This is a genomic window from Psychromonas hadalis ATCC BAA-638 (assembly GCF_000420245.1).
GTDB classification, from domain to species: Bacteria; Pseudomonadota; Gammaproteobacteria; order Enterobacterales; family Psychromonadaceae; genus Psychromonas; species Psychromonas hadalis.
Genome location: NZ_ATUO01000001.1, coordinates 1 through 83,500, shown reverse-complemented (window position 1 = coordinate 83,500; position 83,500 = coordinate 1). Strand labels below are relative to the sequence as shown.

Here is an 83,500-nt window from a genome sequence, read left to right as displayed (position 1 = left end):
TGATTGAGTAATAGCTAGCTATTGCGATTGAATGCAACGTAGCTATTTATTATTTTAACCAACAAGATAGATCAGATACTTATGCGGATTGGTATCAGTCAACAATAATTTAACATTGTTACAAGTTATTCATCGAGAGTAAATATCATTGCTTCATAAGAGTCCCCTTAATACAGTAATGAAACCGTAACATTGACCAGTTAATCTTGGATAGAATTAATAACTACTATGGATACTTATGAAAAAATCACTTATTGCTTTATCTCTGAGCTTTGTTTGTTCAATTAGTTTAGCCGAATCTACTGTTAAAAATGTCATTCTAATGATTGGGGATGGCATGGGCCCTGGACAGATGGGGTTATTAGAAGAGTATGCACGAAAAGCGCCGAATTCAATCTACCGAGGTCGTGATAGCGCATTAAAAACAATGATAGATAATGGCGTTCTTGGCATGTCACTGCACAGCCCCGCAGACGCCTTAGTGGTTGATTCCGCTTGTTCTGCTTCTCACCTTGCTTCAGGCGTTGATGCCCCCTCTGAGGCAATTGGCATCGATATGGATGGCAACCCTGTTGAGTCTGTTTTAGAAATAGCAAAAAAACTAGGAAAATCAACAGGATTAGTGTCAGATACCCGTTTAACCCACGCAACACCCGCCGCTTTTGCAGCTCACCAACCACATCGTTCATTAGAATCTAAAATTGCACAAGAGATGCTCGCCAATAATGTGGATGTGATGTTATCGGGTGGATTACGCTACTGGATCCCACAATCAGTCAATAAAAAAGAGGCACTTTATCAAACACTTGTTAAACAAACGGGAGGTCATATAAAGATAAAATCAAAGCGTAAAGATGAAAAAAACCTCTTAACTCAAGCATCACAAGCGGGCTATTCTGTGGTGCACACCCGATCTGACTTAGCGCAAGTAAAACAGGGTAAAATACTCGGTTTATTTTCCTATTCAGGCATGTTAGATGGCATAACCTATACACAAACAAAAAATTCACCACAGCGTACTCAGCCCAGTTTAAAAGAGATGACCGTCAAAGCATTAGAGATATTATCTCAAGATCCTGATGGTTTCTTTTTAATGATTGAAGCGGGTCAAATCGATTGGGCAGGTCACGATAATGATGCGGCTACCATGTTGCATGAGATGTTGAAATTTGACGAAACACTACAATATGTTTACGACTGGGTAAAAGATCGCAACGATACGTTAGTCGTTGTGACAGCAGATCATGAAACAGGTGGATTTGGTTTTAGTTACTCACGCGCTAATACACCGAAGGCGGAGAAACGCAGCGGTAGCGCTTTCAAAACGCGTGACTACAAACCTAACTTTAACTTTGGTGCATTACAAATTTTAGATAAGTTATACGCACAAAAACTCAGTTTCCCTAATATGATGAAAGCGTTTAATAAGGGGGATAAAAGCCCTGCATCATTACAAAAAATAGTAAACGATAACAGTGAGTTTAAAATTTCCATTGCACAGGCAGAAGATATTTTACAGACAGAAAATAATGTTTATTATCAACAAGGACATAAATATTTAGATAAAAAAACCTTTCCTAAAGTGAATGATTTTAAAGCCTTCTACGTTTATGGTGATGAAATTCGCCACGACTTAATTGGCAGAGCAATGAGTGAGGAGCAAAATATCGTTTGGTCGACGGGCACTCATACCGATACGCCCGTCGCGGTGATAGCCATTGGACCGACACAACTCAGCGCACAATTTTCAACACTGACTCACCATACTGAAATTGGTAAGTTACTAATTAAAGCGGTACAAAATAAATAAGTATCTTGGGAGGTTACCCTCCCATTTTCAAAAAACTACAACTCCATCGCGGTGGTTAAATTTTCATGCGTTAGACTTTTAAAATCTATCGAGGGTGAAACCCGTTGTGGCTTACTTTTCTCTACCAACGTGGGCTCAGCATACAATGTTTTCATCGGTGTATGTTCCTCTTTTTGAGAAAAACGAACTGGGTTATTTAACTGCTTATTAAACTGTTCAACTAAAGCGGTTATCTCTGCTTGATAAACGTGGATCTCAACACGGCGCTCACTACGATTATTTTTAATGCTACGTTCAACACTGATTGGCTCACTTGAGCCTAACGATAAAATAGCTAACTGATCCTCATTAACCCCTTTATTAACCAGGTATTGTGCTACCTTTTGTGCACGTTTTTTAGCAAGGTTACGATTATAAAGCGTATTGCCAGAACGATCTGCGTACCCTACCACCTGCCAAACTGCTTTATGACTATCAACGGCGATTTGCATCAACTCAGCAGTTTCATTTAGTGAATAAAAATACTCAGGGTTTATCTCACTTGAATCAAAACCAAAAAACACTTTATTTGCAATGGTCAGCGACAATGCCGTTTCATCAATTAAGGGCTTATTTTCATATTTATCCTGTTGCATAGACGTGAGTTGCTCATACTCAAGTGTATAATCGTAAGGCTCATCTGACTCCGGTGCATAGCTATCTTCAATGATGGTCGTTGCAATAAAATCAGCTTCTTCTATCTGTAGATTTGCTTCTACAATAGCGGCTAATGTTTCATTGTCGGTACTCACAATACTTTGTGCAAAAGCATCAACAGTACGGTTTTGATAAAACGCAACCATGCTCGTCGTTTCATGGCGTGGCTGGTATTTATCCCAAGAGATAAATGCAGCGGTGACAGCAGAGATGATCACGATACTTAATACTGATTTTTTAAATGTGTTATTTTTTTTAGTTTTCATGTTGTTATCCTTTTTAAAAAAGAGTGTTGTTTTGACACATTCATTAAAGCAAATCGTTGTGTTTTTTTAGGGGTAACAAAATGGCAAACTGCTGATCAATGATGTTCAAAAAAGGGCAATGTGCCTGACAGACTATTTCCTTTGCAATTTTTCGTTATAATGAATAAAAGTAACTACTCAGCACCCCTTCAAATTTGAGTTGTTTTTATAAAAATAGATTGTAAATGCTCAGGGCTAAGCCATTTATGCTTAGTTCAAGGCGAAAAAACGCAGTTTAGTGGTTTAAATGAGCATTTTTCAACACGGTTATCATAGATAACTGAAGTTTAACCACGAACAAGCCTTAAATTGCAACGACCTGAGTAGTTACCAATAAAAAAGGGTAAATAGATGAAACGTATCGCCATTGTTGAAGATGAAAAAGATATTCGCGAAAACTATGCTGACTTGATGAAAAAACATGGCTATCAAGTTGAAACTTATGAAAATCGACTCGATGCAATCAGTGCGTTTGAAATTCGTTTACCCGATTTAGCGATTATTGATATCGGACTTGGCGCCGAATATGATGGTGGATTTCAACTTTGCCAAGCACTGCGTCAACTCTCTGCCACTTTACCCATTATCTTTTTAACCGCACGCGACAATGACTTTGACACTATCTCAGGTTTGCGTTTAGGGGCGGATGATTACCTCACTAAAAATATTGGTTTAGAACATTTAATGGTGCGTATTAGCGCCCTATTTCGCCGTGTTGATTTGCTACAAAAACCGACACAACAGAGCAATATTATCAAACGAGGCGCACTCACCATTGATAGCGACAGAATGGTTATCTTATGGAAAGAACAGTCACTGGCGTTCACCGTCACAGAGTTTTGGATTGTACATGCACTGGCCAAGCGCACCGGTATAGTACGTGATCGTCAACAGTTAATGCGTGATGCAAATATGGTAGTGGATGACAATACCATCACCTCACACGTAAAACGTATTCGCAAAAAATTTATCAACTTAGATGCTGACTTTAACGAAATCACTGCGGTTTATGGTATGGGCTATCGCTGGGATGTAAGTGAGCCATCATGAGCTTCACTCTGGGTTTACGCACTAAAGCGACCTTATTAGCCAGCTTTTTCCTTATTTTACCTTGGATTGGTTATCAATATATCTTAGAGATGGAAAGTTTTTTACGCCAAGGGCAAGAACAAACTTTAATGGGTACGACACGCGCGGTGGCAACTGCGTTGCATGAACGTCCTAAACTATTTAATCGCCAAGCAAGTTTTTTAAATAAAGTAGAAGATGGCAAAGACCTTTATGCTTACCCATTAAAAAATCCTATTAAACTCGATGGTAAGCTCGACGATTGGCAAGCGTACTTTACTAAAAGTACGCTTTACGGACAATCACAAACAATCTACCAAAAAAACAAAAACAGTAATAACCCTATCTCATTTCGCCAACTACTTGGTACAAAAGGAAAGTATCTATATGGTTACCTACAAGTTACCGATAAACACCCCATTTTTAGAGATAAAAACAGCCGTTTTTTAAATAAAAATGATCACCTGATCATCGCCATCAGTGATCCCGCTAATCAGCTAAAACGTTATATTATCTCGCCAGAAAAAAAGGGCTGGTTTAATGGTTACCTGATCGAAGATAATCCTGCAACACAAGGCTTAGGGCAAGAGAGCACTCCACCACAACGAGAGAAACGACTGCAAGGTTTTTGGCAAACAACAAAAATAGGTTATAACATTGAGTTTCGTCTGCCCATCACCCTGTTGGGCGATAAACTTGGGTTTTCTCTGTATACCTCCTCAAATAAAAAAACAGGTGAAATAGACAATATTATCGCCACCTCCGACACTCAAAACCTACAAAAACTGGGGACGATTTTAGTGCCCTCTCCTGAGATTGATAAAATTCTAAAAGGGTTAAGCCATAGCCAATCTCGGCTGTGGGTCGTGGACAGACATCAACGGGTATTAGCAAGTGCGGGAGATATTCGTCACGCCAATGGTGTATGGACAGATAATAGCGATAAAAACGTATCGTTATCATGGTGGAAAAAGCTACAAAACCAACTGCTAAAACCGCTTTACCGTTTAATATTATCAGCGCCTAATAATGATTTCGTCGATGAACTAAAAGGCTCTACAAAACTTAATAGTGAATTTATTAAAATGGCTTTATCGGGGCAATCACAATCGAGTTGGCGCTTAACCAATGATAATAAAACAATGATTTTGTCGGCGGCGAGCCCCATTTTTGTGGGGGATAAAGTGATGGGCATCGTTGTCGCAGAAGAGACCACCAACGGTATTCGTAGTTTGCGTAATAAAGCACTGGAAAAGTTGTTTAATAGTTTAATCGTTATTATTGTGATTGGCACACTGCTACTGTTTCTCTTCACTGCAAATATCGCCTCACGTATCACCAAACTGCGCGATCAAACAGAGAGTGCGATTGATCAACAGGGACGCATTTCAGCCCCCTTTAGCCCTTCAACATCCGGTGATGAAATTGGTGATCTGTCACGAGGTTTGTCAGACATGGTGAGTCGATTAGGACAATATCACCTTTATTTAGAAAATTTAGCATCACGCCTCTCTCATGAATTACACACACCCGTTGCTGTAGTGCGTTCGTCACTGGAAAATCTAGCTCTGTTGCCACAAAATGAAGAGAATCAGAAATACATTAAACGTGCGCAAACAGGCATTTTACGTCTCAATCGCATCTTAACCAACATGAGTGAAGCAACGCGACTTGAGCAAAGTTTACAACGGGGAGAAAAAGAGATCTTGCCACTTAATGAGCTGTTAAAAGGTGTATTTCAGGGGGTTCAAATGACCTATCCAGCGCAATTATTCCTGTTAAATAACAGCAAAAAAACTGTCAACATTTATGCAGATCCTGATTTTATCATGCAGTGTTTAGATAAACTGATCAACAATGCAATGGAATTTAGCCCAGCAAAAAGCCCAATCACCCTCAGTCTTCATATTGCCTCTGGGATGGCGGTTATTTGCATCAAAAACAAAGGGTCACTGCTACCTGAAAATATGAGTGATGAACTGTTAAACTCCATGGTTTCAATTCGTAACAATAACGCCCCAGATAAAACCCATCTTGGATTAGGACTATTTATTGCTAAGATGATTTGTGATTTTCACCACGCTAAAATCACCATTAACAACAATCAAGAAAACAATGGTGTGGATGTCACGCTATCTTTTCCACTTTTAAAAACGAGTTAATATGAGAAAACCAGCCACCTCAAACAAAGCCATCAATGCCCTAAAAATGTTATCTCAAGTACAGCACTCTTTTGTTAAACAGCTCAGCCAATTGTGCCAAACACAACCGTTACCTGAGCAGTTTAAATCCGTGTTGTGGCTACGTGATAATGGCATTCACGGAGGAGGTGTCCGTTTTGAAGCGCCTCAAAATAGCCTGTTTAATCAAGCCTCCGTGAATGTGTCACAAATTCAATATGAAGATCAAGCAGATAAGGCATTTATCTCTGCAACAGCACTTTCCACCATCATTCATCCCCTTAATGCGCTTATCCCCTCTATTCATATCCATGTTAGCTGGACAGAGTTACGCTCTGGGAAAAGTTATTGGCGCTTAATGGCCGATTTAAACCCTGCGATTGTTTGTGAACAAGATAAAAAACGTTTTAATGAAATATTACAGCAACTGGGTGGCGACTATTTTGATAACGCCACGACGCAAGGCAATGAATATTTTTATATTCCCGCACTGAAAAAACATCGGGGTGTTAGCCATTTTTATCTGGAGGAATTTAACCCTACTCACGAGGATGGGAAGCAGTTTGCCAAGCAGTTTTTGACTGGTGTCATTGAGTGTTACATCGCTATTTTCAGCGAACACTTAAAGCAGAAAAGGATTAATAACGAAGCACAGATTCAAACACAACTTGATTATCATACCCTCTACTTTTATCAGGTCTTAACCCTTGATAAAGGCACAACCTCAGGATTATTGGTGCATGATCAAAACGATGTTGGCACATTAGGCTCTTTGCCCGCCTTTATTAACCGTCCGTTATTAAGCCAATGGATAGGTCAAACACCCACACCACGCGATGGGTTAGTAGAAGCCCTATTAGAGGTATTACCGGAGGATGAGCGATGTGAAATATCGGTACAGGTGAAAGCCAATATCGCGCAGGTTATACGTGATCACTACCAACATCATCCACTTTTAAAATAGGTAATTGCACCTTAACCAACAACCCTCCCAATGGGGATGATTCAAAACTGAGCTTACCTTGATGAAATTCAGCAATTTTTTTCACTAAGGTTAGTCCCAATCCAGCCCCCTTACCCTGCTGTTGATGCTGTCGATAAAAACGATCGGTTAATCGCCCATATAAAAGTTTGCACTTCGTTGGTTGGGGTTACACCATTAGGTGATGCCCTCGTTAATGAGTCCAACATCAGTTTCAATGCGAATATGCTCTCATCATCAAAGGTTTTACGGGTACTCATCGCAGGTTCAATACATGTGTAATACTTAATTGCCCCGTTCCATCAAAAATAAAAGAGCTTGGCATGCCTTGCAGTTTATATTTTTCACCAAGCTCACCCGTAGGATCAGAGTAAAGTAAAAAATTAGCAGGCAATTTTGTTAAAAATCGATCCGCCATCTTTTTATCTCTGTCTAAATTGATACCTATCACCACCAACCCATCATCTTTATACTTTTCCTGCATTTTGTTTAACCACGGAAACAATTTTCGACACGGCCCACACCATGATGCCCAAAAATCAAGGTACACCACTTTATTTTTATACTGGTTCAGATCAAACTCATTCAACCACCCTGCATTGGCATAAACAGAGGATGAAAATAGGTTTAATATCAATACGACAGTCAGCAATAAATGTTTCATAGATTCACAGTCCCTTATTTTTATATGTTAATACCAATTACATTAAGTATGTGATCTAAATTTTGCGCAGGGGAAACAGCTTAATTCAAGGCGTAAATGGTTGTTTCCTTTGCGAAACTTACAACGCGGAAGTGAGTTGTTTTAACCAGTAAAATAGATCAGCTATTTACTGTTATTGGTATCAGTATGCACACTGAACCTTAAGGTTTTCTTAACGCTTAAAATATTTCTGTAATTAAATTTTTAAAGGTTCTTAAATAGCGTAAAATATCGCGAAATTCACAGGAGAGCAGAAAATGACTAAATTAACCATTACCCGACCAGACGACTGGCATGTACATCTACGTGACGGCGATGTTTTAAAAGATACCGTACGTGATACCAGCCGTTATATGGGTCGCGCAATCATTATGCCAAACTTGATGCCTCCAGTGACCACCACAGAACTTGCACTGGCTTATCAAAAACGCATTATGGCAGCCAATCCAATGCCAACCTTTACGCCATTAATGACCTTATACCTTACCGATAACACCACTGCCGATGAGATAAAAAAAGCAAAAAATGCAGGCATAGTGGCGGCAAAACTTTACCCCGCAGGCGCAACCACTAACTCGGATTCAGGCGTAACCTCAACGGCAAACATTAAAGATGCATTAGTTGCGATGCAAGAAGTGGGTATGTTGCTATTAATTCACGGTGAAGTAACCACCAATGATATTGATATTTTTGACAGGGAAGAGCAGTTCCTCACAACGGTGCTTACCCCTTTAGTTGCAGAATACCCAAACCTTAAAATTGTGGTTGAGCATATCACCACTAAAAATGCAGTAGAGTTTGTTGAAAATGCAAGTGATAATGTAGCTGCAACCATTACTGTCCATCATCTAATGTTTAACCGTAACCATATGTTAGTGGGTGGTATTAAACCCCACTTTTACTGCTTACCTATTTTAAAACGTAATATTCATCAGCAAGCATTAATAAAAGTGGCCACCAGTGGCTCTAAAAAATTCTTTTTAGGTACTGACTCAGCCCCTCATACGAAAGAGAGCAAAGAGTCTGGTTGTGGTTGCGCAGGATCATACAGCGCATTTGCAGCGGTTGAGTTATATGCAGAGGTCTTTGATGCTGCAGGTGCGCTGGATAAGTTAGAAGCATTTACCAGCTTTAACGGCCCAGATTTTTATAATCTACCGCGTAATACCGATACCATTGATCTGCACAAAGTCTCGTGGAAAGTGCCTGAAGAGCTTGGTTTTGGTGGCAATAAAGTCGTGCCTATCAAAGCGGGTGAAAGTGTTGATTGGAAGATTCTTTGGTAAAACCGAGAAAAACTTAAAGACACGACCACAGAGGTGCTAAGAATAAAACAGTCATTACACGTTTTTATATTTTCTTCCTTAACTCTGTGGTTAATTCTTTTATGTTTTTCCTGAATTCAATGCATCAATATTAATGGTCATTATTAATATTGATAACTAATTGTAAATGAACCATATTTACTCACATTCTCTTGCCCTTCAAACTGCTTATTGCCACGCAGTACCGAAAACACAAAACCCCAGTGATGATATAAAGCAGAAACACCCATACTGGCAATTACCTGCTCATGAATCAATTCAACAGAGTGACTATCGGAAAATGTATTACCATTAAGCGTGATATCATTAAACAAATAACTCGCATAAACAGAAGTAAAGAGTTGCCAATAAAATGTATTATTTGAATGAGCGCTAAGCCCAGAGATTAAGCGACTGGTATTAGCACTAATGGAAGCATAAGATTGATCCAACATATTGCCAATACGTACCGTTAATCCAGTTCCTATATCACTGCGTAAATTGCCCACACCTAATTCACTATAAGAACTTGTATCAAACGAAATATTTTCTGAAAATGAATAGATATAAAAACGTTCAATATGCTCAGCTTCGACACGAAAAACCAACTCATTATTTATCTGATTATCCCAGCCCTCTGGCGTTGTTGCATCAATTATCTCATGAATAATGGTTTGGCTCTGCTCTGCAAATGAAGCGGGCCCAGCAACACCTAAAATCAAGCCTAAACTATTCGCCCTATTATCGGCATAGCTACGGATTTTGCTGTGCCATAAAAGTGTGCCTGCATAGGGGCGATCATCTTCAATTAGCGTAATTTGTGAAAGTTCACTAGGAGTATAGATAGATTGTGATATCCCATATGCAATTGAATACTGTTTCTCTGTATCTTGATTGATATAGGTCCAATCACTTAAAAAACGGATCCAATCAGGCATTTCAATGGAGGAAAACGCATTATAACCCAACGCTCCCCATGCGTATGACATACCATTACTATAACCATCATCACTACTGTTTCTCGCACTCATCACATCATTTTCAAAGGTAAACTGATACCAACTAATTTTATCTTGTTGGCTTGTAGAGGCTGATTGTGACTGCGCGAGAGAGCTAAAGAAGCAACAAACAAAGGTAAAAACTTTAAACATAAATAGGCTCATGAAGATAAAATTAAAGTAAAATGTTAGTTTATGAAAACACTAAAATTAACATCCTATTTTCGGTTAGTTATGTTTTTTCCCATACCACCTTGCCAACGGCAAAGCACTTAAACCATGTGCCACAATGCTCATTAATACGGTCACAGTGACCACTGCATAGATCGTTTCAAAACCTTTAATACCGCCTACCTCATGTGCCACAATCAGCACATACAAGATAGAAGCGATTCCCCTTGGCCCGAACCATGCAATAAAGCTCATCGTTGCAAAATCGATCTTTTTACCATCAAGCTTTGCTCCTATTAAGCAGATAATAACAGGTAACATACGCAGTAGCGTTAAGCTAAGGAGTGAATATATGATGATATTGAGGTTAATAAATTGATAAGTGACCGGTACAAATGCCAGACCAAATAGAAAGAAACTAACCAAGACTAAAAACTCACCTTCACTTTCAGCAAACTCTTCAATATGCTCACGCATCGGAGCACTGGTATTACCCGCATACAAGCCCGCAAAAAAAGCAGCGATAAAACCATTACCATGAAAGACTTCAGCAAGATAAAAAGCGAGTATCGCTAAAGCAATAGGGATCAGATTTTTATAACTTGATTGCATCCACTGCTTTTTAACAGAAAACTGTGTTAATTTGGTGCCAACATAACCAATAAACGCGCCGACTAATGCACCAAATATGACCTGCTTCAGCACATAACCCATCCAACCACCTTCACCATCACCCGTTAGACCACTGACAATCATTGCGACAACCGTAATAACAAGCGGAAAAACAATTCCGTCATTCAGACCACTTTCAACATTAATGGTTGAACGTATCTTTGCGGGTACCATTGGATCGGAAACCACCGCTTTACCAAGGGCTGCATCTGTTGGTGTTAATAACAAAGCAAGCAGTAGCATATAAATCGCAGGCTCATTAGGGAACATTAACTGTGCAACAAATGTCCCGGCAATAATGGTAATGGGCAAACCAATCAATAATAATCGTGCCGGTAAGCGCCATGATTGACGCAGTAGTTTTAGATCCAGCAGTGCAGCATCACTAAATAAGACTAATACCAAAGCAAGCTCTACAATAATGGTGACAAATTCAGCATCTACTTGCAGGGTTGAAATATTTAATAATAATGGTGATATTAATAATCCTAACCCCGTAAAAACCATTGGCCCAGAGATATTAAAACGGGTTAATACCTTCGATATATAACCATAAGCTAACACCAATATTGCAATGGTTAAAATCACACTATGCTCTGCCATCATTTTTCCTTAAAAATATAAAAAAGGCGAGTTAGTTAACTCGCCTTTTGATTAGATAATTACTTAAATAGTGACGATCAGTGGAATGGAAAGAAGTAGCTCATCCACGATGACATACGTAATATAATTCGACGCATAATGGAAACATGTTCAAAACTGTCAGAGTAGATTGCACTTTGACCATAAGATCCACCCGGGACATACTGTGCTAAATCAGCAAAGCGAGGGTCGGTGATCTTAATTTGTACAGGGATTCGCCCAGGAATCAGTCCTCTCAAACCAAGGTGCAGCATCGCACCATTCGCCTGCACTTCACCTTCCGCGAGCACGGGTAATACTTTGATAACTTCACCTGTAAATACTTTACCCGGCAGTGCATCAAACGCAATTTCAGCTTCAAACCCTGCTTTTAAACGCATTGAGCTATTTTGACGATACCAACCTACGTAAACAAAAGAGTCTTCTTGTACAAATACCATCGCAGGACGCAGTGGCATCGGCACCACATATAGCCCAGGATAAACCAACATATGGGTAACATAACCATCACTGGCGGCACGTACTTCAGTACGATCTAAATCGTATTGTGCATCACTTAATTTCGCAGTGAGATCATCCATTTTCGCTTTAGTAATATCAACATCACGCTGTTTACCAATCCTTCTCTTTCTTAACTCCACCGCTCTTTTATAATCTAAGGTGATAGAGACAAGTTGCGCACTTAATGAATCGACTTTATTTTGAAAAGGAATAGGATCAATGCTAAATAACAGATGCCCTTTTTTAATCGGGGTATTCGGTTCTACATTTACCGAAATCACTTTACCACGCACCGCAGGAATAACAGGCGTTGAGACAAAATACTTACGAGTCACTTCTGAATAGGGATGGTTATAATTCATCAACATGATCAATGTACCGATCAATACCACACCACCTAATACAGCGGTAGGTACCGTCCATTTGTTAAGTGGAATTTTAAATATTTTAAAAATGGCAATACAGATAGCGGTATAGGTTAATATTAATATTAAATCCATTATTTACTTCCCTCTTGATCCGCAATGATATTACTTTCAATTTCACTGAATGAGTCGTGTGATATTTTTTGCTCTGAAATGTGGCTCTCTTGTTTTGCTTGTAGTTTTTGTTCTAACTGTTCAATACGCTCATTCAGCTTGGCAAACTGTTTCTCATTTTCACTGTTATCGACACTCTTAATACCTTTTTCAGAGAAGCCCCAGCCTCTGTCTTCACGATATAGCGTTGCCCAGATCCATAAAAAGGGCCAAAGTACATGTAATGTAAATAGGCTGATCCAGCCCGCAACGTGCAACGCATCTTGTTGCGGATGATTACGATGTTTAGCAATCTCATAAGGGATATCATGGATTACAATGATCCCATAAAAGAGGGTTAAGGCGACAAACACCAAGATGCCAAGGGCAATATATTCGAGCATAAAAAACTCCATGTAAAATAGATAAAAAAGAAGTATGACAGATAAAAAAACCTATCGGATGATTTGTCTGATAGTTTCAATACAAATCACAAAATAGGCTTTTAAAAAGAGAATGTTGCTCAATTAATCTTCAAATAGCGGCATTTTTTTCAGGTAGGTTGTTAATAGTACAATACGTACCCCATTAACACGCCCCTCAATCTGCTCAGGGTTATCTAAAAGTGAGATGTTACGTACCGGTGTGCCACGCTTAGCAGTAAAACCCGCGCCTTTCACATCAAGATCTTTAATCAGCGTTACGTTATCACCCGCCACTAACACTGTGCCGTTAGAATCACGCGTGGGTGTTACCTCTTCAATGTTGTCTGCATCCACACCATAATCCGCCCACGCTTTAGTTTCATCCTCCATATAAAACATATCCAGCAGGTCTTGCGCCCAATTTTCTGTTTTCGCTAAACGTGTTAACAAACGAAACGCAGTGACTTGCACTGCAGGCACTTGACTCCACATACTGTCGTTTAAACAGCGCCAATGGTTATTATCCATCGGTGCTTCTTTATCAAGTTGCGATTGGCAGGTTTTACACACTAATACAGACTTATCAGAGTTTGGCTCTTTAGCTGGTGGCACTTCAAAAACAAAAAGCTCGCCAGTTGTGGCACAAAGCTCACATGCAGAATTATTACGCTCTTTAAGAGCCGCTAAAATGGGCATAAATTAATACCTTAAAAGTTTGATGAATAAAAAATGGCGAGTTTACTCCTCTTTTAAATCACTGGCAAACAGTAACTTGATTACCTAATGCCGTTTCATTGATCACGTTCAGTAGTGAATATTCGCTAAAATCAACATCATCGTTATGACGTATATAAACATCCTGTTCAAGCGACTTCATCATCACACCACCTGCCTTTAACAGTGCGTAATTGGTTTTTTCAACAACAGTCGGAATACCGTTATAATCACGACGCTCGCTTTTATCCACACAAGCATAACGAATATCATCACGAATCAAATAATCATAGCTCTGCACGGCACTGCCACGTGAATAAAACGGCACACCTAACACCAGTTTATTTTTAATAACACAACGCTGCGTCCAATAAGTAATCGCATCTTTTGCATCTTGCATTGAAGAGTGTAACGAGTCGTTATTGGTTGAATCAAAAGCGAGTAGATTGATGAAATCCACATATTGAAAATTTTCTGTAGAAAGCTTATTTGCAAGTTTCTCATCTTCCCCCGAAGGAGCGGTCATGCTCAAGAACTTGCCTTGCTCTTTTAACTCATCAGATAATTTTTTAAGAAGATACTTTAAACGATCAGATTCGCTGTCCGAGTCAATTGTTGACCAGTTAATATCAATTCCGTCTAACGCATACTCTTCAATAAAATTGACGATATTATTGACGAAGGTTTTCGTTAAGGTTTTATCACTCGCAATACTATTAAAAATAGTATCATCAGCATTTCCAAGTGAAATAGCCACTTTTACGCTCTGTGTGTGAGCAAGTAAAACCAAATCTTCTAGCGGGTCAATATCTTCAGGCGTATTAAGTGTAGCATCCGCGTTAAACGTGATAGAGGCATAATTAACATGGGTTAAAGAGGAGAAATGTACTAATTCTAAATTGTCACTGCTTGCATCTGGATCATCGTTATCGGGTGACCAATAGGCAACTTTTTTGAAGGTGACAGGCGTTGTATCTTCCAAGCACACTTCAGGCTCTTTAATCCAATGATCACCAATCACATCGGTAAATTGGTTGTCATCACAACCACTCAAAACAAATAACAATAATAATGGCAAGCTTTTATAAATAGATGGCACATTCATTCCCCAGCAACGTTAATTAAAAATAATATTACTTACCTAAAAAGAGGAAGCAAGCTAAAATGACAGATTACTTACTCTTCCCCTTAATTTAGGCAGATTCTATGAACGAACTATTAACTATCGCGGAGCAAAACTTAATTTTGCATCGCCATCCAAGACATAAAAAAGAGACATTACAGGCATGGGATTCTGCTGATGAGTATTTGATCAACCATTTTACTGAAAATGAGCTTGAAAAACAGTTAGGCTCCGATGGTCAACTGTTGATTATTAACGATGGTTTTGGCGCACTAAGCTGTTTTTTCCAAGATTTAAAACGCACTACAATCACTGATTCATACCTTTCATTGAGCTCTATTAAACTGAATATGCAGCGCAACAACTGCAATGAAGACAATATTTTACTGCAGGATTGTCTTCAGGACTTTCCTGAGAATGTAAAAGTGGTATTAATCAAAATCCCTAAAACAAACTCATACCTTGAATACTTACTGCAACAATTAGCAGCGGTTATCTCGCCTGACACCATTATTGTGGCGGCGGGTAAAGTGAATCTTATCCATAATTCAACATTAGAGTTGTTTGAAAAATATATTGGCAGTACAAAAACATCATTGGCTAAAAAGAAATCACGTTTGATTTTTAGTCTTGTTGAGCGCCAAACTATCCCAGAAAAAGAGATTGCTATCACGTGGGAAATGGAAGCACAGCAGTGGAAAATTCACAACCATGCCAATGTATTCTCACGCAACCATTTAGATATTGGGGGGCGTTACCTAATGGAACACTTACCTGAAGGCAACTTTGAAAAAGTAGTTGATTTAGGTTGTGGTAATGGCGTTGTGGGCATGACTGCAATGGAAACTTACCCAGATGCACATGTTACTTTTATTGATGAGTCATTCATGGCGGTGGATTCTGCACGTATTAACGTCATTAAAAACTTTGAAGAAGAGCGTAGCGATAACGCACGTTTTGTAGTGAACAATGGTCTACTTGGTTTTAAAGGCGGTAGCTACGACCTTATCCTTTGCAATCCTCCTTTCCACCAGCAGCAAGTGATTACAGACCACATTGCATGGAGCATGTTCAATGAAGCGCGTTTCGCGTTAGCAGATAATGGTGAATTGATCATTGTGGGTAATCGTCATCTTGATTACCAAGACAAGCTAGAGCGTATTTTTGGTAACTGTGAATTAGTGACCGAAAACAAAAAGTTTGTTATTTTACGCGCAGTGAAAATGGACTAGTTTTCCTGCTCTAAGACAGAAAAGCAACTCAAATAGTTGCTTTTTTTATGCCTGATATACGGGGAAATACAGACATAAAAAAACCGCTTAACTTTCGCCAAGCGGTGTTGAAATTAGCAAATCAGTTTATTTTAAAACAAACCAATTGCATTGATAAATACAAAGATAATCGCAATGGGTGCAACAAAGCGTAATAGGAACATTACAAATTTATGCTGACCATCAGAAAGATTAAACTCCTCTTTTACAAATTCATCTTTCATAAACCAACCCACAAACACTGAAATTAACAAACCACCTAACGGTAATAAGATATTAGCCGTTAAATAATCTAAACCATCAAAGATAGTTTTACCATCACCCATAAATGGTAACAATGTCCACTCTGCACCTGACAGTGAAAAGATAGTTAATAAGCTTAATAGCCAAATTGCAACACCCGCTACGATAGCTGCTTTACCTCGGGTTAACCCTTGGCGCTCGACTAAATAAGCAGCAGCTGGCTCAAGCAGTGCAATCGCAGAAGTAAAGGCTGCAAAAACTACCATCACAAAGAACAATGTCCCTACCACATCGCCCATTGGCATTGAACCAAACGCAATTGGTAGCGCTTGGAACAATAAACCAGGACCCGCACTTGGCTCTAAACCGTGTGCAAATACGATTGGATAGATAGCAAGACCTGCAATCAGTGCAACAAGCGTATCGGCAAAGGCGATCATGATAGAGGTTTTAGCAATGGATACACCTTCAGGCAGGTAAGCACCGTAAACCATCATGATACCTGACGCTAAACTTAACGTGAAGAAAGCATGACCGAGTGCAACCAGTACACCTTCAATGGTTAATTTAGAGAAATCGATAGTGAACATAAAATCAAATGCAGCGGCGAAGTCACCGACAATTGATGAGTAGATCATAATACCCACTAGCAAGAAAAACATAGCCGGCATCAAGTAAGTGACCGCTGTTTCCAGACCGTCTTTTACCCCTTTAGAGAGAACGTAAACAACAGAAGCAACAATGATGGTGGTATAGATAAGTAAATTTGGCACACTGCTTACTAGGTTACCAAATAATGCACCAATCGCTTCTGCATTAGTTGCAGGGTTAGCGGCTGCAGCACTAAATTCACCCGTACCGGCATAAAATACGTAAGCTACTGCCCAACCAGCAATAACAACATAGAAACTTAAAATAAGGAAACCGGCTAATACCCCCATTGAACCAATAATTGACCAATGTGAAGAGTGACCCGATTCGGTTGATACCATAGCGGCCGCATTCGCAGCTGTAGAGCGCCCACGCTTACCAATGGCAACTTCTGCCATCATCACAGGGATACCAATAAACAGAATACAAAGCATATAAACTAATACAAAAGCACCACCCCCATTCTCACCCATAATGTAAGGAAATTTCCACAAGTTACCTAAGCCAACAGCTGCACCTGTCGCAGCTAAAATATATGCGTATTTATTTGACCAACGATTGGAAACGTGAGTTTCAGTATTCATTTAAAACCTTTAAATTAAGAAAATATGCTTCTTTATAGAGAGTTTAAGATATTAATTCAAGGATATGGGAATGGTATATTTACCAATAAATGACAAACAAAAAATCACAAAACGACTAAAAACACAACAAAAGTGAATTAATACTCAAATACAGAGTTTAAAGTGATTTTTTATGCGCACAGAGTGGCATTTGTTACAGCAGTGTTAATAGTTTTAAATGAGACCTCAAGCAATTTGAAAAGAATACCCGTTATTTTCATCGGCTGTTTTTATCAAACTCAATTTACCTGATGTCACCTTGATTATTTGAAATTGTTTAAGAAATTTCCGAGGGGTTAATTGATGAACTTGATCCATTAACATACATAAAACAAACTCTTTTTCATCTTCTAATACCAGGTAATGTGCCGATTCATTACTGCTCTTTGCCGTTAAGCTCACATGTGCCATAAGGTCAAGAGCGCTCTCTACGGGGGAACTATTATTAGTAAATAACCAACTTTTAGGCATGATAGGTTTATGAAACAGTTCAATGGCTAAAATATGTAATATAATGTTGCAGGAAAACGCTGCTTCGTACTCTTTAAAGGCAAGACTTTCAAAAAGTTGCATATAACGAGCAACATCATCAACAGTAAAGGGAATAGGTTTATCGTCAGGTAACACCAGCATATTACTTTTATAGGAGATATCGATAAGATAATCCCCCATTTGCAGTGTTAATAGGGCTCTTTGTTTATCGAAAACCCATTGCCAATTGGACTTTGGACTAAAATCCATATTTCACCCGACGTTAATTAGAAGATCTAAAATAATAAACCTTGTTTATATTTTAATCAAATATTGTTTACAATTTGCTTGACGAGTGGTGGGCCTTGATAGATAAAACCACTGTAGATCTGTACCAAGCTTGCGCCTGCATCTATCTTCTCTTTTGCCGCGATCACGCTATCAATTCCACCCACACCAATAATTGGAATTTCACCTTTAAGATGTGAAGCAAACTTTTTAATCACCAGTGTACTTTTACTCTGCAATGGACGACCACTTAAACCACCCGCTTCGCTTGCATGTGACATACCTTTGATCATTTCACGATCTAAGGTGGTATTGGTTGCTATCAACCCATCAACTTTATATTTAAGCAGTGACTTAGCAATGGACTCTATCTCTTCATCACTTAAATCGGGCGCAACTTTAAGTGCAATAGGCACATATTTATCATGTTTTTTATGTAACTCTGCTTGACGTATTTTCAGTGACGATAATAGGTCATCTAACGCCTCACCATATTGCAATGAGCGTAATCCGGGCGTATTGGGCGAAGAGATATTAACGGCAATATAACCCGCATGGTTATAAACTTTATCCATACATAAAAGGTAATCATTTTTTCCATCTTCAACAGGTGTTGCAAAATTTTTACCAATATTAATACCGATAATACCTTTGAAGTTACTCTCTTTAACATTGTTAATTAGATTATCAACACCGAGGTTATTAAACCCCATGCGATTGATAATACCTTCTGACTCTAAAACACGAAATATGCGTGGTGATTCATTACCCGGTTGTCCTACTGGTGTAACAGTGCCAATTTCAATATGACCAAATCCCATTGCACCAAAAGCATCGATACACTCACCATTTTTATCAAGGCCAGCGGCAAGTCCTAATGAGTTTGGAAAGGTAAGCCCCATTACAGTTACTGGACGTTGCTGTACTTTTTGACGGTAGAAAAGATCTAATACCGTACCATGGGTCATTTTAAGTTGCTTAATCGAGAGATCATGGGCTTTTTCTGGATTGAGTAGGAATAAAAAACTACGCATAATGCGATAAAACATAAATAATGTCCTTTAAAATAAATGAGATAAATGATGTGACTATTGTACCGATAAATCCATAAAATGGATCAGTTATTTTAAGTTTAGATTCTGGTAACTATGTACGCGTGCTCGCCACCCTTTTAACCAGCGAAACTCATCTCTTGGGGCATTTTTAACACGGCGCGTTAACATCTCATCAGCAGCTAAGCCAAAACTACGCAGTGGATTTTCATAATGCGCTGGCATCGCTAATAAAACCTGCTTAAGCCCCCAACCTTCTCCTTGGTAACGCTCTTTTTCATTGATCCCCTCTCCTTTAAAATTCACATAATCAAGTAGCGTAAAGATCCCCTCTGGCGTTGCTAATTGTTGTAGATTTCTGGTAATTATTTTTTGCTCTGCAAGGCGACTGCTTTCAATAATATGAGGAATCGCATTTTCTAAACGTAAAATAATAAAGCGCACTTGTAATGCTAATTGCTCACTCAATAACCTGCGTAGCTGAGTTAATGGTGGTTTATCAAATTGGGCATAAAATTGTTCACGTGATTTCCATGGTGCAACCTCTGCGTCAATTAGCCATTGAGGTAGTTCAACACCCTGTTTTGACATAAATTGAATTAACTGCGGAAACTGCTCTTTGAAGGGGCCTTTTTTCGTGGTTGGATACCAGATAAAATGCCCAAGTCCGAGTGAAGGGAAGTCTTCACCACGATTCCAAGTCGTCAAGTGTTGAATTTTTTGTTTTCCCTCATTTTTCCAGATCAATAAACCGAGTTGCTCTGCTTGTAAGGGGCTTAAATTGACGTTATAGGGAGCACTGAACAGGGGAAAACTAGAGAGAGAAAATAATAATACAAAAAGAGTACGAAACATGTAACTGACCTATCGAATTAAAGATAATAATTAAACCACAAAATGAAAGCTCATACTTTGCATAATGGCTTCACGCTTCTCTTGAGCTGCAACTTGCATATAAGCATGCACTGCACCAAGTTGTTTTGAGCTTGGCTGGTCATATCCGAGACTTTGATGCAAAGTGTCTTTCTGTTTTTCAGAAAGCATCATGGAAAACTGCTCAGCCTTTGCTTTTTTAGCAACAGGTACAACTTCACTCACATTGGCAGAGCTGACATTTTTCGCTGTCGTACTCTTCACTGTGTTAAGTGGTTTTGTTACAAATGTGCTGTTATTTACAATTGCCATCTATTTTCCAATTGTGTTTTTAAGTAATAAACATAGACAATTTATTATATCCCTAAAAAATAGTGTAAATGTTCCGGGCTAAGCCATTTATGCTTAGGTCAAGGCAAAAAGTGCGGTTTAATCCTCTAAATGAGCATTTTTCAACGATGACATAAGCTTAAATGGCAACGGCCTGAGTGTTTACCGTCCCGGTAGTTTTTTCCATGTTACTTTATCTCGTAAATAGACAGGCCTAGCATGCTCTGGTAATACGGTTAACCCCTGTTTTACATCATTGATCACTTGCTCAAGCATATACGTTGCTGACGGGAACTCAATATCTAACAAACGTGCACTATTGCGCCCTTCATTACGCTCTTCATAAAAGTAGTCTAAAAGTTCAGGATATGCGCCCCATCCACTGCCTACTAACGCTGCATTTTCAACAACCGTTAACTCAGATGCTAAAAGCAACGCTGGTTTTATCACCACCTCTTCATTTACCAGTGTCATTAACTCGCCAGCTAACTGGTAGTGTGCAAAATAAATTTCACCCATTCGTGCATCAATAGCAGCATAAACATCTGATACTTGCTCTGTTTTATACGCTTGCTGCGCCATCGCTTGTAGTGTTGATACACCTACCATCGATTTTTCGATGCCGAAGGCTAAACCTTGTGCAATACTGATGCCAATACGCACTCCCGTAAAACTACCCGGGCCTCGCCCGTAAGCAACAATATCAATATCACTGAGTGCCACGCCCGCATCTGCTAACACCGCTTCAACCGTAGGCAAAATTTTAGTGGTGTGCTCACGCGGGGCTAACATAAATTGTTCGCTGATAACTTGCTCAGTATCTGAGTGCTGTAACACAGCAACAGAGCAAGCTTCCGTTGATGTATCAACACATAATATGTTTAATTTTGTAGACATTTAAAAACCTGTTAATCAATATTTTTCAAGAAAGTGATCGCATTCTCTAATGAGCGAGTGCGTGGCATGCACGGTAAACTATTCAAGAAAAGATTACCATATTTACGTGTTACTAAACGATTATCACAAACAATCAGTACTCCCCTGTCTTGCTCTGCACGAATCAAACGTCCGATACCCTGTTTAAAGGTGATCACCGCTTGGGGTAGCTGCACATCAAAAAAGGGATCTTTGCCTTTTAACATAGCATCTTCAATGCGTGCTTTAAGCAATGGTTCTTCGGGAGAACTAAAGGGAATTTTATCAATAATGACACAAGAAAGCGCTTGCCCTCGTACATCGACCCCTTCCCAAAAACTGCCCGTTGCCACCAGCAAGGCATTACCATGTTCAATAAATTCATCAAGCAATGCTTGTTTACTTTTTTCACCCTGCAACAAAACAGGCATGGTCAGTGTTTGCCGAAACCCCGTCGCAAGCTGATTCATCATTGCATGGCTAGTGCATAAAAAGAAGCAACGACCTTTACTGGCACGAATAACAGGCGCAAGCGTTTCGACCAGTTTACTGGCAAGTCCAGGGGTTCCCGGCTCTGGTAATAAACGCGGTACTACAAACAACGTTTGGGTGGCGTAATCAAAGGGGCTATTAAGCTGTAAACATTGGCTATCTTGCAACCCTAACAATTCAGTAAAATGGTTAAATTTACCTTTTACCGAGAGTGTTGCCGAGGTAAATATCCAAGCGGCCTGTTTCTTCTGACATTCTAATTGAAAGCGATCTGCAACACTTAAAGGGGTAATATTGAGCGAGAAGTGCTGCCTTGTGCAATCAAACCAATAACTAAAGCCACTTTCATTAACATCATTTAATTTTTTAAACAGCAAGGTAAATTGATTTAAACGCTCAAAACAGTGATCTAATACCTCACTTTTTCCGAGTCGTTCAATCAATACATCATTTAAAAAATGCATCACCTGCACTAAACGTTGTGCATGTAATTGCATCACACGCTCTCGTGACTTTTCTCGCCAACTGCCAGTACCTTTATCTATCGCAAAAGCTAAACGAAAATCCAGCGCAGCAATACGCAGTTGCTCTGCAGCTTTTGATATCTGTTTTGCTTCACGTAGCTCAGTGCGATAGACAAAATCGATATCTTTAGCGAGCTCAATTAACTGCTTGCTTGACAACGATTCACCAAAATAGAGACTGGCAATATCGGGCAGTTGATGCGCTTCATCAAAAATATAGGTACCCGCTTCAGGAATTAACTCACCAAATCCAGTCTCTTTCACCGCTAAGTCGGCAAAAAACAGATGATGATTGATCACCACCAAATCTGCATCCATCGCTTTTTTACGTGCTTTAACAATAAAACAATCATCGAAACTGGGGCACTCTCGGCCTAAACAGTTATCGTTGTTACTGGTAATGGCAGGGATAATAAAGGCATCTTCAGCTAAATTTTCAATTTCAGCAATATCACCTGTTTTCGTTGAAAGTGACCAGTTTTTTATCTTTACTAACTCAATCTGTAACGCTTTCTCTTTATGTTTGCTCTCTAACATAAAACGGCTTAAACGTTCATTACACAGATAGTTACTGCGCCCTTTAAGTAGCGTTACCGTGCCGGTAAATTCGGTTGCTTTTATCAGCAACGGTAAGTCTTTAATATAGAGTTGTTCTTGCAGCGCTTTACTGCCCGTGGATATGATGATTTTTGAACTATCCGCTTTATTAAAGGAGAGCAACGCAGGTGCTAAATATGCAAAAGTTTTACCCGTCCCCGTTTCAGCTTCCACCACTAACGGTTGTTTACTTTTAATCACCGACGCAACCGCTTCTGCCATCTCAACCTGTGCATCACGGGCAATAAAATGGGGTAATATTTGACTTAACGCACCTGATGGTGAAAAAAAAGAGGAGATCAAACGGGTTACTCTTGATGACGGATTAATTGCCTGTATTCTACTGTAATAAATGTAATTTAATAGGATTAAAATTGATGGTTGACCTACCCTCTCTGCTTGGGCTTGAATTTAAAACCATTAAAGCAATGGTTAAAATCTATTGTAAAACATTTCATAAAAAACAGGGAGAGTGTGCAGAATGTACTGCGTTTCTTGAATATGCGAATGAGAAGTTAGATAGATGTCCTTACGGTCAAAGTAAACCCACCTGTAACAAATGTCCTATCCATTGCTACAAACCCATGCAACGTGAGCAAGCGCGCACCATTATGCGTTACGCTGGGCCAAGAATGTTAATCCACCACCCTATTTTGGCTATTAAACACCTGCATGCAGAAAAAAGAGCCGTGCCAAGTGAAGTGCCAATGCAACAGAGTAATCGTCATTTAAGAAAACTCAAACCATCACATCTATGTTAGATCCTTGTTCATCCTCTACACTTTTTTTTTCTTTGATTTTTATTTTTTGCAGAATATGAGTGCTCTCTGCCACATCTTCAGGAGAGCTGTTATTGTGCCGATTAGACGCTTGATACTTTTTAAGCTTATGGTTAACCAATTTGGCATCATTAAAAGGCTTAAAAACATAACTACGATTGATAAATTGGGTGATCAAATGTTGACTCATAACCCTCTCCTACCGATAAATACTTTGTTGATACCCGTTACCAATCAAAGTGCTTTATTCAGTCGTCAGCTCGGACACTAAGGCAAGGCGTAGTATGATGACCTTACGAGAGATTAACAAAAAGACGTTAATCCTCTGCCGGTAGAATGAAATAAAAGACTTTCATTCTTTAATGGCTCGTCCTTATCAAATACTGCAACGCTGAATTAGTTTTCGAGCTGACGACCCGAAGGGCAAGTTTTGAGGCAAACACCTTCGTTGTTAGAAAGCATCGATTGAACCCGTTAGACCTTCAACTTTCTGCCTAGAATCTGTTCACCTCACAGCTTGCTGAATTTTGCACCTTGAATGATAACGGGTATATAACGTTTATCGGCAAAAAAAGGAAATACTTAACTATTATCGGCTTTTTGCTATTTCACGTAACGCCTGTTTCTCTTGCTCTGATAAAAAAGCCACTTCTAAGCCATTAATTTGTGCTTGGCGAATTTGCGTTTGTGTTAACCCTACATTTGGTGCTGCAACCTCATACTCATAAGGTAATTCAATGCCTTCAACGGCAGGATCGTCAGTATTGATAGACGCTAAAATACCATGCTCTAAAAAGGTTTTAATGGGATGATTTTTAATGTCACTAATGGTACTGGTTTGAATGTTCGAGGTAATACAAGATTCAATACCAATTTTATGCACTACTAAATAATCCATCAGTTTTTTATCTTCAATTGCTTTTACGCCATGCCCGATGCGCACTGCGCCTAACTCATTAATGGCTTGCCACATACTTTGCGCACCTGCGGCTTCCCCAGCATGTATGGTGACTTGCAAACCCGCATCACGTACCTGTTTAAAGTGGCTAACAAACAATTCACCCGGTTGGCCTAATTCATCACCCGCCAAATCGATCGCCACTAAGTTATCTTTTTGAGAAAGTAAACCTGCTAGCTCTTGTGAGCAGGCTTGTTGGCCGAAAGTACGGCTTAAAATACCAATCATATTTGCTTTGATATTAAAATCACGACAACCCGCTTGTACACCATCTACCACCGCTTCAACCACACCCGCAATCGGTAGGTTGTGTTTCATCGCCATGTAATAAGGGGAGAAACGTAATTCTGCATAGTCTATTTGTGCATTTTTTGCATCTTCAACATTTTCATAAGCCACACGACGGCACGCATCTAAATCACCCAACACAGCCACGCCCCAATCCAATTTAGATAAGAATGCAAGCAAACTTGGCTCTGCTTCAACAATTTGTACAAAAGGACGTAACGATTCAACCGTAAAAGCGGGCAGCTCTAATGCAAATTTTTGCCCCAGATCTAATATAGTTTGAACTCGAATATTACCATCAAGATGGCGGTGGATGTCAGTAAGTGGCAAGTTTTTCGTTATCATGATCTATTCCTTTAATGAATTATGCATACAGTATAATCGAGCAAGCAACGCTTATTGTGGGTGTAAACAACGGTTTTAACCTATTTTATAGCAAAATAATAACTTACTTACAAAATATGGGGGTGCTATTGTCAATTCCAAAGAGACTTGTATTTCATCACCAGAGCTTTACAATGCCCCTCTTTAAAATGCTAGGAAATAAATAATGAACCGCAAGAAAAAACTAAATAAAATTTTTAATGCCCGCATTAAAAAAATGAATGCTAAAAAAGCACCTAGCAACAAAGGTAAGTATGTTTCAAAAGCAGAGCGAGCCAAATTAGAAGCGCTAGAAAACGAACAGAAAAATGAGAAGCCATCAGAAATAACTGAATAGTCATAATAACTGCATAACTATTCTTTAAATTGTAAAAAAAACAGTTCACTTTTAAGGCTGAGATTGATATTCTAGCGACAATTAAACAAAGAGATTATTTACACCATGAAGAAAGTTATTCTGAAAGCACAGTACCACCATCATATTACCTAATCTTTCAGGATTTTTATTCTTGGAAGAACTTTTATGTGCTTCCAGTGGTAACCAACAAATATAAACCCCCGGAAGTTAAGTCTCCCGAGGGTTTTTTAGTTTTAGGCCAGTTATATTAATATTATGAGAAAATATTGCGCAGGAAAAATGAGTTAATTTAAAGCGGAAGTTGACCTTTCGAGCGATTACGATGTAATCCTCTATCGGTAGAATTAAAATAAAGACTTTAATTCTTTAATGGTTATTCCCTTGACAAAACTTCCAACGCAGAAGTAACCCATTTTAACCAGTAAAATTGATCGTTCATTAAATATAATTGGTCTCACAGCAAGGAAAATGACAATGTCAGAGCAACGTTTAAGAATCGCAATACAGAAAAAAGGCCGTTTAAGTGACGCTACCGTTAAGTTATTAAAAGCATGTGGCATCAAGGTGAATTTAAACACCCAACGTTTAATTGCCCACAGCGAAAATATGCCCATTGATATTTTACGTGTACGTGATGACGATATTCCGGGCCTTATTATGGACGGTGTTGTTGATCTTGGTTTTATTGGTCAAAATGTATTAGAAGAAGAGACCATGATGCGCGCTGTCGCTGGTGAGCCAACTGCCCACAAAGTAGTAAAAGCACTTAACTTTGGTGGTTGTCGTTTCTCACTTGCGGTTGATAACGACTTTGATTATCAAGGTGTGCAATCACTTTCTGGTCTGCGTATAGCGACCACCTATGTTCATATTCTAAAACGTTTTATGGAAGAGGCAAACGTCCCTTACACTTCATGTATGTTAACGGGCTCTGTTGAAGTTGCCCCTCGCGCAGGTCTTGCTGATGCGATATGCGACCTTGTGTCAACAGGCGCAACCTTAGAAGCAAATGGTCTTAAAGAAGTTGAAGTTATCTACCGCTCAACGGCTGTTTTAATGCAACGTGATGAAGCGTTAACAGGTGACAAACAAGTATTAGTGGATCGTATTTTAACCCGTATTGATGGCGTGCAAACAGCGAAAGAATCTAAATACATTATGCTCAACGCACCTAAAGCAAATCTACAAGCAATCACCGATTTATTACCCGGCTCTGATCTACCCACTGTAATGGATTTAGCGGGCAGTGATGATCACGTTGCACTACACGTAGTCAGTAAAGAAAACCTTTTCTGGGAAACAATGGAACAACTAAAAGCATTAGGTGCAAGCTCAATATTAGTATTGCCTATTGAAAAAATGATGGAGTAAAAACCATGTCTACTGGAATGAAGCCAACTGGAATGAAAACCGTTATTTGGGCTGAATTATCAAGCGATGAACAAGCACAACAACTTGCTCGTCCTGCAATGGCAGATTCTGCAACATTAGGTAATACCGTTGCAGAGATTATTAAAGCAATTCGCAAGCGAGGTGATAGCGCCCTGCTTGAATACACTAAGCGTTTTGATAAGTTTGAAGGTGATAATTTCACTAAAACTGAAGCTGATATCAAACAAGCAACAGCACGTTTAGGCACTGAGATTAAAAACGCGATTAAAACGGCATATGATCAAGTCGTTAAATTTCATCAAGCACAAGTGCAAGATGTGATCCGCGTTGAAACTATGCCTGGTGTTGTCTGTGAAATGCACACCCAAGCGATTGAATCTGTTGGTTTATACATTCCAGGTGGCAGTGCCCCACTGCCTTCAACCGTTATTATGACCGGTGCACCCGCACAAATTGCAGGTTGTACCCGCTTGGTGTTATGCACCCCACCACCGATTGCTGATGAAATTTTATATGCAGCATCGCTGTGTGGCGTCACTGAAATTTACACTGTCGGTGGCGCGCAAGCGATTGCAGCCCTTGCTTATGGCACAAAAACAATTGCTTGTGTTGATAAAATATTTGGTCCGGGTAACGCCTTTGTTACCGAAGCAAAACGTCAAGTCAGCAACGATTTTGCAGGCGCAGCCATTGATATGCCAGCAGGACCTTCAGAAGTATTAGTCATTGCAGATAAAGAATCAGATCCTGCCTTTATTGCTGCAGATCTATTATCTCAGGCGGAGCATGGCCATGATTCACAATCAATTTTAGTCACCCCTTGCGCTAACATCGCAAAACAAACGGCATTAGAAATTGAAAAACAGTTAGCCGTTTTAGAACGTAAAGAGATTGCTGAACAAGCCATTGCACATAGCGTGAGCATTGTTTGTGCTGATATTGATGAAGCAATTGAAATATCTAACCGTTATGCGCCAGAGCATCTTATTGTACAAACCGAAGATCCACGCGCACTGCAAGCAAAATTTAAAAATGCGGGCTCTATCTTTTTAGGTGCTTGGACACCTGAGTCAGTCGGTGATTACGCCAGTGGTACCAATCATGTATTACCTACTTACGGTTATACACGTACCTACTCAAGCCTTGGACTCGCTGATTTTGTGAAACGTTACACGGTGCAAGAGCTAACCAAAGAAGGGCTGCGCAGACTTGCACCAACGGTAATTTGTCTGGCTGATGCAGAAGGATTAACTGCCCATAAACGTGCGGTTACTATACGTATCGAAAAACTTAATAGATAAATGCATAAGATCAATAAAGGAGTAATAAAACTTACTCCCACATTTACGTCACATTTATCAGTATAGGGAATATAAAAAGATGAGTGATATAAAACAACTCGCCCGTGAAAATATACAAGCATTAACGCCTTATCTTTCTGCGCGCCGTATTGGTGGTAAAGGTGATGTTTGGTTAAATGCCAATGAAGCCCCAGATTGCAGTGAATATCAATTAGACTCAAGTAACCTCAATCGTTACCCTGAGTTTCAGCCCCCTGCTTTAATGAACGCTTATGCACATTACGCATCAATCCACGGTGCATCAATCACCACAGAACAAGTTCTGACCACACGTGGCGCAGATGAAAGCATCGAAATATTAATTCGTACTTTTTGTGAGGAGAAAATCGACCGCATCTTAATCTGTCCACCCACTTATGGTATGTATGCAATCAGCGCAGAAACATGTGGGGTACAAGTAGATGAAATCGCGTTAAATGAGCACTTTAATGTTAATTATAGCGCCGTTGAGCAAGCCGTTAATGCAGCCGATAGCCACGTTAAAATTGTGTTTTTATGCGCGCCAAACAATCCAACAGGGAACATGTTAGACAAAGAAAAATTGGTTAAACTATTACAAGCCACATTAGGCAAAGCACTGATTGTTGCCGATGAAGCGTATATCGAATTCTGCCCTGAATTTAGCCAAGCTGATCTTATTAACAGTCACGAAAACTTAGTGATCACCCGTACCCTCTCCAAAGCATTTGCATTGGCCTCTATTCGCTGTGGATTTACCCTTGCACAGAAGTCTGTTATTGAGATGATGAGCAAAGTCATTGCGCCTTACCCCGTGCCTGATCCAGTAGCACAAATTGCAACGCAAGCGCTATCGGAACAAGGACTTGAGATAATGCGTGAGCGAGTGGTGATTTTAAATAATAACCGCATGGTTTTAGCCAACGCATTACAACAATTAACTTGTGTTACAGAGATATTCCCGGCAACGGGTAACTTTGTTTTAGTACGCTTTACAGACTCTAAAAAAGTTTGGCAGGCATTTAGCGAAAACGGCATTATCATGCGCGATTTTGCGAGCAAAAAACGTCTTGAAAATTGTATTCGTATCAGCATTGGTAATGTCAATGAGATGCAAAAAACACTCAACATATTAAACGCACTGTAGGAAACCAAAATGAGTCAACAAAAATTTCTTTTCATCGACAGAGACGGTACGTTAATTGATGAGCCAATCAGTGATAAGCAGGTAGATACCCTAGAAAAACTGGTTTTTGAACCTGACGTTATCCCAAGTCTTTTAACACTGCAAGATGCAGGTTATGTCTTAGTGATCGTTTCAAACCAAGATGGTTTAGGCACCACAAGCTATCCACAAAGTGATTTCGATATTCCACAAAATAAGATGATCGAGATCTTCGCATCACAGGGTGTACACTTTGAAGCGACGCTACTTTGCCCACATTTCCCAAGTGATAACTGTTCATGCCGCAAACCCCATTTAGGTATGGTTAAAGAGTATCTGCAATCGGGGCGCATTGATCATAAAAACTCCTTTGTGATTGGCGATCGCCATACTGATATCGGCCTTGCTGAAAACATGGGCATTACTGGCATTCTTTATAATAAAGAGACACTGGGCTGGAAAGCCATTGTTAAACAGTTAACCTCGCTTGGGCGCACAGCAACCGTAACACGTAAAACCAACGAAACCGATATTAACGTCTTTGTAGATTTAGATAATAGTGGTGAAAATAGTATCGATACCGGCATGGGTTTCTTTGATCACATGCTGGATCAAATCGCCACACACGGCGGTTTCCAAATGAAGGTTAGCGTTAAAGGTGACTTGCATATTGACGATCACCACAGCGTTGAAGATACTGCATTAGCGTTAGGCGAAGCGATGAATATCGCACTAGGAGACAAGCGTGGTATTGGCCGTTTTGGTTTTGTATTACCAATGGATGAAACCAAAGCAAGCTGTACATTAGATCTCTCTGGGCGTCCTTACCTTAAATTCAAAGCCAATTTTCCGCGTGAATTAGTGGGCACGATGTCAACGGAGATGGTTGAACATTTCTTTTACTCACTAGCACAAGCGATGCGTGCGACGCTACATTTAGAGGTTGAAAATGGCAATGCGCACCACATGGTTGAAGGTCTGTTTAAAACATTTGGCCGTACACTACGCCAAAGCATAAAGATTGTCGGTACTGAAATGCCATCAAGTAAAGGTGTTTTATGATCGTTATTATTGATACCGGTTGCGCTAACCTCTCATCTGTACGCTTTGCCATTGAGCGTTTAAGTTATGACGTTACAGTAAGTAAAGATCCAATCATTTTACAAAATGCACAAAAACTGTTTCTTCCTGGTGTTGGCACCGCAAAAGAGGCGATGAGTAATCTTGTAGAGCGCGATTTAGTCGCTCAAGTTTCTAAACTGACTCAACCTGTTTTAGGCATCTGTTTAGGCATGCAGATGTTAGCAGAAAGCTCAGAGGAGTCTTTTGGTGATGAGAAAATAATTACAACATTAGGCCTTATTGATGGTGTGATTGAAAAAATGGACGTAGCCCCTCTGCGCTTACCACACATGGGCTGGAATCAAGTCACACCAGAGGCGAATAACCCTCTGTTTAAAAATATTCCCGCAGGCAGTTATTTCTATTTTGTCCATAGCTACGCACTGCCAGTGAATAAAAATACTATCGCCAGTTGCGACTATGGCAAAGCATTTAGCGCAGCGGTCAACAAAGACAATTTTTACGGGGTGCAATTTCACCCAGAGCGCTCAGGGAAAGTAGGCGCTCAGTTAATCAAAAACTTTTTGGAGCTTTAATATGATTATCCCAGCATTAGATTTAATCGACGGTAAAGTAGTTCGTTTATACCAAGGCGATTACGCACAAAAAACTGTTTATAGTGATGATCCACAAAGCTTATACACACTCTATAACGAACAAGGCGCTGATTGGTTACACCTTGTTGATTTAGACGGTGCGAAAGATATTACTAAACGCCAATTGAGCGTCATTGAAAGCCTGATTAAAAATACCCCAGCAAAAGTACAAATTGGTGGTGGCGTACGCACTGAAGAGGATGTTAAAGGTCTACTCGATATTGGCGCGCACCGCGTAGTTATCGGCTCAACAGCGGTTAAACACCCTGAAATGGTCGCAGGTTGGATGGAAAAATATGGCCCAGAGCATATTGTTTTAGCATTGGATATCAATATAGATGCAGACGGTAACAAAATCGTTGCTGTTTCAGGTTGGCAAGAAGACAGTGGTCAAACCATTGAATCACTGCTTGAAATCTACCTAAAAGTGGGTTTAAAGCATGTACTTTGCACTGATATCTCGAAAGACGGTACATTGACAGGCTCTAACGTCTCCCTGTACAAAGAGATGGTAGTTGCTTTTCCAACTGTCGCATGGCAGGCGTCGGGTGGCATTGGCTCACTGGATGATATCGCTGATGTTGCACGCTCTGGTGCGCAAGGTATTATCGTAGGTCGTGCACTGCTAGAAGGTAAATTTACCGTCAAGGAGGCGATCCAATGTTGGCAAAACGCATAAGTCCTTGTTTAGACGTAAAAAATAGGAACGCGCAAAGAGTTGTTTCCTTTTACGATACAATTAAAGGAGTTAATTAGATGCTAGCAAAAAGAATTATCCCTTGTCTTGATGTCAAAGATGGACAGGTCGTAAAAGGTGTTCAGTTTCGTAACCACGAAATTGTCGGAGATATTGTGCCACTTGCTAAACGTTACGCCTCCGAGGGCGCAGACGAATTAGTATTTTACGATATTACTGCAAGCTCTGACGATCGTGTTGTGGATAAAAGCTGGGTATCACGCGTTGCAGAGGTGATTGATATCCCTTTTTGTGTGGCTGGTGGCATTAAAACTATCGAGGATGCAAAACGCATTTTAGAGTTTGGTGCAGACAAAATATCTATCAATAGCCCTGCGCTTGCCGATCCTAGCTTAATTAACCGTTTAGCAGAAAAATTTGGCACACAGTGTATTGTTATTGGTATCGACTCTTACTTTGATGAAGCGACAGGCCAACACCAAGTAAAACAATTTACCGGTAATGAGAAAGCAACGGTCACCACAAAATGGAATACCTTTGATTGGATCAAAGAAGTACAATCACGTGGCGCGGGGGAAATTGTATTAAACGTAATGAACCAAGATGGCGTACGTTGTGGTTACGATATCGAGCAACTTAGCCAAGCGCGTACTATTTGTACTATCCCGTTAATCGCCTCTGGCGGTGCAGGTGAAATGATTCATTTTGCAGACGTCTTTAAGACAGCGGATGTTGATGGCGCATTAGCGGCCAGTGTATTTCATAAACAAATAATTAATATTGGTGAGTTAAAATCTTACCTTAAAACACAACAGGTAGAGATTAGACTATGAGCTTAATGAATATAGAACAATTAAATGCACTTGATTGGGCAAAGGTAGATAACCTCATGCCTGTCATCGTGCAAAACCGTACCTCAGGTAAAGTATTGATGCTCGGTTACGTGAACCAAGAAGCATTAGCAGCCACACTTGAGTCAGGTAAAATGACCTTTTTTAGTCGCACTAAACAGCGTTTATGGTGTAAAGGTGAAGAGTCAGGTAACTTCTTAAACGTACTTGAAATCAGCACCGACTGCGATAACGATACTCTGCTTGCCATTGTTGAGCCTATTGGCCCTACTTGTCATCTTGGCACTGAAAGCTGCTTTAAAGGTAAACTACAACCTGCACTTACCTTTATTGCAGATTTAGAACAAGTGATTAAAAGTCGTAAAGGCGCTGATCCACAAAGCAGTTATACCGCGTCATTGTATGCACGTGGTACAAAACGTATTGCCCAAAAAGTCGGTGAAGAAGGTGTAGAAGTTGCACTGGCTGCCATGGCAAAAGATAGGGATGAACTGACTTGTGAGAGTGCCGACTTGCTTTATCACTTAACGGTTTTATTGCAAAATGAAGGTTTACAACTTGCAGATGTGGCAGCAAAATTGCAGGAACGCCATAGCAAATAAATTTACCTGTTACGCATTAAGCTGTTTAGTTTCAGAAAAGGAGAACAATCGTTCTCCTTTTCTATTTTTAACAAACACCGTCTACACTAGGCAATTCGCCATCAGAAAAATGGTAATAATAGGTATAATTTACCCGTCCATTCACTTGCGTTGAATGGGTAAATAGAGTACTCCTGTTAGAATTTCCTACGACACAGATATCATGTTTGATACAGGTGCATTTTATTGGTTATAACCAATATCCCATCACTAGTTGTAATTAGTATGAAAGTACATCTTAGATACCTACATCACGACTTAAATTCACCAATTTAGGTACCGCTACAGCGACTAAAACACCTAAAAGCACAATAACAACCTCTAGTTAAATTAAGGTAACCCATTGATTTTTAACCCTATTAACGTTTTCCTTGACACTTTTTCTGTAACAAAGTATTTATCCTGCAAAGGGTATCTCTAGCTAATCTAATGCCTCTTTATTCATTCAACCTCGTCAACACACTGAATCACTCTATTAAGTAACATAGCGCTAAGTACTTAGTTTTAAATTGATTAAAACTTGCACATTTTTCGTTCCTTGACTATTTATTTATTCATCAGTTGATTTATATAATTTTTTAGAATCCCAAATAGAACCTTTAATAGACGATTAAACAACCACAAATTAAGCCATTTTATAATGAAACACCCGAGGAGAAAGGAATGACTCTTGTTCGCGCTGTTGCTTATTTGATATTTTTTTTACCTGAGATTGCATTCGCTAATAGTGCCATCAACATGCGTCAAGGGGTCACTGATATCAGTGAAGATGTTTATCAATTACATATGACCATTTTTATCATTTGCTGTGTCATTGCATTATTAGTGTTCTCAGTGATGTTCTGGTCTATTGTCAACCATCGAAAAAGCAAAGGTGCTAAAGCAGCACAGTTCCATGAAAGTACAAAAGTAGAAATATTATGGACCGCGATTCCCGTTTTAATTCTGATCGCTATGGCGATCCCAGCCACGCAAACGTTAATAAGAATGGAAGATCCAAGCAAATCAGACCTCACCATTAAAGTGACAGGCTCGCAGTGGAAATGGCACTACCAATATTTAACCTATGGTCAGCAAACATTAGACCTTGGTTTTTACTCTATTATCTCAACCCCTCAGTCACAAATAACCAATCAGCAACAAAAAAGTGAGACCTACCTATTAGAAGTCGATAAACCCTTAGTGATCCCTACAGGTAAAAAAGTACGCTTTTTATTTACCTCCGATGATGTCATTCACGCTTGGTGGATCCCTGATTTTGCAGTCAAAAAAGATGCGGTACCGGGCTTTATCAATGAAGCGTGGACAAATGTAAATATTGAAGGCATCTACCGTGGTCAATGTGCTGAACTGTGTGGTAAAAGCCATGCTTTCATGCCCATTGTCGTTGATGTGCGTAGTCCAGAGCAGTTTGAGCAATGGTTAATTGAGCAGCAACAATTAGCATCACAACAAGCACAACAAGAGGACGCGTTAAAAGACGTCAGCTTTAACATGGATGAGTTAATGGCCTTAGGGAAAGATGTTTATGAAGCCAATTGTTCTGTGTGCCACCAATCTACTGGCCAAGGTTTACCGGGGTTGTTCCCTTCTTTAAAAGATAGCCCGATAACTAGCGGTGATGTACAACAACATATCGATATTGTTCTCCATGGAAAACCTGGCAGTGCAATGCAAGCATTTTCAAAACAACTATCAAGTAAACAACTTGCAGCTGTTATTACCTATGAGCGTAATGCGTGGGGTCTTAATTCAGGCGATGTTGTTCAACCTAGAGATGTTCAAGTAAATGAACCGAGTGCTGACAGACCTGTCAAAGCATCACAACCGACACTCGCTATTGAAATACCCACAGAAAAAAAATCGACCAATAATACAGCATCACAAGATCCCCTCGTTGACCTTGATAAGTCACAACTCATGCAACTCGGCGAGCAAGCCTATCTTGAGAATTGCGCGATGTGCCATCAAGCAAGCGGACTCGGTTTAACGGGGGCCTTCCCAGCTTTAAAAGGCAGCGCAATGATAGAAGGCCCGATTGAGCAACACATTGAACTTGTCTTAAACGGCAAAGAGTTGACCGCTATGATGGCCTTTAAAGATAAATTATCGGCAGCAACCATTGCCGCAATTATTACTTATGAACGTAATGCATGGGGGCGTTCTGGTGAAGTTATTCAAGCGTCAGATGTCAATAATCAAATCAAAGGAGCTGAATAATGAATGATTCAAAACAGCAGCAAAATGAGTCGATTGAACACTACCAAGCTTCAGGTATTAAACGTTGGTTATATACCACTAATCATAAAGACATCGGTACATTATATTTAGGCTTTTCATTACTGATGTTATTTATTGGTGGTGGCATGGCAATGGTTATCCGCGCCGAATTATTTCAACCCGGATTACAGCTAGTCGAACCAAACTTTTTTAATCAAATGACCACAGTACATGGCTTAATAATGGTATTTGGCGCAGTAATGCCCGCTTTTGTAGGATTAGCCAACTGGATGATTCCTTTGATGATTGGCGCGCCAGATATGGCCTTACCACGCATGAATAACTGGAGTTTTTGGATCTTACCTTTTGCCTTCTCTATTTTAATTGGCTCACTGTTTATGGACGGCGGAGGCCCAAATTTTGGTTGGACTTTTTATGCTCCGCTTTCAACAACTTATAGTAACGATAATACCGCTTTATTTGTATTTTCAATACATATAATGGGTATCAGTTCAATCATGGGTGCAATTAATATCATTGTTACCATCTTTAATTTACGCGCACCGGGCATGACATTAATGAAAATGCCATTATTTGTCTGGACGTGGTTAATCACCGCCTTTTTATTAATTGCCGTCATGCCCGTATTAGCCGGCACCGTCACCATGGTATTAACCGATAAATATTTTGGCACCAGTTTCTTTAATGCAATGGGAGGCGGTGACCCAGTAATGTTCCAACACATCTTTTGGTTCTTTGGCCATCCCGAAGTGTACATTATGATTTTGCCCGCGTTTGGCATTATTTCGACCATCATTCCCACCTTCTCACGCAAAAAACTCTTTGGGTATCATTCAATGGTTTATGCCACTGTGTCTATCGCTTTTTTATCTTTTATTGTCTGGGCACATCATATGTTTACTACGGGTATGCCATTAGCTGCAGAACTATTCTTTATGTATAGCACCATGCTTATCTCCGTTCCAACCGGTGTAAAAATCTTTAATTGGATTGCAACAATGTGGCGGGGGTCTCTGAGTTTTGAAGTGCCGATGTTATTTGCAATCGCCTTTATTGTTCTTTTCACTATTGGCGGTTTTTCCGGGTTGATGCTCGCAATAACACCAGCAGATTTTCAATATCACGATACCTATTTTGTAGTGGCGCATTTCCACTATGTATTAGTAACAGGCGCGTTATTCTCCATTATTGCGGGTGTCTATTTTTGGTTGCCAAAATGGACTGGTCATATGTTTAATATCCGCTTAGCTAAAATACATTTTTGGCTATCATTAATCAGTGTCAACGTTTTATTCTTTCCAATGCATTTTGTAGGACTTGCGGGCATGCCGAGACGCATCGCCGATTATGCACTGCAGTTTGCTGATTTTAATATGATCATCAGTTTAGGTGGTTTCGCTTTTGGCTTATCACAGCTGTTATTTGTTTACTGTGTTGTGCAATGTTTTCGAGGTGGAGAAAAAGTGCCTGCTAAGGTCTGGGATGGCGCTGAAGGTTTAGAATGGCAAGTCGCGTCTCCAGCACCCTATCATACCTTTGCAACACCACCGGAGGTCAAATGAATCAACATCGGCCTTTGCTAAAACGCTTAGTGATAAGCTCAGTATTCATGTTTGCTTTTGCCTTTGCCTTAGTCCCGTTATATGACGTATTTTGTCAGGTGACCGGGCTTAATGGCAAACCGTCCATGGAAAAAGCACCGATCAGTGATTCGATAAATACGACACAACAGGTTGATGTGAATTTTTTAACACATGCCAAAGAAGGCTCCCCTTTTAAAGTGAACACTAAAAACCAAAGGCTGACCGTCAATATTGGGGAAATGAATAAAGTGAGCTTTATCGCCAGTAACTTAAGTAACCAAGACCGCGTGTTTCAAGCCATCCCCTCCGTGAGTCCCGGTGTTGCAGCCCAATACTTACATAAAGTGCAATGTTTTTGCTTTGAGCAACAAGCCCTCAAAGCAAATGAAAACATAGAGATGACATTACTTTTTTATATTGATGAAGCACTGCCCATTGAAATTGAAGAGATGACATTATCTTATACGCTGTTTGATATTACTGACAACATTTAATCAGTAACTATTAAGACACCTTATTATCACTAATTTTAAAATTAACAGGGGATTTTATGTCAGTTGAAAATAAAAAATCACCACCAAGCTATTACGTGCCTGCGCAAAGTCCCTGGCCAATTTTGGGTGCCATTGCGCTTTTTTTTGTTGCCCTAGGCAGTGGTCTCAGCATTATGCAACTCAATAAAAGTGATGTTTCCGGCATATTTTTATTAGTGCTTGGACTCGCCATATTATTCATTATGCTGTTTTCTTGGTTTAAAGATGTGATCACTGAATCAAGTAATGGACTGTATTCAAAACAAATGGATATTTCCTTTAAGCAAGCGATGCTGTGGTTTATATTTTCAGAAGTGATGTTCTTTTTTGTGTTCTTTGGCGCTTTGTTTTATGCACGAAACTTTTCCGTCCCTTGGTTAGGTGGCGCTTCAAATAATGTCATGACGCAACAAATTTTATGGCCCGATTTTCAGTCATTTTGGCCATTATTAAAGACACCTGCAGGTGAAACGACCCAAGCAATGGGCTGGCAAGGCCTACCACTTATTAACACTCTAATATTAATAACCTCTTCAGTGTCCTTACATTTTGCCGAAAAAGCGATGCAACAAGATAACCGACCGCGATTAAAAGGCTTTATGGCGATCACTTTATTACTCGGTATTTGTTTCCTATTTTTGCAAGCCAATGAGTATATCCATGCTTACCATGAGCTGGGGTTAACACTGCAATCGGGCATTTATGGTAATACCTTTTATTTATTAACCGGCTTCCATGGTTTGCATGTGACCCTAGGATTAATACTTTTGTTTATTGCCTTGCTGCGTATTCTTAAAGGGCATTTTAATGGACAGCATCATTTTGCGCTAAAGGCAGGTAGTTGGTATTGGCACTTTGTTGATATCGTGTGGATATGCTTGTTTTTCATCGTTTATGTTGTCTAAGTTATGCCGATTCTAAGTTCATCTTTAACCCTGATAGTGGTTGTCACCTGTTTAATGTTGGCTAATTGGCAACATAATCGCGCACAAGATAAACAAACACGATTAGACAATATCAGTGCATTACAGGCTAAAGGCACGATACGCTGGAGTGACTTGCAGTTTTTACCTAATGGCTTGAATAAAACAGGGATTAAAATGCAACTCAGTGGACACTTATTAAGTGATCAATATTGGTTATTAGATAACCGCGTTTTTAAGCAACAAGTGGGCTTTGATGTATTAGCTGTTTTTTATCCCGCACAGAGTAACAAAGCGATGATTGTAAATTTAGGTTGGGTAAAAGCACCACAAAGCCGTGCACACAAAGCCATCGTTAACTTACCAACACAAAAAATTACATTACAAGTGCAATTAAAACAAGGGGATTTAGCGGGGTTTTATCTACAGAAACAAGTCGCAAATAATGCACCTTGGCCGAAACGAATTCAATATATCGATTTGACTATCATGCAACAAGAAAGTGCAACCGAGCTCATTGATTTCATTGCCTACAGTAGCAGAGCTCAATTTTCATTACAGCCTCATTATAAACCGGTGGTCATGCCACCCGAGAAACACCTTGCATATGCATTACAGTGGTTGTTGCTCGCTATCGCCGCACTGGTAGTGTTTATCTTTGCGGTTAAACCTTTTACCAAAAACCGCATACGTTTAGGGGATCAACTTGAATAATAAAAAAGTATTAACGCTATTTGTACTGAGCTTTGTTACGCCATTATTGTTAGCCTTTATTTTATTAAAAATAAATTGGTCTCCGGTGCAACAAGTCAATAACGGTACATTTTTAACACAACAAATCACCCTCAAGGACTGGCAACTAATAAAACCGAAACAATGGTCGATTGCACAGCAAACAGTAAAAAAATGCGGGAAAAAATGCCTAAACAACCAACAGCAAATGCAACAAGTAGCTAACGCATTAGGTAAGTATAAGGACAAGGTAGACTTGGTGCTGTTAGGTAGTTTGGCAACTGTATCAGGGATAAAAAGCTACCCACTGCAACATAAAGAGTTACAGGTTAATACTCTCTACTTAATTGATCGATTTGGTTTGATAGTGTTGGCTTACCCCTTGTCTGACAACGCAGAAGAAAACCGTTTAATTAAAATAGGCCTAATTAAAGACCTGAAAAAGTTATTTAAATTTGCCCGTAGTGCTTAACCGGAGAGTGAATTTGCAAAATAATTATTACCCAAGGTTAGTGCAATTCACCTTGCTATTAGCAATCGTTGTCATTGTATTAGGCGCTTATACGCGCTTAAGCAACGCCGGTTTAGGTTGCCCTGACTGGCCAGGGTGTTATGGATTTTTAGCGGTGCCAAATGCTAATCAAGTGCCACCTGAATTAGGTTTGTTAGACACGGAAAAAGCGTGGAAAGAGATGATCCACCGTTATGTTGCGGGGAGTTTAGGTCTACTTATTTTAATTATCTTTATTAGCTCCCTATGCTTAAAGGCTTACCGCTCAACGCGTATCTTAAGCTCTCTATTATTAATATTAGTATTATTTCAAGCAACCCTTGGCATGTTAACGGTAACGATGTCATTACAACCTTTAATTGTAGTGGCTCACCTATTAGGTGGTTTTTTGGTGCTCAATTTAATCTGGCTATTATTGCTTAATCTTAATAACCAAAATGCGAACCAGAGATCATCAATAAACATGACATTTGTAGTTAGCCTATTATTGATTTTTTTACTGTTAAGCCAAATAGCGCTAGGGGGGTGGTTAAGTGCAAATTACGCGGCGTCATTTTGTAATGAACTGCCCTTCTGTGATGGTTTTAATAGTGATTACAGCTGGCAACAATTCTCTTTTGACAGTATTTGGCAACTGCCCGTAAGTAGTCATTATGAGTTTGGGGTGCTGCCGGCACAAGCACGTTTGTCTATTCACCTTTTTCATCGTTTTTGGGCCATTGTAACCACTTTAATGGTATTCACATTTATCATCAGCGTCTACCTAAGCAATGTTGATTTACACATTAAAAACTGTGCGTTATGGGTTGCTTTATTAATGATTAGCCAAGTTTTGTTAGGCGTGATGATGGTTTTTTGGCATTTCCCCTTATTAATGGCACTGGCACATAACCTATGCGCTGCATTATTATTAATGAGCTTAATACGCTTAAGTTATGCACTCAGTAAAAACAGCAATAACAACGTTCAAGCACAATGAGGAGATTAAGATGGCACAACTATTAACACACAGCAAATTGACCATACCATCAGAGAATAATGAATCGGCGAAACTAAAAGACTATTTGGAACTGTGTAAAATTAAAGTAATCGCCCTATTAGTGCTCACTGCCGTAATAGGGGCCGCATTAGCGCCAGATATGGGCCGAGGATACATTGAGCAACTGCTCAGTTTACTCGGCATAGGCTTGCTTTCAAGTAGTGCGGCAGTCATCAACCATATCGTTGATAGTCGCATTGATGCCATCATGGCACGCACTAAAAACCGTCCTATTGTAAAGAAAAGAGTATCTCGCAATCGTGCATTACTCTTTTCAGGGTTATTAGCGACATGTGGTTTTGCTTTATTAGTGTTTTTTGCAAATTGGCTCACTGCGTATTTAACTTTATTTGCGTTATTAGGTTACGCAGTGGTTTACACCCTGTATTTAAAACGTGCTACCCCTCAAAACATCGTCATTGGAGGGCTCGCGGGTGCCATGCCACCTTTATTAGGCTGGGTATCTGAAACTGGCGTATTATCGGCACAGCCCTGGATTTTAGTGATGATCATCTTCACTTGGACGCCGCCACACTTTTGGGCACTCGCAATTCATCGCCGAGCGGATTACGCTAAAGCAAATATTCCCATGTTACCCGTCACACACGGTATTGAGTACACTAAAACATGTGTGCTGCTCTACACAGTTTTATTAACCCTAGTATGCGTATTACCCTTTTTAATCCACATGTCAGGTTATATCTATCTATTTAGTGCACTTATACTCAATGGTATCTTTATCTATAAAGCCATACTATTAAAAGTATCCAGCCATAATCGTAATGCATTTGCTCTGTTTAAATTCTCAATATTACATTTAACGCTGTTATTTATTGCCTTTTTTATCGATAAATTATTAATTTAATTTTCATTTAGTGGCAGTAAGAGGTTTAAGCAATAATAACAATGCATCACTGATTAATAGTTACAAACAATTATCATTTACATCTTAAATTCATACTATACTAATATCAAGATGCACTGATACCGAGGTAATTATGTTTTTACAGACACAAAATAATGGTGATCGAGTTGAAGTTATCAACTTTGATGAACTATGTGATGTTTTTGAAACTAAAATTCATGGCCGATACCAAGCAGGAGAAGAGTTACAAGATGTGGAGGTTTTTGATAAGTCATCGTTATTATTTCTCTCTGGTGAAGGTTTACCAGAGTGTTGGACAGATCCGCATTATCGCGATAAAGAGTTCCAACGTTAAGAAAAAGCCTGCACAAGCAGGCTTTTTTATGTTTGATGAATAGTTGTGGAAGGTTTATCTGTGTTGTTTCTTTATTCAAAGCTACGCGTTTTTTTGGTTTTAATGGTTGCAATATATGCATGCCAACTAGCAAAGCTTAAAAGGGGCATAATAATGATAAAACCTATTGCAGAAGTTAAAAAACCAACTGTCACTGAGCCTAAAATAATCACTCCCCATACACACATAACTAAAAGATTATTTTTCACCGCATGTGCAGAGCTGAAAACTGCAGTCATTATGTCTACATGGCGTTCCATAATAATTTGTGGCGTAAAAGCAGAAATAACCAGCACGACAACCAACAATATAGCTCCTAAGATGGAGCCTAATCCCAGAAATGCGGATAGTTCAATTAATGTAGGCTCAGAGGCACTAGGGTAAAGCGCAAAGACTAACCCAGCCAAAAGAATCCATAATGTCAACAGTAATAACAATATGACAGCGAATCCCCATAACCCCACTTGATTCCTCAACAGAGACTTAAAGCTATGGTTAAATGTAGGTGAATGGCCTTTTTCTAATTCCCACGCAACATCGTATAAAGCAGAGGAAAAAATTGGCCCTATCAAGGTAAGCCCCACTATCATAGGAATAAGAAACATCGGATTAGCTTCAGTGGAAAATAGATATAGTGCGCTAAATGGGATAATACTGAAAATCAAACCATAACCTATGCTGATAAATGGGGTCGCAAAAAAATCATCAACGGCAAGTGCTAACCAATGGAATGGGGAAAAAACATCTAATTTATTACACTCTATAGTTCTAGCGTATTGTTTTTTATGGTTGTACACGGCTTGACTTATTGACATATTATTCTCCTAATGAAAGTAGGTAATTGGTAACAATAGTTCTAGTGGTTGAGTTCCTGCCTGTTGGAAATTTCAATATGAAAATGATGTTAGCAACACTCTATCAGCTTAGCGAGTATCTTCAGCTTGAAAAATTGAGCAATGTTGAAAGCTCGGTAACTAACAATATTTATATTAGGGTTACCTCACTTAAAATAAAAAATGAGATAATCGATACATAACACTTATAACTGCAATGCATAAACAATGACAGTCTCGCCTTTGATGCTCTGTATTAGTCAATAATAGTCCAGCTATACAGTTTTATACAAAAAAATTAGAGAGTTATCTAATAAAATAATTACAGAAAGTTTAAATGATTTTCAAACTAATAGGATACAGCTGTAGTTACCGTTAATTTAGCGACTCATAAAATGCAAAGAAGTGACAACTTAACGGGTAGTTACATTTTTAAGCAAGTGAAATAAGGTCAATTTAATAATAGTAAAAAAATCACCAAATAAAGGGGATAAAAGCCTTATTATTTTTTTGATAAGCTTGATAACCCACATAATGCTTAACCAATGCCCTCTCTTCAAAACGCGCTTTAAAAATTAATGTGACCACTAACAATAGCCAAGCAACTAACTTCCACCAGATAGGCATACAAAAAATAATACCTAAGCCAGCAAAAAAGAGGGAGCTGTACATTGGATGACGAATATAACGATAGATACCATGGGTGATCAACTCACCCGTTATTTTAGGAATAGGCCGAATATTAAAGTTCCCTGGTTTGTTGGTCATTAAGGTCCATACAGCGACCACTATGGCAATAAAAATTAATAACAGCCCAATAATAGAAAAGTGTAAATTAGTGATAGGCCATGCGATCACTGCTAATAGGGAAAACTGTGCAATCACATAAACCATAAATGTTCTCCTAAGTGCGATAAAGTACCTTCGTAATATGTTCATTTAACTATAATTTCTTAATGAACATTCAATATCGCGTATTTCTTGAGGTGTGAAGAACTTAGTAAAAAGTCCTTCCTGATTCAGTTGCTGTATATGTTGAACCGTCAGGCGTGCTGCCGTCATATTCATTGAATTTCCAACAGTTAAACTATTCAAATATGCATTCGTAAGAGCAAGTATTGCCATTGCAGTACCAGCGTCAGCCACACTGAAAAGTATAGCTCCAGCAGTCAAGTAAGAAACAAATCTCTTCCTGTTATCAAGAGATGCAACGAGTTTCATGTTAGAACTTGAAAGCAATGACTCATTAAATATCCGTTTAGTTATATCCTCGATGTCTATAAGAATGTCCTTAGAATCACACTCATCAGCATTATCAAAATGTCTCCAAAGCTCTGCTCTAGCACCTCTGTACTCATCTCGCAATTCAAGAATCACTCTACCAATGTCATCTTTGTTCGATGCTCTAGTTAAAACAATATTCAAAAATACTGGTGTTGAAAATTCGATTTGGTTTCTTAGCTTCTCATTATATAACTTCCACACATCATCAATAGAGCCAAAAAACTCTTTTGCTTGATATACCTTTTCTTGGTTCAGAGCTGTATTTTCAAAGTTATTCAACAGAAATGGATATGAAATATAAGAGGATAGCTTGGTTTGAGCGATTGGAAGTATAAATCTAGATTGAAGACTTAAGTCTTTCGCAAAACAAGATCTTGTGTAATCAGTTATGTTGTTAGCTACGTACCCTAATGGGCAGCTATCAGATGAATAAGAAAATACTGGTTCAGTAAATCCATGTTTTCGATGTAATTCCTTTTTTTGCTTATTCTTTTCATTTCTTCGAGAAATTTCGGCCATTGCCTGTTTCTCGTCAGTGAAGCCTCTGAGATTGTTAATATTACCGACATAGTGCTTGATGATGTCAGTTCCTAGATAGTCAGATAAATGTACTGGAGACTTATCCAGCTCCAATTCAGGTGAAAATAAATTGTCCACTGTGACACATGGAGACTGTCGTACAACAGTTTCATGAAAGATCAGTGCTCGTAAACACTGCTCAGCAGCATTCAGTTCATCTATAGACTTAATACCGCCACCGATTAGCTTAGACAATGACATTGTTGCAAAGTTATCCGTAATCCCTGTCTGTAACCTGCTTGTTGAGTCAGTCAAATTGGCTAATGAATAGCTGATATTCAGTTTTCTATTATCTGTAGGTTCATACAACAGCATATCAATTCCTTTTTTTTAGATTTGTTTAATATGCTGTGTTTCAGTGTGAAATTCAAATTAATAAATATAATTCAAGAAGTTGATAGTTAAGAAGTGTTAATCAGGTCCTGTAAAGTACCTTTAGCACATGCCAGCCATGTTTTGTTTTTACTAATAATGGCGTTAAAATCTCACCCGTAAAGCAAGCTTTATCAAAAGCGGGTACCATTTGTCCCTTTTTAAATTCACCTAAATCCCCCCCCTTTTTTCCCGATGGACAGTTGGAGTGTTTTTTTGCAAGGGTTTGAAACTTTGCTCCTTTTTTAAGCTGTGCAAGAATGTCTTCAGCTTGCTCTTTGTGCTTTACCAAAATGTGTAATGCGGCAACAGTTCTAGCCATAATAACCTCTAAAGTTGTTTTAAATCTTCAATGAAGTAATTGTAACATGGGCACTAACTGTTATGATCTAACCTTTCTGCAAAGTTTTTAGGATAAACATATGCAACGCTATATTACCAATAATGACAATATCATTTACGCGTTACCAAATGATGAAACAGGTGAATACTCCGCTTTTGAATTAACTGATATACCTGCAATAACAGGGATTGGTGAAACACTTTATATCGCCTACGATCAGCAAAAAGTATTATTTGAGCAAAATTATGAATGGCTAGCAGTTAACCCCGAAACACACCGTTATGACGCACAACTGTTTCGTTTTAATAACGATGATATTGCCAATTTAAAACAGTTTGTTGAGTCAGAAACACCCGAAGTTACACTGTGGCAAAAGATAAGAAAAAAACGCCCACAACCTGCCGGCTTTGCTTTAATGATCAAAGCGATTGTGGAGGCTGCGGAGCAACAAGAGATCTTTGAGTTTTATCTTATTCAAAGCTAATTACACTTTAAATTTATTAAGTTGAGTATCTTGATCTGCTACCTGCTGTTTCATTAATTGCGCATATTTTACCTGTTGCTGCGCTCCGTTAGAAACATTTTGACTGATATCTCGAATATTAGTGGTATTGCGATTTATCTCCTCTGAAGTCGCAGATTGTTGTTCAGCTGCGGCTGCAATTTGTAAATTCATATCACTAATTTGCACGATTGCAGTGCGAATAATTTCTAACGCTTCATTCGCTTTACTCGCCTCTTCGGAGGTGGTTATCGCGACTTCACGGCTCTCTTTAATATTCGTTTCAGCCTTGCGTACCCCTGCTTGTAACTGCTCAATCATAGAACGGATTTCACTGGTTGACTCTTGGGTACGAGATGCAAGAGAGCGTACTTCATCAGCAACAACTGCAAAACCACGACCTGATTCACCCGCACGTGCAGCTTCAATGGCCGCATTAAGTGCTAGTAAGTTCGTTTGCTCTGCGATAGCGGTAATAACCGTTAAAATAGATTCGATATTATTACTAAAATTAGCCAATTCAACGACAGAGTCAACCGCTTTTTCCATCTGTATCGCTAGTTTATTAATGGAATCTGTTGCATTAGAAACAATAGCAACACCCGTTGCTGTTTCTTGATCTGCCGTGGTGGCAGATTGCGCAGCAGCTTGAGCATTACTTGCTACTTCAACCGCACTTGAAGCCATCTGGTTCATCGCCGTTGCCAGCTGGTCAAGCTCAGTGAGTTGTTGATCTAATTCTCTAGACGCTTTTTCAGATTCAGTACTGACTAATTCTGTACTTTGATCCACTTCAGAAGCAAGGTTTTTTACTTTGGAAATAATAACCTGTAAATTTCCCACGAAAATATTAAATTGCTCAGCAACATCACCAAACTCATCACGAGAAATAATGGGTAATCGTTTAGTCAAGTCCCCGTTGCCACTATTAATCTCAACCAAAGACTCAGATAACAGACCAATTGGTTGTAGTATTTTTTTCATTACCGCACTTAATGCAATAATACTAATCAGGAGGCTGATGATCACACCCGCTAAGGTTTGTAATCCCATCGCATTAGCATCTTTCATGACAATGCTTTCATCAACGACAACACCGATATACCACGCCATACCACGTAGATTTTTTAATGCGGTAAAACTAACCCATAAAGTCTTACCATTTACAGAGACCTCTTGAATATGTTTATCTAATGTCAGTGCTTTACCAGCAAACAGCTGACTGTAATTTTTACCATTATAATTACCGTCTGGGTGGCTAATAATATTGCCACTTTTAGTAACTAAAAAAGCATAACCGGCGTCATTAAAGGTGAGTGTATTAAGTGAATCAGACACTGTTTTAAGACTTAAATCCCCCCCGAATGCCCCCATAAACTTACCATTATCCGTTAAATTAGCAGCCACAGAGATTAAAATATCTTTGGTCACCGAATCTTCATATGGCTCTGTGATTTTTGCAAGATCAGATGATTTAGCCAAATCATACCAAGGTCTTTTCCGCGCATCCCAATTTTCAGGATTCCAAGAGGGATCATTTGTTATCGCTTTACCATCAGTGGCTAAACCACCAAAGATAAGTACAAAATTCTTTTTTAATAACGGGCTATTAAATGTTTTTTGAATCATTGATGCATTAAAATCAGCATCTATCACCTGTGACATCAAATCAATGATCTCTAATTTACCATTAAGCCAATTAGTAATTTGCTGAGCAAGCGCATCACTAGATTCCTCAATCGCATTACTTGATTGTTGTCGCAACGTACTTGTTATCGCTTTATATTGAAAAAGAGAGAGTGAACTAATCGCAATAATAAGTACCAGCGAAGAAACTAATACAACTTTAACCGCAACTTTCATATTTTTACCCCTGATCTATAAACCAATTCCTAAGCAGAGCTTAGAACGAATAAAATTTATTGCCAGTTAATAGATTACTGATGAATAAGCAAATACTTTATTAGTCAAAAAAAATATTACTGTAATGGTCAACTGCAATACTATACTTGAGGGTGCGGTTCATAAATCTAATTTTTAATAAACAGGAGAAAGAACATGTCTATTTACCTTCCTTATATACGGCCCTTTTTTCTGCTACTTTTAATGCTTATCGCCTCGCCCAGTTTATTTTCGGATAACTCAAAACTTTTAGATAACAAAATTAAAGTGATTGTAGTGCTCAATGATAATTACAACATTGATAAAGGAAAAAACAAGCGTAATCAAGCTTCCAATATTGCACTCTCTATGGGCTTAAAAGCCAAACATAGCTTTGGTAATGTACTTTATGGTTTCTCAACAAATTTATCACATAAGCGATTAGCCACACTAAGTAATGACCCACGCATTAAATATATTGAAGTAGATAAGCTACAGCATTTCCCTTTGCGACCAAATAAAACACTTAAAGCGCCACGCTGTACAGATAATCCAACAGGACCGGGTTGTGGGATTACACCGAGTGAAGAGTCAACGCAACAGACACCATGGGGTATTGAAAGAATAGGGCTTGCAGCAGATAACAAGGCAGAAGGAATCCATCTGTTTATTATTGATACAGGTATTGATTCTAACCATGAAGACTTACAAAACTTAGGAGTAGGTTTTACAACCATTTCTTGCCAAGGCAAAGGTAAAAAAAGTAGCTGCCGAGAAGCTTGGGATGATGATAACGGCCACGGCACACACGTGGCAGGAACAGTAGGAGCGGAAAACAATGCCTTTGGCGTAATAGGTGTAGCGCCTGAAGTTATCTTACATGCAGTGAAAGTACTCGATAGTCGTGGCTCAGGTTACACCTCAGGTATTATTAGTGGCATTGATAAAATGGCAGCTTATATGGCAGATATGCATGTTGCTTATGTTGTTAATATGTCTATAGGTGGTAATGGTAGTAAAAGTGGTATTTGCTCCGCAGACTCATACCAAGGAAAAGATAGCTACCATGAAGCAATCTGTCGTGCAACACAGCACGGCGCAGTCTTCGTGGTTGCAGCTGGTAATGAAGGCGTTGACGCAAGCACCAAAAAACCCGCATCTTATGATGATAGTAGCATCGCAGTTTCAGCCATTGGTAGAGTAACTGATAGCAATGGTAACGTTACTGGACAATTTGGTTGGCCATCATGGTCCAACTGGGGGAATAAAAGCACAATATTGGGCCATCAACATAACTCTTTTCCTGTTGCTATTTCAGCACCCGGCATGGGCATTCTCTCCACTTGGAAAGATAACAAATATGAGACAATCAGTGGCACATCCATGGCTTCGCCACATGTAGCAGGCGCTGTCGCACTCTATTTAAAAGCTTACCCGAATCGCGCTGATTATTCTGCATTTATTAATGCACGTGAGGCATTGCTGTTAAATGAAGAGGAGACCAACAATAATACATTTTCTATTCGTGGTGGTTTTCCACATACTGAAGGTTTCTTATATATTAATAATTTTCACTAGTGGCAACAGACTTAAATAACAGTAATTACTTTTAAAAATAACCCACTATTTTTAAAAGTTTTTTACGGGTAATAGTGATCGAATTTAAGTCCAAAGGCACTAGTTACAAAAAAGGCGACTAAAATAGTCGCCTCAGTATCATCTTAAATAACAGCTAAAAGTTAATTAGCAACAGGATATTTAATCTCTGCATTGGCAATTAATTGAGCCACTAATGCTTGATAGGTTTCATCTGAGGTTGAACGCGCTAACATGTTTTTAATTTGTGCTTTCGCTTCACTATTATCTGCACTTGCATCAACTTCAATTACTTTTGAAAGTTCAATAATTGCAAAGTCACCTGTACTAGCAGTAACCCATTGGCGAGAAACTTCACCTTCAGCAGGTTTCACCAGTTTGAACAATTTCTGAATCACTTGATAGTCATATTCGCGTGTATAACGCGCAAAAGTCAGATCTGCACTAAAGGCGAGATCTTTTTCTGTAAGTTCAGCTTCAATTGATTCTTTGTTCTCAAGTTTAACCATGACTGATTTCACAAATTGCTGAGCTAAATCACGTGATTTTTGTGCGCTTAGTTGCGCTTTAATCTGCGCAGTAACTTCAGTTAGCGGTTTTACCGTTGCTTGCTTGTATTCATTCACGCGTACAACAATGGCTTTGTTTTCAGACAGTTCAATCAGTTCAGAGTTCATACCCTCTTCACGAAAATTTTGATCAAATAGTGTTTGCAATACCGCTCTACTTGCGAGCACTTGTGGTGCATTATTAGCGTTAAACAGCTCACTATGTTGTACTTCAACAGAGACAGCGCCCGCAGCTTCTTCAAGGTTATCAGGCGACTCAAAAGCAACTTCACTTAAGCTCTGATAAAGTTCGTAATAAAATTCATTGGTTTTCTCTTTTTGCAACGCAGTTTCAACACGTACTTTAACATCACTCAATGGTAATGCTTCGCTTGCTTCGATATCAACTAATTTAATAATATGATAACCAAACTGCGATTCAACAACCATTGAAACAGGTGCTACTTTAGTTAACTCAAAAGACGCTTTATCAAAAGCAGGATCCATCACACCCGCTTCAAACCAATCTAATTCCCCACTATTTTTAGCAGAGTAAGTATCGTCTGATTTTTCTGTTGCTAATAAAGAAAAATCTGCACCCTCATTAAGCTCAGCAAGCATCATTTCTGCTTTTTGCTTCGCTTCAGGTGTGACTCCCTGCACTAAAATATGTGCAACTTTACGACGCTCAGCACGTTGATAATCAGATTGATGCGACTCATAATATGCTTCAATTTCAGCATCTGTAATGCTGACTTGGTCAACTAATGTGCTGCCATCTAACAAGACATAATTAACACTGACTTGCTCTGCAGCTTGAAATCGTGCGCTATTATTTTGGTAATACTCGCTAATCTCTGCATCTGTTACAGGAGCAACATCTTCAAAATCAGAAGCGCTTACTGTTAATACTTTAGCAACGCGTTGTTGAGCCTGTAACTGGTTTGCAATATCAACCTCTGTGGGTAATACAAATTCACTGCCCACTAACATCTGTAACAGTTGACGACGCGCTAAATCACTTTTTAAGCTTTGACTAAACTGTGCTGGGGTATAACTTGCACGGCGTAACACCGCTAAGTATTGTTCATTGTTGAATTTACCATCAAGTTGAAATTCTGTCATATTACGAATTTCATTTTTGATCTGTTCATCACCAACACGTAATCCCATCTCATTAATCGCTTGTGCAATCAATGTATCAGAAATTAAACCTTGTGTTGCTTGTGCTCGTACCTGCTGTGCAAAATTAGGATTGGAAGCTAATATTTCAAATTGCTCACCATATTGCTGTTGTAAACGAGAACGTTCATTTTGATAAGCTTGATCTACACTTGCTTGTGTGATCTCTTGATTATTAACAATAACCGCAACCGCGACATTGCTACCACCTAAATAACCGCTCACGCCCGCTAAAGCAAACGATAAGATAATCACAATTAATATAATTTTAGCAGCAATCCCTTGTGAGCCTTCGCGCATTTTCTCTAACATAATTTTTTCTCTATCTGTTATTAAGTAACTATTTTCAAAACATTGTGCCAAAAACAACTTTAAATTTTAAAGGAGATTAAATAGTTACTTATTTAAATCAGTACATGTCCATATGCACTGAGCTGTTTTAATCCGTCTAAATGTAAAATATTACACTCGGCTTAAAACAAAAAAAGCGCATCAAGTGACGCGCTTACTACATTGTCGAGCAAACAACGAATTAAGCGTTGATTGCATCTTTTAATGATTTGCCCGCTTTGAAGGCAGGTACTCGTGCAGCTTTAATTTCGATTGGTGCACCTGTTTGTGGGTTACGGCCCGTACGTGCTGCGCGATCTTTTACTGAGAAAGCACCAAAACCAATCAGTGATACACTATCACCTTCAACAAGCGCACTTGTTACACTTTCAATGAATGCGTCTAATGCGCGACCAGCTGCTGCTTTAGAGATGTCTGCACTTTCAGCGATGTTATCGATTAGTTGACCTTTGTTCATTTTTTATTCCCCATTTTATAATAATTATGGTGCACCCCGTAACTTCGTCTAAAGTAGTAGGAACACACGTTAAAACATATTGGTTGTTAGGCTACTTTGCTATGCGAATAGGTGCAAGTGAATTTAGTAAAAACTCACTAACAAGCCCCTATTTTATGCGTTTTATCACCTATTTTTTTATTTTTTCTTCGTTTCTTCAATTGAAAAGCCTTTTAGGCTTTCAGTCAGCGCAAGCTCTAACACTTCATCGATCCAGCGAACGGGTTTAATTTCCAGCTGATCTTTGATATTAGCTGGAATGTCCTCCAAATCACGAGTATTCTCAAATGGAATTAATACTGTTTTTATACCGCCACGGCGCGCGGCTAATAGCTTCTCTTTCAAACCACCAATCGGTAATATTTCACCACGTAACGTAATTTCACCGGTCATCGCAACATCTGCACGTACTGGGATACCTGTAAGGCTAGACACTAATACTGTACACATAGCAGCACCCGCACTTGGACCATCTTTAGGTGTTGCACCTTCTGGTACATGCACATGCAAATCACGTTTTTCATGGAAATCAGCATTAATACGCCACTGCTCTGCTTTTGAACGCACAACGGTCATGGCTGCTTGAATCGACTCTTTCATCACATCACCTAATGAACCCGTATAATTCAATTTACCTTTACCTGGCATTGAGGTCGCTTCAATGGTTAATAGCTCACCACCAACTTCGGTATAAGCCAGCCCCGTTACTTGGCCAACTTGGTTTGCGTTTTCTGCTTTGCCAAAGTCATAACGACGGACACCAAGGTAATCTTTAAGATTATCAATGGTGACGTCTACTTTTTTCAATTTCTTATTAAGCAGAATTTTTTTCACTACTTTACGACAAATTTTAGATATTTCACGCTCTAAAGCACGTACGCCAGCCTCGCGAGTATAATAACGAACAATACCAATAATGGCACTGTCATCAATACTAATCTCACTGTTTTTCAAACCATTACGTTTAATCTGTTTATCGGTTAAATGCTCTTTAGCAATATTCATTTTTTCATCTTCGGTATAACCTGAAAGACGAATCACCTCCATACGATCCAAGAGTGGGCCTGGAATGTTCATCGAGTTTGAAGTAGCAACAAACATCACATCACTAAGATCATAATCAACTTCAAGGTAGTGATCATTAAAAGTACTATTTTGCTCAGGATCTAACACCTCTAGCAATGCAGAAGCAGGGTCGCCACGCATATCAGAGGCCATCTTATCAATCTCATCTAATAAAAACAGCGGATTTTTAACCCCTGCTTTGGTCATTTTTTGAACTATCTTACCCGGTAGAGAGCCGATATAGGTGCGGCGATGCCCACGAATTTCCGCTTCATCACGTATACCGCCAAGTGCCATACGCACATACTTTCGCCCTGTAGCGCGCGCAATAGATTGTCCTAAAGAAGTTTTACCCACGCCCGGAGGACCCACTAAACACAAAATAGGGCCTTTGAGTTTATTGATGCGTGTTTGCACCGCTAAATACTCTAAAATACGCTCTTTTACTTTTTCAAGACCATAATGATCCGCATCTAAAATCTCTTGCGCTTTAGCAATATTCTTTTTTACAGGCGAGCGTTTTTTCCACGGGACATTAACGAGACTTTCGATGTAGGTGCGGATAACACTTGCTTCCGATGACATTGGAGACATCATTTTTAACTTCTTAAGTTCCCCTTCTGCTTTCTCTTTGGCTTCCGTTGACATACCCGCTTCTGCTATCTTTTTACCGAGTAGATCATTTTCATTGGTCCCCTCTTCCGTTTCCCCTAACTCTTTTTGAATTGCTTTCATCTGCTCGTTAAGGTAATACTCACGTTGGCTACGCTCCATCTGTTTTTTAACGCGGGTACGGATACGTTTTTCAACTTTTAAGATATCTTCTTCACTTTCCATCATCGCCATTAAAAATTCAAAGCGCTCGGTAATAGAAGTTATCTCAAGTGCGGTCTGTTTGTCACCTAAACTCAACGGCATGTGCGCCGCAATGGTATCTGCTAAACGCTCAGCTTCATCAATACCATTAACCGAGGCTAATACTTCAGGTGGAATTTTTTTATTGAGTTTAATATAAGATTCAAACTGCGTTAATACCGTGCGCAGCAGTGCATCTTCCTCTTCAGGGTCGATATCCTCACTCTCTAATAACTCAATTTCCGAAAAGAAATAATCTTTATGTTCAATATTGTTAATAAGCTGTGCACGTTGCACCCCTTCTACCAATACTTTCACAGTGCCATCGGGTAGCTTTAATAGTTGTAAAATATTTGCCACAGTGCCAACGCTGTAAAGATCTTCCATTTTAGGATCATCTAACGAGGCTTCAGTTTGCGCCACTAATAATACTTTTTTTCCTTGCTCCATGGCAGCTTCTAAACAGTTAATCGATTTTTTACGGCCAACAAACAGTGGAATGACCATGTGTGGGTACACCACAACATCGCGCAGTGGTAAAACAGGCAGGGTTAGTTGCAGCTCTGATTCAGTTTTCATAAATTTCCCAGAAAAGTATTTACCTAAAAAAGAGGTAAATTAAAGACACATTGAACAATTGATACTGGGGATGTTAAGAATTTTTTCAAGGTAAAAAACAAAAAAAGGAAGCATAAAGCTTCCTTTTATTACAATTAGTGAAATAATTGTTTATTTATCAGACGAAACAAGTTTTGTTTGTTCATCCGAGTAGATCATTAATGGTTTGGTATCACCATTAATCACCTTCTCATCAACAACGACTTTACTCACACCCTCAATAGATGGCAAATCGTACATCGTATCTAATAAAACCGATTCAACAATAGAGCGCAAACCACGTGCACCTGTTTTACGGCCCATCGCTTTTTTCGCCATGGCCGTTAACGCCTCGTCACGAAATTCAAGCTCAACATTTTCAAGACCAAATAGAGCTGCATACTGTTTGGTTATTGCATTTTTAGGCACCGTTAAAATCTCAACTAGCGCTTCTTCATCAAGTTCAGTTAAGGTTGCCAACACGGGTAAACGACCGATAAATTCAGGAATAAGCCCATATTTAGTCAAATCTTGAGGTTCAACTTTTTGTAATGTTTCACTGAGTGTTGCTTTACTATCTTTGTCACGTACTGTTGCACCAAAACCGATGCCAGCACCTGTATCAACACGTTGTTCAATAATCGTTTCAAGGCCAGAAAATGCACCGCCACAGATAAACAGAATCTTAGAAGTATCTACTTGAATAAACTCTTGATTTGGATGTTTACGTCCACCTTGTGGCGGAATTGAAGCAACCGTTCCTTCAATCAGTTTAAGCAATGCTTGTTGCACACCTTCACCTGACACATCACGGGTAATAGATGGATTTTCAGATTTGCGGGTGATTTTATCAATTTCATCAATATAGATAATGCCACGTTGCGCTTTTTCTGGATCGTAATCACATTTTTGCAGTAGTTTTTGGATGATATTTTCAACATCTTCACCCACATAACCCGCTTCCGTTAGCGTAGTGGCATCTGCCATGGTAAACGGTACATCTAATAAGCGCGCCATTGTTTCAGCAAGCAACGTTTTACCACTTCCTGTTGGGCCAATTAATAGAATGTTACTTTTACTTAGCTCAACACCATTAGCAATATCACCATGTTTAAGACGCTTGTAATGGTTATATACAGCTACCGCCAACACCTTTTTCGCAGTATCTTGGCCAATCACGTAATCGTCTAAATTAGCGCGAATTTCATGTGGCGTTGGTAATTTTTTATCTGTAATATCAGTTTCAGAGACATTGCCTATCTCTGCAATCTCCTCTTTGATAATATCATCACAGAGATCCACACACTCATTACAAATATAAACCGAAGGACCTGCAATCAATTTTTTTACTTCATGCTGACTTTTTCCACAAAAAGAGCAATAAAGTAGACTATCGCCTTTATTATCTGACATTTTTATTCCTTTGATTATCTTTTCGTTAATATTGAATCAACAATGCCGTACTCTACCGCTTCATTAGCACGCATAAAGTTATCGCGATCAGTATCTTGTGCAATCACTTCAATATCTTTACCTGTATGAAAAGCCAACAGCTCATTCATACGATGTTTAGTCGCTAAAATTTCTTTAGCATGAATTTCAAAATCAGATGCCTGACCTTGAAAACCACCAAGGGGTTGATGGATCATCACTTTTGCATTCGGTTGACAATGACGTTTTCCGGCAGCGCCACTGGCTAATAAAAATGCGCCCATACTAGCGGCCATACCCATACAAACGGTACTGACATCAGGTTTGATGAATTGCATAGTATCGTAAATTGCCATACCCGCACTGATTGAACCACCCGGTGAATTAATATAGATAAAAATATCTTTTTCTGGGCTTTCAGACTCTAAATAAAGTAGTTGAGCGACAATCACGTTGGCCATGTAATCTTCAACAGGGCCTGTTAAAAAGATAATACGCTCTTTTAAAAGGCGAGAATAGATATCATAAGAGCGCTCACCTTTTGCTGTTTGTTCTACAACCATCGGTATAAGCGCGTTAGTAATTGGATCTGTATTTGCAGCAAATGGGTTTGACATTTTCTATCCTAAATTTATGTGATTTATTTTCTATTCTTAGTATTTAAAATACGGAGACAGTGAATGAAAAATGGCCCGAGTGGATTCACTCGAGCCATTAAAACTTAAACCGTTACTTCAATAATAACTATTATTGAGCAGCCATTTTGTTCATCACATCATCAAACGATTTATTCACTTCGCTTACTTTAGCTTTTTCAATGATAAAATCAACCGCTTGCTCTTCTAATGCAACATTTTCCATGTTTTGCATCATCTCTTTATTATTTTTGTAGTACTCGATCACTTCTGTTGGATTCTCGTATGCAGATGCTGCAGACTCAATCAATGCAGTGACTTTATCTTGGTCAACTTTTAGCTCGTTACCTTTGATCACTTCACCTAATAAAAGACCTACTTTAACACGCTTTTCAGCTTGCTCTGCAAACAATTCAGCCGGTAATTCAGGTAGGTTTTTAGGATCCATCTGTTTACCGTAACGCTCCATTGCTTGTTTACGCAGGATGGTCACTTCGCCTTCAATCAATGCTTTTGGCACTTCAATTTCGTTACCCGCAACTAATGCTGTTAATACAACATCTTTTGCACTGTTTTTAAGTACTTGCTCAAGCTCACGTTGCATGTTTTGTTTAACATCGGTTTTAAGTGCTTCGATATCGCCACTTTCTACGCCGAATTTTTTAACAAACTCTTCTGTGATTTCAGGTAAAATTTGCTCTTCAACTTTTGTTAGTTTAATGACAAATTGTGCTGCTTTACCTTTTAGGTTTTCAGCGTGGTAATCTTCTGGGAAGTTAACGTCGAGAGTAAACTCGCTACCTACTTTGTTACCCACGATGCCAGATTCAAAACCTGGAATCATACGACCAGAGCCAAGTACGATTTGGAAACCTTCCGCTTTACCACCTTCAAACACTTCACCGTCGATAGAACCTTCAAAATCAACCGTTACTTGGTTGCCATCAACTGAATCGACTTCAACATCAGACCATGTAGCGTGTTGCTTACGTAGCGTATCAAGCATTTTATCGAGATCGGCGTCTGTTACTTCAGCAGTCTCTTTCTCAAGCGTTAACTCAGCAAGTTCCGCTAATTTCACGTCTGGGTAAACTTCAAATGTTGCAGTAAAAGTAAACTCTTCACCTTTTTTACGCGCTTTAGGTGCAACTTTTGGCGCGCCAGCTGGGTTTAATTTCTCAGCAACAATCGCCTCAAAAAAGTTACGTTGCATTACTTCACCAGCAACTTCATTTTCAATAGCAGCACCAAAACGTTTTTTGATAACAGAAACAGGCACTTTACCTGGACGGAAACCATCAACACGTTGTGTTTTTGATAATTGACGAATACGGCCATCAAACTCTTTTTCAAATTGCTCAGCAGCAACCGTGATAGTAAGTGTACGCTCTAAACCTTGTGATGCTTCAACAGAAACTTGCATGTTATTTCCTTTATTCTTTTACGTTAATATTTTTAAAACTCTTAATCTGTTGCTATTAATATGGGCAAACAGTGAGATTACAAGGGGCAATACAAAAAAGCCAACTGTATTTCTTGTTAAGAACTAAAAATCAATTTAATTGATGAAATTTAAGACGCGCCATTATAGACAAGCTTTTTATAAGAGTCGAGTTTTACACATCACCAGCCTCACATTTTCATGACTGTTTTTAATTATGATTCACTTTAGCCTAACAATAAACCAGCAGTTACCACTGTATAAATAAGTAGTTACAACTGAAGTAACATGTTTATTCGACAAAATATCCCATGTGCTGAAAAATAGTTAGACCAAAAATAATTATTGCCTATTCATCGTCAACAACAAACAGATTAGCGTTAATACTTTATCAACTTGATGAAAAACTAACGATTAGCCACGTACATCTACATAAATTTAAAGAGATATAAAGTTGCAACCTCGTCAATAAATCAATAAAATATAAATTATGGAGTAACAAGTAGAGAGGCATATGGAACATGTAATCATCACCAAGGAAGATGTGCAAGAGATTGTACAATCGGTGAAAATCACCTTTATTATCAACTGCGTTATTGTCATTTTTATTTTTATTTTAAATTCCAATATCGATATTGTGACACAATTTTTAGCCTCACAAAGTATTGGTCTAACCATTGTAACCATTATTCAAAGCGCAAAAGTTTTATACCCTCCTTTTAAACAAGATTACCGAAAACTTTACTACTTTCTGCCGGTGCCGGTTCTCCCTGCAAGTTTTATAGGCATTAACTTTTTACACGATTTTATTACATTGCCTGAACTGACCATCTTAGTGGCTATCATTACACTGCCAGTGATGACACTTTTTAATTATAAAGACAACAAAATACAGGCAAAAAAACAATTAATTCATGAGCAAAGTGAAAATTCAGTAAGTGAAAAAACCTTACAAGAAAATAAATTATTACTGTTACAAGCACAAATCAACCCTCACTTTTTATTTAATACCCTCGACAATATTAAACAATATATTCTTAGTGAACCGAAAAAAGCGCAACATCTATTAACCGATTACACCTTTTTTCTGCGTCAAACGCTACCTTTAACACAAACTTCAGAGGTACAGTCGGCGATGAATTAGCACTGATTAATGTGTATATTGCTATTCAACAAACACGCTTTCCCTATATTCGTTTTATTGAAAGTATTAATGAAAAACTGAAAGAACAAATGCTACCGCCGCTATTAATCCAACCTTTAATTGAAAATGCTATCGTACATGGGCTAGCTCCTCAAGGTCACCAAGGGGTAATTAACTTAACCATTAAAAGTGAGCTAATGAAGTTAATTATTGAAGTCAGTGATGATGGCATCGGTTTTGATGATGTTAAAGCAAGTGATCAATCCGTGGCACTTAAAAATATTAAAGCACGATTACAGCTACATCACCCTTTATCAACCATTACAATTTTGGAGCCAGATCAAGGTGCAACCGTACAAATTACAATACCATTAAATGAATCTTAAATTAGGAGCAAAAAAATGAAAATTGATTATCTAGAAATCCCAAGTAAAAACATGCAAATAACCAAAGATTTTTTTACTAGTGTGTTTGGTTGGACATTTGAAGATTACGGCCCTGAGTACATGGTTTTTGGAGGAGCGGGTGTTAATGGTGGTTTTTATTTCCACACAGATTTAACGTGTACAACAGCAACAGGCTCTATATTACCCGTGCTCTACAGTGAAAATATTACTCAGACTCAGAGTGATATCATTAGAGCGGGCGGTGAAGTGGTTAAACCCCTGTTTGCTTTTCCAGGTGGAATTCGCTTTCATTTTACAGATCCTAACGGCAATGAGTATGCAATTTGGTCAGAGGCCAAATTACCAACAGGCATCTGTTAATTAACGGTGGATTTTAATCGTGGCAACCAACAAATTGCCACTTTACTTTAAACTTCAAACGTTCAAGTAAATCATCCGCGCCAGCTTCACGCCAAACAAGTTGCCCATTTTGATCTTCTTGCACTTGGACCTCCACACCACGATCCATCCACAAACGCCATTTCCCTGTTAATTTTTTCATTTTAAACCGGCTTTATCAAAGATTAAAAAAGCCTTGTATCCCCGAAAAGATAATCTGAGCACCGATGGCAGAAACAAACAACCCGGTTATTTTAGGTAAAATCTCTAATCCCTGCTTACCCATTAAATGTTGTAGTTTATTCGAGATAAACAATACACCTGCCAGTGAAAGAACAGCAGCAAGTAAAGAAAATATCACCAGTACTGTATCTACAGGACCAGACATCTCCGCCCCCATTACCATTAAGATGCCTATCATACCGGGGCCAACGACACTTGGTATGGCTAGTGGCACAACTGCAAAATCATTACGGCTAAAATCACTGCCTCTTGCTTCACTGTTTTCTACATCATTACCACCGCGGATCATATCTAACGCACTTAAAAACAATACCGTACCCGCACCAATTTTAAACGCATCTAAAGTGATACCAAATAGGCTAAAAATATATTTCCCAAACAATAAAAAGACTAAACCTGCCACCATGACCGCAATACTGAGTTTTAAAATAACCTGTTTTTTCTCAGGCTTAGTCAAGTTTTTACTCATGGTTAAAAACAGAGACAAAACAAAGAAGGGGGTCATCATAAAAAATATTTTTAAATACAGTGAAAAAAACTGCTCAATCATGACTGTAGTCTCTCAAAAGGGGATTAAAAATGCGAGGGTAACATAGTTTTTCAATCAGCATAATGAATATTTTATAGGCAAATACTTCCTTTTTCAGCTTGTAATATTTGTTGTAGATCAAGTGGAGTTAACTCAACTTCCAAACCGCGTTTTCCTGCACTTATAAAGATACTGTCAAACTCAAAAGCACTGCTATTAATGACTGTTTTTAAACGTTTTTTCTGACCAATTGGGCTCACACCACCAAGCACATAACCCGTTGAACGTAACACTTCGTTTTTATCGGCCATCTGTGCTTTCTTAGCAGAAAATATTTTAGCCACTAACTTCATGCTTAGCTTTTCAGACACAGGCAAAATAGCCACCACTAATTGCCCGTTATCAAGCGAGACTACCAGTGTTTTAAACACTAACTGGCTTGCAACGCCCATTTTTTCAAGCGCTTCTACACCATAACAGAGGCTGTTTTTCTCATGCTCATAGTGATGAACAGTAAACGGGATTTTTTGTTTTTTGAGTAGTTTTGTCGCTGGTGTCATGGTTATAGATCCGTCACATAACGACCTGCAACAGCCTTATCGACCTGTTCAATAAAGGCATCATCTGCACCACTATTTTCTGCAATCTCTTTGCCAAAAGAGATTTTAATAGGCTCTGGCCATGTGGCGCTCTGCCAAAGTTGACTGCGTAATAATGCTTTAGCACAATGAAAATAGGCATTTTTTACCGTTACCTCTAACACTAACAGCGCATTATGGGAGTGTGAAGCCAGCTTTTTACACAATAACTCACCCGTTAATAATCGACACTCGCCATGAATACGCAAGGTTTCTAAACTGCCCGGCACCATAAAAAATAACGCGACTTGAGGGTGTTGTAATATATTAGTCAGTGAAAAAGCGAGTTTATTGCCACGCAATTCAGGAATCAATAATCGCCCCTGTTTATCGATTTGTACAAACCCTGCTTTGTCACCTTTAGGAGAGATGGTAGGAAAACCAAATTGATCCACCGTCGATAACATCAGTAAAGGTGATTTTTCAATAAAATTAACCATACGTTCATTCAAAAAAGGATATATTTTTTTGCTGGCCATCGGATTTGCAGACCCGATAATTTCACGTAATTCTTGTTCTGTTTTTATCTCAAACATTCTCTTTTATCCCTTTTCATTTAGTTTTTTAAACGTTCGATCAAACGACTAAAACGCAGCGTTTTATCTTTGATGGCACGTGACATGATGGTTAAATCTGCAAACAAAGTGAGCTGTTTTTTAGCGCGTGTGATACCCGTATAAATTAACTCGCGAGTCACAACCGCGACCTGCGTTTGTGGCAAGGCTAACACGGTATGGTCAAATTCAGAGCCTTGACTTTTATGTACGGTCATGGCAAATACGGTCTCATGACTGGGTAAGCGACTCGGTTGGAAGTCATTTATCTCACCGTCACTCATTTGAAAATAGACGCGTAGTTGCTCATTTTCATCCAATAAACACAAGCCAATATCACCATTATAAAGGCCTAGATGATAGTTGTTTTGCGTTATCATCACTGGTCGCCCAATGTACCATCGGCTAACAAGTTGATCGCCACCATTAGCAAGGGTAATTAACCCTGCACTGATAAGTGCCGTTTCGGCAAGATTATTTAATCCTGCAACGCCCCACTCACCCTCTCGAATGGCACAGAGTATTTTAAACTGGCTAAATTGTTTTAAAAGCTGTTTGGCAAGATCACGGTTATCGGCACGGATCTGTTTGATATTACTTAGATAACAACGATAACCCGTAATTGTCATCTCACTTAATAATGCCAAACTACTGTCATTATTAGCATAGTGGTTAACATCATTATATTTTTCACACAGCGCAAGCACAGCTTTACTGCTCGCTTTACCTTGATTAATGGCAGAAGCTAAAAAACCGATACCTGAGTATTGATCAAAGCGATAACTCTTTCTTAATAAACACAGTTTATCAGCCATGCCTGCGCTATTTGTAGTTTGAGAGAGCAAACTATCAAATCCTGTTAATTCTGCTAACTGTTGGGCTTTTTGCTCACTATAACCTGAGTTGATAAACGCGCAGATATCTCCTAACACTGCCCCCGCTTCCACGGAAGCCAATTGGTCTTTATCTCCCAGTAAAATTAAACGCGCATGCTCAGGCAATGCCATTAATAGTTTTGCCATTAAGGGTAAGTCCACCATTGACGCTTCATCCACCAGTAACAAGTCTAAGTGCAGACGTTTATTTTCATTAAAACGAAAATGGTTACTGTTTACCTGCACCCCTAATAAACGGTGAATCGTGCTCGCTTGCGTTGGGATTTTATCTTTAATATGTTGCTCAACATCCAAGCTACTCAGCGCATTAGTGATCGACTCGGTTAAACGGGCAGCAGCTTTACCTGTGGGGGCGACCATTTTGATGATCATGTTTTCATGCACCTGTAATAAAAGTGCTAACAGTTTAGTCACCGTCGTGGTTTTACCTGTACCAGGGCCTCCTGAGATAACACAGCGCGCACTGGTCAGTGCTAAAGCCGCGCTGACTTTTTGCCAATCACAACGAGCAGTTTCTGGGATGAGTGTTTCTAAAAAAGAAAGCTCTTGCGCGCTATTTGCCTGCAAAAAACAGTTTTCAATCGCCGACCAATCGAGCTTTTTTTGTGGCAAAACATCTAAATATTTTTCACATAATAGTGGTAAAGATTGGCTTTTATCCTTTATCCAAGCTTGGTAAATATAGTTATAATTGATGGTAAACAGTTTATCTAACTCTGTTTTTGCATCTCCCATGATCATAATTTCTGGTTGATGTAATAATTTATCTGCAATCAGTTGTTCAAACAGCGCATAACGACGCAGATACAGTGCACCATGCTCTAAGGTAAGGGGGGCTTTTTCACCAACACACAATGAGTTACCCAGTTTTGCATGTAACTCGGCGTGTAATTCTGCACCATTTTGTAATAAACAGCTCAAATCATGCTGCTCACAGAAGCTTTGCAGATCTGTTTCTGTTTTAAAACATTTTTCATTAAGCTGTTTGGTGATCTGCTCAAGGGGTAAACAAACGTGACCCAAGCCCAGATATTCACTGCAAAAAGTCGCACTTAACACGGTTAAGTTATCTGCCCCTAACTCACCAATAAATTGCCCGAAATGAACATCAATCGCACGTAATAATCCCAGTTCCTTCCACTTTTTTAATTCTTTTAACATCAGTAACTCTCCCCACTAAACAGCTTATCTAACCCATCAATCAACGCGAAATCAGGCTTGTTAAAATAGACGCCACTGTTTTTATCATCCTGCATACCACGAATAAAGGTGTAAAAAACACCACCAATATGTTTTTGATAATCATAATCAGGCAATCGCGTGCGCAGTAAACGATGTAGCGCTAAGGTATACAGTTGATACTGAAAATCATAACGATGCTCGATCATCGCATTGTCAATATTAGTTTGCTGATAATCACTGAGTTCATCCCCTAAATAGTTCGATTTATAATCTAAAATATAATACTTGCCCTCAAACTCAAAAGTGAGATCGATAAAACCTTTTAAGAAACCTTGCACCGTTTGAAATTGTAACTCTCCCGCACGTTTTGAGAGGGGATCAAACTGCTTTATCAATTGATTTACTTGATAAGCATGCAGTGGTTTCATATCGATAAAAAACGGCATCTCCACTTTTTTCTGCGCAGGTTTTAACTGCTTTAAAGCAAACTTTTCTGTTAATGGAAAGGCTAAAATTTGCTTAAACCAATGCACTAAAATAGGCGTCCACAATTCAACATCGTCGTAAAGGTGGTTGCTTAGTTGCTCCTCAATAATAAGGGTTAACGCATTTTCATCACTGTTTTGAAAATCAATAAGCTCAAACAAAAGATGTAAAAATGAACCATGTTTTGCACCTCGTGGAAAACTAAAGGGACTTTTTATTGTCTCAATGAAGATAGACTCGGCTAATATTGGCTCTCGGGGCGGTGTAACAACGCCATGACTGCCCGTATGAAAACGTGACAAGGAAGAGTAGCTACTGATCCACCAGTTACGCTCTATCTTTGCAGTAAAAGTGGCGGGCGGTTGCAATGTTCCCCCTCCCTGTTGCACCAGATAGGGCAGTTCATTTTCAACGGGTGTTGTGCGCACTGAAATATTATGACTACGTTGACACATTTTCTGTAGATGACTGTTTAACCCCACTGTGTCACCCGCAAGCAAATCTTTGTCTGTTTGCAAACAGATATAACCCAAGGCACTTTTTGCCAAGGGACTATTTTTTACGCGCCCTGTTTTGTAACTACTAATACCGATATAACAGCGGTAAACACTGCGCGTAATACCCACATACAAAAGACGCAGATCTTCCGCTAGCTGCTCTTTTTCCGTTAGCGCGAAGTGGTTTTTATCTTTTTCAAGATCATAAAACAGTTGATGATCTTGATTAGGATCGTGATACAGACAATCGCGTGGTTTTTGATATAACCCCGTAAAAGGCATAAACACAATGTCGTACTCTAATCCTTTGGATTTATGTAACGTACTTACCTGAACCAGATCCTTTTCACTCTCTAAACGCTGTTTTTGCTCACTATTATCGCCACTGATTTGTGTAACCTGTTCGCCATACCAACGTAACAGTGAAAATCCGCCGTCATGCTCGGCACTGTTTTTTTGTAACAGTTCACACAGGTGTAATAGATCCGTAAGTAGACGTTCACCTTTGCGCTCTTTTAATAACTGCTGATTGATGCCCTGCTCATGAAACAACTTATGTAACATGACCAACACACCACTTTTATTCCATAATGCTTGGTAGTTAAAAAATTGCGCTATTTTTTGCTCCCACTCTTTGGTGTCAAAAAGCAGTTGATGAATATCAAGAGGACTCAGCGCGAACAGTTTGCAACCGATCGCATTACGCAGTAGACGTTCATCTTCTGGGTTTAAACATGCTTTTAAAATATAAAGCAGATCTTTTGCCAATGGTGTTGCGTAGACACTCTCTTTTAAGGAGAGATAAACACTGTTAATATTTTCCTCTAACAGGGCTTTACGAATTAAACTCGCCTCTTTACCTGTGCGCACTAATATCGCAATATCATTAGCACAGATTGGTTTTTTATCACCCTTCTCATTTTCTAAATAAGCTTTACCCTGCTGGGCAAGCATCAATATGTTTTTTATCTCGTTCACACAGCCAAAGGTTATCGACTGTTTGAATCCCTCGGCATTTTCTCCCCCCACAGGGTGAATAAATTGCAGCGCAGTTTGAGTCGGATCATCCACATTTTTCACCACCAGCTTTTTACGTTTAATGGTTGGCGCTTGCACCGGTAAAAAAGGGATATCCTGCTCATAAATAAAAGGCGCAGGGCAAAATTCAAAAAAATGATTAACGGCATCGATCATTTCAGGCGAGGAACGGTAGTTGAAATCTAAACTATAATGCGCGCTAACGTTTTGACGCGCTTTCATATAGGTGAAGATATCTGCACCACGAAAGCTGTAAATTGCCTGTTTAGGATCGCCAATCATGAATAAGCCTGAATGTTTGCTTTCTTCATCTTGCTGATAAATAGTTTGGAAAATACGGTATTGCACAGGATCGGTATCTTGGAACTCATCAATCAAAGCAATCGGGTAAGTAGATCGAATCTGCTCACCAAGATGATTTTCAGGCGAGTTTTGTAGGGCATTATCAAGCCCGATTAGCAGATCATCAAAACCTAATAAACTTTGACTGTGTTTGCTTTTTTTAAGGTGCGCACGCACCCAATGGGTTGCTTTTATTAACAAGGTATTTTTAATAGACAGGTCTAAAGCAAGAATCTCTTCAATTTCACTAAACACCTTATGCTTCGGTGTAGCGCCTTTAGCGGTTTTTTCATCTAGTGTTTTTTGTGAGAATTTCACTAAGTTTTTAGGTAGTGCTAACTCATTACTCTCTTGAAATGCCCACTGCGATATCTCTTTTAACCACACGGGCAGATTCTTCTTGGTATAACTGCGTTTAGAAACATCAGAGTGACTGATAATATCAAAGTAATCATCTTCACTTTCAAGCCAATTATTTTTTAATTGCTCAATGATCTTTAAACTTTTCTCATATTTTGCTTTAAAATCAAAATCATTTATCTGTGGCAGAAATTGTAAATCCGCACGAGATAACCAACTACGTAATTCATTTTTAAGCGCTTCTGGTGTTTGCCAATAATCAAAAATAAGCTCAGTGAGTGGAATAGAGAGATCATAAAAATGAGTACGCCAAAAATCATTGCTTGCTTGTAACAATAATTGACTATCGTCTTCTAATAGATTTTGCTGAAACAGTGCGCCCGATTCAAAAGCATTTTGCATCAACATGCGCTGACAAAAACCATGAATGGTATAGATAGCAGCTTCATCCATCTGCAACTCAGCAAAACGTAATAAACGAATATCAATCGCTAAATCGTCGCTTTGATCGATCAATGTTTGAATAAACGTATCACCACTTGTACCGAGCATAAACTCTAAACGCACATCAATAATACGTTCACGAATACGACTACGTAGCTCAGCAGTAGCAGCTTCCGTAAAGGTAACCACCAAAATTTTATCTACGGTTAATGCACAGTGGTGCGCATTCTCTTTGCCGTGACCTAATAATAGTCGAATAAACAGACTCGCAATGGTATAGGTCTTTCCCGTGCCCGCTGAGGCCTCAATTAAACGCATGCCGTATAAGGGAAACGTTAACGCGTCTAATGATTGTGGTTTAATACTGTTGTTAATGGGATTATTCATCACTGATCCTCCATTGCTGAATATTCAATGGTGCTAATATTGCTTAAAATTGGTTTAAATACTTTAAAAGCGATCATCTCAAACTCTAACCAGTGATCTTCTAAATTGTCATAAACACGGCTGATGTAGGGATCACTTCCCTCACTAAAACCACGATTATTATCGAATATTTTTAACGCTTCTTTTTGCGCTTCGGCGCGTGTTTCAAAATCGAGATCAGCCAGTACAAAACAATCGGGCTGTTGAAGATTAACAAAGGTGCACCATGCAAATGCACTTTGAATGAAAAAAGGCAGAGGCTGTTGCAACCCTTGTTCATATAACTCAATGAGTTCACTTAAACGTTGATAGGCATAATCGGCGGGCACCTCTTCAAAATAGATACCACTGCCCTGTCCAAGTAGCGTTGAATTGAGGTTTTCACCGTGGGTAATGCAGTAACAAAGGTGTTCAAGCCACAAAGTTAATATCTCTTTGCCTTTTATGCCCCCTGTTTTAATACGCACTAGACCATTTTCGCAGTGATCGCTTAGCTCACCTAATAGTCGTTTTTCAGCGAATTGTATATCCACCGTAACGGTTTCTATCTCACCAACAAAATAACCAGCGGTAATATCAGCCAGATCTTTCATCGCTTGTAAATCACGATTAAAAGCTAAAGGTGCAAACTCGGCCACAGGTAACTCCCCAGTGGCTTTTATCCCTTCAAACAAATCAGGTAGAGAGCGCCCTTCAAGCGCGGTTTCAAACTGTTGCTCTTTAAGGTGATACTGCTGTAAGTTATCCAATGAAAAAGGCTCATCGTTATCTTGTTCATGTGTATCAAGTTCAAAATAGATGTCTAAACGGCGATTAAAAAATGTTTTACAAGGATGTTTTAAGAACTGTTTCAGGTGTAACAGTTGCACCTCAATCAAAGGCTCTGCCAGTGGAATCGTTTGTAACAGATCCTCTTTATCTGTTTTTTCTACCCTTTTTTCAGTTTGTATCGCTTGCCACCAAACAGGGTTATAGGTTTTAACACCACCCATATAATAAGACTCGCTAAAGCTTTGCATCGGATAATTTTTACAAATAGCTTTTAATAGCATCTTACTGGCAACACTACTTTTATCATTAAGATTATCGGCTAAAACAAAACTTTGCGTACAATAGTTAAGTAATTCAGCCACTAATACCGACGGCATTTTTTCACTGTTATCATTAATATCTCGGCCAATATAACTGATATACAAACGGTTTTGTGCTGATAATAAGGCTTCTAAAAACAGGTAACGATCCTCTTCTCTGCGAGATCTGTCGCCACGTTTTCGATGACCTGCCATCAAATCAAACCCCATCGACACAATATTACGTGGATAAACACCGTCGTTCATGCCTAACAGACACACCACTTTAAACGGGATAGAGCGCATCGGCATCAAAGTGCAAAAGTTCACTTGTCCCGCTAAAAAACGCTGACTATTAGACTGTGCAGAAAGGTTATCATTAAGAAATTCAAGCAATACAAACAGTGAAATAGGCTCATCAAACTGTGCATCCGTTGTGCCCGTCACTAACTTATCAACCTGCTCACGAATAAGGGTAAACAGATCACTGTTTTCATCATCTTCAAGATAAAAATCATCAATGAGTTGGTAGATAAAAGCTTGCCATTGTGATGCCTGATAGGGAGATTTCAAGCGCACTTCAAGTGCAATTAAAACCTCGATAAAATCGATAAAACGACCCAGCAACTCTCCCTGCAATCCCTCAATATCATCATAGGGAGAGATATCTGCAAACAGCTCATCACCCATTGCATAACCGAGTAACATACGTTTTAGACCAAATAACCAGCTATTTTGTGAAAGCTTAGGCAAGTCCCACTGCTCACTGCTGCGCTCATTGAGCCCCCAACGGATACCACTCTCATTGATCCATTTTTGTAACAGTACAAAGTCTGCTTGAGAGAGTTTAAAGCGCTGTAAAATCGCAGGCACTTCTAACAAACTGAGGATATCTTCGCGGGTATAACGGCTTTGATTCAGGTTTAACAACTGTAAAAAACTGACTAATATAGGATTTTCTTGTTGCGCGCTCATATCAGAAATAGTGAATGGAATACGACGGTTTCCCTCAACACTGCTAAACACCGCTTGTACGTAAGGTGCATACTGGTCGATATTAGGCACCATAATTATAATATCTTTGGGGGTCAATTCACTATCTTCACTGAGCATAGTGAGCAAATTATCGTGTAACACTTCAACTTCACGCATAATACTGTGGGTTAAATGCAAACTCAGCGAATGATCATTTTTGTCGATAACAATGTGTTTATCAGCCTGTAAACTCAGCGCTTGACTGCTATCTTGTAAGTCTAAGATATCCGCTTGGATGTGGTGCAATAAGCTATCACGGTTAATATCCACAAAAGCATCAATCTCGTTTTGCTCAAGGCTATATAACTGATAAAGGAAATCACGGCCCATTTTTCCCATCGAAGCAAGTAATGGATTACCCACTTCACTGAATTCATCTTCACTGAGCGCCCATGTTCGATGTGTTTCATCTTTTTGCCAACTAGAATCATTGAGGTTTTTAATTTTACCCTGCGTCACAGTTAATTTTTGGCGGTTTAAAGCAAAACGTTTGGCCAGCAGTTTAGGATCAACAATATCGGCCCAATAATAACGGCAAGGATTATTTAATAAAAAGTGCACATCACAATGCTTTGATAAACCTAATAGCGCCTGCAGATAAGATTCAGGCAATGAAGAAATACCAAAAACAAAAATACGTTTAGGTAGATGGGTGAGTTTATCTGCACTGTTAAGCTTGCTTAAAAAGGCTTTATACAAGCCTGCACGATGATAAGCTTTACCCTGCTCGCTAAAATTCAACTCAATTTTATCACTAAGCTTTTTCCATAATTTCGCTTGCCAACGTTGCTCCTCTATCCATAACGGTGTTGCTTTAGGGTTTTCAGCTTGCCACTCGCTAATTTCACTCTCTGTTGTTTGATCCCAGCTGTCGATCCACTCAGGTCGATACACTAAATATTGGTCAAATATATCCGCTATTTTTTGGCTCAACTGGAAACGTTTACGACATTCACCGTCATTTTCAAGATAGCGTTTCAATGCAGAAAAATCATCATCCTGTAAACACTCAGGTAACAGTTGCATAATATGCCACGTCATCGACATCTTATTAAAAGGGCTACTTTCAGGCACGTCATTAAGCAGTTGTTTAAACTGTTGCCAGATAAAACTGGCTGGCAAAGGAAAATCAATGTTGGCGCTAATCCCTGTTGAACTCGCTATCTCAAGTTGCAACCACTGCGCCATGCCGGGGCTTTGTACCAACACGGTTTCATTATCAAAGGGATTTTCAAGGGGAGATTGCTGCATCAGCGCAACAAGCAGATCTTTTAAAAGAGAAAGTTGATTAGAATGATAAACTTGAAACACAAGCACCTGCCTTATATATCGGGAGAGATGCTGGTAAGTATACAAAAAACACAAAAAAAAACAGCGCTAATGCGCTGTTTTTATTAGTAAGAATTATTGATAAAAGTTAAAGACCCAATTTAGCCAGTTCTTTCAGCGCCACTTTCGTTGGCAATGGAATGTAACCATCTTTTTTAACAATCGCTTGCCCCTGCTGAGACAATACCATGCGTAAAAATTCAGCTTGTAGTGGAGAAAGAGGTTTGTTTGGGTGCTTGTTCACGTAAACATATAAAAAGCGTGATAACGGGTATTTACCGGTGAGCGCGTTTTCCATTGTTGCTTCAACAAATGGACCGCCTTTTTTAGACAGTGCAACCGCTTTCACACCTGCAACTTTATAACCGATACCAGAGTAACCGATTGAGTTCAGCGAAGAAGCAACAGACTGTACCACTGACGCTGAGCCCGGTTGCTCGTTCACAGTATTTTTAAAATCACCTTTACACAGTGCTTTTTTCTTGAAATAACCATACGTACCCGATACTGAGTTACGACCAAAAAGTTGAATATCTTTGGCAGCCCAACCGCCTGTTAGACCCACATCCGCCCAACGTGTTGCATTTTTGTCATTACCACATTTTTGTGTTGCAGAGAAAATTGCATCGACTTGTTTAATGGTTAACCCTTTGATTGGATTGTCTTTATTTACAAACACGGCAAGCGCATCAATAGCAACACGTACGACCGTTGGTTTGTAACCGTAACGTTTTTCAAACGCTTCAATCTCTTTAGATTTCATTTTACGACTCATTGGGCCAAACTGAGAAGTACCTTCCGTTAACGCAGGTGGCGCCGTTGAAGAGCCAGCGGCTTGAATTTGGATGTTGATATTTGGGTAATTATGTTGAAACTCTTCCGCCCAAAAGGTCATCATGTTTGCAAGCGTATCAGAGCCAACCGAAGAAAGGTTTCCTGAGATGCCACTTACTTTTTCATAACTTGGTAGTGAGCTAGCTGCCACAGGAGTTGCAACTGCAAATAATGATGCGCTAAGTGCCATCGCGGTTACTAATTTTTTAAGTTTCATTCTTGCTCCGATAGATATTTATTTTATTAAGTAAAGGGTAAGAGGTCTTCCTCTTGGTGATGTGACTAATATGCACACTTTCTGTGACACTTTAATGACAGCTGAAATTAATTTGAAAAAAAAGGCCTATCAACAAAATATTAATAGGCCTTAATAGCAAAACTTACTCTATTTACCGTTTAAAACGGCGGATAAAGAGCAGTGGCAAAGCAAAAATCCATAACCACAATGTTGCACCACCTTGACGTTCATAAGGCTCTTCATTACTTTTAAGCAGTGATGATTCCCAACAGTTAGGGCTATCGTTTGGTGATGATACCGCAGGATTAGGGGTTAATTTAAAAGCAACCTGTTTACCATTAATTTTGATTTTGTAATCCTCTGCATTTGGGTATCTAAATCCTTCTGCAAGTACAACACCTGAATCACTAATAACACGCGCACTACGAATGCGAATTAACTCATCTTGTACAACCACACCATCAATACGTTTACAAATCAGATCGTTCATCAACCACGCTTGATTTGTACTGTTATCAAACAAAAATGCAGTTTGGCTACGTGGGCTACCATAATAAACGGGATCAACTTGATCAAAGTCATCCACTGCACCAACCATCCAATTATCTTTATTGGCAGCATAAACGCGGCTATTGGCGCCACTTTTACTAATAGTTTGACTCCCACTTTCAAGACTTTGTTTTTTAGTGGCTACTTTTTTATCTTTCAGCGGAAAGCTAATTGCGCCCGTTTTATTGTTATAAACAAAAAACTCAGTTGCTTTGTTACGCCCTTTGGCCGCTTCATACTCACGATTGCCGGTAATAATACCCGCTTCTGAAATAGTTAATGCCCAGGTGTTGTAGATCCAATCTTCTTGATCTTCAATATCATTGGTGACAGCTTTTATCTCAACAGGCTCTCCATACTTTCCATTAACAAGTGGCATTATAATAGCGCGTTGACGTGCCCCCTCATCATTATTGTGAAATTCAAAAGTAGAAGCGCCGACAGCGATACCCGTGCGATTAATATCAAACGCATTGGCACTAAAAGTTGCATTGCCACCACGGTTATCTAGCCAATTTGATGCTAATGCGGTGCCTGTCAACTCTTTATCACTCGTGTTCCCATTAACAATATCCGTCACATCCCAAGTCCACGCTTGGGTATCAAACCCAGGGCAACGTACAAGTTCATTAATGTTGTAACGTTCATCATCTTCATCACTCTTATAACAGTCATTAAAATAATCTACGTTATCACGAGGATAAGAGACACTCGCATGACCAATCACTAATACCTTTCCATTTTTTAATTTTGTAATTTTGTAAGCGCTACTAAAGCCACCATTGTCATTATATTTTCCATTATCAGCGGTAAAAGGTGTCGGTAACAATTGTGTTACCAGACTTCCATCTAACGATTGAATAAATGCACGGCGAACAAAATCACGTTTTCCAGTGTTATAAGGCGCAGAGGAGTAACCAATCACAAACTTTTCTTCACTATCACTGATATAAACATCAGTCACTTTTACATCTGTATTTCCCTCTCCTGAATCAAAGGGTTGTATAGATGTATCGCCGACATTACCAAACATATAACTTGTATAACGATGACCGTATTTCGCCACATACGACTGTGCATTACGCCAGGCTTGATAAGCATTTTCGTAGCTATGTTGTCCTGCTGTTTCACTGCCCTCAAATTCCAATTCACAAAGTTCATCATCGTACTGACACTCACGATTAAAAGTGAACGGTAGACCAATATCAATATTTGTCGATAATGACGCTTTCATCGAATAGGTCGCGATAAGCGCCTCATCCTCTGACGTTGCCATCGCCACAGGAAAAGGCCCATACAACGCGCCATCAGCAGTAACACCGATCTCTTCAACCGTGTAATAGGGCAAATTTTGTGCGTAAACACTGTTTGCCATTAATAGTGCCAATGAGGCAACCGTTACTTTAAATTTCATCTAACGTTATTCTCCGTTTTGTAACTCTTCTAAATGTTCCCAACGCTCAAATGCGGTGTCTAGTTTTTGTTCTTTTTCCGCAAGCTCAGCGAGGAATTTATCCGCATCTTTTTTATCTTTAGTAAAGAACTCAGGCGTATTGATCATCAATTGTAGTGCTTCAACTTTCTCTTCTAACTGTTCCAGTTCTCTTGGTAGTGCATCTAACTCAAGTTGCATCTTGTAAGATAATTTTTTGGTGGCTTTGTTAGTCAATTTTTCTTTAACAACTACTTTCTCTTTTTTCTCAACAGCAACAGGTGCTTCACTTTGTGCTTTATGACGGGCAGCGTCTGTAAAACCACCAACAAACTGCTCGATATTGCCGTTGCCATCAAAGAACCAAGTATGGGTGACAGTATTATCAACAAAACTACGATCATGACTCACTAATAACAATGTGCCTTTATAATTTGCTAATAACTCTTCTAATAACTCCAGCGTTTCGACATCAAGATCGTTGGTTGGTTCATCAAGAATCAATAAGTTATTGGGTTTTAAGAAAATTTTGGCCAGTAAAAGACGATTCTTTTCACCACCAGAGAGTGCTTTAACAGGTGTTCTTGCGCGCACAGGGTGGAATAAAAAGTCTTGCAAATAACCTAAAACATGGCGTTTCTGACCATTTATTTCAACCTCTTGCCTGCCCTCTGCTAAATTATCCATTACCGATTTTTCAGGATCCAAGGTATCGCGGTATTGGTCAAAGTAAGCCACTTCTAATTTAGTACCACATTTCAGGACACCTGAATCAGGTTGAATTTGGTCTAAAAATAGTTTTAACATCGTACTTTTGCCACAACCATTACGACCGATAAAGGCTATTTTATCACCACGCATAATTGTGGTAGTGAAATCTTTTACGATACACAGATCACCATAACTGTACGAGACATTCTCAGCTTCAAAGATGATTTTACCTGAGCGATTCGATACATCGATATTGATTTTAGCTTTACCCTGCACGTTTTGACGAGCAGCACGCTCATTACGCAATGCTTTTAGCACGCGTACACGCCCCTCATTACGAGTACGACGCGCTTTAATACCTTGGCGGATCCACTTCTCTTCAATCGCTAATTTACGGTCAAACTCAGAATTTTGCTCCTCCTCAACACGTAACGCTTCCTCTTTAGCGATAAGGTATTCATCGTAACCACCCGGCCAAGAACTTAAATTACCACGGTCAATATCGATAACACGGGTCGATAAACGGCGGATAAACTCTCTATCATGGCTGATAAAAATAATAGAGCCTTTAAAGCTTAATAAAAACTGCTCAAGCCATTCAATGGTACCTACGTCTAAATGGTTAGTCGGCTCATCTAAAAGCAGTAAATCAGGATCGTTCACTAGCGCTTTCGCCAGTGCCACTTTGCGCAACCAACCACCCGACAGTTCGTTTAAACAAACATCAGGAGAGATAGCTAAACGGTCTAAGATTTGATTGATTTTACTGTCTAACTGCCAACCATCAAGCTGGTCTAATTTCTCTTGCCAGTGTGCTAATTTATTAAGCTGTTTTTCGCTGCAATCGGTTTCAATCACAATTAGTTGATGATGATAGGCTTTTAAAACGTCTCCTACTTCATCCATGCCAGAGGCCACAAAATCGTAAGCGGTCATAGTGTTTGCACTCGGTGGATCTTGCTCAAGACGCGCAATTTTAACATCAGTATTGATAAGCAGTGAGCCATCATCAAGCTGAATACGGCCATCTAATACTTTTAAGAGCGTTGATTTTCCTGCGCCATTACGACCCACTAAACAAACACGTTCATTGGGTTCGATCACTAAGTTGGTTTTGTTTAACAGAGGATGCTCGCCAAAAGCAAGCTCTGCATTATGTAATGTTAATAAAGCCATTAAATTCTCTTTTATAAATTATTCAGCTCGTCGCCATTTAAGCTAACTTCTGCGTTGAAAAAGGCTCATTTAAAAAACTAAACTGGCGCTTTTCCGCCTTGAATTAAGCGTAAATGGCTTAGCCCTGAGCATTTATTTTATTTAAGTAAACATCTAACCTTTTTGGTTAGATATAAAATTTTGTAATTGTTGTAGCGAAAAAGGCCAATTTAACGTTGATCCAGATTCATTTTCTACAACGGGAATAAGTGTGCCATATAACGCAATCAAAGCCTGTTTTTCAACAATATCAACTTTCACAAAAGTCAGATTGAGTTGCGCTAATAACACCAAAGCGTCATCACAAAGATGACAGCCATCGGTATAATAAAACCTTAAACGATTAGTCATGCTTGGTTAAAATAAAGCATTGATGGATTTTTTGATTACGTTTAAAGTCCTCTGGAATAGAGGCTTTAGAGATATCTTTGATATAGAAACCCAGTGCTTTAATTGCTTCAACATCTAATTTAAAGTTACGTTTGTTATTAGAGAAGATGATCTCTCCCCCGTCATTCAGACGTTTACTCGCATCGGTTAACAAACTCACGTGATCGTCTTGTACATCGAAGATCTCTTTCATCCGTTTTGAATTTGAAAACGTAGGAGGGTCAATAAAAATCAGATCATACATTTCATGTGCATGTTGTAACCATTTAATACAATCTTGTTGAATAAACTGATGCTTACCTTTAATACCATTTTCAGCAAAGTTTTTCTCACCCCATGCTAAATAGGTGTTGGACATATCCACACTGGTGGTTGATTTTGCGCCACCTAAAGCGGCATGTACTGACGCCGTTGCGGTATAACAAAATAGGTTTAAGAAATCTTTGCCTTGCGCCATTTTTGCAATTTGTAAACGGATAGGACGATGATCAAGAAACAAACCTGTGTCTAAGTAATCTTGCAGATTAACAATCAGTTTGGCTTGTCCTTCATGCATAATAAGGGATTGTTTTTTTGCATCGAGTCTCTCATACTGCTTGCGCCCTTTTTGGCGTTCACGCACTTTAATAACCAGTTTATCATCGCTAATATTAAGCATGTAACGCACGGTTGAAACAACATCTAAGAAACGACGACGCACTTTACCAAGCTCAATCTCTTTAGGTGCACGGTACTCTTGAATAATGATATATTCACCGTAACGGTCAATCGCTACGTTATATTCTGGCAAATCAGCATCATACATGCGGTAACATTCAACGTTTTCACGTTTTGCCCACTTTTCTATTTTCTTAAGGTTTTTAGTTAAACGGTTGGCAAATGCTTCACTATAAATAGCAGGTTTAATTTGTTGAGCTTCTTTGAAAACAATTTCAGATTCTGTTTCTTGGCCCATTTCAAAGCTATCAACATTTTCAGCTTCATCACCTTGCCCCTCTTCACCTCTACCCATAGTCCACGGGTTTATTGCCTCAACTTTTTCAGTATTCTCACTGTGTTTTTGACTACGCTTTGCATATTTATCTTCGTTGTTATCTTTGTAGACTTTATCGTTACTGCTCTCAACAACAGGCGCTAGCACGGCTTCAACATTACGCTTAGGAGATATGCGGTAGTTTTTAAGCACACATTCAATAGGACCATTGAAGAATTTAAAGCTTTTACCTGCGCGCATGCCTAAACAGCTTAATAGTTCAGTGTCCATCGCAAACATCGATAAGTTCCAACCTGCAAAGGCATCTTTAAAATGAGCGCCTAATTCAGTGTAAAGCGTAATGGTATCGCTGAAACCACCTAAACGCTCACCGTATGGTGGGTTTGAGATAAGTAACCCTGTCTCTAATTCTGGTGCAGGCAACACTTTTTTCGCATCTTGAACAGAAAATTCAATTAGCTCTGCTACACCTGCACGCTGTGCATTTTGCTTGGCGATACGAATCATCTCTTGACTCAAATCAGAAGCAAAGAATTTTTCAGTGCAATCTTTAACAGCACGTTTACCATAAACCTGTGCCGATGTTTTTAAGGCTTTCCAGCATTCATCATCATGCTTTTTCCACTTTTCAAAACCAAAACGAGAACGCATTGAACCCGGTGCAATATTCAGTGCCATCATTGCTGCTTCAATAATTAACGTACCCGAACCACACATAGGATCAAGCAAGGCTTCACCTTTCCAACCACTGCGTTTCACAATACCTGCAGCTAATGTTTCACGCAAAGGCGCTTCACCGGCAATAGTACGATAGCCACGAAGATGTAATGGAGATCCTGACAAGTCCAGATAGATAGAAACTTTATCTTTCCATAAACGGCCATTAAAACGGATATCTGAATCGCGTTTTTCAACATTAGGACGCTGTTCATCAAACTTTTTTCGGAATCTATCAACAATGGCATCTTTAATTTTCAGTGCGCCAAACTGGGTATTACGAATTTCATCGTTAGCCCCTGAAAAATCGACTGAAAATGTGCTGTTAATATCAAAATGTTCTTCCCATGGGATATTGCTACACCCCAGATAAAGATCCAACGTGGTAATCACTTTGAATTCACTGAGTTTAAGTAATACGCGTGACGCAAAGCGTGACCATAAACAGACTTGATAACCTTGCTCTAATGATCCCTCGAAGCTAACACCGCCACTCATCTGTTTGGGGGTTTCAATACCCATCTCTCTTAGCTCTGCTTCAAGCAGTGGGGCTAAACCTTTAGCGGTTGGGATGAAGTAACTTTGAATCGTTTGCATAATGGCGTTGGCTCTCTGAATTTAGGTAAATTATTTCGGAAAATAAATGGGAGGCATTATACACAAAAAAACACGGTAAAACCGTGTTTTTCATTGAGATAAAATTTAACCGTTTAAGCGAGTAATATCTCGCTGATCATCATCACACCATGACCCTTGCCACCAGCAGCCCATAAACCATTTTCACCTATTTGATAACTGCCTGAGAGGTCAAAGTGTAACCAGTTTTTTTCGGGTGTTTTTACAAATTTAGCTAAAAAAGCAGCAGCCGTAGATGCGCCCGCCATGCCTTCACCACTGTGGATATTGGCAATATCTGCAAAGGAAGAGCTAATTTGTTGTAAGTGAAAATCTTCAAAAGGCAAACGCCATAACATCTCATGACTTTGTTTGGCGCTGTCACTGGCCAATTGTGCGAATTGGTCATCCATGGTTAACACGCAGTTATAATCACGTCCTACTGCCATTTTGGCAGAGCCTGTTAATGTAGCTGCATCGATGATTTTTTTAGGGTTATCTTGCTGCGCGGCAAGCAATCCATCGGCCAATACTAAACGCCCTTCTGCATCGCTGTTTAATACTTCCGCCGTCACCCCATTTTTATAGGTGATCACATCTCCTAATTTAAAAGCATTACCACTCACTAAGTTTTCAGCACAACAAAGATAGAGCTTCACACGTTTATCTAAACCATTAACAATCGCTAATGCTAATGCGCCTGCTAAAGTGGCAGCCCCCCCCATATCACTCTTCATCACCGCCATCCCCGCACTTGGTTTTAAGCTGTAACCGCCAGAGTCAAAAGTGATCCCTTTACCCACTAGTGCATACTCAACAGGCGCATTTTCATCACCCGTAGGATTATAGTCAAGCTGTAACATTGCAGGGGCACGAACGCTGCCTTTACCCACTTGATAAGTTCCTTGAAAACCTTGTTCATTGAGTTGTTCACCACTGATAATATGATATTGGATAAAATTATTATCAGGTAAAACATGTTTAATTAAATCAGCCGATTTATCACATAACAATTCAGGTGAAAGCGCCTCAGGTCCGAGGTTGATGGTATTGCGTACCCATTCCACAATCAATTTACGAGACGTTAGCGTTTGTAATTGTATTTCATCTATTTCACCAAAATGCAGTTTTGCCCCTTTTTTAGCGTTAAACAGTCCTTGGCTAAATGCCCAGCGCAACTCACAATCCCACGCTTCGCCTTGTAACTTAATACTCTGTAATGACATACCATCTAATTTGCGCGCAGCTGTTTGTACTTGGCGAAACAGATTTTTATTTTTATCCAGATGGATAACCGCGTGTGCTTCAGCGAAACTTAATAGCGCATTATCACCCCAAACTGCTGAAGCGGGTTCAAAACTCAGTGATACAAAAAAAAAGTTAGTCATTGTTTTCCCTTTCTAATAAACAAAAATGCAAGCTAAGGCTTGCGTTTATCTTAAATAATCTGTTTTATAACTCTTCAATCCAACACTGCTGGATTGCTTCTAAAATACGTTCACTGCAATGTTTAGGATCATCATCAAACTCATCGAGCGCTAAAATCCATTCACGTAACTCAGTAAAATGAAGCAATACAGGATCTTGTTTAGGGTATTTGTCGATTAAAGCTAATGCTACTTCTAAAGAGTCTATCCATTTTAAGGTCATGTTATTTTCCCTATCGTTGTGCAATGATGAAGGTAAAACGCCTCTGTTTTGCTAGCAAGGTTAGCATTGAATAATTAACTACCCACGAATGGCAAGCACTTATAGGTGAGGATTTTACGTCTGTTTTGATTATAGTTCGTCGAGCTCATTCAGTAGAATGTTTAGTTATTGTGGCAGAGGGTTTACCTTGTTGCTATGTTAGAATAATCCAAACCTTTCCATAGGTCAACAGACCAATTTGGAGCGAGCCTTACTTTCCATTTGCGTTTTTCTTGCTCAATCAATTCCTTTAGAAACTAATCGGGGACATATATAGTCACTCCTTATAAATCAAGATTAAACTGTTTTTTCTTTGCTTTTTAATAATCGATATCGTGCAAAAATCATCGCCACTTAAACTTCAATACTTGCTGAACTTTGCACATTGAATGATAACGGGTATATAATATTTATGCCTAAAGAATAATTAACTCATAAACGATTACCAAGTCAGGTGTCGGCTTTCTTTGAAGAATATTTACTTGTTAATCAGAGATTATTTACAAATTAAACATTCTCTATATAACGCCATGCAAAGAGAAAAAACAACACTTTTTGTTAGCACTATTACAGAAGTTGCTTTTCATATTATTCCCTTGCTATGGCTCACACTTTTTATTGGATTATTAAAATAAACTAATTTAAATTTATTGTGTTTATGTTTAAGTGCCAAGGCTCTTCCGTAAAATAAAAAAGCGGAAATGAAGTTGATTTTATCGAGACTGCCACTGGGTTCTCTCACTGTGAGGGCTAAAGCTTGCATGTAATTATGAAAATATTTGGATCTCTTTGACCGTTGTGGACGGGAAAAGAATCAAAATACAAAATAATTTTACAACCAAACTATCAATACAAGCTCAAAATAATTGATCTGTTCCTGTATTGATAGTTGTGAATATAACAATAGACTCCACTTGAAAATGGAGTCATTAATAATGGCATTAATAAGGAAGTAAAAATAATGAAAGAAGTCGCATTTCGTTGGATTGATCAATATTTGGTAAATGTAAAAATTAAAGAAAATTTTTTATTCCTCTTTTTTATGCCACTTCTCGCGATCATCATGGTCAGTTTAGCGCTAATAAATGCTTCTCAGCAGCAACAAGAACAGTTGTTACTGCAGAACATGAATACGATTTCTAACTTGATATCGCAATCAGACCTGTCTGAAAACGATGTTACGCGTATCCTTGCTAACAGCAGTATTCAGGTGGGGTCAAAGGGCGTTAATACAACTGAGGTAAAGGATGCTAACTACAGTTTAACAACTCAAGTGCAGCCAAGCTTACTCAGTAAACTTAGTATTGCTCATATCAGCATTATCATCGCATCATGCTTACTCATCTCATTATCCCTTTATTACATTATGACCTTTATGGGCGGAGCATTATTTAATATTTATGATGCATTACACCGTCTTGCCGATGGCGACCTGGCTTCTCGTATTGGTTATGCGCCAGCCCGAAATGAATTTAATCTAATAGCACAAACGATTGATCGTGTTTCTGTTCGCGAACAACAGCTGGTAAAAGCAACGCAGGAAGCTATCGCATTGATCAAGCAAATTAGCGCACAGTTGCGTCAACGTAGTAACGAGAATGAAGCGTTATCTCGCCAACAGCAAGAACGTATAGATTCTTTAGCCAGTGCAACCGAACAGATGGCCAGCTCAATCCGTGAAGTGGCTCGTCACGCGCACAACACTTCTATCCAGACTAGCGAGGCAATGCAAACAACAACTGAGAGTCTGACACATGTCGATCAAACACTTGATGCGATAAAGCAATTAGCCTCTGAAATCAATTCAGCCGCAGATGCTGTAGCAAAACTGGATAACGATGCTGCGCAAATTGACAATGTAGTGACGACCATTAACTCTATCTCTGAACAAACAAATTTACTGGCATTAAATGCAGCCATCGAAGCTGCGCGGGCTGGTGAGCAAGGTCGTGGTTTCGCTGTTGTCGCCGATGAAGTGCGTACGTTGGCGGGTAGAACGCAACAAGCTACGGTGGAGATCAAAAAGATGATTGAGTCACTACAAGGCAATAGCCAAGGATTAATGAAGGTAATGCACCAAACCGTCAATAATTCTGAATTGAGTGAACAACATATGAATACTGTTAATAGTGACATTCAGAAAATAGCAGAGAAAAATCAATACATTGCTGATCGTAGCATTGAAATTGCGGCCTCCGCAGAAGAGCAGGGAGCGGTAGCTGATAACATCGCTTCCGATGTCGAGCAGGTACGTAGTCAATCGAGTTTAGTTGCTGAAATGATCACTCAGTCGGCTACAGAGGTACAGCAGCTTAATATGCAGGCTGATGTGCTTGAAGACTTAATGAAAGATTTAACAGTATAATACCATTCCGCTTAATATAATGATCAGGTTTTACGCAGGGTAAATGACTAAGGTCAAGGCGCATGATTGAGTAATAGCCGGCTATTGCGATTGAATGCAACGCAGATATTAGTCATTTAAACCAGTAAAAACGATCAGTTACTTAGGCGGATTGGTATAAGTCTGTACCCAAATTGTAGAGTTCACTGCTCCTGTTGAGGATACATTTCAAATGTTTATTTTGCTGAAATGTGTTTCCGGGGGCTTTTG

At 39.2% G+C, this 83,500-nt stretch carries 76 protein-coding genes and 1 other annotated feature; of the genes, 32 read left to right on the top strand and 44 right to left on the bottom strand.

The genetic code is table 11. From position 1 onward, the window contains the following. Nucleotides 1-238 precede the first annotated feature (238 nt). Nucleotides 239-1,810 carry an alkaline phosphatase gene (locus tag G322_RS0100390; protein ID WP_022939829.1) on the top strand — a complete coding sequence of 524 codons (1,572 nt, stop codon included), beginning with the start codon at nucleotides 239-241 and terminating at the stop codon, nucleotides 1,808-1,810. A 35-nt stretch (nucleotides 1,811-1,845) separates the two neighbouring features. On the opposite strand, the gene G322_RS0100385 is transcribed toward G322_RS0100390, so the two are convergent. Beyond that, on the bottom strand, nucleotides 1,846-2,772 hold the full coding sequence (locus G322_RS0100385) for an OmpA family protein (protein ID WP_022939828.1): 927 nt from the start codon (nucleotides 2,770-2,772) through the stop codon (nucleotides 1,846-1,848). 390 nt (nucleotides 2,773-3,162) lie between these two features. Between G322_RS0100385 and pdsR the strand changes: the two genes are divergently transcribed. From pdsR to G322_RS0100370, 3 genes are read left to right on the top strand one after another with little or no spacing between them, the layout of a single operon-like run. Next, nucleotides 3,163-3,861 carry a proteobacterial dedicated sortase system response regulator gene (gene pdsR / locus G322_RS0100380; protein ID WP_022939827.1) on the top strand — a complete coding sequence of 233 codons (699 nt, stop codon included), beginning with the start codon at nucleotides 3,163-3,165 and terminating at the stop codon, nucleotides 3,859-3,861. Continuing rightward, on the top strand, nucleotides 3,858-6,041 hold the full coding sequence (gene pdsS / locus G322_RS0100375; protein ID WP_022939826.1) for a proteobacterial dedicated sortase system histidine kinase: 2,184 nt from the start codon (nucleotides 3,858-3,860) through the stop codon (nucleotides 6,039-6,041). The genes pdsR and pdsS overlap by 4 nt, the downstream gene beginning before the upstream one ends. Nucleotide 6,042: 1 nt before the next feature. After that, a complete protein-coding gene (locus G322_RS0100370; protein WP_022939825.1) occupies nucleotides 6,043-7,023 on the top strand; it encodes a coproporphyrinogen III oxidase in 981 nt (326 codons plus the stop codon). Here the strand turns inward: G322_RS0100370 and G322_RS24705 are convergent. Genes G322_RS24705 through G322_RS19570 form a run of 3 tightly spaced genes read right to left on the bottom strand, consistent with a single transcriptional unit; the run spans nucleotide 6,983 to nucleotide 7,705 of the window. Next, on the bottom strand, nucleotides 6,983-7,123 hold the full coding sequence (locus G322_RS24705) for a HAMP domain-containing histidine kinase (protein ID WP_084683656.1): 141 nt from the start codon (nucleotides 7,121-7,123) through the stop codon (nucleotides 6,983-6,985). The two genes, G322_RS0100370 and G322_RS24705, sit on opposite strands and share 41 nt — an antisense overlap. A gap of 10 nt (nucleotides 7,124-7,133) precedes the next feature. Beyond that, entirely contained in the window at nucleotides 7,134-7,301 is a 168-nt protein-coding gene (locus G322_RS23165; protein WP_022939824.1) for a hypothetical protein, read from the bottom strand. After that, nucleotides 7,298-7,705: a TlpA disulfide reductase family protein gene (locus G322_RS19570; RefSeq protein WP_022939823.1), complete on the bottom strand. Its 408-nt coding sequence runs from the start codon at nucleotides 7,703-7,705 to the stop codon at nucleotides 7,298-7,300. The genes G322_RS23165 and G322_RS19570 overlap by 4 nt, the downstream gene beginning before the upstream one ends. A 296-nt stretch (nucleotides 7,706-8,001) precedes the next feature. On the opposite strand from G322_RS19570, the gene pyrC reads away from it, so the two are divergent. After that, nucleotides 8,002-9,030 carry a dihydroorotase gene (gene pyrC, locus G322_RS0100355; RefSeq protein ID WP_022939822.1) on the top strand — a complete coding sequence of 343 codons (1,029 nt, stop codon included), beginning with the start codon at nucleotides 8,002-8,004 and terminating at the stop codon, nucleotides 9,028-9,030. Between the two features lie 143 nt (nucleotides 9,031-9,173). On the opposite strand, the gene G322_RS0100350 is transcribed toward pyrC, so the two are convergent. From G322_RS0100350 to G322_RS19560, 6 genes are all read right to left on the bottom strand, one after another. Further along, nucleotides 9,174-10,199: a lipid A deacylase LpxR family protein gene (locus G322_RS0100350; protein ID WP_022939821.1), complete on the bottom strand. Its 1,026-nt coding sequence runs from the start codon at nucleotides 10,197-10,199 to the stop codon at nucleotides 9,174-9,176. Nucleotides 10,200-10,274: 75 nt separating this feature from the next. After that, nucleotides 10,275-11,492: a cation:proton antiporter gene (locus tag G322_RS0100345; protein ID WP_022939820.1), complete on the bottom strand. Its 1,218-nt coding sequence runs from the start codon at nucleotides 11,490-11,492 to the stop codon at nucleotides 10,275-10,277. A gap of 77 nt (nucleotides 11,493-11,569) precedes the next feature. Next, nucleotides 11,570-12,532 carry an HlyD family secretion protein gene (locus G322_RS0100340; protein ID WP_022939819.1) on the bottom strand — a complete coding sequence of 321 codons (963 nt, stop codon included), beginning with the start codon at nucleotides 12,530-12,532 and terminating at the stop codon, nucleotides 11,570-11,572. Continuing rightward, nucleotides 12,532-12,954 carry a DUF3302 domain-containing protein gene (locus tag G322_RS19565; protein ID WP_022939818.1) on the bottom strand — a complete coding sequence of 141 codons (423 nt, stop codon included), beginning with the start codon at nucleotides 12,952-12,954 and terminating at the stop codon, nucleotides 12,532-12,534. The genes G322_RS0100340 and G322_RS19565 overlap by 1 nt, the downstream gene beginning before the upstream one ends. 123 nt (nucleotides 12,955-13,077) lie before the next feature. Next, nucleotides 13,078-13,671, bottom strand: coding sequence for a PhnA domain-containing protein (locus G322_RS0100330; protein ID WP_022939817.1), 594 nt, complete (start codon nucleotides 13,669-13,671; stop codon nucleotides 13,078-13,080). 58 nt (nucleotides 13,672-13,729) lie between these two features. Continuing rightward, nucleotides 13,730-14,788 carry a glycosyl hydrolase family 18 protein gene (locus G322_RS19560; protein WP_169337452.1) on the bottom strand — a complete coding sequence of 353 codons (1,059 nt, stop codon included), beginning with the start codon at nucleotides 14,786-14,788 and terminating at the stop codon, nucleotides 13,730-13,732. A gap of 107 nt (nucleotides 14,789-14,895) precedes the next feature. Between G322_RS19560 and G322_RS0100320 the strand changes: the two genes are divergently transcribed. Further along, complete coding sequence (locus G322_RS0100320; protein WP_022939815.1) at nucleotides 14,896-16,044, top strand: methyltransferase; 1,149 nt, start codon at nucleotides 14,896-14,898, stop codon at nucleotides 16,042-16,044. A gap of 131 nt (nucleotides 16,045-16,175) precedes the next feature. Here G322_RS0100320 and G322_RS0100315 read toward each other — a convergent pair whose 3' ends face one another. The 7 genes from G322_RS0100315 to yoaA all read right to left on the bottom strand — a co-directional run bounded on the left by G322_RS0100315 (nucleotide 16,176) and on the right by yoaA (nucleotide 23,445). After that, nucleotides 16,176-17,561 carry a sodium-dependent transporter gene (locus tag G322_RS0100315; protein ID WP_022939814.1) on the bottom strand — a complete coding sequence of 462 codons (1,386 nt, stop codon included), beginning with the start codon at nucleotides 17,559-17,561 and terminating at the stop codon, nucleotides 16,176-16,178. Between the two features lie 225 nt (nucleotides 17,562-17,786). Then, nucleotides 17,787-18,341, bottom strand: coding sequence for a cell division protein ZapC domain-containing protein (locus G322_RS22080; protein WP_022939813.1), 555 nt, complete (start codon nucleotides 18,339-18,341; stop codon nucleotides 17,787-17,789). Nucleotides 18,342-18,397: 56 nt separating this feature from the next. Continuing rightward, nucleotides 18,398-19,408 (bottom strand): quinone-dependent dihydroorotate dehydrogenase, encoded by a 1,011-nt coding sequence (gene pyrD / locus G322_RS0100305; RefSeq protein WP_022939812.1) that lies wholly within the window; start codon nucleotides 19,406-19,408, stop codon nucleotides 18,398-18,400. Between the two features lie 72 nt (nucleotides 19,409-19,480). Beyond that, complete coding sequence (locus G322_RS0100300; protein WP_022939811.1) at nucleotides 19,481-20,266, bottom strand: hypothetical protein; 786 nt, start codon at nucleotides 20,264-20,266, stop codon at nucleotides 19,481-19,483. A gap of 30 nt (nucleotides 20,267-20,296) precedes the next feature. Next, nucleotides 20,297-20,596 (bottom strand): hypothetical protein, encoded by a 300-nt coding sequence (locus G322_RS0100295; RefSeq protein WP_022939810.1) that lies wholly within the window; start codon nucleotides 20,594-20,596, stop codon nucleotides 20,297-20,299. Nucleotides 20,597-20,776: 180 nt separating this feature from the next. Further along, the gene (gene tsaB, locus G322_RS0100290) at nucleotides 20,777-21,511 is read right to left on the bottom strand and encodes a tRNA (adenosine(37)-N6)-threonylcarbamoyltransferase complex dimerization subunit type 1 TsaB (protein ID WP_022939809.1); all 735 of its coding nucleotides are present in this window, start codon (nucleotides 21,509-21,511) and stop codon (nucleotides 20,777-20,779) included. An 11-nt stretch (nucleotides 21,512-21,522) separates the two neighbouring features. Then, nucleotides 21,523-23,445 carry a DNA repair helicase YoaA gene (gene yoaA, locus G322_RS0100285; protein WP_022939808.1) on the bottom strand — a complete coding sequence of 641 codons (1,923 nt, stop codon included), beginning with the start codon at nucleotides 23,443-23,445 and terminating at the stop codon, nucleotides 21,523-21,525. 74 nt (nucleotides 23,446-23,519) lie between these two features. Here yoaA and G322_RS0100280 point away from each other — a divergent pair, with 74 nt between their 5' ends. Next, the gene (locus G322_RS0100280; RefSeq protein ID WP_022939807.1) at nucleotides 23,520-23,903 is read left to right on the top strand and encodes a nitrous oxide-stimulated promoter family protein; all 384 of its coding nucleotides are present in this window, start codon (nucleotides 23,520-23,522) and stop codon (nucleotides 23,901-23,903) included. On the opposite strand, the gene G322_RS0100275 is transcribed toward G322_RS0100280, so the two are convergent. Both G322_RS0100275 and add read right to left on the bottom strand, forming a co-directional pair. Beyond that, complete coding sequence (locus G322_RS0100275; protein ID WP_022939806.1) at nucleotides 23,881-24,111, bottom strand: hypothetical protein; 231 nt, start codon at nucleotides 24,109-24,111, stop codon at nucleotides 23,881-23,883. The genes G322_RS0100280 and G322_RS0100275 overlap by 23 nt on opposite strands. A 399-nt stretch (nucleotides 24,112-24,510) precedes the next feature. Further along, nucleotides 24,511-25,512 (bottom strand): adenosine deaminase, encoded by a 1,002-nt coding sequence (gene add, locus G322_RS0100270; protein WP_022939805.1) that lies wholly within the window; start codon nucleotides 25,510-25,512, stop codon nucleotides 24,511-24,513. A gap of 205 nt (nucleotides 25,513-25,717) precedes the next feature. Here add and G322_RS22540 point away from each other — a divergent pair, with 205 nt between their 5' ends. From G322_RS22540 to G322_RS0100175, 18 genes are all read left to right on the top strand, one after another. Continuing rightward, a complete protein-coding gene (locus G322_RS22540; protein WP_022939803.1) occupies nucleotides 25,718-25,888 on the top strand; it encodes a DUF2986 domain-containing protein in 171 nt (56 codons plus the stop codon). A 128-nt stretch (nucleotides 25,889-26,016) separates the two neighbouring features. Next, nucleotides 26,017-26,141: a sequence feature (His leader region), on the top strand. A gap of 242 nt (nucleotides 26,142-26,383) precedes the next feature. Then, nucleotides 26,384-27,280 carry an ATP phosphoribosyltransferase gene (hisG, locus tag G322_RS0100255; protein WP_022939802.1) on the top strand — a complete coding sequence of 299 codons (897 nt, stop codon included), beginning with the start codon at nucleotides 26,384-26,386 and terminating at the stop codon, nucleotides 27,278-27,280. A 32-nt stretch (nucleotides 27,281-27,312) separates the two neighbouring features. Next, complete coding sequence (gene hisD / locus G322_RS0100250) at nucleotides 27,313-28,602, top strand: histidinol dehydrogenase (protein ID WP_028866314.1); 1,290 nt, start codon at nucleotides 27,313-27,315, stop codon at nucleotides 28,600-28,602. 79 nt (nucleotides 28,603-28,681) lie between these two features. Further along, nucleotides 28,682-29,767 carry a histidinol-phosphate transaminase gene (hisC, locus tag G322_RS0100245; protein WP_022939800.1) on the top strand — a complete coding sequence of 362 codons (1,086 nt, stop codon included), beginning with the start codon at nucleotides 28,682-28,684 and terminating at the stop codon, nucleotides 29,765-29,767. Between the two features lie 9 nt (nucleotides 29,768-29,776). Continuing rightward, a complete protein-coding gene (gene hisB, locus G322_RS0100240) occupies nucleotides 29,777-30,847 on the top strand; it encodes a bifunctional histidinol-phosphatase/imidazoleglycerol-phosphate dehydratase HisB (protein WP_022939799.1) in 1,071 nt (356 codons plus the stop codon). Further along, complete coding sequence (gene hisH, locus G322_RS0100235) at nucleotides 30,844-31,443, top strand: imidazole glycerol phosphate synthase subunit HisH (protein WP_022939798.1); 600 nt, start codon at nucleotides 30,844-30,846, stop codon at nucleotides 31,441-31,443. The genes hisB and hisH overlap by 4 nt, the downstream gene beginning before the upstream one ends. A 1-nt stretch (nucleotide 31,444) precedes the next feature. Next, entirely contained in the window at nucleotides 31,445-32,182 is a 738-nt protein-coding gene (hisA, locus tag G322_RS0100230; RefSeq protein ID WP_022939797.1) for a 1-(5-phosphoribosyl)-5-[(5-phosphoribosylamino)methylideneamino]imidazole-4-carboxamide isomerase, read from the top strand. Nucleotides 32,183-32,259: 77 nt separating this feature from the next. Next, nucleotides 32,260-33,033 carry an imidazole glycerol phosphate synthase subunit HisF gene (hisF, locus tag G322_RS0100225; RefSeq protein ID WP_022939796.1) on the top strand — a complete coding sequence of 258 codons (774 nt, stop codon included), beginning with the start codon at nucleotides 32,260-32,262 and terminating at the stop codon, nucleotides 33,031-33,033. Between the two features lie 5 nt (nucleotides 33,034-33,038). Beyond that, complete coding sequence (gene hisIE, locus G322_RS0100220; protein WP_028866313.1) at nucleotides 33,039-33,653, top strand: bifunctional phosphoribosyl-AMP cyclohydrolase/phosphoribosyl-ATP diphosphatase HisIE; 615 nt, start codon at nucleotides 33,039-33,041, stop codon at nucleotides 33,651-33,653. 702 nt (nucleotides 33,654-34,355) lie between these two features. Further along, complete coding sequence (gene coxB, locus G322_RS0100215) at nucleotides 34,356-35,912, top strand: cytochrome c oxidase subunit II (RefSeq protein ID WP_022939794.1); 1,557 nt, start codon at nucleotides 34,356-34,358, stop codon at nucleotides 35,910-35,912. Next, nucleotides 35,912-37,495 (top strand): cytochrome c oxidase subunit I, encoded by a 1,584-nt coding sequence (gene ctaD, locus G322_RS0100210; RefSeq protein WP_022939793.1) that lies wholly within the window; start codon nucleotides 35,912-35,914, stop codon nucleotides 37,493-37,495. The genes coxB and ctaD overlap by 1 nt, the downstream gene beginning before the upstream one ends. Beyond that, nucleotides 37,492-38,010 carry a cytochrome c oxidase assembly protein gene (locus tag G322_RS0100205; RefSeq protein WP_022939792.1) on the top strand — a complete coding sequence of 173 codons (519 nt, stop codon included), beginning with the start codon at nucleotides 37,492-37,494 and terminating at the stop codon, nucleotides 38,008-38,010. The genes ctaD and G322_RS0100205 overlap by 4 nt, the downstream gene beginning before the upstream one ends. Nucleotides 38,011-38,066: 56 nt before the next feature. Next, nucleotides 38,067-38,954 carry a cytochrome c oxidase subunit 3 gene (locus G322_RS0100200; RefSeq protein ID WP_022939791.1) on the top strand — a complete coding sequence of 296 codons (888 nt, stop codon included), beginning with the start codon at nucleotides 38,067-38,069 and terminating at the stop codon, nucleotides 38,952-38,954. A gap of 3 nt (nucleotides 38,955-38,957) precedes the next feature. Further along, entirely contained in the window at nucleotides 38,958-39,686 is a 729-nt protein-coding gene (locus G322_RS0100195) for an SURF1 family protein (protein WP_022939790.1), read from the top strand. After that, nucleotides 39,679-40,176 (top strand): hypothetical protein, encoded by a 498-nt coding sequence (locus G322_RS0100190; RefSeq protein ID WP_022939789.1) that lies wholly within the window; start codon nucleotides 39,679-39,681, stop codon nucleotides 40,174-40,176. The genes G322_RS0100195 and G322_RS0100190 overlap by 8 nt, the downstream gene beginning before the upstream one ends. 13 nt (nucleotides 40,177-40,189) lie before the next feature. Beyond that, nucleotides 40,190-41,194, top strand: a complete 1,005-nt coding sequence (locus tag G322_RS19550; RefSeq protein WP_022939788.1) for a COX15/CtaA family protein — start codon at nucleotides 40,190-40,192, stop codon at nucleotides 41,192-41,194. A gap of 10 nt (nucleotides 41,195-41,204) precedes the next feature. Next, nucleotides 41,205-42,119, top strand: coding sequence for a heme o synthase (gene cyoE, locus G322_RS0100180; protein ID WP_022939787.1), 915 nt, complete (start codon nucleotides 41,205-41,207; stop codon nucleotides 42,117-42,119). A gap of 133 nt (nucleotides 42,120-42,252) precedes the next feature. Further along, nucleotides 42,253-42,474, top strand: a complete 222-nt coding sequence (locus tag G322_RS0100175) for a hypothetical protein (protein WP_022939786.1) — start codon at nucleotides 42,253-42,255, stop codon at nucleotides 42,472-42,474. Nucleotides 42,475-42,545: 71 nt separating this feature from the next. Here the strand turns inward: G322_RS0100175 and G322_RS0100170 are convergent, their stop codons facing one another. Next, a complete protein-coding gene (locus tag G322_RS0100170) occupies nucleotides 42,546-43,328 on the bottom strand; it encodes a DUF2189 domain-containing protein (RefSeq protein ID WP_022939785.1) in 783 nt (260 codons plus the stop codon). 77 nt (nucleotides 43,329-43,405) lie between these two features. Between G322_RS0100170 and G322_RS23160 the strand changes: the two genes are divergently transcribed. Beyond that, nucleotides 43,406-43,549, top strand: a complete 144-nt coding sequence (locus G322_RS23160; protein ID WP_022939784.1) for a hypothetical protein — start codon at nucleotides 43,406-43,408, stop codon at nucleotides 43,547-43,549. A 271-nt stretch (nucleotides 43,550-43,820) separates the two neighbouring features. Here G322_RS23160 and G322_RS19545 read toward each other — a convergent pair whose 3' ends face one another. The 3 genes from G322_RS19545 to G322_RS0100145 form a co-directional block, all read right to left on the bottom strand. Then, the gene (locus G322_RS19545) at nucleotides 43,821-44,240 is read right to left on the bottom strand and encodes a methyltransferase family protein (RefSeq protein WP_022939783.1); all 420 of its coding nucleotides are present in this window, start codon (nucleotides 44,238-44,240) and stop codon (nucleotides 43,821-43,823) included. 45 nt (nucleotides 44,241-44,285) lie between these two features. Beyond that, nucleotides 44,286-45,524: a hypothetical protein gene (locus G322_RS0100150; protein WP_022939782.1), complete on the bottom strand. Its 1,239-nt coding sequence runs from the start codon at nucleotides 45,522-45,524 to the stop codon at nucleotides 44,286-44,288. 100 nt (nucleotides 45,525-45,624) lie between these two features. Then, nucleotides 45,625-45,903 carry a peptidylprolyl isomerase gene (locus G322_RS0100145; RefSeq protein ID WP_022939781.1) on the bottom strand — a complete coding sequence of 93 codons (279 nt, stop codon included), beginning with the start codon at nucleotides 45,901-45,903 and terminating at the stop codon, nucleotides 45,625-45,627. A 100-nt stretch (nucleotides 45,904-46,003) separates the two neighbouring features. On the opposite strand from G322_RS0100145, the gene G322_RS0100140 reads away from it, so the two are divergent. Further along, nucleotides 46,004-46,408, top strand: a complete 405-nt coding sequence (locus tag G322_RS0100140) for a hypothetical protein (protein WP_022939780.1) — start codon at nucleotides 46,004-46,006, stop codon at nucleotides 46,406-46,408. On the opposite strand, the gene G322_RS0100135 is transcribed toward G322_RS0100140, so the two are convergent. Next, nucleotides 46,409-48,289, bottom strand: a complete 1,881-nt coding sequence (locus G322_RS0100135) for a methyl-accepting chemotaxis protein (protein WP_022939779.1) — start codon at nucleotides 48,287-48,289, stop codon at nucleotides 46,409-46,411. 195 nt (nucleotides 48,290-48,484) lie between these two features. On the opposite strand from G322_RS0100135, the gene G322_RS19540 reads away from it, so the two are divergent. Further along, a complete protein-coding gene (locus tag G322_RS19540) occupies nucleotides 48,485-49,885 on the top strand; it encodes a S8 family peptidase (RefSeq protein WP_022939778.1) in 1,401 nt (466 codons plus the stop codon). A gap of 161 nt (nucleotides 49,886-50,046) precedes the next feature. Here G322_RS19540 and G322_RS0100125 read toward each other — a convergent pair whose 3' ends face one another. The 6 genes from G322_RS0100125 to tig form a co-directional block, all read right to left on the bottom strand. Further along, complete coding sequence (locus G322_RS0100125; RefSeq protein WP_022939777.1) at nucleotides 50,047-51,945, bottom strand: SurA N-terminal domain-containing protein; 1,899 nt, start codon at nucleotides 51,943-51,945, stop codon at nucleotides 50,047-50,049. Between the two features lie 220 nt (nucleotides 51,946-52,165). Next, nucleotides 52,166-52,441 (bottom strand): HU family DNA-binding protein, encoded by a 276-nt coding sequence (locus G322_RS0100120; RefSeq protein WP_022939776.1) that lies wholly within the window; start codon nucleotides 52,439-52,441, stop codon nucleotides 52,166-52,168. Between the two features lie 177 nt (nucleotides 52,442-52,618). After that, nucleotides 52,619-54,979, bottom strand: a complete 2,361-nt coding sequence (gene lon / locus G322_RS0100115; protein ID WP_022939775.1) for an endopeptidase La — start codon at nucleotides 54,977-54,979, stop codon at nucleotides 52,619-52,621. A 150-nt stretch (nucleotides 54,980-55,129) separates the two neighbouring features. Next, nucleotides 55,130-56,410 (bottom strand): ATP-dependent protease ATP-binding subunit ClpX, encoded by a 1,281-nt coding sequence (clpX, locus tag G322_RS0100110; protein ID WP_022939774.1) that lies wholly within the window; start codon nucleotides 56,408-56,410, stop codon nucleotides 55,130-55,132. A gap of 14 nt (nucleotides 56,411-56,424) precedes the next feature. Next, nucleotides 56,425-57,045: an ATP-dependent Clp endopeptidase proteolytic subunit ClpP gene (gene clpP, locus G322_RS0100105; RefSeq protein WP_022939773.1), complete on the bottom strand. Its 621-nt coding sequence runs from the start codon at nucleotides 57,043-57,045 to the stop codon at nucleotides 56,425-56,427. Between the two features lie 130 nt (nucleotides 57,046-57,175). Further along, entirely contained in the window at nucleotides 57,176-58,486 is a 1,311-nt protein-coding gene (tig, locus tag G322_RS0100100) for a trigger factor (protein ID WP_022939772.1), read from the bottom strand. A 532-nt stretch (nucleotides 58,487-59,018) separates the two neighbouring features. On the opposite strand from tig, the gene G322_RS0100095 reads away from it, so the two are divergent. From G322_RS0100095 to G322_RS0100085, 3 genes are read left to right on the top strand one after another with little or no spacing between them, the layout of a single operon-like run. Further along, nucleotides 59,019-59,648: a histidine kinase gene (locus tag G322_RS0100095; RefSeq protein WP_022939771.1), complete on the top strand. Its 630-nt coding sequence runs from the start codon at nucleotides 59,019-59,021 to the stop codon at nucleotides 59,646-59,648. Nucleotides 59,649-59,659: 11 nt separating this feature from the next. Beyond that, nucleotides 59,660-60,034, top strand: a complete 375-nt coding sequence (locus tag G322_RS0100090; RefSeq protein ID WP_022939770.1) for an ATP-binding protein — start codon at nucleotides 59,660-59,662, stop codon at nucleotides 60,032-60,034. 15 nt (nucleotides 60,035-60,049) lie between these two features. Next, nucleotides 60,050-60,415, top strand: coding sequence for a VOC family protein (locus G322_RS0100085; protein ID WP_022939769.1), 366 nt, complete (start codon nucleotides 60,050-60,052; stop codon nucleotides 60,413-60,415). Between the two features lie 13 nt (nucleotides 60,416-60,428). On the opposite strand, the gene G322_RS23155 is transcribed toward G322_RS0100085, so the two are convergent. The 14 genes from G322_RS23155 to iscX form a co-directional block, all read right to left on the bottom strand. Beyond that, the gene (locus G322_RS23155) at nucleotides 60,429-60,596 is read right to left on the bottom strand and encodes a hypothetical protein (RefSeq protein WP_156873886.1); all 168 of its coding nucleotides are present in this window, start codon (nucleotides 60,594-60,596) and stop codon (nucleotides 60,429-60,431) included. 15 nt (nucleotides 60,597-60,611) lie between these two features. Continuing rightward, nucleotides 60,612-61,226 (bottom strand): MarC family protein, encoded by a 615-nt coding sequence (locus tag G322_RS0100075; RefSeq protein WP_022939767.1) that lies wholly within the window; start codon nucleotides 61,224-61,226, stop codon nucleotides 60,612-60,614. Nucleotides 61,227-61,297: 71 nt separating this feature from the next. After that, entirely contained in the window at nucleotides 61,298-61,765 is a 468-nt protein-coding gene (gene ybaK / locus G322_RS0100070) for a Cys-tRNA(Pro) deacylase (RefSeq protein ID WP_022939766.1), read from the bottom strand. 2 nt (nucleotides 61,766-61,767) lie between these two features. Beyond that, complete coding sequence (locus G322_RS0100065; RefSeq protein ID WP_022939765.1) at nucleotides 61,768-62,379, bottom strand: MSMEG_1061 family FMN-dependent PPOX-type flavoprotein; 612 nt, start codon at nucleotides 62,377-62,379, stop codon at nucleotides 61,768-61,770. Nucleotides 62,380-62,399: 20 nt separating this feature from the next. After that, entirely contained in the window at nucleotides 62,400-64,454 is a 2,055-nt protein-coding gene (gene recD / locus G322_RS0100060; RefSeq protein ID WP_022939764.1) for an exodeoxyribonuclease V subunit alpha, read from the bottom strand. Further along, nucleotides 64,454-68,029: an exodeoxyribonuclease V subunit beta gene (gene recB / locus G322_RS0100055; RefSeq protein ID WP_022939763.1), complete on the bottom strand. Its 3,576-nt coding sequence runs from the start codon at nucleotides 68,027-68,029 to the stop codon at nucleotides 64,454-64,456. Before recB ends, recD begins: the two co-directional genes overlap by 1 nt. Beyond that, nucleotides 68,029-71,484 (bottom strand): exodeoxyribonuclease V subunit gamma, encoded by a 3,456-nt coding sequence (recC, locus tag G322_RS0100050; RefSeq protein ID WP_022939762.1) that lies wholly within the window; start codon nucleotides 71,482-71,484, stop codon nucleotides 68,029-68,031. The genes recB and recC overlap by 1 nt, the downstream gene beginning before the upstream one ends. A gap of 106 nt (nucleotides 71,485-71,590) precedes the next feature. After that, nucleotides 71,591-72,553, bottom strand: coding sequence for a PstS family phosphate ABC transporter substrate-binding protein (locus tag G322_RS0100045; protein ID WP_022939761.1), 963 nt, complete (start codon nucleotides 72,551-72,553; stop codon nucleotides 71,591-71,593). Between the two features lie 172 nt (nucleotides 72,554-72,725). Then, nucleotides 72,726-74,537: a DUF3466 family protein gene (locus tag G322_RS0100040; RefSeq protein WP_022939760.1), complete on the bottom strand. Its 1,812-nt coding sequence runs from the start codon at nucleotides 74,535-74,537 to the stop codon at nucleotides 72,726-72,728. Between the two features lie 6 nt (nucleotides 74,538-74,543). Continuing rightward, on the bottom strand, nucleotides 74,544-76,442 hold the full coding sequence (uup, locus tag G322_RS0100035) for an ATP-binding cassette ATPase Uup (RefSeq protein WP_022939759.1): 1,899 nt from the start codon (nucleotides 76,440-76,442) through the stop codon (nucleotides 74,544-74,546). 153 nt (nucleotides 76,443-76,595) lie between these two features. Further along, nucleotides 76,596-76,832, bottom strand: coding sequence for a glutaredoxin family protein (locus tag G322_RS0100030; RefSeq protein ID WP_022939758.1), 237 nt, complete (start codon nucleotides 76,830-76,832; stop codon nucleotides 76,596-76,598). Continuing rightward, nucleotides 76,825-79,179: a bifunctional 23S rRNA (guanine(2069)-N(7))-methyltransferase RlmK/23S rRNA (guanine(2445)-N(2))-methyltransferase RlmL gene (rlmKL, locus tag G322_RS0100025; RefSeq protein WP_022939757.1), complete on the bottom strand. Its 2,355-nt coding sequence runs from the start codon at nucleotides 79,177-79,179 to the stop codon at nucleotides 76,825-76,827. The genes G322_RS0100030 and rlmKL overlap by 8 nt, the downstream gene beginning before the upstream one ends. Before the next feature lie 113 nt (nucleotides 79,180-79,292). Further along, on the bottom strand, nucleotides 79,293-80,585 hold the full coding sequence (pepB, locus tag G322_RS0100020) for an aminopeptidase PepB (RefSeq protein ID WP_022939756.1): 1,293 nt from the start codon (nucleotides 80,583-80,585) through the stop codon (nucleotides 79,293-79,295). A 64-nt stretch (nucleotides 80,586-80,649) separates the two neighbouring features. Beyond that, entirely contained in the window at nucleotides 80,650-80,847 is a 198-nt protein-coding gene (iscX, locus tag G322_RS0100015) for a Fe-S cluster assembly protein IscX (protein ID WP_022939755.1), read from the bottom strand. A 1,000-nt stretch (nucleotides 80,848-81,847) separates the two neighbouring features. Between iscX and G322_RS0100005 the strand changes: the two genes are divergently transcribed. Beyond that, nucleotides 81,848-83,251 (top strand): methyl-accepting chemotaxis protein, encoded by a 1,404-nt coding sequence (locus tag G322_RS0100005; RefSeq protein WP_022652370.1) that lies wholly within the window; start codon nucleotides 81,848-81,850, stop codon nucleotides 83,249-83,251. Nucleotides 83,252-83,500 lie beyond the last annotated feature (249 nt).

Bases quoted from the DNA above. Each gene is read 5' to 3' on its own strand.
- G322_RS0100120 (WP_022939776.1), bottom strand. From the start codon at position 52,441: ATGAACAAAGGTCAACTAATCGATAACATCGCTGAAAGTGCAGACATC.
- add (WP_022939805.1), bottom strand. From the start codon at position 25,512: ATGATAACGAAAAACTTGCCACTTACTGACATCCACCGCCATCTTGAT.
- G322_RS0100175 (WP_022939786.1), top strand. From the start codon at position 42,253: ATGTTTTTACAGACACAAAATAATGGTGATCGAGTTGAAGTTATCAAC.
- G322_RS22080 (WP_022939813.1), bottom strand. From the start codon at position 18,341: ATGGATTTTAGTCCAAAGTCCAATTGGCAATGGGTTTTCGATAAACAA.
- iscX (WP_022939755.1), bottom strand. From the start codon at position 80,847: ATGACCTTAAAATGGATAGACTCTTTAGAAGTAGCATTAGCTTTAATC.
- recB (WP_022939763.1), bottom strand. From the start codon at position 68,029: ATGAATAATCCCATTAACAACAGTATTAAACCACAATCATTAGACGCG.
- G322_RS0100045 (WP_022939761.1), bottom strand. From the start codon at position 72,553: ATGAAACTTAAAAAATTAGTAACCGCGATGGCACTTAGCGCATCATTA.
- G322_RS23160 (WP_022939784.1), top strand. From the start codon at position 43,406: ATGAAAATGATGTTAGCAACACTCTATCAGCTTAGCGAGTATCTTCAG.
- G322_RS0100065 (WP_022939765.1), bottom strand. From the start codon at position 62,379: ATGTTTGAGATAAAAACAGAACAAGAATTACGTGAAATTATCGGGTCT.
- G322_RS0100150 (WP_022939782.1), bottom strand. From the start codon at position 45,524: ATGCTGTTGTATGAACCTACAGATAATAGAAAACTGAATATCAGCTAT.
- G322_RS0100170 (WP_022939785.1), bottom strand. From the start codon at position 43,328: ATGTCAATAAGTCAAGCCGTGTACAACCATAAAAAACAATACGCTAGA.
- clpX (WP_022939774.1), bottom strand. From the start codon at position 56,410: ATGTCAGATAATAAAGGCGATAGTCTACTTTATTGCTCTTTTTGTGGA.
- G322_RS0100300 (WP_022939811.1), bottom strand. From the start codon at position 20,266: ATGTTTCGTACTCTTTTTGTATTATTATTTTCTCTCTCTAGTTTTCCC.
- G322_RS23165 (WP_022939824.1), bottom strand. From the start codon at position 7,301: ATGAGTACCCGTAAAACCTTTGATGATGAGAGCATATTCGCATTGAAA.
- pyrC (WP_022939822.1), top strand. From the start codon at position 8,002: ATGACTAAATTAACCATTACCCGACCAGACGACTGGCATGTACATCTA.
- hisG (WP_022939802.1), top strand. From the start codon at position 26,384: ATGTCAGAGCAACGTTTAAGAATCGCAATACAGAAAAAAGGCCGTTTA.
- G322_RS0100295 (WP_022939810.1), bottom strand. From the start codon at position 20,596: ATGGCAATTGTAAATAACAGCACATTTGTAACAAAACCACTTAACACA.
- pepB (WP_022939756.1), bottom strand. From the start codon at position 80,585: ATGACTAACTTTTTTTTTGTATCACTGAGTTTTGAACCCGCTTCAGCA.
- G322_RS0100330 (WP_022939817.1), bottom strand. From the start codon at position 13,671: ATGCCCATTTTAGCGGCTCTTAAAGAGCGTAATAATTCTGCATGTGAG.
- hisH (WP_022939798.1), top strand. From the start codon at position 30,844: ATGATCGTTATTATTGATACCGGTTGCGCTAACCTCTCATCTGTACGC.
- G322_RS0100385 (WP_022939828.1), bottom strand. From the start codon at position 2,772: ATGAAAACTAAAAAAAATAACACATTTAAAAAATCAGTATTAAGTATC.
- hisF (WP_022939796.1), top strand. From the start codon at position 32,260: ATGCTAGCAAAAAGAATTATCCCTTGTCTTGATGTCAAAGATGGACAG.
- G322_RS0100205 (WP_022939792.1), top strand. From the start codon at position 37,492: ATGAATCAACATCGGCCTTTGCTAAAACGCTTAGTGATAAGCTCAGTA.
- G322_RS0100390 (WP_022939829.1), top strand. From the start codon at position 239: ATGAAAAAATCACTTATTGCTTTATCTCTGAGCTTTGTTTGTTCAATT.
- pdsS (WP_022939826.1), top strand. From the start codon at position 3,858: ATGAGCTTCACTCTGGGTTTACGCACTAAAGCGACCTTATTAGCCAGC.
- G322_RS0100350 (WP_022939821.1), bottom strand. From the start codon at position 10,199: ATGTTTAAAGTTTTTACCTTTGTTTGTTGCTTCTTTAGCTCTCTCGCG.
- G322_RS19545 (WP_022939783.1), bottom strand. From the start codon at position 44,240: ATGGTTTATGTGATTGCACAGTTTTCCCTATTAGCAGTGATCGCATGG.
- G322_RS0100200 (WP_022939791.1), top strand. From the start codon at position 38,067: ATGTCAGTTGAAAATAAAAAATCACCACCAAGCTATTACGTGCCTGCG.
- ybaK (WP_022939766.1), bottom strand. From the start codon at position 61,765: ATGACACCAGCGACAAAACTACTCAAAAAACAAAAAATCCCGTTTACT.
- G322_RS0100340 (WP_022939819.1), bottom strand. From the start codon at position 12,532: ATGGATTTAATATTAATATTAACCTATACCGCTATCTGTATTGCCATT.
- G322_RS0100275 (WP_022939806.1), bottom strand. From the start codon at position 24,111: ATGAGTCAACATTTGATCACCCAATTTATCAATCGTAGTTATGTTTTT.
- cyoE (WP_022939787.1), top strand. From the start codon at position 41,205: ATGGCACAACTATTAACACACAGCAAATTGACCATACCATCAGAGAAT.
- hisB (WP_022939799.1), top strand. From the start codon at position 29,777: ATGAGTCAACAAAAATTTCTTTTCATCGACAGAGACGGTACGTTAATT.
- hisD (WP_028866314.1), top strand. From the start codon at position 27,313: ATGAAAACCGTTATTTGGGCTGAATTATCAAGCGATGAACAAGCACAA.
- G322_RS22540 (WP_022939803.1), top strand. From the start codon at position 25,718: ATGAACCGCAAGAAAAAACTAAATAAAATTTTTAATGCCCGCATTAAA.
- G322_RS19565 (WP_022939818.1), bottom strand. From the start codon at position 12,954: ATGCTCGAATATATTGCCCTTGGCATCTTGGTGTTTGTCGCCTTAACC.
- G322_RS0100345 (WP_022939820.1), bottom strand. From the start codon at position 11,492: ATGGCAGAGCATAGTGTGATTTTAACCATTGCAATATTGGTGTTAGCT.
- tig (WP_022939772.1), bottom strand. From the start codon at position 58,486: ATGCAAGTTTCTGTTGAAGCATCACAAGGTTTAGAGCGTACACTTACT.
- G322_RS0100040 (WP_022939760.1), bottom strand. From the start codon at position 74,537: ATGAAATTTAAAGTAACGGTTGCCTCATTGGCACTATTAATGGCAAAC.
- hisA (WP_022939797.1), top strand. From the start codon at position 31,445: ATGATTATCCCAGCATTAGATTTAATCGACGGTAAAGTAGTTCGTTTA.
- rlmKL (WP_022939757.1), bottom strand. From the start codon at position 79,179: ATGCAAACGATTCAAAGTTACTTCATCCCAACCGCTAAAGGTTTAGCC.
- pdsR (WP_022939827.1), top strand. From the start codon at position 3,163: ATGAAACGTATCGCCATTGTTGAAGATGAAAAAGATATTCGCGAAAAC.
- ctaD (WP_022939793.1), top strand. From the start codon at position 35,912: ATGAATGATTCAAAACAGCAGCAAAATGAGTCGATTGAACACTACCAA.
- G322_RS0100075 (WP_022939767.1), bottom strand. From the start codon at position 61,226: ATGATTGAGCAGTTTTTTTCACTGTATTTAAAAATATTTTTTATGATG.
- G322_RS0100135 (WP_022939779.1), bottom strand. From the start codon at position 48,289: ATGAAAGTTGCGGTTAAAGTTGTATTAGTTTCTTCGCTGGTACTTATT.
- G322_RS0100140 (WP_022939780.1), top strand. From the start codon at position 46,004: ATGCAACGCTATATTACCAATAATGACAATATCATTTACGCGTTACCA.
- G322_RS0100320 (WP_022939815.1), top strand. From the start codon at position 14,896: ATGAACGAACTATTAACTATCGCGGAGCAAAACTTAATTTTGCATCGC.
- hisIE (WP_028866313.1), top strand. From the start codon at position 33,039: ATGAATATAGAACAATTAAATGCACTTGATTGGGCAAAGGTAGATAAC.
- coxB (WP_022939794.1), top strand. From the start codon at position 34,356: ATGACTCTTGTTCGCGCTGTTGCTTATTTGATATTTTTTTTACCTGAG.
- G322_RS0100315 (WP_022939814.1), bottom strand. From the start codon at position 17,561: ATGAATACTGAAACTCACGTTTCCAATCGTTGGTCAAATAAATACGCA.
- G322_RS19540 (WP_022939778.1), top strand. From the start codon at position 48,485: ATGTCTATTTACCTTCCTTATATACGGCCCTTTTTTCTGCTACTTTTA.
- clpP (WP_022939773.1), bottom strand. From the start codon at position 57,045: ATGTCAAACCCATTTGCTGCAAATACAGATCCAATTACTAACGCGCTT.
- uup (WP_022939759.1), bottom strand. From the start codon at position 76,442: ATGGCTTTATTAACATTACATAATGCAGAGCTTGCTTTTGGCGAGCAT.
- G322_RS23155 (WP_156873886.1), bottom strand. From the start codon at position 60,596: ATGAAAAAATTAACAGGGAAATGGCGTTTGTGGATGGATCGTGGTGTG.
- G322_RS0100370 (WP_022939825.1), top strand. From the start codon at position 6,043: ATGAGAAAACCAGCCACCTCAAACAAAGCCATCAATGCCCTAAAAATG.
- G322_RS0100095 (WP_022939771.1), top strand. From the start codon at position 59,019: ATGGAACATGTAATCATCACCAAGGAAGATGTGCAAGAGATTGTACAA.
- G322_RS0100085 (WP_022939769.1), top strand. From the start codon at position 60,050: ATGAAAATTGATTATCTAGAAATCCCAAGTAAAAACATGCAAATAACC.
- tsaB (WP_022939809.1), bottom strand. From the start codon at position 21,511: ATGTCTACAAAATTAAACATATTATGTGTTGATACATCAACGGAAGCT.
- G322_RS0100125 (WP_022939777.1), bottom strand. From the start codon at position 51,945: ATGTTAGAGAAAATGCGCGAAGGCTCACAAGGGATTGCTGCTAAAATT.
- hisC (WP_022939800.1), top strand. From the start codon at position 28,682: ATGAGTGATATAAAACAACTCGCCCGTGAAAATATACAAGCATTAACG.
- lon (WP_022939775.1), bottom strand. From the start codon at position 54,979: ATGAAAACTGAATCAGAGCTGCAACTAACCCTGCCTGTTTTACCACTG.
- pyrD (WP_022939812.1), bottom strand. From the start codon at position 19,408: ATGTTTTATCGCATTATGCGTAGTTTTTTATTCCTACTCAATCCAGAA.
- G322_RS19570 (WP_022939823.1), bottom strand. From the start codon at position 7,705: ATGAAACATTTATTGCTGACTGTCGTATTGATATTAAACCTATTTTCA.
- G322_RS0100195 (WP_022939790.1), top strand. From the start codon at position 38,958: ATGCCGATTCTAAGTTCATCTTTAACCCTGATAGTGGTTGTCACCTGT.
- G322_RS0100030 (WP_022939758.1), bottom strand. From the start codon at position 76,832: ATGACTAATCGTTTAAGGTTTTATTATACCGATGGCTGTCATCTTTGT.
- recD (WP_022939764.1), bottom strand. From the start codon at position 64,454: ATGTTAAAAGAATTAAAAAAGTGGAAGGAACTGGGATTATTACGTGCG.
- G322_RS0100005 (WP_022652370.1), top strand. From the start codon at position 81,848: ATGAAAGAAGTCGCATTTCGTTGGATTGATCAATATTTGGTAAATGTA.
- G322_RS0100145 (WP_022939781.1), bottom strand. From the start codon at position 45,903: ATGGCTAGAACTGTTGCCGCATTACACATTTTGGTAAAGCACAAAGAG.
- G322_RS0100280 (WP_022939807.1), top strand. From the start codon at position 23,520: ATGGTTGACCTACCCTCTCTGCTTGGGCTTGAATTTAAAACCATTAAA.